This window comes from Nonomuraea sp. NPDC023979 (assembly GCF_040639085.1).
Lineage (GTDB): Bacteria > Actinomycetota > Actinomycetes > Streptosporangiales > Streptosporangiaceae > Nonomuraea > Nonomuraea ceibae.
This window is the reverse complement of sequence record NZ_JBEZZG010000001.1, coordinates 556784-666802: the sequence shown is the minus strand read 5'-3', so window position 1 is coordinate 666802 and position 110019 is coordinate 556784. Positions and strand designations below refer to the sequence as shown.

Sequence of the window (110019 nt, the reverse complement as noted above, 5' to 3'; positions counted from 1 at the left end):
GGGCTGTCGCCGGTGAACCGCGCCACGTAGAGCGTGCCCTCGTCCAGCAGGCTCCGGTTGTGCCGGTCGTTGCCCCGGCGGTAGCGCTCCTTCGAGACGAACTTGTAGACGTACTCGAACCGGGAGTCGTCACCCATGTAGACGACCAGGCGGCCGTCCTTGGCCAGCGTCGTCGTGGCGGCCTCGTGCTTGAAGCGGCCCAGCGCCGTCCGCTTGATCGGCGTCGCGTCCGGGTCGAACGGGTCGATCTCCACGATCCACCCGAACCGGTTGGCCTCGTTCGGGTGCTTGGCCAGGTCGAACCGCTCCTCGACCCGGTCGAAGCGGCGGTTGTCGGCCGGCGTGCCCGTGGTGAGCGTGTAGCGCTGGACGTACGGCTTCTGCTCGGCGGGGACCTTGTCGCCGTTGACGAAGTACTGGTCGAAGTTCTCCTCGGCGGTCAGCACCGTGTCCCACGGGGTGGTGCCGCCGGCGCAGTTGTTCAGCATGCCCAGCGGCTTGAGTCCGGCCGGGTCGGCCGCGGTCTTCAGCAGGTCGCTGCCGGCGGCCGGGCCGGTGAAGCGCATCGGCGTCGTCGCGGTGATCCGCCGGTTGTAGCGGCGGCGGCCCCGGGTCACCAGCTTCCACTCGCCGCTGCGGTGCTCGCGCTCCACCTCGACCACCGAGCCGCCGTGCGCGGCCAGCGCGATCTTGATCTGCTCCTCGGTCGCGGCGGCGCCGCCGGTGTAGCCGCGGAACATCAGGTTCTCGTCGCTGTACTCGTGGTTCACCCAGAGCAGGCCACGGTCGCGGCCCATCGGGAAGAGGGTGACGAAGTCGCAGTTGTAGCCGAACTGCTTGGCCTGCGCGTCGGCCGTCTGGTTGGCGAAGTCGAACGCGGGCGCGTCCGGCAGCACCGGGTCGCCCCAGCGCACCACGACCGAGGACCGGTAGCCGTCGGGCACGGTCAGCTTGTCGTCGGTGTTCGGAGGAACGGGCGTGAAGTCCAGGCCGCCGCCCCGGTGACCGGCCGCCTCCGGCCTGCCCGGGTCGGCGAACGCCGGCGCGGCCCCGGCCAGCCCGGCCCCCGCCACCAGCACGCCCAGCGCGCCGGCGCGCAGCGCGCCACGACGCGACAGCGCCTGCTCGACCACCTCGCCGAAGTACGGGTTGCCGCTCGTGTTGGCCACGTCATGCGCGCACGCGTTGCCGCACCGGAACTGGCAGGTCATCGCGGATCGGCCACCCTTGTGCGGGGTGGAAAGCAGCGGCAGCAGCCGGCGCGGCGAGAGATTCGCCACAGGGTCCTCCAAGGTAGTGCGCAATCGTTCGAGCCGGACATTACGGTCACCGGAGAAACCGCAGGTGAACGAGGCCCTCCGGCGCGGTGAACGCTTCCAGGGAGCACAATGGTGGCGTGCCACCACGCAAACTCGATCCAGCGAAGCTCCGCGAGGCACTCGACGCCCAGCTCGTCGCCCTCGACCAACCGGCTTACGACGGGCCCGCCGGCGCGCTGGCCGACGCCCTCGTCACCGCCGTGCTCACCGCCTACGACCGCGGGGTGCGGCCCGAGCGCGAGGCCGCGCGGCAGGCCGTACGCCATCTGCTGGACCGGCTGGTGACGGCCGCGCCCGGGCGGACCGTCGAGGTGCGCGTGCCGCCGTACGCGGCCGTACAGGCGATCGAGGGGCCGCGCCACACGCGGGGAACGCCGCCGAACGTGGTCGAGATGGACGCGCGCACGTGGATCGAGCTGGCGGTGGGGCGGATGACGTGGGAGGAGGCCAGGGGGAAGGGGGCGGTGGCGGCCAGCGGATCCCGAGCCGACCTGTCCGAATATTTGCCGCTATAACGCGCCGGAAGGCTACGTCGGCGTCGTCAGGACGGCGTGCTGCCCATCCACGGGATCCGCGCCTCGAAGCACCGGTCGGCCAGGCCGCCCGGGAGCTGGGCGCACTCCTGCACCACGTTCCAGAACCAGATCGCCACCGCCGCGAACAGCACCAGCGCCACGACGCTCAGCACGATGCCGGTGATCGCCCGGCCCTTCCCCACCCGCTTGGTCAGCGCCACGATGCCAAACACGATCGACAGGATCGCCGTCAGCAGGCCGATGAAGCAGACGAACACCAGGAACGGGCTCGCCACGCCCAGCACCAGCGACGCCGTCGCCAGCCCGCTGCCCGGCTGACCCGGCGGCCGCCAGTCCGGGGGATACTGCCCCGCCCCGCCGGGCGGCGGCGTGTACGCCCCGCCGGGAGGCGCCCCGTACACCGGGCCCGCCCCCGGCGCTCCCCCGTACGGACTCGACGGCGCCGTCCCCGGCACCGCGGGCTCCTGCCCCTCCCCGTGCGGCGCGCCCTCGCCGTAGGGGGCGCCCTCCGGCTGGGAGGCGCCTGTCCCGTACGTGGGGCCCTCCTGCGCGGCCCCGCTCCCGTACGGGTGCGCGGCGCCTGTCTCGTGCCCTTGGGGGGTCTCTCCCTGAGGGGCCAGCGGGCTGTACGGGGTCCCCTGGGCCCTGGTCTCGTCCGGGGTCTCGGGGGTCGGCGGCTCGAAGGAGGGGCGGTCCGAGGGGGCCGGGTCGTAGCGGGACGGGGTGCGGGGGCCCGAGGGGCCGGGCTCGTCGTCCGAGGCGGCGCCTTCCCAGCCGGGGTACGACGGGGTGGAGCCGGGCATCGGGTAGGACTGCGTGTCGCCGGAACGGTTCCAGTCGGGCGTGCCGAACACCGCCGTGCGCTCCGCGTCCGCCTCGTCGGGGGCCGTCGCGGGCGGCGGCGTCTCGGGCGCCGTGGGCAGATCGGGATGCCGGGGCTCAGGACCGGGCCGCGGCTCCGGGCCGGGGCCGGGCTCGGGGCCAGGACGCGGCTCAGGGCCGGGCCGGGGTTCGGGGCCGGGGCCGGGCTCGGGGCCAGGACGCGGCTCAGGGCCGGGCCGGGGTTCGGGGCCGGGGCCGGGTTGCGGCGGGGCGGGCGTGCCGGGCTGAGGGACCACGGGCGGCGCCGGGGCGATCGGCTCCTCCCCCTCCCCGGGCTCCTCCCCGGGCTCCTTCGTCCCGGACGGCTCCGACGCGGACGGCTCCCCCTGCTCGCGACCGGACCGGCCCGGCCCGGCGGACTCCCCCCGCTCGCGGGCGGGCCGGTCAGGGGCGGGCTCCTCGGCGGCGCCCTCGGCCCACCATGCGTGCGCGGCCGTCTGGCCGGGCTCCTGGACCGGAGGCTCGTGGGCGGGCTCGTCCGGGCCGGGACGGTTCTCGCGCGGGCGAGGCTGGTTCGGGTCCCCAGGTGTGGTCACGTCTGCGTCTCCCCCGACGAGTCGAATGCCGGATACTTCACCTTTTCGCGGGAGCGCCCTTCGAAACCATCCGACACGGTAAGACAGGGGTCATCCTTGGCTCAAACAACCCGGGTGTGCGAGCACGGAAGGCCGCAACCTAGACTGAAGCATGTGCTGAAGGGCGACGGCCGGCTCGGCCATGACCTGGACCCCCAAGACCGCGCTCCGAAGGATGCCTGTGGTGTCTTCGGCGTCTGGGCGCCAGGCGAGGAAGTTTCCAAACTCACCTACTACGGGCTGTACGCGTTGCAGCACCGCGGCCAGGAGTCCGCGGGCATCGCGGTCAGCGAGGGCAGCCGCATCCTCGTCTACAAGGACATGGGCCTGGTGGCCCAGGTCTTCGACGAGTCGGTGCTGGGCACGCTGCGCGGCCACATCGCGGTGGGTCACTGCCGCTACTCCACGACGGGCTCCAGCGTGTGGGAGAACGCGCAGCCGACGCTGAGCTCGACCGAGGTGGGCGGTCTCGCGCTGGCCCACAACGGCAACCTGATCAACACCCCGGAGCTGGCCGAGCGGCTGGAGCCGGGCGCCACGCGGGCGACGACCGACACCGAGGTCCTGACCACGCTGCTGGCGCAGGATCGCAGCCGTTCCATCGAGGATTCGGCCGCCGAGCTGCTGCCGCAGGTCAAGGGCGCCTACTCGCTGGTGTTCATGGACGAGAAGACGCTGTACGCGGCCCGTGACCCCCAGGGCATCCGCCCGCTGGTGCTGGGCAGGCTGGAGCGCGGCTGGGTGGTCGCCTCGGAGACCGCGGCGCTCGACATCGTGGGCGCCACGTTCACCCGCGAGATCGAGCCGGGCGAGCTGCTGACGATCGACGAGCGCGGGGTGAGGTCGCGCCGGTTCGCGCTGGCCGAGCCCAAGGGCTGCCTGTTCGAGTACGTCTACCTGGCCCGCCCCGACACGACGATCGCGGGTCGCGGCGTGCAGGTGACCCGGGTGGAGGTGGGCCGCGTGCTGGCCCGCGAGCACCCGGTGGAGGCCGACCTGGTGATCCCCACGCCCGAGTCGGGCACCCCGGCGGCCGTGGGCTACGCCGAGGAGAGCGGCATCCCGTACGGCCAGGGCCTGGTGAAGAACTCGTACGTGGGCCGGACCTTCATCCAGCCGTCGCAGACGATCCGCCAGCTCGGCATCAGGCTGAAGCTCAACCCGCTGCGCGAGGTCGTCGAGGGCAAGCGGCTGGTCGTGGTGGACGACTCGATCGTGCGCGGCAACACGCAGCGGGCGATCGTGCGGATGCTGCGCGAGGCGGGCGCCCGTGAGGTGCACGTGCGGATCTCGTCGCCGCCGGTGGCGTGGCCGTGCTTCTACGGCATCGACTTCGCCACGCGGGCGGAGCTGATCGCGGGCTCGCTGTCGGTCGAGGAGATCCGCGCCTCGCTGGGCGCCGACTCGCTGGGCTACATCTCGCTCGAAGGGCTGACCGAGGCGACGACGATCCCGGCGGAGCGGCTGTGCCGGGCCTGTTTCGACGGCTCCTACCCCATCCCCATCGACCAGGACAACGTGGGCAAGTTCGTGTTGGAGAGCAAGGCATGAGCACGTACGAGGCGGCCGGGGTCGACATCGAGGCCGGTGAGCGCGCTGTCACGCTGATGAAGGACAAGGTGGCGCGGTCGCGGCGGCCGGAGGTGGTCGACGACGCGAGCGGGTTCGCCGGGCTGTTCGACGCCTCGGCGCTGCTGCGTTACAAGCGGCCGCTGCTGGCCACGTCCACCGACGGGGTCGGCACGAAGGTGATGCTCGCCCAGCAGTACGGCAAGCACGACACGATCGGCATCGACCTGGTCGGCATGGTGCTGGACGACCTGGTGGTGTGCGGGGCCGAGCCGCTGTTCATGACCGACTACATCGCGTGCGGCAAGGTGCTGCCGGAGCGGGTGGCGGAGATCGTCGGCGGCGTCGCCGAGGGCTGCCGGCTGGCCGGGGCGGCGCTGGTGGGCGGCGAGACGGCCGAGCACCCCGGCGCGATGGGCCCGGACGAGTACGACCTGGCGGGCGCGGGCACGGGCGTGGTGGAGGCCGACCGGATGCTGGGCCCGGCCCGGGTCCGCGAGGGTGACGTGGTGCTGGGGCTGGCGTCGTCGGGCGTCCACTCCAACGGCTATTCGCTGGTCCGCCACGTGATCGCCAACTCCGCGCTGACGCTCGACAGCGAGCTGCCCGAGCTGGGCCGGCCGCTGGGTGAGGAGCTGCTGGAGCCGACGCGCATCTACTCGCTCGACTGCCTGGAGCTGGCCCGCGCGGTCGACGTGCACGCCTACTCGCACATCACGGGCGGCGGCGTCGAGGGCAACCTGTCGCGCTCGCTGCCGGAGCATCTCGACGCCCGGCTGGACCGTTCCTCCTGGACCCCGCCGGCGATCTTCGAAGTGCTGGCCGGTCACGGCGGCATCGCGCAGAAGGATCTCGACCGCACCTTCAACCTGGGCGTCGGCATGGCGGCGATCGTGGCGGCCGACGACGCCGACGCGGCGATCCGCCTGCTGGCCGGGCGGGGCCTGCCCGCGTGGGTGATGGGCGAGATCGTGCCCGGCTCGGGCCGGGCGGCCTACGCCTGACCGCTCCTGGCCCGCTCGTAGTGGCGGGCCACCCGGACCCGGTTGCCGCACAGCTCGGGCGAGCACCAGCGGCGTCGCGGGTGGGCGGGAAGGAACAGCATCCGGCAGCCCGGGGCCTCGCAGGACCTGATCCTGCTCGCTCCGGGCGTGCCGAGCAGCGTGATGGCGGCTTCGGCGAGCTCGGCGAGCAGCCGGTCGAGCGGCGCGGCGTCGCGGCGGGTCTCCACGCCGGAGCCGCCCAGGAACAGGTGGATGGGGGCGGCGCGGGCCGCCTCGTTCAGCGCGGCGACGGCTGCGGCGGGCGGCGCCTGGCCCGCGACGACGGCCGTGACGGCCGCTTCGACGTGCGCGCGGAGCCGGTGCACCGCGGCGAGGCCGTCGGCCGTGAGCGGCTGCGGGAGGCCGCCCAGCCGGTCGGACTGGCGGGCCAGCCAGACGCCGAGGCCGTCGGCGGTGCCGAGGAAGTCCACGTCGCCCGCGGGCGTGCTGGCCCGCGTGTTGACCAGGTCCAGGGCCAGCGGCTCGCCTGTCAGCACGTCCATGCCCTAATGGTACGTGGCGCCGTCGACACGTTACGGGCGCGCACGACAAAGCCCCACGGTCACCCGTGGGGCCCGACGCTCGTTGAGCGGGTCCGCGCCGGAACGCGAACCCACGTCACGCGGAGGAACGGCTATCGACGGCCGGAGGGACGATCATCGTCGTCGTCTCCGGCACCGTAGCCGTCGGCGTAATCGGCATAGCGATCCGCCAGCTCGTCGTTGAGGTCGTCGGCGTCGTCGTTGCGGCCGGGGTCACCGACCCCGAGTTCGTCGCGAAGTCGGTCAAGATCCGTGCCACCGCTGTTGTACTTCAGCTGGCGAGCAACCTTGACCTGCTTGGCCTTTGCTCGGCCGCGCCCCATTGGCTCGACCCCCTCGTGTGGGGTCGTCCCCGACCCCTCGTCGCTAACGCACCACACACTGACGCCGCCCTGACTTTGGGCGTCAGCCTATCGTTCGCCTATTACCGTACCTGTTTTGTGCCCAGCTCGGTACGTCGTATGGGCGCGGGGCGTCAGCGGCCCAGCCAAATGCCCCTAATGCGCCCGACTTCCGACATTCTACGTTCAGCCAGCCTATCCGCTGCGACCGCCGGAGGAACGCCCTCGTCCGCGGCGATCCCGAAGATCTTCAGAGTCGTGTCGTAGATCTGGGCGGCCTTGGCCCTGGCCCGCTCCATGTCGAAGCCCGAGATCTCGTCGGCCACCTGGATGACGCCGCCCGAGTTGACCACGTAGTCGGGCGCGTACAGGATGCCGCGCTCGTCGAGCTGCTTCTCCACGCCGGAGTGGGCGAGCTGGTTGTTGGCGGCACCGCAGACGATCCTGGCGCGCAGCCTGGCCACCGTGGCGTCGTCGAGCGCGCCGCCCAGCGCGCACGGCGCGAACACGTCGATGTCGGCCTCGGTGAGGGCCTGCGCGTCGGCCACCACGTCGACCTCCGGGTGGCGCTGCCGCACCCGCTCGACGGCCTGCTCGCTGACGTCGCAGATCACCACGTCGGCGCCGTCCTCTCGGAGCAGGTCGACCAGGCGGTGGCCGACCTTGCCGACGCCCTCGACGCCGACGCGCCTGCCGCGCAGCGACGGCGTGCCGAAGACCCGCTCGGCCGAGGCGCGCATGCCCTGGAAGACGCCGTAGGAGGTGAGGATGGAGGAGTCGCCGGCGCCGCCGTTGGCGAGGGTGCGGCCGGTCACGTGGCGCGACTCGCGGGCCACGACGTCCATGTCCTCGCTGTAGGTGCCGACGTCGCAGGCGGTGATGTAGCGCCCGCCGAGCGTCTCGACGAAGCGGCCGTAGGCGCGCAGCAGCGCCTCGCTCTTGTCGCGGGCCGGGTCGCCGATGATGACGGCCTTGCCGCCGCCGAGGTCGAGCCCCGCCAGCGCGTTCTTGTAGGCCATGCCCTTGGCCAGGTTCAGCACGTCGGCGAGCGCGGCCTGCTCGCTCTCGTACGGGTAGAACCTGGTGCCGCCGAGGGCGGGGCCGAGCTGGGTGTTGTGGATGGCGATGATGGCACGCAGGCCGCTCTGCTCGTCGGCGCAGAAGACGACCTGCTCGTGGACGTCCTTGTGGGACGTGCCGAAGACGTCGGTCACGGTAGTGACTCCCTGTCCGGTCCGCCGCCCCGTCGCGGCGGAGATCGCCTACCAGCGTAATGGGCGCCACAGTGCGAGCGCCGACGGCTTCATGACACGATGCGTGCGTGCTGCCCTATGCCGCCTACCTCCGCGTCTATGAGCCGCTGACCGCGTTCGCCGAGTCTGAGCGCAAGGTCTGGGCCGACTATGCCGACTCCAACGACCGCCCGCGCCGCGCCAACGCGCTCCAGGCCGAGCACGGCGAGGCCGTCAGGCGGCTGCTCGGCGCCCCTCCCGAGCTGGTCCCCTCGCAGGAGAGCCCCAACGCCTACCTGCGGCGCGTGGAGGACCGGCTGTACGTGTGCCCCTGGCAGACCCGGCTGCGCTCCTGGCTGGCCTTCTCGAAGCTGCGCGGGAGCACTCCGGCCAAGCTGATGGACCGCATCGTCTCCAAGACGATCGCCGACCAGACGGCCGACGACTTCGACCGCTACAAGCGCGCCGGCGGCTCGTCGGCGCTGCGTACCCACATCCGCACCACGGCGTGGCACGTGCCGCCGTCATGGTTCGTGCCCTTCGACGGGAACGAGCGCTGGCTGGTGCTCGGCTCCTCCACGCCCGGGCAGGACGTGACCACCACGACGGGGCGCAACCTCATCTACGTGACGTCCATGGCGCAGGCCCGGAGGCGGGCGGCGCGGGCGCTGCAGGTGCTGCGCCGCCATCTGGGCGACACCTCGCCCAACTTCGACGTGGAGGACGTGGCGCGGTGGCTGGAGGAGTTCCATCCGCACTCGCTGGTCGAGCTCGACTACGGCGGTCTGGTGCATCTGATGGACGACGACGCCCTCCAGGCGGACCAGTCGGTTGCGGAGCTTTCGGCCGCTTTGACGGGTCTGGACACGGGTCAAGAAGAACTTGCCTATGCCATGTACCAGAGGGTCATCCTTCGCTGGAAGTCAATGCAACTTCTGGAATCTGCCAACTGAACCCCAATACGACGCTCTGACCTGCATGAGTAGGTCACGACTCGCGGCTGCTCTCTTCTGCGAACTGAGTAGTTTGCCGTTTTCACTGCGATACCACGAAACGTGTCGCTAGAATCACCGAGCGTGACATCGCCATGGGGGCGGGCAGTTGGGTCAAAGAAGGGCTCGCCAATCGCTCTGCGTGGCGGTATGGTCACATCGGGTGATGCCGCATATGGCTCAGAAAAGCCGCACGCTCTGCGCCATAGGGGGACATCCGTGACACGCGCAAAAGCAGTCACAGGATCGCGCTAAGCCGGTCCACACGGAGGAGAGGCCGCACAAATGTCAGCTCGTACACCCGAGGCCGAGCCGCTGCTCACGCCCGCCGAGGTCGCGACCATGTTCAGGGTCGACCCCAAGACCGTTACCAGGTGGGCCAAGGCGGGCAAGTTGACGTCGATTCGCACCCTCGGCGGTCACCGGCGTTACCGGGAGACCGAGGTCCGCGCACTGCTCGCGGGGATTCCGCAGCAGCGTTCGGAGTAGTTACGAACCTCAGGGGGGTTGAACGGTGGGCCAGGTCCGCACGACCCGGTCCACCCCTGTGACGATACGACGTCGCACGTGGGAGCTGGCGCCGCCCGCCCGGCGCCATTTCTCCACCGGTCAGCCGTGCTGCTCCAGCAGCCGGCGCGCGTCGGGGTCGTGCCGGGCGGCGACGCCGAGCAACGCCACCATCTGCTCGACGAGCATGCGTTCGAGCGTGGCCCGCTCGATGTCGCGGTGCTCCAGCCAGTCGAGCCCCGCCGTCTCCACCGAGGCGATCCACGAGCGCAGCGTCGCCCGCAGCACCGGGGTCGGCTCCTCGACGCGCATCTGCCGCTGGACGAGCCGGAAGAGCCGCTGCCGGACCCCGTCGACGATCTCCCCGACCTCGCCGGTCCGGTTGGCCGGCCCGCCGCGCAGCAGCGCCGCGAACCCCGCCGCGTGCTCTTCCACGAAGTCGAAGTAGCGCCCGAGCCCCGAGGCCAGCTCGCCGAGCAGACCGGCGCCGTCATGCGCGCGAGGCCGCGCCTCCCGCAGCCGCGCCTCCAGCTGGCCGGCCGCGCTTCTCAGCGCCGCCACGTAGAGCTCCTGCTTGCCGCCGAAGTAGTGATAGACCAGCGCCCGCGACGCCCCGGCCGCCGAGGCCACGTCGTCGATCGTGACGTCCTCGGCGTCCCGGGCGCCGAACAGCTCCAGAGCCGCCGCCATGAGCTCCTCGCGCCGCCGGTCGACGCTCAGCCTGCGCCGGGGCGGACGCGCCGTCTCGGGTGTCACCCCTGCACAGTATCCGAGCCCTGACCAGTGGAGATCGGGTCGTTGGCGACAAGGCCGTACCCTGCGGCGAACTCGATCGTTTGGTGGTACAGGTGCCCAACTTCGCATCGCGGGGGAGACACATGTCAGGACCGCCCGTCAAGACTCCGACCATCACCGACATGAGAGAGGTAGATACGCTGCCCCGGCCCAGGCCCACCATCCGCAACGTCGCCGAACGAGCCGGCGTCTCGAAATCGCTGGTCTCCCTCGTGCTGCGCGGATCCCCGCACGTGAGCGAGCACCGGCGCCAGGCAGTGCTCCAGGCCGCCCGCGAGCTCGGCTACCGGCCGAACGCGGTCGCCCGCAGCCTGGTCGAAGGCCGTACTCACCTCGTCGGCGCGCTCGTCGCCGACCTGCACAATCCCTTCTACGCCGAGTTCCTCGACGGCCTGCAGGAGAGCCTGCACGGCGACGGGTTACGCATGCTGATCGGCAACAGCCAGTGGGATCCCGCCTTCGAGGACGAGGCCGTGGAGGCCTTCCTGGAGCTGCGGGTCGACGGGCTGGTCCTCCTGGGCATCCCGCCGACCAGCGCCACCCTGATCGAGGCGACCTCCTACACCCCGACGGTCGTCGTCGGGGAACGTGACATCGAGCTCGAAGGCGTCGACATCGTCGTCGACGACGACCGGCTCGGCGCCCGGCTGGCCATCGACCACCTGGTCGAGGCCGGGCACAAGCGCATCGCGCACATCGAGGGCCCGCGGCCCTCCCGCTGCGAGGGCTACCTCGTGGCCATGCGCAGGCACTCCCTCGCCCCGTACATCATGGTCGAAGCCGCGGAGTCGACCGAGAACGGCGGCCACGACGCCGCCATCGCCCTCCTGACCCGGGACCCCAGGCCCACGGCGATCTTCGCCGCCAACGACGTGCTCGCGCTCGGCGTGCTCTCCGCCGCCACCGAGCTGGGCCTGCGCGTCCCCGAAGACCTCTCCGTGGTCGGCTACGACAACACCCACCTGTCGGCCTCGAACCACGTCTCGCTCACCTCGGTGGACCAGCCGCGCCGCGCCATGGGCCGGTCGGCCGCCACGCTGCTGAGCGACCGCATCTCCGAGCCGGGCAAGGGCGCCCGGTTGCGCGAAATCACGCCCGAGCTGATCGTGCGCCGCAGCACGGGTCCGGCCCAATAGCGGGCCAAAGCTGGGTCAACACGCCCCGTGACCGCGCCCCCCGGCTGTTTACTCGTCAGGGTCATGCTAATTGTGGCCGGATTCGGTCCGGCCACGATCTGATCCGGGGGGAACAGTCATGCGTGATCCGGAACTGGTGTCCTGCGCCCAGCGCGCGGCGGCCGAGCTCGAACGCGCCTGGGCGCAGTGGCGGGCCGGGCGCGGGCGGGGGACGGACGTCGGCGCGGAATCCGTGGCCAGCTACGTCGCACACTCCCTCGACCACCCGTGGGGCCGCCCCCGCGTCGTGCTCGGCCTGGACGCCGAGGACGCGCGGGAGCTGGCCGCCCTGCTGCAGCGGCAGGAGGTCGGCGAACACGTCTGGTGAGGCGTTTCGCGGCTCCCCGGGGGCGGGTTTCACGTAAGTTGGAGCCCATGCGCGCTCTACCCGCCTCCGTCCTGGCCGTCTGCGGCCTGATCATCTCCGCGTGCGGCGGCGCCGGTTCCGGCGGGACCGCCGCCGGTCAGGCCGCCAACCCGGCCGCCACGCAGGCGGGCTCCCAGGCACGCACCCCGGCCGTCGTCACGGACGAGTCGGGCACGCCCGCCCCCGCCGAGCGGGCCCCGGCGCCCAAGCCGCTGGAGGGCAAGACGGTCGTCATCGACCCCGGCCACAACGGCGGCAACGCGCGCAACCCGAAGGCGATCAACCGCAAGGTCAACGTGCTGACCCAGTGGAAGGCGTGCGACACGACGGGCACCGCCACCAACGACGGCTATTCGGAGGCGGCCTTCACCTGGGACGTCTCCAAGCGGCTCGTCAAGATTCTCAAGAACCGCGGCGCCACGGTCAAGCTCACCCGCTCCAGCAACACCGGCGTCGGGCCGTGCATCACCGAGCGGGCCGCCATCGGCAACCGCAGCAAGGCCGACGCCGCGATCTCGGTGCACGCCGACGGCTCCGCCCCGGCCAACCACGGCTTCCACGTGATCATGCCGAAGAAGATCAACGGCCCGGTGGACCCGGTGGTCAAGCAGTCGTCCGACCTGGGCGTGGCCGTGCGTGACGCCTTCCGCAAGGGCACCGGGCTGCCCTACTCCACCTACATCGGCAACAAGGCCCTCGACTACCGCAACGACCTGGGCGGGCTCAACCTGTCGACGGTGCCGAAGATCTTCGTCGAGTGCGGCAACATGCGCAACGCGGCCGAGGCGGCCAAATTCCGTGACGCCCAGTTCCGCCAGCGCATCGCCCTGGCTTTGGCCAACGGTTTGCAGCACTATCTCACTACATGATTCCTCGCCCATCGCTGCACAACCCGCTCTCCGGCTCCTATGAGCTCGCCGCCGGGGCCACCGTCTCCGGCCCGCTGATCGAGCCCGTACGGACCGCGCTTCCCGGACTGGACCTGCTGCCCGGTGACGACGGCGCCGTCGCCACCCGGCTCGACCCCGCGCTGGGCGCCGAGGCGTACCGGCTGTCGGTCGGCTCGCGCGGCGTCGAGATCGCCGCGGGCGGCCGGGAGGGGGCCTTCTACGCCGCCCAGTCGCTGCGCCAGCTCCTGCCCGCCGACGCCTACCGGTTCGGCGCCGGCCAGGTGTGGAACGTGCCCGGCGTGCGGATCGAGGACGCGCCCCGGTTCGCCTGGCGCGGCCTGCACCTGGACGTGGCCCGGCACTTCTTCCCCAAGCGGGAGGTCATGCGGCTGCTGGACCTGATGGCCGTGCACAAGCTGAACCGGCTGCACCTGCACCTGGCCGACGACCAGGGCTGGCGGGTGGAGAGCCGGGCCTATCCCCTGCTGCACGAGGTCGCCTCGCACCGGCCGCGCACCGCGACCCACTTCTACCGCGAGCCCGAGGCGTACGACGACATCCCGCACGGCGGCTACTACACGCTGGCCGACCTGGCGGAGCTGGCCGCGTACGCGCGCTCCCGGGCGGTCACGATCGTGCCGGAGATCGACGTGCCGGGGCACGCCTCGGCGATCCTGGCGGCCTACCCGCAGCTCGGCGCGACCGGGGAGCCGCACGAGGTGCTGGACCGGTGGGGCATCTCCCCCGCGATCCTGTCGCCGCTGCCGCCGACGGTCGAGTTCCTGACGACGATCTTCGACGAGCTGCTCGGCGCGCTCGGCGAGACGCCGTACGTGCACATCGGCGGCGACGAGGTGGTGCTCGACCAGTGGGCCGCCTCGGCGGAGATCACCGCCTACGGCGAGTCGCTGGGCCTGGCGGGCGCCAACGACCTTCAGGCGTGGTTCCTGCGGCAGCTCGCCGACGCGCTGGCCGAGCGCGGGGCGCGGGCCGTGGTGTGGGACGAGGCGTTCGTCAGCGGGCGGCTGCGCCAGGACACGGTGGTGATGCCGTGGCGCGGCATGAACGTCGGCCGCCGCGCCGCCGCCGCCGGCCACGACGTGGTGGCCACGCCGGTGTTCCCGCTCTACTTCGACTACGCGGAGGCCGCCTCGGCGGAGGAGCCGATGGCGATCGGCGAGACGATCACGGTCGCGGACGTGGCCGCGTTCGAGCCGGCGCCGGCCGAGTGGCCGGAGGAGGAGCGGGCGCGCGTCATCGGCGTGCAGGCGCAGCTCTGGAGCGAGCGGGTGCCCGACGGCCGGGTGCTCGACTACCGGCTGTGGCCCCGTACGTGCGCGCTGGCCGACGTCGCCTGGGGCGGCGGCGAGGGCTTCACCGAGCGGCTGGAGGCGCACCTGGGCAGGCTGGACGCACTCGGCGTCGAATACAGGCCGCAGGCGGGGCCGCGCCCGTGGCAGCGCCGCCGTCCGCACCGGCCGGGCGTAGTCGACGTGACGGCGGTGCTGGCGCGCATCGACGGCATGACGCACGACGCGGAGTCGACCCGCCCCAGCGTCTGACGGTCACGGCGCGGCGAGCTGGAGCGCCAGCCGGTGGGACAGGGCGGTGTTGCGCCGCCCGCCCAGCCGGTGCACGGCCAGCTCCAGCGCGTCGCGCCCGCCGACCAGCACCACCCATGCCTTGGCCCGGGTGACCAGCGTGTAGAGCAGGTTGCGGCGGAGCATGACGCCGCCCGCCTCGGCCACCACCGGCGCCACCACGAACGGGTATTCGCTGCCCTGGGCCCGGTGGACGCTGATCGCGTAGGCGTGGGTGAGCTCGTCGAGCTCGTCGAAGGTGTAGGGGACGGCGCGGCCGTCGTCGGTGCGCAGCTCGACGAGCCGTTCGCGCGGGTCGACGGCGGTCACGGTGGCGGTCTCGCCGTTGAAGACGCCCTTGTCGTAGTTGTTGCGGATGGGCATCACCCGGTCGCCGGGCCGGAAGACCGACGGGCCCGCCCAGTGTTCGGCGACGCCCTCGCGGGCCGGGTTGAGCCGGTCCTGGAGGCGGCGGCCGAGCTCGGTGGCGCCGGTCTCGCCCCGGCGCATCGGGCACAGCACCTGCACCTGGCCGGGCTCGACGCCCTGTTTGCGGGGGATCGCCTCGGTGGCCAGCTCGATGACCCGATCGGCCACCTTGACCGGGTCGTCCAGCTCCTCGAACCAGAAGCCGCCCCCGCCGGGCAGGTCGGGCAGCTCGCCGGCGCGGATGCGGTGGGCGGCCCGGACGATGCCGCTGTCGTGAGCCTGCCGGAACACGTGGGTGAGCCGCACGCGCGGCACCTCCGGCACGCCGAGCAGGTCGGCCAGCACCCTGCCGGGGCCGATGCTGGGCAGCTGGTCGCTGTCGCCGACGAACAGCAGGTGGCTGCCCGACGGCACGGCGGCGGCCAGCCGGGTGGCCAGGTGCAGGTCGAGCATCGACGCCTCGTCCACCACGATCAGGTCGGCCTGCGCGGGGTCGTCGGCGAACAGCGCGCCGTCGTCGGGCTCGGCGCGGGCGGACAGCAGCCGGTGCACGGTCATCGCGGGCAGCCCGGTCAGCTCCGACAGCCGTTTGGCGGCCTTGCCGGTCGGCGCGCACAGCGTCACCGAGCCGCCCATCGCCCGCACGGTCGAGGCGATCGCCGCCACGGTGTGGCTCTTGCCGCAGCCCGGCCCGCCGGTCAGCACGGAGACGGTGCTGGTCAGCACCAGGTTGACGGCGGCGCGCTGGTCCTCGTGCAGCCGCTCGTCCTCGGAGTAGGGGCGCATCCGCAGCGTCGAGCGGGCCCGCAGCAGCCTGGCCAGGTGTCCGGCCAGCGCCACCTCGCGGCTGTGCTCCTGCTTGCCGTAGACGACGAGCCGGCCCGGGTCGGACGGCGACGGCTCGACGACGACGCGCCGTTCGGCGCTGAGCGCGTCGACGGCCCGCCTGACCGGCCGCTCGTCCTGCTCGACCAGCGCCACCACCTGGGTGACCAGCGCGTGCAGCGACAGGAAGCAGTGGCCACCGCCCGCGGCCGCCGCCTCCAGCCGGTCGAGGACCGCCGCCCGCAGCCGCGCCGGGCTGCTCTCGGGCACGCCGGAGCGCAGCGCGATGCGGTCGGCCGTGTGGAAGGCGATGCCGCGCACCCGGCCGACGAGCTGGTAGGGGTCCTTGGTCAGCACGTGGAGGGCGTCGTGCCCGTACGCCTGGTAGAGCTTGGCGGCGAGCAGCGGGCTGACGCCGAACCCCTGGAGGGCGACCATGAGCTCGGCCACGGCCTTCTGCTCGGCCCACGCCTCGACGATCTGCGCCTGGCGGATCGCGCCGATGTTGACGACCTCGCGCAGCCGCTCGGGCTCGGTGTCGATGACCTTGAGCGTCTGCTCGCCGAAGTGGCTGACGATGGCGTGGGCCAGGCGCGGGCCGACGCCGCGGATCAGGCCGGAGCCCAGGTAGAGGGTGATGGCGCGGACGGTGGACGGCGCGACGCGCTCGCACTGCTTGACGGCCAGGCGGCGGCCGAAGCGCGGGTGCGACTCCCACGCGCCGGCGAGCTGGAGCCGCTCCCCCGGCTGGACCCCGGCCAGCGGCCGGCCCGCGGCGACGAAGGAGCCGGCGTCGTCGGAGCTCATCCGGGCCACGGTGTAGTGGTCGTCGTCGACGAAGACGAGCTGCTCGACGGAGGCCTCTACCTTCACGCCCGGAGACTAACCCGCGGCTACGACAGTCGAGGGCGTCCCCGGGGCGCCGGTCATGCCGTGCGGCCGATGATCTCGGTGATCGACTTCAGGCCGTGGCGGCGTACGCGTCTGGAGAGCTGGCGGTGGATGCGGGAGGCCCACAGCGGGCCGCCGTAGATCCAGCCCGTGTAGCCCTGCACCAGCGTGGCGCCGGCCAGCAGGCGTTCCCACACGTCGTCGGCGTCCTCCACGCCGCCCACCGACACGAGCGTCAGGCGGTCGCCCACGCGGGCGCGCAGGCGGCGCAGCACCTCCAGCGAGCGTTCCTTGAGCGGGCGGCCGGACAGGCCGCCCGTCTCGCCCGCGTGGCGGATCGTGGTGTTGGTCGCGATGATGCCGTCGAGGCCCAGCTCGACCGCGAGATCGGCGACGGAGTCGACGTCCTCGTCGGCCAGGTCGGGCGCGATCTTGACGAGCAGCGGGGTGCGCCTGGGCGTGCCGTCGGCCACCTCCTTGACCGCCTTGAGCAGCGGGCGCAGCAGCTCGACGGCCTGAAGGTCGCGCAGTCCCGGCGTGTTGGGCGAGCTGACGTTGACCACCAGGTAGTCGGCCAGCGGCGCCAGCGTCCTGGCGCTGGTCACGTAGTCGGCGACCGCGCCCGACTCGGGCACCACCTTGGTCTTGCCGATGTTGACCCCCACCACGACCGGCACCCCCCGGGTGCGGCGCAGGCGGCGGGCGGCGGCGCGGGCGCCCGCGTTGTTGAACCCCATCCGGTTGACGACCGCGTGCTCCGGCACCAGCCGGAACAGGCGCGGACGCGGGTTGCCCGGCTGGCCGTGGGCGGTGATGGTGCCGACCTCGACATGCGAGAAGCCGAGCGCCGCCACCGCCTCCGCGCACGCCGCGTCCTTGTCGAAGCCGGCGGCGAGCCCGAGCGGCCCCGGGAAGTGCACGCCGAAGGCGCTCACCCGCAGGGCCGGGTCGTGCGGTGCGAGAGCCCGGTGCAGGGATCGCTTGAGCAGGGGCAGCCTGGCGAGGATCGCGAGGGCCCTGACGGTCTGATGGTGCACGGCCTCGGCGTCGAACCGCCGCAAGACCTGCGTGAACACGAGGCGATACATCACGGGTCAGGCTACCAATCCAGCCTCGTGGGCGATGATCGCGGCCTGTACGCGGTTGCGCACGTCGAGCCGGGTGAGGATGGCGCTCACGTACGCCTTGACCGTGCCCTCCACGATGTGCAGCGTGCGGGCGATCTCCGCGTTGGACAGGCCCGCGCCCAGCAGGGCCAGCACCTCACGCTCGCGGTCGGTCAGCCCGGCGATGCGGTCGCGGGCGGCGGCGCCGCGCGCCATCCGGCCGCCGGCCAGCTGCTCGATGACCCGCTGGGCGACCTTCGGCGACAGGTACGCGGCGCCGTCGGCGACGGCGTGCACCCCGGCGATCAGCTCGCGCGGGTCGCCGGACTTCAGCAGGAACCCGTTCGCGCCCACGTCCAGCGCCTTGGCGATGTAGTCGTCCTCGCCGAACGTGGTGAGCATCACCACCGCCGTGCCCGGCGCCGCCCTGCGGATCTCCGCCGCCGCCGCGAGCCCGTCGAGCCTCGGCATGCGGATGTCGAGCAGCGCCACGTCCGGATGGTGGCTGATGGCCAGGTCCACCGCCTCGCGGCCGTCGCCGGCCTCCGCCACCACCTCCAGGTCCGGGTCGGAGGCGAGGATGGCCCGCACCCCGGCGCGGATCATGGCCTCGTCGTCGGCCAGCAGTATGCGAATCACACGCTCTATATTGGCCGACATGGCACAGGTGAAGGTTTACGGGCGCAGGGACGTGTGGGGCGGACACCAGAAGGAGGTCTCCGACCTGCTCCACCAGTGCGTGGTCAAGGCGTGGGGGCTGCCCGAGGACAAGAGGTTCCACCGGTTCCTGCTGCTCGACGCCGACGACTTCATCTGCCCGCAGCGCGGCGACGGTTATCTGATCATCGAGATCGTCTGCTTCACCGGCCGCAGTGACGAGGCCAAGCGCGCGCTGATCCGCGAGATCTACGACACGTTGCCGTATCCGAAGCAGGACGTGGAGATCACCATCATCGAGATGCCGCAGGTCAACTGGGGCATCCGGGGCGTTCCGGCGGACGAGTTGACGCTGTCCTACCGGGTCGAGGTATAGCGCGTCAGGACCGTGCGCGGGCGGGCGGTATGGTCCGAGTCATGAGCACAGACTATGACGTCGTCGTTCTCGGCGCCGGTCCGGGAGGATACACGGCCGCCGTCCGAGCCGCCCAGCTCGGGCTCCGCACCGCGGTCGTCGAGGAGAAATACTGGGGAGGCGTCTGCCTGAACGTGGGCTGCATCCCGTCCAAGGCGCTGCTGCGCAACGCGGAGCTGGCCCACATCTTCACCAAAGAGGCCAAGACCTTCGGCATCAGCGGCGAGGTCAGCTTCGACTACGGCGCGGCGTTCACCCGCAGCCGCAAGGTGGCCGACGGCCGGGTCAAGGGCGTCCACTACCTGATGAAGAAGAACTCCATCACGGAGTACGACGGCCGGGGCACCTTCCTCGACGCCAACACGCTGCAGGTCAACGGCGAGACCATCACCTTCCGCCACTGCATCGTCGCCGCCGGCGCCACCACCCGGCTGATCCCCGGCACCCAGCTCTCCGAGCGCGTGGTGACGTACGAGGAGCAGATCCTCTCCGAGGACCTGCCGTCCAGCATCATCATCGCGGGCGCGGGCGCCATCGGCGTCGAGTTCGCGTACGTGCTGCACAACTACGGCGTCAAGGTCACCATCGTCGAGTTCCTCGACCGGATCGTGCCGCTGGAGGACGAAGAGGTCTCCGCCGAGCTGGCCAAGCGCTACAAGCGGCTCGGCATCGAGGTGCTCACCTCCACCCGCGTCGACAACATCGAGGACACCGGCTCCGCCGTCAAGGTCACCGTGTCGCGTGACGGGCAGCAGCAGGTGCTGGAGGCCGACAAGGTGCTCCAGGCGATCGGCTTCCAGCCGCGCGTCGACGGCTACGGCCTGGAGAAGACCGGCGTGCAGCTCACCGACCGGGGCGCCATCGCGGTCGACGGCCGCTGCCGCACGAGCGTGCCGCACATCTTCGCGATCGGCGACGTCACGGCCAAGCTCATGCTCGCGCACGCCGCCGAGTCGATGGGCATCATCGCCGCGGAGACGATCGGCGGGGTCGAGACCATGGAGCTCGACTACGTGATGATCCCGCGCGCCACCTACTGCCAGCCGCAGGTGGCCAGCTTCGGCTACACCGAGACGCAGGCCCGTGACCTGGGCTATGACGTCAAGGTGGCCAAGTTCCCGTTCACCGCGAACGGCAAGGCGCACGGCCTGGGCGACTCGGCCGGCTTCGTCAAGATCATCAGCGACGAGAAGTACGGCGAGCTGCTCGGCGCCCACCTGATCGGCCCCGAGGTCACCGAGCTGCTTCCGGAGCTCACGCTGGCCCAGCAGTGGGACCTCACGGTGCACGAGGTCGCCCGCAACGTGCACGCCCACCCGACCCTCGGCGAGGCGGTCAAGGAGGCGATCCACGGCCTGTCCGGTCACATGATCAACATGTGAGCCCGACGGCCGGGACGGCCTGCCCGGCGACCGGCGCCGTCGTGGCCGCTAGCCGAAGAAGCGGCGCAGCTCGGCGGCCACGCGCTCCGGCCTGCCGCCGGTGTCGGCGTTCCCGGAGCCGCTGTGGCCGACCCCGGCGAGCTCGACGCGGGCGGCGCCGGGGACGACCCGCTCCAGGGCGTCGAGGGCTGCCTTGAAGTAGGCGGGGCTGCGACTGCCGCCGAGCAGGAGCGTCCGCGCGCCGACCGCGCCGTAGGCCGCCTGGGAGCGGGCCAGCTCGGCCACCACGCGGGTCTCGTGGCGCAGGGTCGGGGCGAGCATCCGCATCGTGACGTCGCCGTCGCCCGCCTTGCGGTCCTGGGCGGCCAGCATGCGCGCCGACAGAGCGTCGAGCAGCCGGCGCGGCATCAGGTCGAAGATCGCCGGACCGAGCCTGGCGGCCTTCATCGCCGTGATCAGCGCCGCCGCGTCCCGCCCGGCGGCCAGTTCCCGCTCGTACCGCTCCAGCCACGCCGTGGGCGCCGGTCCGTCCACGAACAGCGCGGGCTCGTAGAGGGCCAGCTCCCGGATCAGTCCCGCGCCCGCCGTCCGTAAGCCGCCCGCGTGCTCTTTCGGTGAGCCCGTGCTCCCCGCGCGGTGGCGAGCGGCGGTGTGGAGGGCGACGAGGGCGCCGACGCTGACGGCGAAGACGCGCGAGGCCCCCGTGTGCGCGAGGAGCGCTTCCAGGTCTTCGGCTTCGCGGTCCGCCACGTGGTGCGGGCCGTAGGGTCCGCTGAGCCCGCGGCCCCGGCGGTCCGGCAGATAGACCGTGTACGTGCCGGCCAGCGCCTCGGCGAGCTCCAGGTGGCTGCGGGCCGACTCCATCTGGCCGTGCAGCACGACCAGGCCGGGCCCGGCGCCGAGCCGGTGGAACCCGATGACGGTGCCGTCCGCGGAGGTGACGTGTCCTGTGTCCATGAAACCCTCCTGATAGTTGACATCAACTATTAGCCACAGGATAGTCAGTGTCAACTAAGCGATATTGTCGATCTTCCGATGACAAACACCGAGATTTCCCCCAGCACGGCCGCCCCCGTGCGCCCCCGGCTCGGCTGGCTCGACGCCCTGCGCGGGCTGGCCGCCCTGGTGGTCGTGTACGAGCACGCGCTGAACCCGCTCTACCCCGAGCTGCGCGGCGTCACGGGCCCGTGGTTCGACGCCGGCTGGTACGGCGTCATCGTGTTCTTCCTGGTCAGCGGCTACGTGATCCCGGCGTCGCTGGAGCGGCGGGGCAGCGTGGCCGGGTTCTGGATCGGCCGGGGCTTCCGGCTCTACCCGCTGTGGGCGGTGGTGGTGTGCGCCGCGCTGCTGCTGGTGGTGACGGGGATCGACGGCATCCACGTATACCTGACCGACAATCCGGTCACGGCCACGCTCGCCCACCTGACGATGCTCCAGGACCTCCTGAACGCGCCCAACGTCGTCAACGTGCTGTGGACGCTCTCGTACGAGATGGCCTTCTACCTGCTGGTCACGGCGCTGTTCGTGGCTCGGTGGCACCGGCGCAGCGCGGAGGTGGCGGCCGGGTTCGGCGTGCTGGCCGTGGTCGCCGGCGGGGTGCTGCCGACGATCCTGCTCACGCACCGGGGGCCGACGCTCGTCACGACGCTGGCGGCGGTCGTGCTGGGCGGCGGCGGGCTGGCGGGCGTGCTCAGCTCACGCCCGGCGCTGCGGCGGGCCGGGGCGGTGGCGCTGGCGGTGCTGCCGCTGGGGCTGATCGCGGTCAACAGCCGCATCCCGGCCTGGCAGAGCCTGACGATCCTGGCCACGATGTTCGCGGGCACGGCGCTGTACCGGTGGCAGGCGGGGCAGATCTCCCGGGGCCGGGGCTGGGCCGTCGCGGGCGGGGTGCCGGTGGCGGCCACCGGGGCGGCGCTGCTGTGGCACGACGGCGACCCGCTGCCGTGGGTGGCGGCGGTCCTGGCGGCGTGGGCGACGTTCGGGGCGGGGATGCTGCTGGCCGACCGGCGGGTGCCCGCGTGGTGGGCGTGGCTGGGGATGGTGAGCTACTCGGTCTACCTGATCCACCCGATCCTGCTGGAGATCGTCGACGGCTTCCTCGACGACCCGGCCGCCGTCGCCTGGCCGTACCGGGTGGGGCTGGGGGCGCTGGTCGTGGCGGTGCTGCTGGGCTGCTCGGCGCTCACGTACCGGCTCGTGGAGGCTCCGGCGCAGCGCCTGGGACGACGGATCGCCGCTCGATCCACGGGATCGTCAAACGCGCGGCGGAGCAGTCCGGGGGGCGGGTGAAGCTGCCTGGCGCCGGCGGGTCCAGGTGGTGCCAGGACTACCCTCACCTCTCCTCCGCGCACCAGTGAGAACGGCCGCCCGCGTCACTTGAATGGCGGGCATGACATCAACAGAGCTGCCAGGCCGCTGGGTCGAGGGCGTCGGCATGATCCTCGGCCCGCTGCTCCTCCTGGCCGGGGTGCTGACCCGGATCGGCGCGGACGACTTCTTCACCGGGCAGCTCGCCGCCCACGCCGCCCGGCCCGGCGAGATGACGCTGTCCTACGGGCTGTTCGCGGCCGGGGTGGTGCTGCTGTGGCCGGCGGTGACGGGGCTGGCCCGGCGGCTGGAGCCCGGCTGGGGGCGCTGGGGCGTCACGCTGGTGGTGCTCGGGCTGTTCGGGCGGGTGTTCCACGCCGGGGTGAGCCATCTGGCGTTCCAGCTCGTGGACGTGCTCGGGCTGGAGGCCGCGCAGCGCGTGGTGGCCGGCACGTACGGGGCCTTCCACGTGTTCAAGGCGGTCAACGTGTGCATCATGGTGGGCTGGATCGTGCTGGCCGTGGGCGCGTACCGGGCGCGGGCGCTCGGGGTGGCCCGGTGCGTGGCGCTGGGCCTTACGGCCGCGCTGCCGCTGGGCGTGCTGAAGGGCAGCAGCGACCCGGTCTCGCTGGTCGCCCTCGCCGGGCTGGCCGTCGCGCTCGTCCCGCTCGGCGTCACCACGTTGCGTACGGGACCGGCGCCCCGCTGGTGGGCCGTGGCGCTGACCGTCGGCCTGGTGCCGGTGGCGTACCTGCTGGGCCTGGTGGGCTGATTTTTCCGATCATGCGGTAACAACGGGACTGCTCGGACCACTACCGGGTGTCAGAAACATCCGGAACGAAGGGGCGGGGCGGTGACGGATGATCAGCACCGGTTCACCGGCGTGTACGACGAATGCCGGCAACGCGTGTGGGCGTACGTGGTCAGTCGCTCGGGACGTCAGGTGGCGGACGAGGTCGTGAGCGAGACGTTCGCGATCGCCTGGCGGCGGCTGGAGGACGTGCCCGACCCGGCGCTGCCCTGGCTGCTCGGCGTGGCGCGCAACGTGCTGCGCGACACCATCCGCGCCGAGGCGAGGCGCGAGGCGCTCGCGCAGGAGCTGCGCGCCTGGACCGAAGGGGACGTGGCCGACCAGGTGACCGAGCGGATCGGCGTGCTCCAGGCGCTGGCCGCGCTCGGCGACGACGACCGGGAGATCCTCGTCCTGGTGGCATGGCAGGGGCTGTCGCCGAAGGAGGCCGCGCGGGTCGTCGGCTGCTCGACCGCCGCGTTCCGGGTCCGGCTGCACCGCGCCCGCAAACGGCTCAAGCAGGCCATGGAGCCCGCCGGGCCGTCCCGTCCCCGAGTGCGCAACAACCTCAGCGAGGAGTGGTCATGAACCCGATGGACGAGCTGCGTGCCGCTCGGCCCGCACACCTCGGCGACGCCCCGGTGGACGAGGGCACCCGGGCCAGGGAGCTCACGTACGCCATGTCGCACCCGCGCAAGGCGCGGCGCGGCCGGAAGGTCGTCCGGCCGGTGTGGGGCATCAGCCTGGCCGGGGCCACGGCCGCGGTCGCGGCGGCGGCCGTCGTCGTGACCGGGACGGGCGGCGCGCCGCCGAGCGCCCCCGACTCCGTCGCCCAGCCCGCCGCCACCGCCACCGCGACCGCGACCGCCACGAAGGTGCGGCTGTCGGCGCGCGAGGTGCTGCTGGCCGCCGCCGAGAAGGCCGGCAGCCAGCCCGACGAGATGGGCGCGTGGTGGCACACGTCCACCATGCAGCGCACCCTGCACCAGGTCGCCGAGGGCGGCTACACGGTCGTGGAGCGGCAGCGGAGCGAGGGCTGGACGTCCAGCGCGACCGGCGGCGAGCAGGGCGGCACCTACCAGTCGCTCGGCGCGCGACCGGCCACGCCCGAGGACGAGGCGGCCTGGCGGCGGGCCGGCTCCCCCCGCGAGTTCAAGGTCAAGGTGCCCGGCAAGCCGCGCGCGATCACGCTGTCCACCTCGCCGCGCAAGCCGTGGGGCGGCTTCAGCCCGCTGGTCGACGGTGACAAGGTGTTCTGGCTGGGCCGCAACGTGACCATGAAGGAGCTGCGCGCGCTGCCGTCCGATCCGGGCAGGCTCAAGGCGTGGCTGCTGCGCTCGTACAAGGGGCACGACACCGAGTCGGAGAGCGTGCCGATGGCCTCCGACCCGTGGCTGTACCGGGTGAGCACCGGGCTCATCCTGGACATGCCGGTCACGCCTGAGGTGCGGGCCGCCGCCTTCCGGATGCTCGCCGACCTGGACTCGGTCAAGGTCATCGAGAACGTGACCGACGCCGAGGGCCGCCAGGGCGCGGCGGTGGCGGTCGAGGAGAAGGTCAGGGACAGCGTCATGGAGACCCGGCTGATCTTCGACCAGGAGACCGGGCGGGGCCTGGCCAGCGAGAGCGTGGTGGTCGAGCCGGGCGACGCGCACGCCGGGCACGAGCCGGGCACCGTGGTGGGCACGACGACGGTGCTGGAAGCGGGCTGGGCCGACAGCAGGCCGTGACATCGCGCCGGGGGCGCGGCGACGTGATGATCGCCACCAGCAGCAGCGGCGCCCCCGCCAGCGCGAAGCACCACTCCAGCGGCAGCCGCTCCACCACGAGCCCGGCGCCGGCGGTGCCGAGGGAGTTGCCGGCGTTGAAGGCGGTGTTCACCCACGCGCCGGCCTGGGTCCTGTTCCGCGGCCCGGCCAGCTCGTCGGCCAGGAGATAGGCGGTCGTCAAGGCGGGAGCCACGAACAGCCCGGCGACCGCCGCCGCGCCGGCCAGCCCGGCGAGGTTCGGCACGGCTCCTGCCGCGGCGACGGCCAGGCCGAGCGCGGCGGCCAGCAGGCGCAACCGCACCGCCCCCGACGCGCGCCAGGCGATCGCGCCGTAGGCCAGGCCGCCCGCCGCGCTGCCCGCCGACAGCGCGGCCTCGACCCACGCGACGGCGGCGGGCTGCTGCTGCCGCTGGGCGAAGACGACCACGAGCAGCGTCAGCGCCCCCAGGCACAGGCCCAGCGCGGCCGCGACGACGACGGGCGTGAACAGCGCCCGGACGCCGGGCCCGCGTTCCCGGCGGCGGGCGGCGGCCGGGGCGGCGCCGGGCCGCATCGCGGGCGACGTGACGAGGGCGAACGTGCCGGTCGCCACCAGGCAGGCACTCATGGCCACGCCCGCCGCCGGATCGACGACCACGGCGACCAGCCCGGCCAGCAACGGGCCGGCGATGTAGAGCAGCTCCTCGGCGACGGTGTCGAGGCTGTAGGCGCGTTGCAGCAGCCGCTGGTCGCCCAGCAGGTCGCTCCAGAGCGTGCGCATGACGGGCCCGAGCGGCGGCGAGCACCCGCCCGCCGCTGCGGCCAGGACGGCCAGCAGCCACCAGGGCGCCCCGGGCTGCCAGGTGAGCACGGCCAGGCAGCCCAGCAGTGCCGCATAGAGCCCGGCCATCGGAGGCAGCGCCCGGCGCGGCCCGTACCGGTCGACGAGCCAGGCCCGCACGGGAGACAGGACGGACACGGCGAGCCCGAACAGGGCCAGGACGCCGCCGGCGAGCGCGTAGGAGCCGGCGGTGGCCGTGAGCGCCAGCGTCAGCGACAGGAAGACGGTCCCGTAGGACAGCCGCCCGAGCAGGGCGAAGCCGAAGGCGCGCGCGGCGCCGGGGTGGGAGAGGACGGCGACGTAGGAGGGAGACATGAAGGTTCCTCAGGAAGGCAGCGCGTCGCGGCGCTGAGACGTGCGAAGGACACCGGCACGCCGCACGCGTCGGTGCGGCCGGGCGGTGGCCTAGGCACGGGTGAGGAACATGGCGATCACCTTACACGGCTACGCCGGCGTGCCTTACGGCTGGTCCAGGCAGGACAGGTTGGCCGAGCGGTAGAGGACGACGACGAGCACCACCAGCGCCGCGAACCAGGCGACGGTCACGGCCAGGGGCAGCCCGGCGTAGCCGTACGGGGCCAGCATGCCGGCGACGCCCAGCGCGGCGACCGCCCAGCGCAGCACGTCGAGGAGCGCGGCGCGGGACGCGTGCCCGCCGGAGCGGAGCCGCCCGGCCACGATCTCGCCGATCAGCCAGACGGCGAGCAGGGAGCCGGCCCTCTCGGCGAGGCTGAGCACCTGCTCCGGGGACGAGTCCGGCCCGGCAGGGCCGGTTATCAGGAGGTCGGCGCTCGACAGGACGACCATCAACGTGGTGGCGGCGGCCCCCGCCGGGTCGGCCGGATGGAGGGAGACGCCTCGCAGCCGGGACAGCCCGACCGCGCACATGGCCCAGCCGGCCGGGTCGAGGAGCAGGTCGAAGCCGTCGAGCCGGAGGGCGGCGTAGACGATGACGAGACCGGTGGCGATCAGCGCGACGGGCGGCATGAGACCGCCGGACGCGGCGCGCGGGTGGGGGTTCGTCAGGACCATTCGTCGCTCACCGCTTCGCTGCACACCTTGTCGGACAGGCCGCGCTGCCAGGCGACCGGGACCGTCGCGCCGTCGGGCCCGGTCAGCTGCCAGGAGTCCCAGGTGACCTCCGCCGTCCGTGCCCCCAGATAGGTCTCGTACGTGAACCGCACCGGCTGCGGCGTGTGAGGCACGGCCGCGCAGTCGGTGATGGCGACGTGCCTTTCCATCACCTCCATGTCGCCTCCTTCGACGGTGACCTTCTCCGCCCCGGGGTTCTCGGCCGGCAGCAGCCGCAGGCCGGGGATGTTCATCGAGAGGCCGGAGACGGTGAAGGTGGTGGACCCCTCGTTCTCGATTTCCACGAAAAACCTGGTGGACAGGGCGCCGCTTTTCTCGTCCACCCAGGCGCCGGCGAAGAAGGAGTTGATGTTCCAGTTGATATGCGGGGTCACCGCCCCGGTCCCCCAGAGAAACGCGGTCACCATGACGAGCGAAAACGACGTCCAGATCACCACGCGTAATCGGACCGGTTCGGCACGCCAAGAGGTGACGCCGTATTGCTGCCAAATTTCATCGGAAGCCACGAGGTGAAACCATATATGGTGGCATCTCGTGACAATACCCCCGCTGATTCTCTGGGTGGCCGCCCTGCTCACCGTGCTGGCAGCCGCCTCGCCGGTCAGCCGGGAACGGCTCGACAGGTTCGCCGCGCAGACCGGATTCACCGTCACCGCGGCCGACGCCGAACAGGTCGTCGGCCATTTCCGGGCCGTGCGCCGATGGCGTCTGATCGCGCTCGTCGTCGCCGTTCCCGTGGCGGGGCTCACCAATGACCCGTTCTCTTTGGTGCTCGGCTGGTGCGCGGTTTCCGTGGTGTTCTCTCGGAGGGCCTCCAACGCGTACGACGAGGCGCGCATTTATCGTGGCGCATGGCTCCTCGGATTGGCCGGCGCCGTTTCGGCGACCGCCTTTCTCCTGCGAGACGTCACCGCGGCCCGGATCGCGCACACCGGAATCCTGATCGCCGTGGCCGTGGCGGTGACGTTCGCCGCCCGGCGCGAACCGGCGAGCGCCCCGGCCGAGCTGGCCATCGGCCGCTGGTCCACGCGCGGCCTCTATCTGGCGGGGACCGCGATCGTGCTGTCGGCCGCGCTGCTCACCCCCGGCCTGCCGGTGCTCCCCGAGCCGCCCGCGTACACGCCGCCCCTGACGTTCTCCGACAGCCGCCCGAGCTTCGAGACGGTGCGCACGTACAAGGCGCCCTCCTGCGCGTGGACCACGCAGGTGGCGGCCGACTGCAGTGGCTGGCTGGTCAACGGTCAGCCGTTCCCGCAGGCCGCGCCGTACGTCGTCATCCCCGGCAAGGCGCCCCGGCCGGCCCCGTTCATCCGCAGCCCCGACAAGAGGGCCCTGGTCTACCTGCACCGGCACGACCGCCGCCTGGTGTACGAGGACGAGGCGGGCGCGCGCCCGCTCACCGGCGCGCTGGCCGACACCGAGCTGCCCAAGGTCACGTTCGCCGGCCAGAACAGGTACCTCGCTCTGGTCCGGGACGGCGCGCGGATCATCGACACCCGGACCTGGCGCACGCTGGAGCTCCCCGACGTCCGGCGCGTCCACGACCTCGGCAAGAGCGGCATCGTGGCCGCCACCGCCGCGCGGGCCCTCGTCCTCGACCACCAGGGGAAGCCCCGCATGAGCCTGCCCGCCGGGGACGCCTACCACCTGCACCCGAAGGGCCACCGCCTGGTCGTCATCGACGACGAGGGGCGGGTCACGACCTACGACGTGAAGACCGGCGAGCGCCTGCGCACGGTCACCCCGGTGTTCCGCGGCGACGACAGCCTCGGCTCCGGGCTCGGCTGGTCGGCCAAGGGCGCCTTCCAGGTCCGCGCCGCCTGGTCCGAACGGGTCTACAACCTCGACCTGTCCACCGGGAAACTGTGGCGCTGAGCAGCGGACCGAACCCGGGGTGAAAGTTTCAGCGTCGTTTGACGGGTGCGCCGCGCGCCACTCATGATCATGTCGTCTCCTGGTCAGGAGGAGGCGTCGAGTGAGGAACCACTGCCACGGCGAGGTGCACCGATGCCGAGAACCCTGCTGCGCTCCGCGTCCGCGATCCTGCTGGCGCTGACCGCCCTGAACGCCCCCACCGCCCATGCCGACGACGGCGTCCCCGTCGAGATCACCGTCAACACCCGTGCCGCGCTGGCCGGCGTGCCCGAGACCGGCATCGGGACCAACCACGCCATCTGGGATGCGCACCTGGGCAGCGACCAGACCGCGGACCTGCTCAAGGACGCGGGCGTGCGGCTGCTGCGTTACCCGGGCGGCTCGTACTCCGACATCTACCACTGGGCCGACCACACCGCCCCCGGCGGCTATGTCGCGCCGAACACCGACTTCGACACCTTCATGGCCGGGGCCCGCCGCACCGGCGCGCAGCCGATGGTGACCGCCAACTACGGCACGGGCACGGCCGCGGAGGCCGCCGCCTGGGTCCGCTACGCCAACGTCACCAAGGGCTACGGCGTGAAGTACTGGGAGATCGGCAACGAGAACTACGGCAACGGCCACTACGGCGCGGCGTGGGAGGCCGACAACCACGCGGACAAGAGCCCGGCCGAGTACGCCAGGCACGTCGTCACCTACGCGGACGCGATGAAGGCGGTCGACCCCACGATCAAGATCGGCGCGGTGCTGACCACGCCCGCGAACTGGCCCGACGCGATCAGGGCGGAGGGCGACGCGGGAAGCTGGAACGAGGTCGTCCTGTCCACCGCCGGCTCGAAGATCGACTTCGTGGTCCTGCACTGGTACCCGGGCGCCCTGGACCGCACGGGACACGTACCGGACATGATCCAGCTCACCCGCGAGCAGATCGCCAGGCTCGCCGGGCCGGGCGCGGAGCGGATCGGCATCGCGATGACCGAGTTCAACACCGGTTCCAGCAGCAACGGCACCAATACCCAGCCGGGCGCGCTGGCCGCCGCCGACGCGTACGCGACGCTGCTGGCGAACGGCGTGTTCACGGTCGAGTGGTGGAACGTCCACAACGGCATCGGCACGGTAACCGAGGTCGAGGGGCACACCGACTACGGCGACTTCGGCCTGCTGTCGAGCGGGACGTGCACCGCCGACGGGTCGGTCTGCGAGCCGGCGTTCAACACGCCGTTCGCGCCCTACTACGCGCTGCAGATGGTCGGCAGGTTCGCCCGGCCGGGTGACCAGTTCGTCCGGGCGGCGAGCGACACGCCCGCCGTCAGCGCACACGCCGCCCGCCGCCCGAACGGCGACCTGGCGGTCATGATGATCAACACCTCGCGCGACACCTCGTACGCGGCGGCGATCGACTACGCGGGCTACACCCCGGCGGCCGGCGCGCCGACGGTGCTCACCCACACCAACGGCGCGACCTCCATCACCACCGCGACCAGCGGCAGCGCCACCAGCCAGACGCTGCCGCCGCTGTCGCTGACGACGATCGTCCTCAAGCCGGCCGCCGACCGGTCCAGCCCCGCCGCCCCCGCCCAGCCTGTCGCGTCGGCCGTCACGGACACCAAGGCCACGATCACCTGGCCGCGCGCCACGGCCGGCGACCGGCCCATCGCCAAGTACGAGATCCACCGCCAGCACGGCGCGGTCACCGAGCAGCTCGGCGAGACCTCGGGCACCTCGTTCACGGCAGGCAACCTGCGGCCGGGCACCCGCTACACGGTCAACGTGATCGCCCGCGACGCCGGCGGCGGCCTCTCCTGGGCCTCGCCGCCGCTGACGTTCACCACGAAGGCCCCCGCCACCAGCTCGTGCTCGGTACGGCTGAGCGTCCAGTCCGACTGGTCGAGCGGCTACGTCGGGTCGATCGACGTCACCAACACCGGCGCGCCGATCGACGGGTGGACCCTCGACTTCGCCTGGCCGAGAAGCTGGCAGAGTCTGGGGAGCGGCTGGAGCGCGGTCTGGACGCAGGACGGGCGGGCGGTCAAGGCCGTCAGCGAGCCCGGCAACCGCGCCCTGGCCACCGGGGCGTCGGCCACGATCGGCTTCGTGGGCAACTACTCGGGGCCGAACGTGCTTCCGTCCGTGTTCAGGCTCAACGGCACGGTCTGCGCGGCCGGGTGAGAGGCCGCCGCTGGCATTTTCACGACATGTCGCCATCCGGTCAGCCGCATACCCCCCATTGACCGGTCCTTATCCCGCATCCTCATGAACGAGTAAAGCAATGTGTCATTGCACGACAGATCGGGTTCGTTCATGGGATGGATCACCCGCTTCACCGCCGTCGGCGCGGGCCTGGCGATGCTCGCCGTGCCCACGCAGGCGCAGGCGACGCCGCCGGAGCCCGCCTCCGGCGGCGGTGACCTGCACGAGGTCACGCTGATCACCGGTGACGTGGTCACCGTGAGGGAGGTCGCCGGCGGCAAGCGCGCCGCGACCGTGCGGCCGGGCAAGGGCCGGGAGGACGTCAGGTTCTTCACCGAGGAGGAGGACGGCGAGCTCACCGTCACTCCCGCCGACATGGTCCCCTACGTGTCCCGGGGCCTGGTCGACGAGCGGCTGTTCGCCGTGAGCGACCTCATCGAGCAGGGGTACGACGACGAGAGCAGCGAGGTCCTGCCGCTCCTCCTGTCCTACCGCGACAGCGACGCGAAGGCCGTCACGCTGCGCAGCGTCAACGCGCGGACGATGCGGGCCGACAAGGACGAACTGCCCGTGCTGTGGGCCGCCGAGCGCGCGGGCGGCGAGCCGAAGCTGCGGGACGGCCTGGCCAAGGTCTGGCTGGACGGCAAGGTCACCGCGACGCTGGAGCACAGCGTGCCGCAGGTGGGCGCGCCGCAGGCGTGGCAGGACGGCTTCGACGGCAAGGGCGTGAAGGTCGCGGTCCTCGACACCGGGATCGACGAGACGCACCCCGACGTCAAGGACAGGATCGTCGAGGCCCGCAACTTCACCGACGACCCGTCGGCCAAGGACGAGCACGGGCACGGGACCCACGTCGCCGCGACCGTCGCCGGCGTCGGCGCGGCCTCGGGCGGCCTGCGCAAGGGCGTCGCGCCCGGCGCCGAGCTGGTGATCGGCAAGGTGTTGAACGCGAGAGGCAGCGGCACGGAGTCGCAGGTGCTCGCCGGCATGGAGTGGGCGGCCAGGGAGAGCGGCGCCGACGTCGTCAACATGAGCCTCGGCGGCGGCGCCACCGACGGCACCGACCCGCTCAGCACCGCCGTGGACGTGCTGACCGAGCAGACCGGCACGCTGTTCGTGATCGCCGCGGGCAACGACGGCAGCGAGTACAGCGTCGGCTCGCCCGGCGCCGCCACCTCGGCCCTGACCGTGGGCGCGGTGGACGCCGACGACGCCCTCGCCCCCTTCTCCAGCCGCGGCCCCCGCCTGGACGAGGCGGTCAAGCCGGACATCACCGCACCGGGCGTCGGCATCGTCGCCGCGCGGGCCGCGGGCACCGGCCTGGGCACCCCGGTCGACGAGCTCCACACCAAGCTCTCCGGCACCTCGATGGCCACGCCGCACGTGGCCGGCGCGGCGGCGATCCTGGCCCAGCGCCACCCCGGCTGGACCGCCGCGCAGCTCAAGAACGCGCTGGTGTCCACGTCGAAGACCATCGCCGGGCAGACCCCGTACGAGCAGGGCGGCGGGCGGCTGGACGTGACGCGCGCCCTCCGTCAGACCCTCACCGCGACGGGGACGCTGAGCCTGGGCGTGCACGAGGACGGCGACACCGGCGTCCCCGGCGGCGAGATCACCTACACGAACACGGGACAGGCGCCCGTCACGCTCGCCCTCACCCCCTCCGTCACCAACCTCGACGGCCAGGCCCCGGCCGAGGGCGCGGTCACCCTGTCGGCGACCACGCTCACCGTCGAGCCGGGCGCGAGCGCGAGCGTGCGCGTCACCGTGGACCCGGCCAAGCTCCAGCACGGCCGGCACGCGGGCTACGTCACCGCCACCGCGGGCGACGCCGTCGCGCACACCACGATCGCCCTCACCCGCCGGGGCAAGATCCACAAGGTCCGCTTCACCGCCGTGAACGCCGACGGCTCCCCCGCCCGCGTGCCCTTCATCTCCATGTACGGGGCCTCCAGCAGGGACGACGTCTACGGCTACATCCTCGACGAGCAGTCCGGCTGGACGGCCGAGGTCGCCGAGGGCACCTACCACATGCAGGCGATCCTGGGCGAGACGAGCTCCGAGACGCCCGTCGACACGCTCGTGGTGAACCCGGAGCTGCCGGTGACCGGTGACATGGAGATCGTGCTCGACCCCAGGACCGCCGTGCCCGTCGAGATCAGGACCTCGCAGCCGGTGATCCAGGAGGGCATCTCCACCTACTTCACCCACCGCACGTACGGGTCGCGCAAGATCAGCCTGGGCTCGATGAACTTCCCGTCGGTCGACGGGCTCTCGGTCACGCCGACCAAGCCCGTCACGAACGGCACGTTCGAGTTCGCCTCGCGCTGGCAGCTCGCCGCGCCCCGCGTGACCGCCGAGCTGGGCCGCGACCCGCTGGTGGTGCGCCCCGCCATCAGGTCACCGGAGTTCGCCGGCAAGAAGCGCTGGCCCCTGGCCACCGCCGACGCCGGTGACGTGAAGGGCAAGGCGGTCGTCCTGGTCAGCGAGCAGTTCGGCGACTGGACGAGCAAGCTGCAGGGAATCGCCGACGCCGGAGCCGCCGCGGTGATCGTCGTCGGCCCCGACGGCCGGGCCATGTGGCAGCCGTGGAAGCCGGAGGGCGAGCGCGACCCGCTGCCCACCCTGCTGATCACCCACGACCGCGGCCAGGCGCTGCTGGAGAAGGCGCGCTCGGGCGGCGTGATCGAGGTGACCGGGCAGTTCGCCCCGCCGTACCTGTACGAGGTCATGCAGGTCTCCTCCGGCCACGTGCCCGAGCGGGTCGTGCACGACGTGAACTGGCGCAACACCGCCCTGGTCGAGGCCGGCTACCACGAGTCCGGCGGCGACCGCTACGGCAAGGACCAGCGCTTCGGCTGGCGCCCGTGGCAGACGTACGACCTGGGCTCGCAGATGGAGACGCAGCGCATCGTCAACACGCCGCTGCGCCGGGCCGAGTACGTCAGCGCCGGCGACACCCAGTGGCAGCACGTCGTGCAGCACGCGCTGACCTGGGAGTCGATGAGCCGGCTGCGCGGCGGGCTGACCGACCGGCCGCGGACCTACCGGCCGGGCGAGCGCGTCAAGGAGGACTGGTTCGCCCCGGTCGTGCGCCCGGCCGTCCAGGCGGCGACCCGGACGGGTGACGTGCTGACCGTGCAGGTGCCCGAGTTCGTGGACGCCGACGGGCACCAGGGCTACGCGCGGGACAGCGCCGACAAGGACACCACCGCGGCCCGCTTCTACCGGGACGGGCAGCTGGTGGAGGAGCGCAGCACGCTGCGCGGCGCCTTCCCCGCCGTGGCCGAGGACGCCGAGTACCGGCTGGAGCTGGACACCACGCGCACCGGCGACGAGTGGCTGCACGCCACGGCCACGCGGACGTCGTGGACGTTCAGGTCCGCCAGGACGGAGGACACCCGGCCGCTGCCGATGCTCGGCGTCGACTACGACATCCCGGCCGACCTGGAGGGCCGGGTCCACCGGACGCTCCCGGTCAAGCTCGGCTTCACCGCGCCCGCCGCCAGGAAGCTCAGCGCGGAGATGTCGTACGACGACGGCAGGACCTGGCGGCGGCTGCCGCTGATCCCCGCGGGCCGGGGGCAGCACGTCGCCCTGGTCTCGCACCGCAGGACCGACCTCGGGGTGTCGCTGCGGGTGACCGCGACGGGCGCCGCCGGAGAGCGGTTCGAGCAGACCGTCACCCGCGCGTACGGGGTCCGGTAGTCACAGCCAGCGCTCGCGGGCCGCATGCCAGGCAAGCTGCATCCTGGTCTGCGCGCCCGCGCGCCGCATGAGGTGGTAGACGCGGCGCTGCACGGTACGCAGGCTGAGCCCGAGCTGGCTCGCGATCGACTTGTCGGGGACGCCGGCGACCAGCAGCGAGAGCAGGTAGAGCTCGTCGGCGTCCAGCGGGCAGCCGGCCGCCGCGTCGATGACCTGCCCGTCGTCCAGCGACCGGATCGGCGTGGCCCGGTCCCACTGGGCCTCGAACAGCGCGATCAGCGCGTCCAGCAGGCTGCTGCCGCGTACCAGCGCGGCGGTGGTCTCGGTCCGCCCGCCCGCGTGCTGCACCAGCGGCAGCAGCGCGGTCGCCCGGTCCGCGATCATCATCCGCACCGGCAGGGGACCGCACGGCGCGGGCGCGCTCGCCGAGCTTGATGCCGTAGGCGACGTTGGCCACCATCCCGGGCTCCTCCAGCAGGGCCCGCTCGTAGATCACCCGGTAGTCGACGCCCCGGCCGAGCGCGTCCAGCTCCTCGGTGTTGTCCTGGGACGGCATCACCACGTGCCCGGCGCGGCAGAAGTACATGACCTCCTCGCGGGCGCTGTTCTGCAGGTGGCGCACCTGCTCACGCAGCGCGGCGCGGCTCGGCAGCACCTCGATCAGCCGGTCGGCGTCGCGGCGGCGCAGGCTGGTGCGGTATTCCTCGGCGAGCTGCTCGACCGCCTGGCGGGCCCAGTCGATGCTCTCCTGCCGCCGCATCAGCAGCGGCCCGAGCGCGACGTCCGGGGCCACCGGCGCGAACCCGCGCCCACCCGCGTCGCGGACCAGCCCCAGGTCCCGCATCGTGGCGAGCGCGCCGGCCGCCGCCTCGGCCGTGATCCCCAGCTCCTCGGCGAGGTCGGCCGCCTCCGCCTCGCCCGCGCGGACGAGTAAGCGGTACGCCCGTTCCGTCACCTCGTCGAGCCCGGCAGCCTCCAACATGGTCCCCATGATGACAGGTGGCCCCCAAACGGCACATAAGTGCACTTAAATCAGGTACGGGGACCTCGTCGCGCTCTCGGCTCCGCTCAGGCCGCGGCGATCCACAGATCGGGGCCGAACACCTCGTAGTGGATGTCCTTGGGCGCCATGCCCGCGCCGATGAGCTGGGCCCTGGCCTCCCGCATGAACGGCAGCGGCCCGCACAGGTAGGCCACCGAGCCCGCCGGGATGTCGACCCCGGCCAGGTCGATCCGGCCCGCCCTGCCCCGCCGGCCGTCCTCGTACCAGAAGATCTTCTCGGCCCGGGGCAGCACGGCGGTCAGCGCCTCCATGTCCTCGCGCAGCGCGTGCTCGGGCTCGGAGCGGTCGGCGTGCAGCAGCAGGACGCGGCGGTCGCTGCCGGTCTCGGCCAGGTGCTGGAGCATCGCGGTGATCGGGGTGCAGCCGATGCCGGCGGAGGCCAGCACGAGCGGCGCGTCGCCGCCCGCCAGCGTCACGTCGCCGAACGGGGCCGACAGCGTCAGCTCGTCGCCCGGCTCGACAGTGGCGTGCAGCAGGTTGGACACCTCGCCCTCGGGGGCGCCCTCGCCGCGCACCCGCTTGACGGTGATCCGCCGCAGCCCGTCGGCGCCGTGGCCGGACAGCGTGTACTGCCGGAGCTGGTGCACCCCGTCGGGCATCCGCACCCGGACGCTGACGTACTGACCGGGCAGCGCGGGCGGGACCGGCTCGTCGCCGACGGGCGCGAGCACGAGCGACATGACGTCGGCGGTCTCCTCGCGGCGCTCGACGACCCGCCACGGGCGCCAGGTGCGGCCCTCGCTCGCGCCGGCCTGCGCGTAGATGCGGGCCTCCATCGCGATCAGGGCGCCGGCCATCAGCCAGTAGACCTCGTCCCAGGCGGCGGCCACCTCGGGCGTGACGGCCTCGCCCAGCACCTCGGCGATGGCCGCGAACAGGTACTTGTGCACGATCACGTACTGGTCGTCGGTGATGCCGACGGCGGCGTGCTTGTGCGCGATGCGAGTGAGCAGCGCGTCGGGCCGCTCGTCCGGGTTGTCGAGCAGGGCGCCGGCGAACGCGGCGATGGACCCGGCCAGCGCCCTGCGCTGCTCGCCGCTGCGCTGGTTGCCCCGGTTGAACAGGCCGTCGAGCAGCTCCGGCCGCTCGGCGAACATCGTCTCGTAGAAGCGGGCGGTGATCGTGTCGAGCGACGCGCCCACGACGGGGAGGGTGGCGCGGACGGTCGCGGCGCTTTCCGCGGACAGCATGGGGGACCTCCAGATAATTGGTATCTGGAATGCATATTAAAGAGCCGGTTCGCCGGTCCCCGATCTGGGTGGGACGCTCAGCCCGAGCAGCACCGGCCCGGTCGGCCCCGTGACCAGCGCATCGACCGTCAGCGTGTCGAGCGACGCATAGAAGGCCTCCTGCGCCTGGCGCAGCGCCCCGCGCAACCGGCAGGCCGCCCGCAGCGGGCACGGCAGCAGCGCGTCCTCGCACCCCACCACCTCGTGCTCGCCCTCCAGCCGGCGCACGATCGAGCCCACCGTCGCCTGCCGCCCCGCCGCCGTGAGCTGCAGCCCGCCGCCACGCCCGCGCCGGGTCTCCACCAGCCCCATCTCGCTCAGCCGCGAGACCGCCTTGGCCGCGTGCGTATAGGGGATCGCCAGCACGTCGGCGGCGGCCCGCGTGGTCAGCAGCTCGTCACCGCTCACGACGGCCAGGCGCATCACGATCCGCAGGGAGATGTCGGTGAAGGCGGTCAGGCGCATGCCCCCAAGGTAATCCTCCCCACCGACCCACCTTGACACCACGCAAGGTAAAGCTACAGTTACCCTGAGTCATGGGGGTGGTCATGCTCTTGCCGCGGCACGTCGCCTGCGTGATGGACGGAAACGGCCGGTGGGCCGCGCAGCGATCACTGCCGCGCACCGCCGGCCACGAGGCCGCCGAGGCCGCCGTGATGGACGTCATCGAGGCGGCGCGCAGCGCCGGGGTCACCTGGCTGAGCCTGTACGCCTTCTCCACGGAGAACTGGCGGCGCCCGGCCGCCGAGGTCGACATCCTCATGCGGCTCGTCCGCCGCGCCATCCGCAAGCACGCCCCCGCCCTGCACGCCCGGGGCGTCCGCTGCCGCTTCCTCGGCATGGCCGACCCGCGCATCCCGCAGCCCCTGGTCCGCGACATCACCGACCTGATGACGCTCACCGGCGACAACAGGCGCATGACGCTGACCGTGGCCTTCGACCACGGCGGACGCCGCGACATCGTGGCCGCGGCCCGCTCGCTGATCCGCTCCGCCACGCCCGCCGACCAGGTCACCGAGGACAGCTTCGCCCAGCACCTGCCCTACTCCGACACCCCCGACGTCGACCTCGTCATCCGCACGTCCGGGGAGCAGCGCATCTCCAACTTCATGCTCTGGCAGGTCGCCTACGCCGAATGGGTCTTCCCGCAGGTGCTCTGGCCCGACTTCCGCGCCACCCACTTCTGGGAATGCCTCGACACCTACCGGCGGCGCCAGCGCCGTTTCGGCGACGTACGCCAGTCCACCACCTTGACCGGGGAGGGTCACCGATGAGCCGCACCACCACAGCGGAGACGACGGACGTCTTCGGCGCCGACTCCATCCTGCGCCGCCTGGTCGGCGAGGCGCGCTGGGGCCTCGCGGTCACCCGCGCCACGCTGCTTGAAGCCGCACATCCGCAGATCGGCGCGGCACTGATGGAGAACTCGACGTTCCTCACCCACCCCTGGCGGCGGCTGCGCAACACCGCGACCAGCTCGCGGCGCATCCTCAGCCCCGACCCCCGCGTACGCGACCGCGAGGTGGCCCGGCTCAACCGCCTCCACGCCCGCATGTCCGGCACCGACGCCCAGGGCCGCCCCTACGACGCCACCGACCCCGAGGCCCGCGCCTGGGTCGCCGCCACGCTCTTCGAGTCGACGGTGGCGATGTGCCGGCTGAGCGGCGAAACGCTCGACGCCGGCGAGATGCGGCGGCTCTACGACGAATACCGCATCTTCCTGACCCTCATCGACGGCGACAACGAGCACCTGCCCGCCACGCTGCAGGAGTTCTGGCCCTACTACGACCACGTCGTCGAGAACCGCCTGGAGAACAACGACGCCGTGGGCGTCATCCTCTACCGGCTCCTGGCCAACGTCCCCGCGCCGCCGGCGCTGCGCGGCCATCCCCTGGTGTGGACGGTCGGCCGGGCCGTGGCGGGCCCGCTGGCCACCGCCGTCATCATCGCCTCGCTCCCGGAGCCGTTCTGCCGGCGCGTCGCGCTGCCCGACCTCCCCGGGGCCCGGACCCTCATGCAGGGCGCCTACCTGACCGCCGGCCTCGCCACCCGCTACCTCCCGGAGAGCTGGACGCGCGTCGACTCCGTCATGGGCCTGCTCGACCCGTCGTCCGCCACCCCGTGGGACACCGTACGCCGCAAGGCCGGGCAGGCCGCGGCCCTCCTGCGCCTCATCACCCCCGCCCCCGCCGCCGACGACCAGCAGGTGGTCCTGTCGGCCGACCGCTTCTTCAGCGAGGTCCTCGACCAGACCGGCGACGGCTACCTGCGCTGGCCGGACCTGGCCGCCATGGCGAGGGAGGTCGCCACCCGGCTCGACCTGGGCGAGCAGGACGAGGAGCGGCTCTTCCAGGCGTACGCCGCCTGGTGGCGGGAGCTGCAGGCCGCCCTCGACAGCGACGACGACGGCCGCGTCACCCGCCAGGAGTACGCCGCCGCGGCCGCCTCGCTGCCCGGGGCCGGCCTCATCAAGATCGCCGATGTGCTGTTCGACGTCACCGACGTGGACGACGACCAGAAGATCGACGCCCAGGAATACCGCGACCTGTTCCGGACGGCCTTCGGCCGCGACCTGGCCGGTGACGGCAGCTACTCGCGCGGCGCCTTCGTCCGGCAGTTCGTCTCGTTCATGTCCGGCCAGGAGCACTCCGAGGCCTACAGCACGCTCCTGACCCAGGCGTGACAGCGCGCGCTACCGCCCGCCGTCCGCCGACTTGACCTCGACCAGCACCACGTTCACCTCCCCCGCCAGCAACTCCCAGGCGTGCTCGAAGGCGTCGTCCTGCCAGACGACCGCGCCCGGGTTCAGATCCACGATCTGGGTGGACCCGTCCGCCCAGGTCACCTTCTGCCGCCCGGTGCCCAGGTTGACCACGAGCATCGGGCGGTGCGCGTGCATGGCGCTCTCCCAGCCGTGCGACGCCCGCGCCTGGATCACCCGTACGTGCTCGTTCTCGAACAGCACCTGATGCGCGTCGGGATCCACGACCGTCGCATGCCCGTGCTGTCGATCTTCGATCGAAACACTCACTGCGCCCTCCATCGCCTGCCGGTCTGTGCTTACTCCCGAAGACTAACCACCATCGGTTGTTAAAAACAACCTCACCGTGGACTAGGATGAATCACGTTCCGAACCAGCAGTGCACCGAGGAGAGACAGCAGCCGTGCCGACCAGCCGCAGCTACCGCGACTCGTGCGGGATCGCGCGAGCACTCGACATCGTCGGGGAGAGATGGGCGCTGCTCGTCGTCCGTGAGCTGCTCCTGGCGCCGCAACGCTTCTCCGACCTGCGCCACGCCCTGCCCAACGCCAGCTCCAACCTGCTCACCGACCGCCTCCGCGAGCTCCAGCACCACGGCGTGATCCGCCGCACCCGCGAATCCGCCACCGGGCCCCAGGTCTACGAACTCACCGAACGAGGCAGGAAGCTGGAGCCGGTCATCCTGGCCCTGAGCGACTGGGGCATCGACGCCCCCCACCCGCCCGAGCCCACCTCACTCAGCGCCACCTCGGTGCTGATCTACCTCCGGGACCACGTCCACCCCGACCCGGCGGCGCCGCCGACCGTCTGCCGCCTCGAACTCGACGGCACCACCTGGACCCTCCGCGCGGAGTCCGGCCGGATCCAGGTCCACAGCGGCGAACCCGCCACGGCCGACCTCTCCCTCCGCACGACCCCCAAGACCCTCAGCGCCCTGCTGACCGACCCCGCCGCCCTCGACGCGGCCCTGGAGGAGGGCACGGTGACCTTCGCCGGCAGCCGCCCCGCCCTCGACAGCCTGCTGTACGGACGCTGACGCCGCTGCCACCCCTATGGGGGCGGCGCCGTTCTACTCTCAGCAGCCAGAAGCTCTACGGCCTGCGGCTTGACCGAAGGCGAGGTATCACGCAGCAGCTCGATCATCGGGACGGTGTCGACGGCACGGACCGTCCGAAGCGCCCCGGGCCAAGGCGTTAACCACACGCACGCCAGCCTGCCACTCCCGGCCCGCTAAGGGGCGCGTCCAGGAGCTCCTGCTCAGTAAAGCCACTTCTCGCATCGGCGGTGTCTGGTCGGCGCCGGCTCCTAGCCTCTCAGCAGGGTCAGCCGTACGCGCTGCCGGGCCTTCCGCTCAGCGATGTTCGCGACTTTCCCAACGCCCTTGTAGGACCCGCCCACGTCGTGCCTGAAGCAGCGGCCGTCCTGCTGCTGGATGCGTAACGGCATGGTGTTGTCCGTCCGGCTCACACCAGGATCCTGCCAGCCGCCGGTGTCGTCGGCACACAAAAACGCCCCGGAGCGAGATCGCTACGGGGCATCTTGGTTGTTCGAAAGCTGGTGGTCAGGGGCAGGGTCGAACTGCCGACCTTCCGCTTTTCAGGCGGAGCAACCACCCTGCTTGGCCGATCGAAGCTGTGGTCAGGCACATGTGGACGGTGGCGCGGATGCGTCGGTGTGTGGGGACGTTGCTGTCACTGCTGCTGTCGCCCCGGCCATGGTCACCCGATGGCGAGGCCCGACGGAGGAGGGCCTTGCCGACGATCGCCCCAGCCCCTACGACGGGCACCGAAGTACGCGATCGTCACGGCGTTAGCCAACCGACACCCGGATTAGGAGGGCGCGGGCAGAGCTACTTCAACACTTGCCTTGACCAGCCAAGACACGATGATGATTACGAACGGCAGCGGGGTCACCCCGCGCACGTCTCGGGCCACCCATTACCCACGATCACCACATGATGCGCGCAAGTCCCACAAATCACTCCCATGGACGCCAACCTCGACGCAGCTCAGCCGGGAATCCGGCACGTGCAGCGCTCCGCGTCACCAATACGTGCCGACCTGGAGCTCAGGGCCCCAAGGTCCAAGCATCGGACGCTGCGCAGCAGTCCACCAGGACGTTCCTCCGCGCCGCTCGCCACACGCAAGAGCATCCAACGCGCCTGTGCACGCGACATCGCGGCACGTGGGGATGCCTGCGCGCAGGACCGTGAGCCGCCGAGGCGGAAGAGGGCTCGCGCACTGATGGTAGTCGCTACAATACGTGCCGTAATGGACTATCCCTAACTCGTCATTCGGTTCGAAGAGAATAAAGATCTCAAATCGTTACGCTCTGGAACGATGGCGCGCACTGGACGGATTCGACTATCATCTACATCGCTGTGGGGTAAACAACGTGGAGGGCCCAATGCAACTCCTGGAGTTCACGGTAGAAGGCCTGTTCGGCAAATACAACCACCAGGTTCGATTCCCCACCTCAGACGAGGAGGACTCCACGCCATCCATCACCATTCTTCATGGTGGAAATGGAATCGGGAAAACAACCGTCTTGCGCATGCTGGCTTGCATGATGCAATTCAAGCTCGACTATTTCGGACAGGTCCCCTTTGAATCGTGCAAGTTGAGCTTCGATAATCGGCGCAGACTCCTAATACGCAGGATAAAAGGTGAGGGAATATCCCTGACGTTTAATGGGCTAGATGCAACTTACCGCTTCAGGGACGGCGAAGGTGCCAGTCAGCAGGATCCCAAGTTCGACGAATTGAAGCGGGTGTTCTCCAAGAACACAGAAGGGATCTCCTGGAGTTTCCTTCCGGCTGACAGAACGCGATTCCTCGTTTCCGATCCAGACTTTTCCCTTCTCGACGAAGATAACAGATACCTGCGAGCAAATGCATATTATCGAGAGCTGGAGAGAGAGCGCGTCAGGGAGCGTGAGTTTTCAAACGTTTTGGCACTGAGGGTAAGGAACTTTATTCGCGAGGCGCTAGTTGACCACCGTGGCTTCTTTGCAACTGGGGACCCCGAGGTCTTCACAAGGGTTATTCAGAACCTCCGGAATATCCAAGAGGTGCCTCCTTCTCGGGAAGAGATAGCGCGAGAGCTCACGTTCGTTGCTGAACAGGAAAGAGTTCAGAAGCGTTTTGGCTTCCCAGTTGAGTCATGGGACTATAAAGAATTGATGGCCGCACTCAACGAAGCTCGAGAAGAGAAGCCCAACGAGCATGTTCTCGTTGCGGTGAAGACCTACGCAGAGTTTTTGGCCTCAAAGGCCGGCGTCAGGCAACTGGTTGCAGATAGACTAATTACGTTCGAAGAAGTTATGAAGGAGTTTCTGGCCGACAAAGACGTCAGGATCGATGCTCGGCGTGGTATTACCATTACCGATAGCACGGGCGTCCAACTCCGGGAAACCCAGCTGAGCTCTGGCGAGTATCAGCTTCTATATCTTATGGTTGCGGCGCTCACTACTCGGCGCCGCGGTACAGTCATAGCAATTGACGAGCCCGAACTTTCGATGCACATTGGATGGCAGAGAAAGCTCGTACAGAACTTGTTGCGCTGCGCATCTCGTGCCGCCCTCCAGCTTATAATTGCAACACATTCTCCGGATATAGCGGCAGATTATCCAGATAGCATGATCGAGCTTTCCTGAAGGAATGCTATGGCAATGAGGCGTGATCCTAAGGCTGTCGTCGCAGCGCATCGAATGGATCGTGAACGACGGGAACTCTACGTTGAGGGCGTTCGGGATAAGTCATTCCTTGAATGGTTAGTTGAGCCCAACAGGAACGATAGCGCCATCATCCGCACAATTGATTTTGTCGACATCCCCGATGTGATAGAAGGCGGAAACAGAGAGCGCATTGTACGTTTCCTTGAGATCATTGATGGCGACGACGTCCAAATCCGCGGATTGATCGACGCAGACCATGAGCATCTGCGATCAGCGGAGGAAAAGCGGAGCTATCCATCGAAGATCTACCTCACCGACTGGCGCTCCCTTGAGTCATATGTGCTGACCATTGAATGTCTTGATCGAGCATTGAGACTAGGATGTTCCCTTGAGGCACCAACTGCTGCTTCTCTATTCTCGTCCATCGCTAAGGTTGTGAGGGACGTATCTGGGATTCGATTTCTATCGGAAAGCGAAGAGCTGCGGCTTCCGTTAAATGAATATCGCTGGCTCAAACATGTAGCTTTCAGCTCCAAAGGCGGGGTAACGGCAGATCTGGATGCAATTCTTCGATCACTGATGCAAGCCGCGAAAGTATCTTTGAGTCGCAGAGCCGAACTCATGGAGAAGTTGGATGGGGTACTAGAGATGCTAGCGGCCCTTGATGATCTCTACGTCCTTCACGGTAAGGATTTTATGAAGATCCTTACGGCCCAGCTCCGATGCATGGGAGTCTCTATTGACGATGCGGGACGTCTGATGTGGACTTCCTTCCGTCGGAGCCATGCTAGAGAATTTCCGAATTTGTCGAAGGTCATGGCGTATCTGTGCTCTCCGGAAGTTTCGTCCGCGGTTTAGGAGGGCCGAGATGTCACGTTTGCAGCGCGTGGGCGGTGCTGGCCGCGACCGGCCGCAGAGCCGCAGCGCGGCCAGCAGACCGCCCGAACGCGCGGCCGGGACGCCGTAGGCGGCACGGCCCTTGATGACGTGCAGATAGTTTGCTTTCTGTGCTGCCCGTTGCTGTTGTGGATGTCTGTGAGCTACGCGAGGCAGGGCTGAGCATCGGTCCAGACTTGAGCCATGCTGGCGATGTAGGTCGCTGCCGGTCCTTGGTCGTCGATGTAGTTGAGGTGCATGACCGGGGCGTTGGCTGCTGGTGTGCCGTAGGCGTGGGTGTTGACGAGCATCTGCTGGTCGGCGCGGTAAATGGAGTTGTAGAGCACTGTCCGGTGTAGTCGGATGTCGACGCCGTCGATGTCGAGAAGCGGCCGGTACAGCGTCAGCGCGTTCTTAGCTCTCGCGACCATCACGTCAGCTCCGATCCCTTCGTCGGCTCCGCGTGCGGCTACTTCCTTGCCTTCGGGGTCGCCCAGGAGGATCCGTACCCGGACTCCGGTCTTGGCGCGGTCGGCCAGGATGTCGAGGGTGCCCTGATCTTCGGCGAGAAACAGAGCGCTGTAGGCCAAGATGCCGATCTCCTGCCGGGCCTGGGCGAAAAGATTGCGCCAGATCGTATGTGGGACGGCCCAGCGGTGGGGATAGATCGCCTCGATGCCATCGGCGAGAACCCGCTGTCGCAACCCGACCTCGGGCCACAGCTCGGCCTCGTCGACATGGAGCAGATCCGCCACAGCCCATCGGTGACGCGGGTACGGGATGCGTCCTTGGAGCCATCGGCTGACGGTCTTCGGGTCGACGGCCAGGGCGGCGGCGATGTCGGTGGTGTTGAGGCGAGCGGCAGTCATGGCGTAGCGGAGGTTGTTGTTCATGACCGGCCTGTTCCTCTCGCGAGATGACCCTGTCCTGCGACGTTAACATCAGACGTCCCTAGACGTCCCCAAGTTGCGGTGTTCCCACCCCTGCCCTCGGGGCGACGCTCGACCCACACCCCACGAGCCCGCACCGGACGTCAGGGAGACAAAGCCATGCACACGAGCAAGACCCTCAAGGAGCAGCAGCACGCCTACACCCAGCGGCTGCTGGCCTCCTTGGGCAAGCACCTCGCCGAACGCGGCATCGCGAGCGTTCTCGTCATCACCCAGGACGGCCACCCCGCCCTCGACGTCACCGACACGTACTGCCGGACGCGCCGGGTGTTCGCCCACCTGTCGTTCTGCTGGTTCTACTGGGGCGACCGCAACGACGAACGGGTGTCGTTCCTGGAAATGGCCGATGCCGTCGACCGGATCGAGGAGGCAGCGGAGGAGGGCTGGCACGAGGGCGAACAGGGCGACCTCAGCATCAACCTCGACAGCATCCTCGACACCTACCGCGGCTGACCCCGTGCTGACCGGCCGATGGCTGACCGGCGGGCGGGTCTATCCTCAGATCGCCGCCCGCGTCCGCGAACGCATTCAGTCGGGCGAGTTCCCGCCGGGCACGGCCCTGCCATCTGAGGCGGAGCTGTGCCGGACGTTCGGGGTCGCGCGCAACACGGTACGGCGCGGCCTGGCGATCCTGGAGGACGAGGGGCTCCTGGTCTCCGCCCCGTCCAAGGGTCGCGTCGTTGCCGGCACCGGCGCGGCGACCCCGTACCTCTACCAGAGCATCGCCGCGAGGCTGCGCGAGCAGATCGCACAAGGCCACCTCGCACCCGGTGCCGGCCTGCCCAGTGAGGCCGAGTTGCGGCGCCGGTTCGCGGCCTCGCGCAACACCGTCCGGCAGGCTCTCGCGCTCCTGGAGCAGGAAGGGCTGATCGTGGCCAGGCATGGGCGAGGCCGGTTCGTCCGGGTACGAAACGCCGATGGTGAGACGTCCTGGGACGTCTAGGCTCGCCCTCTGGATTCGCCCCCGCCCTTGCTGCCTATCGTGAACCACGTGGGACAAGTTGAGTGGGCCTACGACCTGGCCAAGGACCTGCTGGAGACGACGCTGCCCCGGCGCTGGGCACACACCCGGGGCGTCGCCGACCAGGCCGAAACCTTGGCCCCGATCCTCGGCGCGGACACCGACACCCTGATTGCCGCGTGCCTGCTGCATGACATCGGGTACGCGCCGGATTTGGTCGACACCGGCATGCATCAGCTTGACGGCGCCCGCTATCTGCGTGACGTCGCCCAGGCTGACGAACGGTTGTGCCGCCTGGTGGCCTACCACTCGTGCGCGGACAACGAGGCGCGGCAACGGGACCTGTTCGACGTGCTGGTCAAGGAGTTCGACCAGGAGCGGCCTGACTTGGCTCGGGCGCTGACCTACTGCGACATGACCACGAGCCCGGATGGCCGGCACTTGGACGTACGCGACCGGCTGGCCGAGATCTACTCCCGCTACGGCCCGGAACACGTGGTCAGCCGCTCGATCACCGACGCCACCCCGTGCATCGTCTCATCGGTGCGGGCGGTAGAGGCCGCACTCGCCAGCGAGACGCGGACGGGACGGAACCGGACACCGTCGCCCGGATGAAGTGAAGCTTCGGCGGGTGGGCTCGGGCCGACATGGATTTCAGCCACTGTCCGAGGCGGTGGAAGAAGCTGACTCCTCAGGCGCGAACTCGGGATACATGCCCGTCATCAGATCCCAGAACGAGCGGTATTCGATCTCTCCTGGATGCCAGCTAGCGTGGTCGAACGCTTGCCACTCGCCGTCAGGCTCCACAACGCGCGGGTTGAGAAGACAGACCTGGCCCTCGATGTACTCCGAGATGTAGAGCGTGTCCCCAACGGATCGCCCCAGATCTCACCGAGTTCCGGATCTACGTCCCGAGTCCAGCCAACCTCGGCCAGGGGCAGCAGCCGCAGGCACGAACGGCTTTCCTCATCCCAGCCGTTGGACACTGCGAGAAACTCCCTGTAGCTCGGCGGAAGACGCATACCGAGACGCCCCTCATGATGCGCCAACTCAGCCTCGCTGGCGCCGGCCGTGCCGAGCCACTCCGGAGGCCGATGCGCCTCCACCAGGTGCCGCGATCCCAACGGCGCAGAAGCTTCGCTCCGCGCGTGCTGCTCGTGAATCCGGCGGTTCACGATTTGCAGAAGATCGGCCCAGGGATAGCGCGGACCGTCGGCGGCGTGGGGGGTGATCACGAGGCTAACCATACGGCCTCAAGATCGATAAAGGGCTATCCGATGTGTGGTAGGCCGGTGCCGGTTAGGTACTGCTCGATCCGCATCCGCATCGACCGGTCCATCTGGAGTTCTGTCACCTGATCGCGAGGCACCCAGCGGACTTCGCGGGACTCGTCACTGGGAGTCGGCTGGCCGCTGACAGCTCGGGCGGTCAGGACGATGGAGAACTCCTGCCGTGCTTCGCCGTTGCTGGTGTAGAGGATGACGTGGCGGGGGTCGCTGTAGGTGCCGACCAGGCCGGTGATCTCGCAGGTGATGCCGGTCTCTTCGAGCGTTTCTCGTACGGCGGCCTGTGGGATGGACTCGCCCAGGTCGATGGCTCCGCCGGGAACGGCCCAGTTGTCGTTGTCGGTGCGGCGGATCATCAGCAGGTCGCCGGCCTCGTTGGTGACGATGACGTTGACTGACGGGACGAGGCTGTTGGGGGCGGGTGCGTCGGGGTCGTCGTAGAAGTCGATCCGGCGTGCCATCAGCTCTCCACTGGCGTGGCCTGGGCCCACACCTTCTCGAAGCTGTCGGCGTACGTGGCGACCATGTCCCCGCCGGCCACCCGTCGCAGGTGCAGGACGGGCGCGTTTCCGGCGCGGGTACCGTACACGTGGGTATTGATCAAATACTGGTCGTCGGCGCGGTAGATCGAGTTGTACAGCACCGTGCGATGCAACCGGATCTCGACGTTCTCCAGGCCCCTGATCGGCCGGTACAGCACCAGTGCACTACGGATCTGCGCCGCCATCCCCTCCCCGACGCCCTCATCGCTTCCCCGCTGGGCCACTTCGGCGCTGTCGGGGTCGCCGAGCAGGATGCGCACCCGTACTCCGGCCCTCGCCTTGTCGCCGAACAGTCGCACCATGCCGCCGTCGTCGGCGAGGAAGAGTCCGCTGTAGACCAGGACGCCGATCTCCTCGGACGCTCCGCCGAACAGTCGTCCCCAGATGTCCCGAGGTACCGCCCACCGGTGCGGGTGGATCGCGATCACCTCGCTCTGGGAGGCGGCGGTCACCTGTTCGCGGGTGAGGGCGTCCGGCCACAGGTACGACTCGTCCACGCCCAGGTACGAAGCCGTGGCAAAGCGGTGCTTTCGGTACGGCTCGCGGCCCTTGGTGACCCAGCGCTCGACGGTCTTGGGGTCGACCTCGATGGCCTGGGCCAGATCCGCGATGGACACGCCTTTCTGCAACAGGGCTGCGCGTAGCCGTTCGTTCGCCATCTCACCTGCTCCGAGGGACGTCCGGGGACCTGGCCATCGTAGGCCGGACGTCTTGAACATGTCCCGTCGTGTAGTGATCTCGTCCTGACGCTGCGTCGCATTCTCAGTTCGCAAGCAAGAACGGCGACTGAGAAGGAGGCGATCCCCATGACTGACGAGATCTACCCGGACTCCACCTGCGAGTGCAGCGCCCGCCTGGACGAGGGCGAGACCCGGTGCCGCAAGTGCCGCTCCCGTGAGCGCTGGATCAAGAAGCAGGCCGGCAGGCGCAGGCGTACCGGTCGGCGCGGCGAGACCCGTCGCCCCCCTCGCGCTCCGCGCGGCCTGGCCGTGCCGGGGGTGATCTGGTCATGACGATGATCCCGCTGATCATCGCCGGAGTGCTCGGCGTCGCGCTGCTGGTCGGATACGTGACGGTCCTGGTCGGCATCCGGCGCGAGGACAAGGCGCTCAGCCTGCGCCGCAGCCCTGACGGGGCGTCGGCGACGCTGGCCCGGAAGGTTACCGGCTGCTACGTCCGGAACGGCGTGTCGTGGACGTAGCCAACTGCTCCTCGACCTTCGCCAGCCGGACGGACAGGTCCTGGACGGTGGCGCGCAGCTCGGCCAGCTCGTCGCCGGTCTTCGGGGCGGGCGGGAGTTCGTCTGCGTCGCGGACGAACACACCCTTGCCCTGCTGGCCGATCACCAGGCCCTCGTTGCGCAGGACGCCGACGGCGAGCTTCACCACCGACAGGGACGCGTCGTACTGCTCGGCGAGCTTGGTGGTGGACGGCAGCGGGGTTCCGGGCGCGAGAGAGCCGCCGCGGATCTGCGCGCGCAGGTCGTCGGCGATCTGGAGGTAGGCGGGCTGCCCGGTGTTTTTGACCATCGCCCTTCTATCTCACCACGAATGTTCGACCTGGCCAACCGAGGGAACATTGACAACCGAGGCAACTAGGTTAACTATGTTGCTCACAACGAAAGAGGAGGTCACCACCCATGCGTTCCGTCCCGATCCCCGTGGATGTCAGCAAACTCGCCATCACCTGCGTCAAAGCACCCCGCCCGCGCGTGCTCAACCGCGACACCGGCGAGATCAAGACCGACAAGAACGGCAACACCGTCTACGAAGTCACCGTCTCCGTCGAAGATGAGTTCGGCCGGATCGAACTCGTCAAGATCGGCACCACCGGAGAACCACCCATCGGCGTCGGCGACCAGGTCAACGCGGTCGGCCTGCTCGGCTACATCTGGGAGATCGCCGGCCGGTGGGGCATCGCCTACCGCGCCACCGCGCTGCTCCCCGTACGGGAGGCCGCCGATGTCTGACGCGCTGTTCGTGCTCGCAGTCCTCGCCGTAGTGGCGGCGGGGCTGTGGGCCTGGCGCCGCTACCACTACCCCTCGTTCTGGCTGGCGGTCGGCTTCCCGCTCGTCGCCCTGTCCGTCCGCGCCTCTTGGCGGCGCGTCGCGCTCGGCTGCGGGCTGACCAAGAAGCGGCAGCGCTGGTGGTTCACCACCGTCCCCGGCGCGATCGCTTCCACCGGCCTGGTCAAGGTACGCCGCCGATTCCAGCGGGTCGCCGTCGACACCAAGCCGTTCATGTGGCTGCCGCTGCCGACCCGGCACGGTTGGCGCGTCAGCCTGCACACCCTGGAAGGCCAGACGCCTGGCGACTACGCCGACGCCGCCGAACGCCTCGCCCACTCCTGGGGAGTCCACGCCGTGCGCGTCTCCTCGCCCCGGCCCGGCCGGGTCGTGTTGATGGCGACCATGCGCGACCCGCTGGTCACAGTCGACCAACTCCCGGCCTCGCCTGAGCTGCTCAAGGTCACCGTGGGACGTCTGGAGACCGGCAAGCCGTGGGTCATCGACTTCCGTACGGTGCCGCACTGGCTCAACGCCGGAGCCACCCAATCCGGCAAGTCGAACCTGGCCAATGCGCTCATCGTCGGTCTGGCTCCTCAGCCGGTGGCGCTGGTGGGCTTCGATCTCAAGGGCGGGGTCGAGTTCACGCCGTATTCGCCTCGGCTGTCGGCGCTGGCCACTTCCCGCGCCGAATCCGTCGACCTGCTGTGTGACCTGGTCGGGCTGATGATCGACCGCATGGGGCTGTGCCGCCAGGCCGGTGCCCGCAACATCTGGCAACTCCCGCCCGCCATCCGCCCCGTCCCGGTCGTGGTCCTGGTCGACGAGCTGGCCGAGCTGTACCTGATGGCCGACAAGTCGGAGAAGGACGAGATCGCCAAGACCTCCACCGCGCTGCTGCGGGTCGCGCAACTCGGGCGGGCCTTCGGCATCTACCTGTTCTGCTGCGGCCAGCGGATCGGTTCCGATCTCGGGCCTGGGGTGACGGCTCTGCGGGCTCAGTGCTCGGGCCGGATCTGCCACCGGGTCAACGATCCGGAGACGGCGACCATGACGCTCGGCGACCTCGACCCGGCCGCACTCGTCTCCGCGCGCGCGATCGCCGCCGAGACACCCGGCGTCGCCATCGTCGCGAGTCAGGACGGCCAGTGGTACCGCGCCCGCTCCTACTACGTCACCGAGCAGACCGCCGAACATGCCGCCCGCACCCACGCCCACCTCGCCCCGGACTGGGAGGAGATCACCGCCCACCTGCCCGCACCCGTCAACGCCTGAACACGAAGGGAGGGGCAACGATGCGCCGCTTCGCCTGCCGGCTGCTCGACACCGGCCCCGTCCTCGTCCTGGCCGTCATCGCGGGAGCCGGATCGTTCACCCACATCCGCGACACCGCCACCGAACACGGCCAGACCGGATGGATGGCCTGGGCCGTCGCCGTCTGCATCGACCTGACCTGCGTCATGGCCGCCCGCGAACGCCAACACGACAAGAAGACCGGCAAAGGCCGGCCCAGCCGCATCACCTGGCCCGTCCTCGTCCTGACCGGCGGCATCATCCTGTCCCTGGCCGCCAACCTCGCCCAAGCCGAACCGACCGTCTGGGGCTGGATCACCGCCGCCACCCCGGCCGCCGCCTTCCTCATCGCCGTGTCGATGCTGGAACGCCGCGCCACCCGCACCCGTCCCGAACCGTCCGCCGTCCCAGAACCCTCGCCCGTCCTTGCCTCGTCCCCGGTCCCCGAACTCGTCCCGCACGACGAGCCAGACGAGAACGACCGGCAGGACGGCACCTTGGCCCCGGCCCTCGTCGACTACGCCCGCCGCGTCGCCGACGAGCACCACACCAAACACGGCCGGCCCATCACCCGCGACGCCCTACGCACCCACCTCGGCGTCTCCAACCAGCTCGCCTCAGACCTGCTGCGCACCCTGCACACCGCCTGACCGGAAGGAACCCAACACCCATGCGAGTCCGCATCGACGGCACCCGAGCCGAAATCGTCGACGCCCTGTTCCGCCTGCGCCTGCACTTCACCGTCTACGCCGTATCCCGCGCCTACCCCGACCGCACCCACCCGCACCACTGGCGCATCTACCTCACCACCCGCACACGCGAAAGGAAGTAACCCATGCTCGCTGAGCTGCCGGTGATCCACTACCGCTGCTGCACCTGCAACGGCACCGGCCTGCACTTCGAAGACGACCGGTGCGCTGACTGCGACGGCACCGGCATCGACAACCACGGCGCATAACGCGCAGCGCCCCCGGCCTGGCCGCACATCCGCCAAGACACACGCCAGGTCGGGGGCCATCCCCATCACCCGAACGAGTGAGAGGAGGTCTCCATCTTGCCCACAACACACGCCAACGCGCACGCCATCACCGGCATGATCAAGCGCCTGAACCGCCCCGACTACGACCGCTGGGCAACCCAGGTCCGCCACACCGGCGGCTGCCGCCAGCCCATCCACCTACGTGGCAGGGTCGACCACTACGACCGCGCCACCGGCCAACTCCTGCACCGCTACACCACCCGCACCGAGCCCGACGGCATCCTGCGCGTCCCCTGCAAGACCCGCCGCGCCTCCCGCTGCCCCGCCTGCGCCGAGACCTACCGAGCCGACACCTACCAACTCATCCGCGCCGGACTCATCGGCGGCAAGGGCGTACCGGACACCGTCACCGCGCATCCAACGCTGTTCGTCACGCTCACGGCTCCCTCCTTCGGCACCGTCCACGCCCGCCGCGAGCACGGCGGCAAGGTGCAGCCCTGCCACGCCCGTCGTAACGCCGACACCTGCCCGCACGGCCGCGTCATGTCCTGCACTGAACGCCACCACGCAGACGACCCCCGTCTCGGCGAACCGCTGTGCCCGGACTGCTACGACTACACCGGCAGCGTCCTGTTCAACGCGCTCGCGCCGCTGCTGTGGAAGCGCTTCGCCGACTCCGTACGCCGACACCTCGCCAAGACCGGCGGCCTGGCCCTCAAAGACCTCCGCCACCATCTCACCCTGTCCTTCGCCAAGGTCGCCGAATACCAGCGGCGCGGCGTCGTCCACTTCCACGCCGTCATCCGCCTCGACGGCCCCGACGGACCCACCACACCGCCCCCGGCCTGGGCCACCGCCGACGCCCTCACCCTGGCCGTCCGACACGCTGCCCAAGCCGTCACGGCCACCGCACCCGCCCACCAGGATCAATCCGCGCTCGTCCTGCGCTGGGGCGCCCAGCTCGACATCCAGCCCATCACGTTGACCGGCGACCTCACCGAACAAGCAGTGGCCGGCTACATCGCCAAGTACGCCACCAAGGCCGCCGAATGCGTCGGCACCCTGGATCGCCGCATCAACCCTCTCGATGACCTGGCCGCTTTCAACCTGCGCGACCACGCCCGCCGCCTCATCACCACCTGCATGCACCTCGGCGCCCTACCAGAGCTGGCGGAGCTACGGCTTATGGACTGGGCACACATGCTCGGATTCCGGGGCCACTTCTCCACCCGATCCCGCTACTACTCCACCACCCTCGGCCAACTTCGAGCAGCCCGAGAACACCACGCCCGCGACCACGACATCACCACTGGTCGTCTCCCTCTCTTCGCTGAGGACACCGTCCTCGTGATCAGCGAATGGGAGTACGCGGGCAAGGGCCACTCCATCGGAGACCAACTCCTCGTGGCCACCCTCATAGACACGGCGTGCATGGGGGTGGTCTCGCATGAATGACCTCGTGCTCACCGTCGACGAGGCCGCCCAGCGTCTCCGCGTCAGCCGGTGGACCCTCTACACCCTGATCCACTCCAAGCGGCTCCGAACAATCAAAATCGGCCGTCGCCGCCTCGTCCCCGTCGACGCCCTGACCGAGTGCCTCAAGACCCTCGTGGAGGTGGCGTGATGGCCAAGACCATGCTCGGCACCCCTGAGGAGGAGCCGAAGCGCCGAACGGGCCGCCGCATCCGTAAGCGCTCCAACGGCGAAGGAAGCATCTGGCCGCGCAAGGACGGCCGTTACGGCTACGCCGCCTTCGTCCAGACGACCGCTGGAACGGTGAAGCGCGTTCAGGGCTCCGCACGTACCCAGGAGGACGCCCGCAAGAAACTGACCGAACTTCTCCGCCAGGCCGACGAGGGCATCCCCGTCTCCTCTGAGAACTGGACACTGGCCGACTTCCTGAACTACTGGCTGAAGAACATCGTCAGCCAGGAACGGCGTCCCAAGACCTACCAGGGGTACGAGGGCGTCGTCCGCCTCCACCTCATCCCCGGCCTGGGCAAGAAGCGTCTCGGCAAGCTCAACGCCCAGGACGTTCGCCTCTTCATCAACCGAGTCCGCTCCGAATGCCAGTGCTGCCGGAACGGCTGGGACGCTTCCCGCGAGAAGCCGGTGTGCTGCGCCCTTAAAGGCGGTCAGTGCTGCGACTCCCGCTTGTCCACTCGCATGGTCCAGTCCATCCATGCAGTCCTTCGGAACGCGCTGGAGTGCGCCGTACGTGAAGAGATCATCGCCCGCAACGTCGCGAAGCTCATCAAGGTCCCGGTGCCCAAGTACAAGGTCAATCGTGGCCTCACCGTCCCGCAGGCCCGCGCCGTTCTCAAGGCCGCTCGGGACCACCGGCTCTACGCGCTGTACGTCCTGGCGCTCTGCCTCGGCCTGCGCCGTGGGGAACTCCTCGGGCTCCGCTGGACGGACGTCGACCTTGAGGCCGGCAAACTGGAAGTTGTCCAGAGCCTCCAGCGGGTCGCGGGCCGCCTTCAATTCGTCCGCCCGAAGACCTCCGACTCAGAGCGGACTGTCCCGCTGCCGCCCATTTGTGTGGAGGCCCTACGGGAGCACCGAAGGATGCAGTTCGCCGAACGCTCAGACCGCTGGGAGGAGTGGAAGGAACACGGCCTCGTCTTCCCCTCGCGCTGCGGAACCCCGATGGAGCCGGACAACCTACGGCGAAGCTGGGGAGCGATCCGCAACACTGCTGGCCTCGGCGAGATGAGGTTTCACGACCTCCGCCACACCTGCGTGACGCTCCTGCTCAACCTCGGGGTCCCGCCCCAGGTCGTCCGGGACGTCGTCGGCCATAGCGACATCGAAGTAACCATGACCATCTACGCTCATGTCTCTCTCGACGACAAGCGTCTTGCACTGGGCAAACTCGGTGACGCACTAGCGTAAGAAGTGAGGAAGTCAGCGCCTCAACCCAAATCGGTTGAGGCGCTTAACCATTTGTGCCCACACTCTCTCCATGGAATGGGACGAGCCTTCGCCTGTATGGCCGAGCGCAGACAGCGACCTCCTCAGGGAGGTCTCCAACGAGACCCCGACCACTGCCTTCCCGCGATACCGGCGCTCCGTCGCAGACCCATGGTTGGGTCATGTCGAAGGCTTCCGGGCTGCGGCGGGCACCATCTTGAAAGAGGTCGAGGCAGGTAGCCCTCATCGAGACAGCTTGGTTCTGCCCTTCCTGGTCTGCTGGCGGCACTACGTCGAACTTCATCTAAAGTCCCTGATCAACCAAGTCCAGTACGAACTCGGCCTTCCCGTCGAGGTGCCTAAGCATCACAGGCTCGACAAGTTGTGGAGCGTTGCTACTGACCTCATCCAAAAGTCTGAAGCCTTCGGCGAAGAGGACACAGAGACGACAGCTCACGTAGGACGTCTCATACTCCAGCTTCATGAGATGGACCCAACGGGGCAAGAGACGCGTTATCCGATCAACACCAAGGGTGCGAGCACTCTGGACAAGATCTGGTGCCTCGACATGCGAGCGTTTCATAACGAGATGGAGGGGATTGCCAGCTACCTCACGGGCTCAGAGGTCGGTATAGACGAGCACTTCCGCTATCTCCAAGAGATGGCTGAGGAAGACTGATGACGTTGCTGTCAGTGTTACTGTCACCAGACATCAAAAAGCCCCGAACGATGATCCGTTCGGGGCATTTCTACTGTTCAAAGCTGGTGGTCAGGGGCAGGGTCGAACTGCCGACCTTCCGCTTTTCAGGCGGACGCTCGTACCAACTGAGCTACCTGACCCAGAGCGGTCCTGACGGGACTTGAACCCGCGACCTCCACCTTGACAGGGTGGCGAGCACTCCAAACTGCTCTACAGGACCTTGCGTCTTGCTTCGTTCTCTTTGCGCTCGCTTAGCTTACCAGCTCTTCGGAGGTCCTTCGACCTGCCGTTTCGCGGGTGCGCTAGGCGCTCGCGGTGCCCCCAACGGGATTCGAACCCGTGCCGCCGCCTTGAAAGGGCGGTGTCCTAGGCCGCTAGACGATGGGGGCTCAGGATTCCCTGTCGCCTTCCGTCGGAGACCTCTGAAGCATAGGGGACGATTGCCCTTGATGCCAAAGTGGCGAACCGGCGGCCGGTGACGTAGTGCCGCTGAGCGTCCCCGTTGGCGACGGGGCGTTCGTCGGCGCTGGGGAAATCATACGTCCCGGGTCGGGCTCCACGTGACGCTGCATGTACACCGACTGCTCGCCGAGTCCGCCGAGGGTGATGTCGTCCCAGGCCTGCAGGCGTTTCGTCTCGCGGTCGAAGTACAGGACGGAGGCCTGGACGGGCGTGGGTTCGGCGTGTTCGAGGGCGCGCAGGCCGGCGCCGCCGGTGGAGCCCTGGACGAGGATGCGAGTGCCGGTGGGCAGCATGGTGGTGGAGCGTTTGTGGGCGTGACCGGCCAGGACCATCGGCGTGGCGCCGGAGAAGCCGCGGGCGACGATGTCGTCGTGGACGGCCACGAGGTCGGCGTTCTCGACGTTCTCGCTGTGGGCGCGGCCGAAGGCTTCGAGCGAGGCCGGGTCGGTGTCGACGTGTACGGACTTGTCCGGGGTGAAGCGCGGGTCGCCGAGGCCGTAGATGCTGAGTCCGGCGACGTTGCGCATCTTGTCGTCGAGGACGACGGCGTTCTTCTGCTTGGCGACGGCCTTCTCGGTGGTCTTGGAGTCATGGTTGCCGCGTACGTACACGTACGGGACGCCGAGGCGGCCGATCTCCTCCACGAACTTGTTCTCGGCCTTGCTGCCGTGGTCGGAGATGTCGCCGGTGTCGACGATCAGGTCGACGGTGAACTGTTCGGTCAGGGACCGGATGACGTTCCAGGCGATCGGGTTGATGTGGATGTCGGAGACGTGCAGGACGCGGATGGAACGGGGGTCGGCGTCGTACACCGGAAGGGTTGAGACCGCGTCGTACAGCTTCGAGACGTTGGTGACGAGTTTGGTGAGTTGCGAGCGGTACGACTCGAACCGGGTGACGATCGACTCGGCGCTGCCCACGAGGGAGGGCGCCGCGGCGACGAGGCCCGTGTAGCGGGGCTCGACGAGCGAGCCGGGGTGAAAGGTCCGGGCGGCGACCAGTCCGGTCGTGGCGAGCGCCACAGCGGCCACCAGGAGGCCCGTCAGGGCGACGCGGGGCCGCCTGAACACCATGAGGACGGCGATCAGCGCGCCGGCGGCGGCGCACAGCAGCGAGCGGATGGCGAGCTCGCGCACGCCGGCGAGCAGGTCGCGCTCGATGATGCTGGGCAGCCGGTCGGTGAGGCGGGGGTCTTCGAGGAGCGATTTGGCGCGTTCCTGGTCGATGTTCTCAAGCGTGATGCGCAGGGTCAGCGGGGCGTCGTGGGTGCCGAACGTGAGCGTGCCCAGCGGGCTGGCGTCGACGATCGTCTCGCCGCTCCAGGAGGGGGCGACGGACATGCCGGTCTCGACGGGGCCGACCTGCGCGTGCACGGTCCCGCTGAGGAAGATGCCCAGCCAGGCGCCGGCCGCGGCGACGACGAGCACCGCCACAGCTTTGGACGCCCGCGACCTGATGACTGCTTTCAACCTGTCCAGGAACTTCATACGGTTTCTTGCTTACCCAGCCCGCGAGGCAGAATGGCACGTGTGATCGAGGTTTCCCCGGAGAAGTTCGAAGAGCTCGTGGCCGAGGCGCTGGACACGATCCCTCCGGAGCTGACCCGTGTCATGAGCAATGTTGTCGTCACAGTTGTGGACGATCCGCCAGAACCCCACCTTCTGGGCCTGTACACCGGCATTCCCCTCACCGAGCGCGGCGACTGGTACTCCGCAGTCCTGCCCGACCGCATCGAGATCTACCGCAATCCGATCTGTCAGATCTGCGACACGGAAGAGCAGGTCGTCGAGGAGGTACGGATCACGGTGGTTCACGAGGTCGGCCACCACTTCGGCATCGACGACGACCGTCTCCATGAGCTGGGTTGGTGACCCTTTAACCTCCGGGTGACGCCAATGGGTTGCGCCTTGCCGAATGATCGGGCACCTTAGGTGACATACTGAACACTCTCAGTCAGGCACAGCGGAGTCCAATGGGGGCCATGCGGACGCGACGGCTGCCGGGACGGCATCGCCGTGCCACAGAGCGCCAAGCCACTTACGGTGAGGTCATCGCCGTCAAGGAGTTCAGAGCGCTCTGGTACGGCCAGGGGCTGTCGCTGCTCGGCGACCAGCTCGCCCAGGTGGCCCTCGCCGTGCTCGTCTACGACCGCACCCGCTCCGCCCTGGCCACCGCCGCCGTCTACGCGCTGACCTACCTGCCGTCGATCCTGGGCGGGCCGCTGCTGGCCGGGCTCGCCGACCGATTCGCGCGCCGGGGCGTCATGGTGGCCTGCGACCTGCTGCGCGCCGCGCTCGTGGGCGTGATGGCGCTGCCGTTCATGCCGTTCCCGGTGCTGTGCGGGCTGGTGTTCCTGGTGGTGCTGCTCAGCGCCCCGTTCTCGGCCGCGCGCGCCGCGCTGCTGCCCGAAGTGCTGGAAGGCGACCGCTACGTCGTCGGCTCCGCGTTGCAGAACATGACGAACCAGGCCGTGCAGATGCTCGGCTTCGCCGCCGGCGGCGCCGTGATCGCCGCCCTCGGCCCCTACCGCGCGCTCGCCATCAACGCGGCCACGTTCCTCGCCTCCGCGCTGATCCTCGTCACCGGCGTACGGCGGCGCCCCGCGAGCGAGCACGCCGGCGGCAGACCGTCCATGTGGACGATGACCAGGGCCGGCGCCCGCCTCGTGTTCGGCGACCGCAAGCTGCGCACGCTGGTGCTGTTCGCCTGGCTGTGCGGCTTCTACGTGCTGCCCGAGGGCATCGCGGTGCCGTACGCCGTCGAGCTCTACACCGGCACCCTGCCCGTGCCGGTGATCACCGGCCTGCTGATGGCGGCGATGCCGCTGGGCACGGTGGTGGGGGCGTTCCTGTTCAGCAGGTTCGTCACGCCGCCCGGGCGGATGCGGCTGATGGGCTGGCTGGCCATGCTGAGCTGCGCGCCGCTGATCGTGACGGCGATGCGGCCGCCGCTGGAGGTCGTGCTGGGGGCGTGGGTCCTGTCGGGAATCGGGGGCGCCTATCAGCTCGCCGCGAACGCCGCCTTCGTCCAGCGAGTCCCTCCTGACCAGCGCGGACAGGCGTTCGGGCTGGTGCAGTCCGGGCTCATGGCCGCGCAGGGCGTCGCGATCCTCATCGGCGGCTACGCCGCCGAGAAGCTGGGCCCCGAGCCGGTGGTCGCCCTGTCGGGCATCACCGGCCTCATCGTGGCCGCCGTGCTGGCCATGATCTGGACCGAGTCGCGCGGCCGCGTGCGCACGCAGACCGCGACCTGATCACTGCTGCGGCTTCTGCTCGTCGCTCCACGGGCTGGTGCCGCCGCCGCTGTTGCTCTGCTGCTTGTTGATCAGGTCCTGGACGATCGACGTCTCCTTTCCCTCCTCGGGCATGAGCAGCCAGCCGATCGCGTACACACCCACGCCCAGCCCGCCGAACAGCGTCATGACCGCGAGGCCGATGCGGATGAGGTTCGCGTCGATCCCCACGTACTCCCCGACGCCCGAGCACACGCCCGCGATGATCCTGCCCTTGCGGGTCCTGCGCAGCTGCTTGGTGTTGTATTCGCTCATGCCCCAAGACTGCCCTGCCGCCCTGCGTTCGCACATCGGGATTGCCCCTGGTAGAACCCTGGTAGCCCCCTAAGCGAGGAGAGGACGCGCGATGGACGACCTGCTGCGGCTGGACGACCGGCTCGACGCCGACCAGCGACTCATCCGCGACACCGTGCGCACCTTCGTCGCCGACCGCGTGCTGCCGCACGTCGGCGACTGGTTCGAGGAGGCGACCTTCCCCGCCCGCGAGCTCGCCCCCGAACTCGGTGCGCTCGGCCTGCTCGGCATGCACCTGGAGGGCTACGGCTGCGCCGGCACCGACGCGACCTCGTACGGCGTCGCCTGCCGCGAGCTGGAGGCCGGCGACTCCGGGCTGCGCTCGTTCGTGTCGGTGCAGGGCTCGCTCGCCATGTTCCCCATCTGGCGCTACGGGTCCGACGAGCAGAAGGAGCAGTGGCTGCCGCGCATGGCCGCCGGCGAGGCCATCGGCTGCTTCGGCCTGACCGAGCCCGACCACGGCTCCGACCCCGCCAACATGCGCACGTACGCCAAGCGCGACGGCGACGACTGGATCCTCAACGGCTCCAAGATGTGGATCACCAACGGCTCCATCGCCGACGTGGCTGTCGTCTGGGCGCAGACCGACGACGGCATCCGCGGCTTCGTCGTCCCCACCGACACCCCCGGCTTCTCCGCCCCTGAGATCCACAAGAAGCTGTCCCTTAGGGCATCGGTCACCTCGTCCCTCTACTTCGACGACGTCCGTCTGCCCGGCAGCGCCGTGCTCCCCGGCGTACGCGGCCTCAAGGGGCCGCTGTCGTGCCTGTCGGAGGCGCGCTTCGGCATCCTGTGGGGAGTCGTCGGCGCCGCCCGCGCCTGCCTGGAGGCCGCCGTCGAGTACGCCAAGACCCGCGTGCAGTTCGGCAAGCCGATCGGCGCCTTCCAGCTCACCCAGGACAAACTCGCCTGGATGTACGTCGGCGCCGCCCAGGCCGGGCTGACCGCCCTCCACCTCGGCGCGCTCAAGGACGCCGGCACCCTGGAGCCCCGGCAGATCAGCTTCGGCAAACTCGCCAACGTCCGCGCCGCCCTGGACATCGCCCGGGAGGCCCGCACCATCCTCGGCGGCAACGGGATCACCCTGGAGTACCCTGTGATCCGGCACATGAACAACCTGGAGTCGGTGCTGACCTACGAGGGCACCCAGGAGATCCACACGCTGGTGCTCGGCGAGGCGCTGACCGGGCTGGCCGCTTACCGGTGACGAGACGAGAGCGAATGGCGTCGCGGGCGGGGCGGTAATCTCTGTACGCTTGTCGTTGCGAGGGGCGTTAGCTCAATTGGCAGAGCTGCGGACTTTTAATCCGTAGGTTCCGGGTTCGAGCCCCGGGCGCCCTACCCCACATGACCTGGGCGGACTCCCCGATCTCCATGATCCGGAAGCCCGCCCAGTTGCATTTCCAGTTGCGGTTAGCCCAGCGGGATCAGCGGTGGCGGGATCATCACGGTTCGCTTGCTCTTGCCCTTGGGCTTCCCGAAGATCCAGCCGCCTACCCGTTCGGGGCAGGAGGGGGCGTGTTTCGTGCAGTCGGGCGCGCAGAAATTCTGCCCCTCCTTGGTACAAACGTGCTTGCGGCCTGCCAGAAGACCCGGATGACGCCCCGCTTGAGGTCCACGTACTTCCAAGGCCGAGAGCGAGCGCCACGGACCAGCGGGTTCCGTTCCCCTGGTGGTGGGCCACGTCCAGGACGTCTCGGGCCTCGTCCGCGTCAAGCGGCGACGCGGCGCGCCGCCGTACCTCCGGCCCTCCGCCCGCCCGCCCACCGCACGCCACTCCCGCCGTACCGACCGAACGCACCGACCGGGGTTGCCGCGCCGCCGCACAGATGCAGTCCTACGATCACCACTGCATGGTTGGACGCCGTATGTGCTTGGGGGCGATCGACGACCCAGGGTTCGTTTCTCACCCTGGCTCGGCGAGCAACGTGGCTGATCGCGGTTCGGCGGCGGACGGCAGGCGGATGCGCCAAGATCATTGCGCATGGCCCATGGCGGTGTCAGCCGAGAGGAAGCGTCCGTGATCGACTCAACCTACTACGAGTGGTTTCGCCTGCAAACCGGGCTGGTCGTCGACTTGACGTGGTGCTCTGCCACCAAGGTTGACGACGTCCTGGCTGCGTACGACATCTCACCCGAGAGCACTCAGCCGGCGCGCTTCAACGCTGACGACGTCGACATGTTCATCGGGCGCCTCGGCAAGGGCACCGTCATCATGGACTACCGCGTCGATTCCGTCACCGAGGGAGCTCTTCCCATTCTGGCGCAGTACGGCCCATGCCTGAGCGTTGTATGGATCGATGAAGCCCCAGCATTACTTTCTTATCGGACGGAAAGCGGCCTGGTGGTCAGGTTCGACATGACGGACTGGGATTGGTATCCAGATCCCGATCTCGCGAGTGTCGAACAGTGGATCGCCGCCAGCCCAGCGGGTCGGGAGACCTGGGAGAACAGGTGTGGCCTCGCCACGCTCATCACCGCCGAAGCGCTATGCCAGGCTGTGGTCGACGACGAATGGATGCGATCCGTACACACCGGCGTCATTTCACCGGATCCACTAGGGCAGGAGATTCCGTCAGCCCCACACACTCTCAGCTCGATCATCCAAAAATACGGTGACCGCACACCTTAGGACAGAGGTCCGGCAGAACAGACCCCGTGACCACACACCTGGTCGCCGTGCCATTAGCGTGGCACTAAGGGGGTCAGCAGAGGTCAGTCACGGTTGCCGGTCGCCCAAGTGGAAGCCGTGGTAGTCAGATCAGATCACTCCGCAAGCAGGGGCGGGGTGCCTGTCAGTGCTCAAGCCCCGGGGGTGCCGTGATCACAGGATCCCCAGTTACAGGTTCAGTTGGGTTCCGGGTTCGAGCCCACAGGTTACGTGGGCTTTCCGCGTACGGTGCGTGGTGAGCCGCCGTGCCAGCGATGCGTGGCGCGGCGCAGGGCGCGGGCGTCGCTGTAGCCGACCCGGTCGGCGACGGCGTCGACGGTGAGGTCTGTGTCCCGCAGCAGCCGCACCGCCCTGTCCTGCCGTACGGTCTCCAGCTCGGCCCGCCAGGTGGTGCCCTGCTCGGCCAGGCGGCGCTGCAACGTGCGGGAGCTGAGGGCCAGGCGGGCGGCGACCGCCCGCAACGAGCAGTCGCCGTCGCGCAGCGCGTCGGCCACGGCCGCGCGGAACCTGTCGTGCCAGGTCGACGCCGGCCGTACGGTGCGCAGCAGGAGGTCGGCATGCTGCCGCAGCACCTGGGCCAGGCCGGGCCTGGCGTACGGCAGCGGCGTCGTGAGGTCGGCGGTGAGGAACGTCAGGCTGTCGGATTCGGCGGCGAAGGTGACGTTCCGGCTGCCGAACAGCTCGGCGACGCCGTCGTGACGCCGGGGCGCGGCATGGCTGAACCCCACGTGCACGGGCGTGACCGTCCTGCCTCCGGCGCGGCGCAACTGTTCGAGCACCACGCCGAGACCGAACTCGATCCGGGCGGCGGCCACCGCCGAGGCCAGGCGGGTCGTGGAGCTGTGGCGCACTGTGGTCAGCTCGCCGTCGTCGAGCACCTCGATCGACTCGGTCGCCGGATCGGCCAGGATCGGGAGGTATCTGGCGGCGTCGCGCAGGCCGTCCAGCAGGTTCTCGCCCCCGCCGAACATGTGGCTCCACAGCCCGACGCCCTGGTCGGGCAGGGCGCGTACGAGCTGCGCGGCCGTGACACCGGCCAGTTCCTCCCAGAGCGCGTCGGTGACCGACGCCGGCACCCGCACCAGGTCGTGGTGGAGCTCGTCGCCGAAGGCCGCCGGCGCGGCGTTCGCCCCCGCGGCGCCGGCCAGTAGCCGGGCCAGCTGGGTCGACACGGTCCCCTCGATCACACCCGCGAGCCTACGCGAATGGCACCTTTCGTCCGCTTTATGACACGCTTCGGCCGCATCCTCCTAACAGGTGCTGAATAGCGTAGGTTGCGAAAGATTCGCGGCGAAGGAGATCGAGCGTGCGTGAGGTGAAGGCGGCCGACGGCCGCACCCTGGCCGTCGAGGAGTGGGGCGAGCCCGGCGGCAGCCCTGTCGTGTACACCCACGGCACACCCATGAGCCGCCTCGCGCGCTACCCGCACCCCGAGCTCTTCACCGAGCTGGGCATCCGGCTGATCACCTACGACCGGCCCGGCTACGGGAGCTCCACGCCGCATGGCGGACGCCGGGTGGTGGACGCCGCCGAGGACATCCGCACGATCGCCGACGCCCTCGGCCTCGACCGCTTCCCCGTGTTCGGCGTGTCAGGAGGCGGGCCGCACGCGCTCGCCTTCGCCGCCCGCCACCCCGGCCGCGTCACGCGCGCCGCTGCCCTGGCGAGCCTGGCGCCGTGCGACGCGCCCGGGCTGGACTGGACGACCGGCATGATGGAGAGCAACCGTCGTTCCTCCGAGGCGGCGCTGATCAGCAGGGACGCCCTGGTCAAGCTGTTCGCCGAGGACGAGGAGAGCGCGAGCCCCGCCACGCTGCTGCCGCCCGCCGAGCAGGCCGTCCTGGCCCAGCCCGAGGTCCAGGCCATGCTTCGGCCGGCTTTCGCGGAAGCCGTACGGCCCGGCAAGGACGGGTGGATCGACGATGAATTCGCCCTGTACGGGCTGCCGTGGGGGTTCGACCCGGCGACGATCGACGTGCCGGTGCGGATCTGGCACGGGTCCCTGGACACGGTCGTCCCGGTGACGCACGGGCGCTGGCTGGCCGCCCGCATCCCGTCCGCCACGCTCATCGAGGCGGACGACGCAGGTCACGCCGGTCATTTCGCCGCCACGCCCGCCATGCTGCGCTGGCTTCTGGGCGGCGACGCCTGAGACGTCAGGCGGCGGCCGGTCGCAGGGCGAGCCCCTCCTGCCCAGCCCATGCCGATCCGGCGATCGTTTCCGGTGAGGGGCGTCGTCATCGGGAGTGGTGTTCGGGCGATCCGTAGGACTCGCGGAACACGTTGCGTTCCCGTGCCCGGCGGCCGGGGTGGCGACGCTCCTCCGCCGGATAGCCGATGGACATCAGCAGGGCGATGGCCAGGTCGTCGCGGTCTTCGATGCCGATCGCCTTCTTCACCTTGGCCTCGTCCCAGCCGTTCATCGGCGAAGTGGCGAGCCCCATCTCCGTGGCGGCGAGCATCACGTAACTGGCCGCGATCATCGCGTCCTTGACCGCGTACTCCCGCAGCAGGCCGCGCTCCTCAAGATCCGCCTGGAAGGCTTGCGACGCCGCAGAGAACATCGTGACGAACTCGTCGTTCCATGCTCCATTGCGACGGGCCTGCTCGTAGACGTCGCTGTGGTCCTCGCGCCAGGACAGCGGCTCGGCGACGAAGACCAGCATGAGCGGCGCCTCCTGCGGCTGGGGCTGACCACCAGTGGCCCAGGCCAGATCCGCACGACCTTCGTCACTGGTGACGGCGACGATGGACCGGTCCTGGAGGTTCCAGCTGGTGGGCGCCTCGATGGCGAGGGCGAGGAGTGCGTCGAGCACGTCCGCCGAGACCGCATCGGGGCGGTAGTGACGGACGGTGCGGCGGGTGCGGATGGCTTCGGCGACAGACATGGTGTGAGGCGTCATGCCACTCACTATCGGAGAGCGGCTCTCCATGCGGAAGAAGGCACTAATTAGTGCGTTACTCTCCCTTCATGGAGACCATTGTGGAGTCCTCCGGGTTGCCGGCCGACGCCTTCTCGGCGAAGTGCCCGACCCGCCAGGTGCTGGATCACATCGCAGGCAAATGGACGATCCTCGTCGTGGATGCCCTCCTTGACGGCACCATGCGCTACACCGACCTGAGCCGACGCATCGAGGGCGTCTCGCAGAAGATGCTCACCCAGACCCTGCGCAGCCTCGAAGGCGACGGGTTCGTCACGCGCACCGTCCACCCCACCATCCCGCCCCGGGTGGACTATGAGCTCACCGCGCTCGGGCGCAGTCTCGCCGAGCCCATCACGGCGCTCCGCCGGTGGACGGAGGACAACATCAACGAGATCGAACGGGCCCGGGAGCGAGCACATGACTGACTGACCGGGCATCGGGAAGCCTGGCGATAAGCATCACTGATAGTCCCAACGGAAATCATCGTTGGTGGTGAAGCTGATCGGCGAATCATAATGTCCACATGTCCAGCTCCACCGGCCCTCAGGCCGACACCGCCTTTCATGTCCGCGAACATCTGACCGTGACGCCTTCCCCAGAAGCTTTCCGCAAGGCCAGAGCCGACGGAAATGAGCGTCTGCGCAGCAGCGGGTCGCTGTTTGAATCGTTCTTCGCCTTGGACGGCGCGGCGTACGCGCCCGGCGCCCTGCCGGCCTCGGTCAAAGAACTGCTCGGCCTGGTGGTGTCCGTGATGAAGGACTGCGAGGAGTGCGTCTATTACCATCTCGAACGATGTGATGAAGAGCGGGTCTCTCGTGAACAGGTGCTTGAGGCGCTGCAGATCGCCCTTGTGGGAGGCGGGTCGGTCACCATTCCGCTCCTTCGCAGAGCGGTCTCGTTCATGGAGCAGCTTCCGACACTCGGTGAGTGAAGTGCGGGCGTAGATTTCCATAGTGGTCAACCGCCCGATCGTCCAAGCCCCTTCAGGCGGTTGAATGTATCCATGAGACTGTTACGCTGCCGTCCTTTGCCCGCCGGCACAGCCGTTTTGGCACTGCTGGCCTGCGCCTCGGTGGGCGGTGGCGTAGCGGTTACAGCGCCTCCTACCAGCCAACCATCCGATGCCGTACGAAACGGTATCGACCATGTACATGCGGTCGGTCACGACCCGAAGATCGTCGTACGCAGCTCAACTCTCAACTTCCTGGTCGCCGCAGAAGGTGAGCTGGCCTACAACTCCGCGAACCGATGCTTGGAGCTGGTGACCGCCGGCTCATCGCCTATGGGGCTTGTCTGGCCGAAGGGCACGACCCCGACACAGATGAACGGAAAACGCGGCGTTACCGTCCCCGACGTCGGCGACATCCTGCAAGGATCTTCGGTAGCCCTGGTGGGCGGGTTCGAGAAATGGGGCAGGAGCAAGCCCTTTGGGTATAAGGCTTATGGGGACCTCGACTGCCTCACTCATGCTCCGAATGGCGACGTCTTTGTCATCGGGTCTGTGAAAAAGGTCGGCGTCTAGTTTGCCGCCAGTCGCGCTCACACGCGGGATGTCTGCTCGGGAGGACATCCGTGCACCGTGGTCCCTTTGGACAACCCCGCCTACTCCACTCCGCAGTACGAGGGCGGGCTGGCAATGCTGGGGATCAATGCTGCCGTCTATGAGGGCGCAGTGGATCTGGCCCTCAGGGACGCATCAGGCGATGTCATAGGACGAGGCACGGGGATATACCGGGATCAACCGCGCTACTCATGTGTATGCCCGAGTATCCACATCAGGGTCGAGTAGCTGCTTCGCTCCCCTTTCTGCCGGGGGATCTTGGTCGGCCGAACTTGATCCGTAGGTTCCGGGTTCGAGCCCCAGGCTCCACCCCATCTGACCTGGGCGGACGCCGGTTGGGCAGCCCGCCCGGTTCCCTGCCCTCGGTGGAAGTGGCAGGCTGCCGTGAATACGTCGCCACCCTGGGAGTCCATCGCGTGAGCCGATCCGGCAAGCTCCTCCACGTCATCGTCTGCGCCGCCGGGCCCGCCCCCGACGTCGGCCGACTCGTCACCCTGGCCCAACAGGCCGGCTGGACCGTCCAGGTCGTGGCCACACCACCCGCCCTGGACTTCATCGACGTCGCAGAGCTGGAGAAGCAGACCGGCCGTCCCGTACGCAGCCAGTACCGCAAGCCCGCGGAGCCCAAGTCCCCACGCGCGGACGCCATCATCGTCGCTCCCGCCACGTACAACACCATCAACAAGTTCGCCCAGGGCATCGCCGACACCTACGCACTCGGCCTGCTCTCCGAGGCGCCCGACTCGGCATCCCCGTCGTCGTCCTGCCCTTCGTCAACACCGCCCTCGCCTCCCGCGCCCCCTTCCGGCGCAGCGTGGAGGGGCTTCGCGCCGAAGGCATCCGCGTCCTGCTCGGCCCGGGCCAGTTCGAGCCGCACCCGCCCAGCACCGGACCCGACCGCATCGACGACTACCCCTGGGCGCTGGCCTTGGAGAGGCTGCCGGATTGAGCCCTCTCATGCCTGCCGGCAAGTCGTTCCTCGTTCTGGTGGCTACCGCGTTGACCCTGGCCGGGTGCGCGACCTCCTCGTGGGAGGACATCGGGAACGCGAAGCTGTCGGCGGACGGGCGTACGTTGACGGTGGACCTGTCGTTCGGCGCGCGCGCCGGGTCCCCGGAGCTCTGCGAGAAGGTGGCCGACACGCAGTTGGACGAATCCTCCTCGCAGGTGGTGATCGCCATTCTGGTGGAAGAGGACTGCCCCCGGCAGTGGCCCTGGGAAGAGCCCGTGTTCAAGAATTTGGTCGGCTACGCGCACCCGGTCAGCTTCACCCTGAAGCGGCCTCTCGGTGAAAGGTCCGTCATCGACAGCACCGACGGCCGGCGGGTGCGGATTTATCGGGAGGAGAAGCGCGGCTACGACCTGGGTCGTACGGGGTGATCGGGAAGATAGGACCTGGGGTGGGTGCGGTGGCCGGCGGTCGTCGGTAGCGTCGCTGACGTGGTCGGACGACTCGTTGCCCGCGCTCGGGAGCACGGGTGGGTGCTGGACGCCGCCCTGGCCGGGGTGGTGGTGCTGGCCAACGTTCCTGGGTTGGACGGGGTGGCCGGGTGGGGTTGGCTGGGCGTGGTCTGTCTTCCGCTGGTGTGGCGGCGGGTGGCTCCGGTTCTGGTGCTGTATGTGACGGTCGGGCTCGGCCTGGCGTCCTATGTGGCGGGGGTGCAGGAGGTCTATCCGGTGGCCGTGGTCGGGATGGCGGCTTACACGGTGGCCCGGCACCGCCCGTGGCCGCGGGTGCTGCCGCCGGTGGCGGTGCTCGGCGCGGCCTTTCTCTACGGCGTGCTGGTGGCGGGGCTGCGGTGGGGTGACGTGGTGGTGCTCGCCTCGGGCGTGGCGGTGGCCGTACTGCTCGGGGTGACGCTCCAGACCCGGGAGGCCCATCTCGCGGGACTGCGGGAGCGGGCCGAGCGGCTGGAACGGGAGCGTGACCAGCAGGCTCGTCTCGCGGTGGCGGCCGAGCGGAGCCGGATCGCCCGGGAGGTGCACGACATCGTGACCCACAACCTGGCGGTGATGGTGGCGCTGTCCGACGGGGCGGCGTTCACCGCGACGACGGCTCCGGAGCGGGCCGCCGACACGATGGGGAAGGTGTCGGCGGTGGGCAGGGAGGCGCTCGCGGACATGCGCCGGCTGCTGGGGCTGCTCCGCGACGGCGAGCCCGACAGCGGCACCGGGCCGGGCAGCGGCACCGGGCCCGACATTGGCACCCGGCCGGGCAGCGTCGGTGAGAAGGGCAGCCTGGCCCCGCCGCCCGGCGTGAACGATCTCGATCTGCTCTTCGACCAGGTGCGGGAGGCAGGCGTACAGGTGACCCTGACCCGTGAAGGCGTGCCGGGCGGCTGGGGGCCGGGCCCGGGGCTGGCGATCTACCGGATTGTCCAAGAGGCGCTGACCAACACGATCAAGCATGCAGGCCCGGAGGCCGCCGCGAAGATCCGGCTGAGTTATACGGTCTCCGGGGCCGAGCTGGAGATCGTCGACGACGGGCGTGGCGCGTCCGCCCTGGCCGTGGCGGGGGCGCAGACCGCCAGGCACGGGCTGGCCGGCATGGCCGAACGGGCGGCGGCCTACGGCGGCCGGGTCGAGGCGGGGCCGTTGCCCGATGGCGGCTGGCGGGTGCGCACCCGCCTCAGGTTCGGTGACGGAAGCCCGTGAAGATCCGGCTGCTGCTGGTGGACGACCAGCCCATGTTGCGTCTCGGCTTCCGCATGGTGTTCGAGACCCAGCCCGATCTTGAGGTCGTCGGGGAGGCCGGCGACGGCGCGCAGGGCGTGGCGATGACCCGCGCCACGAGAGCGGACGTGGTGCTGATGGACGTCCGGATGCCGGTGATGGACGGCATCGAGGCCACCCGGCGGATCGTCGAGTCCGGATCCCCGGCGCGCGTCCTGCTGCTGACCACGTTCAACCTCGATGAGTACGTGTTCGCCGGGTTGCGTGCCGGCGCGAGCGGGTTCCTGCTCAAGGAGGTGCCGCCGCCCGATCTGCTCACCGGCATCCGGGCCGTGGCCTCCGGCGACGCAGTGGTCGCGCCGCAGGTGACCCGCCGGTTGATCGACGCCTTCGCCCAGCACCTGCCCGACCCGGCGACCGGCTGCTCCCCTGCCGACGGGCGGCTGGACCAGCTCACCGAGCGCGAACGCGAGGTGCTGGCGGAGGTGGTCCGCGGTCACTCCAACGGCGAGATCGCCGAGACGCTGACCGTCTCGGAGGCGACGGTGAAGACCCATGTCGGCCGGATCCTCACCAAGCTGCATCTGCGTGACCGGGTGCAGCTCGTCGTGTACGCGTACGAGACGGGCATCGTACGGCCAGGTCAGAAGGAGTGAGCCGACACCTTCTCTCGCGCCGGCTGGGACGGTCAGTGTGCCGAGGCCCGGGGTCGGCGGCTGCTGGGGCCGCGGCCACATCGGGTGCGTCCCCACGGCTTGACGACGGACAGCACCGTGGCGAGGGACAGGACGACCAGCATCACGACCGACCCCGCCAGCAACCCGGGCTCCAAGGAGCCGATGTCGGCCCCCGGGTCGGCCAGGGTCATGGCGAGCGCGGCCTTCACCCCTTGGGCGGTGTACGCGTACCCGGAGATCATCGCGAAGACGGTGAGCACCAGTTTGGTGACGACCCACCAGTGATGCAGGACGCGCCACTTGGTGTACAGCGCCAGCACGAGTCCGGTGACCAGGGCCCCCAGGCTCCCGGGAATCATGATCGCCGTGTCGCTGATGTGCAGCATGTCGTAGGCCGCGGGCCGCAGGGGCATTCCCGTGCTGGTCAGCGCCACGACGCCCATGACGAGCATGGCGTAGCTGCCGCCGAGCCAGCCCACGGACAGGCTCACGTGCAGCACCAGCCACACCCTGCGCGCGGTGGGTTTCATCGGCCAGGTGACCGATCGCCTTGGTGCGGAGTGAACCGGCCTCACGAGATGCCCTCCAGTGCGGTAGACGACGAGGTCTCCAGCACACAGGTGACCGGTGGACGGGCGAATCACGGCAGGTACGACATTTCTTGGTATAGGTGGCTGTCATGGCAGGAGCCGGGAAAGGTCCTAAGCTCCGGCGGTGTGGAGAGCATGCACCCGACCAGGCTCCTGACCTCCTCCACGCCCTGGCGCGCCTGGGCGTACGCGGCGACCGGCGCCCTGCTCGGCGGCGTGACCATGACGGTGGTGCTGACGTTCGTCCTGGTGGGCGTGACGCTGGCGCCTCTCGCGATCGGGTTCGTCCCGTTGACGGCGGCCGGGCTGGCGGGGATCCCGATCGGCGCTGTCGAACGCCGGCGGCTACGGCTGCTCGGCCTGCCTGCGCTCCCCAGCCCGCACCGGACCCTGCGCCGGCCGGGGCCCAGGGCGTGGATCGGCACCAGGCTCCGCGAGAACGCCACCTGGCGCGCGTTCGGCTACACCACGGCGCTGATCACGGGGCTGTGGCTGCTCGACTACGCCGTCGCCGCCATACCGCTGGTCTGTATCGTCTTCGTCGCCGCACCAGTCGTCTACCTGGTGTCCGGGCCGGTCGACCTCCTCGGCACGCACCTGGCCACGCTGGCGGACTCGCTCCTGGTGGCAGGGTTCGCAGCGCTCGGGCTGGTGGCCGCGGCCTACCTGGCCGTCGTGGCCGCGAAGATGCGGGTTCCGATCGCCCGGGTGCTGCTCGCGCCTCCCCCGTACGAGATCCCGGACATGGAGACGGTCGGCTCCAGCGGGCGACTGCTCGACGCGTTTGACGCCGAACGGCGGCGCATCGAGCGTGATCTGCACGACGGCACCCAGCAGCGGCTCGTCGCGCTCGGCGTGATGCTGGACATGGCGCGGATGACCGTGGCCGATCCCAAGCTGCACAGCCTGCTGTCCCGCGCCCATCTAGAGACCATCACGACGCTGGAGGAGCTGCGCGAGCTCGTACGCGGCATCCATCCGCGGGTGCTGGCCGAGCGCGGCCTCCCCGAAGCCGTGGCCGAGCTGGCCAGGGCTCATTCCCTGAGGATCCGGGTGAAGATCGACGTTCCGGGCAGGCTCGTGCCCAGTGTGGAGAGCACCGCGTACTTCATGGTGAGCGAGGCTCTGGCTAACGTCGCCAAGCACGCCGAGGCCGACGACTGCTGGGTCAGCGGCTGGATCGCCCGCGACACGCTGATCCTGGAAGTGGGTGACAACGGCAGGGGCGGCCTCGACGTACGGGCGGACGGCGGCGTCCAGGGCATGGCGGACCGGGTGGCCGCGGTGGGCGGCCGGGTGAGGTTCACCAGCCCCGGCGGCGGGCCGACCGTCCTGCGCGCCGAGATCCCCTGCTTGCCGCACCCGGTGACGGCATGAGAGTCGTCTTGGCCGAGGATTCCGGCCTGCTGCGGGAGAGCCTGGTCAACCTTCTCACGTACTTCGAGCATCAGGTGGTGGCCGCAGTGGCTACCGCCGGTGAGCTTCGCAGCGCGACCTCGGCCTTCCGGCCCGACATCGTCGTCACCGACGTGCGCATGCCGCCCGACCACACCGACGACGGCCTGCGGGCGGCGATCGCGCTGCGCCGCGATCGCCCTTCGCTGCCGGTGCTGGTCCTCAGCCAGTACGTCGACGGCGCCGCACTCTCCGAGCTGCTGCGTAGCGGTGATGCCGGCACTGGCTACCTGCTCAAGGACCGGGTGGCGAACGGCGCCCAGTTCGTGGCGACCATGCGGGAGGTGGGCGGCGGCGAGACGGTGATCGACCCGGAGGTGGTGCGGCGGCTGCTCACGCACCGGGCCGACCCGCTGCTGCGGCTCAGCCCGCGCGAGCTCGAGGTGCTGGCTCTGATGGCGGAGGGCCGGTCCAACGCCGCCATCGGCAGGGATCTCGTCATCTCCGAGGTGACCGTCTCCAAGCACATCGGCAGCATCTTCACCAAACTGGACCTGCCCGCCGACGAGATCAGTCACCGCAGGGTCCTGGCGGTCCTCAGCTACCTGCGCGGCTGATCTCTCCGGCCGACTGCGCCGCTCGGCCCTGCCGCCGGGCGACGAGGGCCGTGGCGGTGAGGTAGACGGCGACGAAGACGGCTCCGGACAGGGCCCTGAAGGCGTCGCCGACCAGCAGTCCGATCAGCAGGACGACGACGGCCGCCTGTGTCGTTCCCGCGCCGAGGACGAACAGCGCGGCGGCGGCCCTGGTCGTCGCCCGTACCCGGGCCGTCGCCCAGAGTCCCGCCGCCACCGCCGCCGAGGTGTAGAGCGCCACGACCGGCCACGGGGCCTTGACGATGGAGACCAGCAGCTCGGTCCCGACGAACCAGGTCGCGTACAGCCCTGCCCCCGCCGCGAACGGCAGCCACCGCGCCCCCGGCCGATCCACGACCGCCACCACCCGCGGACCCCGCGGCAGCCGCGCCGCGACCAGGCAGGCGACCAGCGCGGCACCGAGCACGACCGCCAGGTGCAGGAGGAAGGTCCCGCCGTCCTGCACCCCGCGGTTCTCGCCCCAGAACACGAACCGGGCGATCGCCAGCCCGCCGGTGACGATCCCCAGCACCCAGGTGGCCCACTTCGGCAGCCACGGCCGGTCCGCCTGCTCGGGGAACAGCAGGTGCGTCAGCAGCACCGGGGTGAGGAGCGAGAACAGGCCGTGCCAGGGCAGGATGTACAGCGCCCAGGGGATCCGCAGCCCGGCCACCACCCCCAACGTCCCGTACGCGTCGTTCGCCGGGTCGAGCGGGTGGAAGAGCGTCTCCGAGATCAGACCCTCGTTGTACAGGCCGTAGATCATGCCCAGGCACCACAGGCCGAGCAGTCCCGTCCTCGTCCGCGTGGCCACCTCGCGCAGCACCAGAATCGGCAGCCCGTAGACGAAGACGGTGAAGGGGAGGAATATGCCCGGCTGGAAGAAGTCGGTGGCGGGCATGGAGCCGCTGAACACCTCCGCCAGCAGCGGCGAGAGCACCATGAGCACCGGGATCGGCCACCGGCTCCGACGTAACGCGTTCATCGTAAGGGTTTCCTTTCGTCGGGATCCGACGCTAGGGAAGCCGCTTCTCACGCACGACAGCCCGAAGTTTGGCTTGGGCAGACCGGAAACCTCCACCTCAGGTCGCATCCCGTCCTCCGACGGTCGCACCCGTTTGCGCGCCCGGCCGGACACCGCCCCCCTGCCCTCCCCGGAGATCACCCTCTCCGACCTGGGGTAGACCGCGGGGTCGCCGGCGCTGGGCTGCGTCATGCGCCTGGGCTGACCGCTCTCTGATGTTTTCGCATGTCGCGGGGCCTCTGAGGGTAGATGGCGGCTGAGGGGGACCCGGTGATGGGAGCGACGGTCGACTACCAGGCGGCATTCGAGGCGCTGCCGTGTCCCTGCATGCTGCTCACCCGCGAGCTGGCCGTGCTCGCCGTGAACGACGCCTGCCTGCGGATGACCGGCCAGGAGCGGGACGAGGTCGTCGGCCGGTCCCTGCCGGTGGCCCCGAGGGGGCTGAGCGCGGCGGGGGCGGCGAAGGTGCGCGCGTCGCTGGAGCGGGTGGCCGGTTCGGGCGTCGGCGAGGTCGTCCCGCTGCTGCGGCATGACTGGGCGCCGCCCGACCCGCGCCACTGGCGGATGACGAGCGCGCCGGTGCTCGATCCGTCGGGCGCCGCCAAGGGGATCATCGTCGTGTTCGGGCAGACGGAGGTCGCCGGCGCCGCCGAGGAGCCGGACGCCGGGGCCGACGGGCTGCTCCACCAGGCGTACCGGCAGGAGCAGCAGAAGGTGTCGATGCTGCACGAGACGATCGAGCACCAGCAGCGGTTCGTGTTCGACGCCGCGCACGACCTGCGCAACCCGATCACGGGCCTGCTGACCGAGCTGGAGGACGCGCTGTCCGACCCGGGTGCGGACCTGCGCCGGACGCTGCGGAGCCTGCACCGCGACGCCGAGCGGCTCAACGAGATCGTCGGCGACCTGCTCGCCCTGGCCCGCCTCTACACGGCCCCGCCGCCCGGCGTCGAGCTCGTCGACCTGGCCCGCCTGGTCGTGGAGGAGCTGGGCGCCCACCCGCCGAGCGCGGCCGTGGTCACCCGGCTGGAGGAGGACGTGGTCGTACGGGCCTCGCGGGTGCGGCTGGCCCGGCTGCTGTCCAACCTGGTGGCCAACGCCGAACGCCACACCACCACCAGGATCGAGTTCGTGGTCGCCGCCACGCCGCCGTACGCCGTCCTGGAGATCATCGACGACGGGCCCGGCATCCCGCCCGAGGACCGGGAGCGCATCTTCCACCGGCTCTACCGGCACGACCAGGCGCGCACGCTCGACACCGGCGGCTCCGGGTTCGGCCTGCCGATCGCCCGCGAGATCGCCCACGCGTACGGGGGCGATCTGTTCGTGGCCGATCACCCGGACGGCGCCCGGTTCGTGCTGCGACTGCCGCTGGCGGCGCGGCCGGAGCCCGGCGGTGAGGAGGCTCCGGACCGGCCGTTATCGAGGAGCGGGACGTCCTCCTGACGCGGAAGCTCCCAGCCCGGGAAGCTCCCAGCGCGGGAAGCTCCTAGCGGGGGAAGAAGGGCAGGTCCAGGTAGACGTCGTCGGCCGCGGCGAGGATCTTCGCGGCGTCGTCGACGGGCGGGTGGATCGCCTGGTTGATCTGCCGCTTGATCTCCTTGCCGTGGGCGCCCGTGGCCATCACCTTCCGGTCCCAGCCGCGGGTGAAGATCCCGCCGGCGCCGCCCAGGTCGAGGCAGGTGACGTACGGGCCAGGGGTGAAGTCGCGCAGAAGGAGGCCGAGCAGGTCGGCCGCCGCGTTGTACCCGGCGACCTTGCCGAGCGGGACGGCGTGCTGGCAGGACTGCGTGACCGTGTGCCCGGCGTCGTAGGGCGCCGCGGCCGTGTCGCCGGCGGCGAACACCTCGGGCAGGGCGCGCAGGTGCCGGTCCACCGGTATCCGGCCGAGGTGGTCGAGTGAGCCGGTGATGTGCCGGGTGAGCCGGTTCGCCCGCATGCCCACCGACCAGACGACCGCGTCCGCCTCGACCTTGGTGCCGTCGGACAGGGCGGCGTAGCCGTCGCCGACCTCGGTCACGGTGGTGGCGAGGCGGCGTTCGACGCCGAGCTCGTCCAGGGCCGACTCGATCGCCTCGCGCGGCTCCGGGCCGAGCTGTTCGCCGACCACCGCCGCCCGGTCCACCAGCAGCACCCGGCCCCGGGCGGCCAGCTCGGTCGCCGCCTCCAGACCGGTGAACCCGGCGCCGACGACCACCACGGAACAGTCCGCCCGGCCGCGCAGCCGGTCGGCGAGCCGCTGAGCCCCGGCCAGGGTGTCGATGTCGAAGAGCCGTTCGGCGCCGGGCAGATCTCTCGGCCGGACGAGCTCGCTGCCCGCCGCCAGCACCAGGCGGTCGTACGGGATCTCCTGGCCGTCGGCCACCACCACGCGGCGGGCGGTGTCGATCTCGCTGACCGTGGCGCGCAGGTGCTCGACGCCGATCGGGTCGAGGATCCTGCGCAGCTCCACCGTGGCCAGGCCCGGGTCGGGCTCGTACAGCCTCGGACGCAGGACCATCCGCTCGCCGGGCGCGATGAGCGTGATACGCAGGTCCCGCTCCCCGCGCGCCAGCGCCGCGCCCGCCGCGCTCCACACGCCCGCGAAACCGCCACCGATGATCACAACCTGTGCCACCGTCTCGTCCTCTCTCAGCCTGTCCCCCCACGGACGGGGAGGGATCGGCAGGGAGACAAGACAGCCGGCTCAGATGTGACCGATGCGCGGAAGCTTGTCGGGATTGACCAGCCTCCTGAACTCCGTGATCCGCCCGCCGCTGACCTCCACGGTGTCGAGCCAGACCAGCGCGCCGCCGGAGTAGGTCGCCAGGGCGGGCTCCCCGTTGACCTCGACGACGCGGACGGCGTCCGGACGCCTGAGCTCGACCTGCCTGATCGCCAGCCGGGCGATGATCGCGGCGCCCCGGACCGGCCTGCGCGCCGCCGTCGCCTTGCCGCCGCCGTCGGCGACGTAGACGGCCTCGGGGTCCAGCAGCGCGACGAGCCCGGCCAGGTCACCGGCCTCGGCCGCCGCCCTGAACGCCTCCAGCACCCGCCTGGTCTCGGCCTTGGAGGCCCGGGGCCGTTCCGTGACGGCGGCGACCCGCGTACGGGCCCGCGAGGCGAGCTTGCGGCTGGCCGCGGGCGTGGCGCCCAGCACCTCGGCGATGCGCGCGAACGGGAGGTCGAACACGTCGTGCAGCACCAGCGCCACGCGCTCGGCGGGGGTGAGCGTCCGCATGACCACCAGCATCGCGGTGCTCACCGACTCGTCCACGAGCACCCGGACGGCGGCGTCGGGCCCGGTCAGCAGCGGTTCGGGCAGCCACGGCCCGACGTACGACTCGCGCCGCACGCGCGCCGACATCAGCACGTTGTAGGCCGTACGGGCGGACACGGTCACCAGCCAGGCACGCACGTCGCGCACCTCGGACAGGTCGGCGGCGGCGGCCCGCAACCACACCTCCTGCGCCACGTCCTCCGCCTCGGCCACGCTGCCGAGAATCCGGTACGCGGCCCCGAACACCGCCGGCCGGTGGGCCGCCCAGTCGGCCTCCGTCAGCGCCGTGCCCGTCGGTTCCACCTCGCACCCCGATCCCCTGCGACCGTTCTCCTCCGATGCCGAGGCTACGTGCGCCTCGACGCCACGACCGCGCGGGGTCCGCCGTATGCCGATGCGCGGACATGGACAGCCGGCTGCGCCACCCCATGGCTCGGCCCGCCCCGCGACGTGCTCGACGGCGTCGTCGCCGATCTAGCAGGTGCTGTTCCGCAACCATCGGCACCTGTGGGCTACACGGTCCTGATGGCCGTCATCGAAGCCCTGGCCAGCTCGCAACTCGCCCAGGCCGTGTCGGTCGGCAAGAGCAAGCTGGGTCCTCATCCTCGACGGGCTGGAGAACGACGGCCTGGTGCGCCGCCGCCCCGACCCTGCAGACCGCGGGGCCCGCATCATCGCGGTCACCTCCGAAGGCAGCCGTGCGCTCAAGGCCGCCCGCGACGACACCAAGGTGATCGAGGACGGCCGTCCACCCGAAACCGCCTGCCCACCCGACCGGCCGGGCGCGGCATAGCGTGGCCGCATGCACTTCTTCCATGCACCGCAGTCGCCGCCCGAACGGCACCCAGGAGTGGAGCTGGAGCATCCCCCATGGCTAGGCCCGCCCCGCGACGTGCTCGGCGGTGTCGTCCCGATCGAGCAGCTGCTGTTCCGCAACCAGGAGCTGGTCATCGCCCTCGCCAGCGCCGCCGCCTTCCCGCAGGGCGTGGAGTTACGGCTCCGGTTGGCGGCCCGGCACCCTGAGGGCGGCGACGAGGACGTCTGGTGGGACCGGCGCGAGCTGCTGTTCGGCGGACCGCACCGGCACCGCGTGCGCCCCGGCAAGCCACTGGCGGACGAACTCCTGCGCTTCGGCGTACGGTTTCCGGGCGGCGCCAAGGCGACCACCGTCGACCGGCACCCGGGCGAGAATCCGCACGGTCCCGTTCTGCGTGACTCCGGCGAGGGCGGCGGAGGCGGCGGCGACCGCTTCGTCGCCAGCCGTCGCAACCTGTGGCTCTGGCCGCTGCCACCGCCCGAGCCGTTCGAGTTCGTGATCGAATGGCCCGCGTTCGACGTGCCGCTGACCTTCGTCACCGTGGACGGGGAGCCGATCGCCATGGCGGCCCGGCGGGCCCAGCCGTACTGGCCGTAGCCGCCCCGCTGTCGCACCGGCTCGACGAGCACGGCCGAGCGCGACATCGGCCGGTTCGCGAAACCCGCACGGCACGCTCCTTGACCGGACGCGGCCATACGTGAGCCGCCCAGTGATCACCTCCATCCGTCGCCGGCACATGCTGTCGCAGTGTTCGAGGCGGGCACCTGCCCGCCTCGAGATCATCAGCCCTTCGCTGCTGGCCGGAGGTGGGGCCCTTCGTCTCCGGCCATGGCTAAACCCCGTCCTGGCCAGCCGCGCCCGAGGGACCGGCTGGTCAGGACGAGCCTCACCCCGCCCGGAGGTCTTCGCGGCCTCACGACTTGCGCGACCTCTCCTGGCGCCTGTCGGCGAACTTGCTGATGACCCATGCTCCGCCGCCGGCGATCACACAGAAGGCGATGAGGGCGGCGGCCACCGTGATCCACCCCGGTGCCGCCACGGCCATCGCCAGTCCCGCGAAGGCACCGGGGACCATGACGCCGACCAGGGCGATCATGACGACGGCAGGGGCGATTCCGCTCGGCGACCAAGCCGGGGCGGTGGCGTTGATCCGCTTACCGCCCGAGAGGGTGACCTCGAAGGAGACGCTCTCCCGGGCTTCCAGCAAGTCGGCGCGGGGGGTGGGGTCGCCTTCGGTTTTGGTGAGGTCGGTGACCACTGGCTTCTTCACGTGGCTGAACACTTTCTCGCTCGGCCTTGATGTAGGAAACCCGCCAGGCGAGACCCGGCGGGGGGTTGTGCGAGCCCCAGCGCGATGCGGGGGGTAGTCCAGTGGCCCCGGACGAGCCGGGGGTCGTGCGTTTGCGGTGCTACGCGTAAAAGTATCACTCGATATGGCTCGCAGCCACGTAACGTATGGTCTGCACGCGTACGATACGCGTACACTAGCTGATGGATACTCAGCGAAGAACTTGACTCTAGACAGCTCACTGTCGTACCGTCGGGCCTGCAGAAACAAATATTCGCAGGTCACAAGCAGTGGAGAGGGTGAAAGATGGAGAGGCACCGGCTGCCGACCACACCTTCCCCCTCTGCCGGGCCAGCGCCGATCGTGCCGGATTTTCGCAAGCCCTGGCAGATGGCGAGGAGGCGGTTACCACGGCCTCCCCCACCAGGGCACGCATCGCCGTCACCGGACATTGCACGGCTGACGGTAGCCGTTACCCCTGACAGTGCCTCGCGTCGCCTTGCGAGGATAGGAAAGACATCGACGAGCACGGGCCGGGATGGCACTCCCAGGCCCGTTTTAGCCATGTCTCGCGCGGGAGGATCCCGAGAGAATATGTCCCCGAAAGTGCGTGAAACTGAAGCCGCCGGCCCCACGAAGAGCCCGCCCACCGGTCGGGGTCACGGACCACTGGAGCGGGTCACCGTCAATCTGACCGAACGTTCTTCTCGTGCGCTTGAAGAGGTCGTAGGGCTTCGTGGCGAAACGAAGACCGACGCCATCAACCGGGCCCTGCAGATGTACAGCCTCATTGAACGCATTCTCCAGAGCGGGGGGAAGGTGTACGTGCAAGAGGCCGACCAGTCCGAGCTGGAACGCGTGAGGTTTTTCTGAAGGACTTTTACATCTTTCAGCAGAACCTCCGCGATAACGTTCCGCACTCCCCGGTCCAGGCGCCAGGTGCCTGATCAGAGGGATCGCGGGATCGTCTTGAACACCAGGCCGAACCTGGCGGCCAGTTCAAGATCTCTCCCCGGCTCCACGACCGGAGCCGCGAGCATGACCTCGCTCCCGACCGCACTGACGTTCATGTCCTGCGGTGACGGTTGAGCTGAAGAGAGCCTGGCGTCGCTCAAGCCGCCAACTGTGCTTTCCCGATCGTTCCGTCCGCGAGTCCCCCTGTGCGCGCAGTGCCGCGCCCTGTCACGGGGAGCGATCGCCACGGCGGTGCCAGGTGTACATGGACGTAGCCCGGTTGGGTGGAGTCGGCACGTTCGTACAAGTGTTGGGGGTGGGGGGCGGAGCATTCTGGGGGCGGACGAGGCGTTCCGACGAGAGGGGCCCCGATGCTCAACCTGTCGATCATTCTGGAAGACAGTGCCCGCGCGGTCCCGGACCGCACCGCCCTGGTCTACGGGGATCTGCGGCTGCCGTACGCCATGGTGGACTCTGTCGCGAACCAGGTGGCCAATCTGCTGGTGGAGCGCGGGATCGGCAGGGGCGACAAGGTGGCGCTGCTCTGCCCGAACGTGCCGTACTTCCCCTTCGTGTACTTCGGCATCCTGAAGGCCGGGGCGACCGTGGTGCCGCTCAACGTGCTGTTGCAGCCGAGGGAGATCGCGTACCACCTGGACGACAGCGGCGCGAAGGCGCTGTTCTGCTTCGAGGGGACGCCCGAGCTGCCGACGGGGGCGCGCGGGCGGGAGGCGGCGGACGCGACGGAGGGGTGTGAGCACTTCTTCGTCCTGCCGGCGACGCCGCTGGCGACCGAGTCGGAGTACGGGGAGTCGTTCTGGGCGGCGTTGGACGGCAAGTCCGGGGAGTTCGAGACGGTGGGCACCGGGGCGGAGGACGTCGCGGCCATCCTCTACACGTCGGGCACCACGGGGCGGCCCAAGGGCGCGGAGCTCACGCACGCGAATCTGCTGCTCAACACGATGGTCAGCGACGAGATGTTCCCCCGCGACCCCGAGGGTGACGTGTCGCTGGCGGTGCTGCCGCTGTTCCACTCCTTCGGCCAGACCTCGGTGATGAACGTGAGCCTGCGCCGCCGCGCCACGCTGGTGCTCGTGCCGCGGTTCGAGCCCGGTCAGGCGCTGGAGCTGATGCGCGGGGAGCGGGTGACGATGTTCGCCGGGGTGCCGACCATGTACTGGGCGATGCTGGCGAAGATCCACGCGGGTGAGGCCGAGGTGCCGGCGTCGCTGCAAGTGGCGGTGTCGGGGGCGGCCGCCTGCCCGGTGGAGGTGCTCAAGGACTTCGAGGCCACGTTCGGCATCCCGATCCTGGAGGGGTACGGGCTGTCGGAGACGTCCCCGGCGGCCTGCTTCAACCAGCTCAGCCGCCCGACCAGGCCGGGCACGATCGGCTTCCCGGTGTGGGGGGTGGAGATGCGGCTGGTGGACGACGACTGGAACACGGTGGAGGGCGAGGGGCCCGGCGAGATCGCCGTGCGCGGGCACAACATCATGAAGGGCTATCACGGCAGGCCGGAGGAGACGGCGGAGGTGCTGCGGGACGGCTGGTTCCGCACCGGGGACATCGCCACCCGCGACGAGGAAGGCTACTACTCCATCGTCGACCGCACCAAGGACATGATCATCCGGGGCGGGTTCAACATCTACCCGCGCGAGCTGGAGGAGGTGCTGATGACGCATCCGGCGGTCTCGCTGGTGGCGGTGGTCGGCGTGCCGCACGGCTCGCACGGCGAGGAGGTCAAGGCGTACGTGATCCCGTCGCCCGGGTCGGCGGTGACCGAGGCGGAGCTCGTGGACTGGTGCAGGGAGAACATGGCGGCCTACAAGTATCCGCGGATCGTCGAGTTCTGCGAGAGCCTGCCGATGACCGCGACCGGCAAGATCCTCAAGCGGGAGCTGCGCCGGTCACGGGCCGACGTCGGGTAACCAGTCGATCGCGGCGGCGAGCTCGGAGGGCGTGTTGCCGAAGGTGCGCCGGAAGGCGCGGGTGAAGTGCGGGCCGTCGGTGAACCCGGCGCTGTGCGCGGCAGCCGTCAGCGTCTCCCCGGCGGCCACCCGGTCGATGGCCTGCCGCAGCCGCAGCCACCGCACGTACGGCCGCAGCGGGATGCCGACGTGCGCGCCGAACAGGTGCGCGAGCCGGCTCGGCGACAGGTGGACGGCGTCGGCCACCGCTCGCAGCCGTACCGGTCCTGCCGGCAGGAGCGCGGGGATGACGGTGATCGCCGCCTCGACGGCCGGGTGGAGGGCGGCGTCGGCGGCGCCGCTGTGGCCGCTGCACGCCTCGACCGTGCGCAGCGCGCCCGCCGCCTCGGCCGAGCGCGGGTGCCCGGCCGGCGGCTCGGCGAACATGAGCGGCCTGGCTCCCCCGCGCCCGTCCTGAGCGCCGGAACCGGCGAGGGCGGCGGGCGGCGACCAGGTCGAGGCCCGCGGCCCCGCGCCGGAGCGGGCGAGCAGGGCGCGGCCGGGCGTGCTGCGCGGGTCCAGGTGGGCGAGCAGCGCGTCATGGGCTCCGCTGATCAGCGTGTGGCCGGTGTCGGGCGGGACGACGGCGATCCGCGTGGTCAGCCGCTCCCCGTGGGCGTCGGCCAGCGTGAAGGGCTCGGCGGCGACGATGAGCTGCACCGCGTGGTGCGCGTGCGGCTCGTTGGTGCCGACCGTGCCGCCGTACAGCAGGAGGCCGGGCCGCAGGAGGCACCAGCCGCGCCAGGGGTGCGACATCACCGCACTTTATGCCTGTTTCGCCCCTGGGCGGACTATCGCCACCGGACAGGTCGCCTGTTGCAGCACCGTCCGGCTCACGGACCCGAGCACGGCGGAGGCGAAACCGCCCAGGCCGCGCGTGCCCACGACCACCAGATCGGCCGTCTCCCCGGCCTTGATCAGCGCCTCCGCCGGATGCCCGGCGATCTGCTCGCCGACGATCTCGATGTCCCGGTGCTTCTCGCGCCACACCCTCAGCCGTTCGGCCGCCGTACGGAGCTCCGCCTCGCAGGAGCGCTCCAGCAGCGCGCTGTAGCCCACCGCGAGCGACGGCGTGACAGGCACCTGCCAGGCGTACGTGACCAGCAGCGGCACGTCCCTGGCCCGGGCCTGCTCGGCGGCGTAGGCCAGGGCGGTCTCGGCGCACCGGGAGCCGTCGTCGCCGACGACGACGCGGCCGTGCGTGGGCTCGGCGGAGCCGCGTACGATCACCACCGGGCAGGCGGCGTGACCGGCGACGCCCACGCTCACCGAGCCGATCAGGAGCCCCTTGAACCCGCCGAGCCCCCGGCTGCCGAGCACCACGCTGTCGGCGGCGGCCGACTCGCCGACCATCGCGTCCACGACGTGCCCGGCCAGCAGTTCGGTGGTCACCTCGACGCCGCCGGCCGCCCGGCCCACCCGGTCGCGGGCGGCCTCCAGGGTCCCGGCGCAGTAGTCCGTCGCCTCCCGGCCGAACCGGGAGTGCTCGCACACGTGGACGAGCCGCAGGCCCAGCCCCCGCCGCCGCGCGTCGGCGGCCGCCCATTCCAGCGCCGTGTCCGACGGCGCGGAGCCGTCCACGCCGACCACCACAGATTTGACCATCACGCACCTTCCCCCCGGATTCTTCCCTCCCATACCCGGGTGACCGTGGCCGTCATCACGCCCGCCGGCCCGATCGGAGTAACGCGGAATCCGTTACGCATTCGCCAAAGGATTTATTAATTCCCGGCCGCTGACCTGCGGAGAAGCGGCGTTATCCGCTCCTCCGCCGGGGGTACTCGGTGATGCAGTCCATTCCGACGAAAGAGTTCGGCGATGCTCGACACCGACCCGCCCTTCCGCCCGGTCCGCCGCGCGGACGGCTATCCGCCGCTGGAGGACCTGGGCCTGATCGGCGACGGCGACACGGCGGCGCTGGTCGGCCTGGACGGTTCGATCCCGTGGCTGTGCCTTCCCCGCTTCGACAGCGAACCGCTGGTGTGCGGGCTGCTGGACCAGGCCCGTGGCGGGCATTTCACGCTCACCGCGGACGGCCTGCTGGAGGCGCGCCAGTTCTACGAGCCCGACACCGCCGTGCTGGTGACCGAGCTGCGCGCGCCGTCCGGGCTGGTACGGATCACGGACGCGCTGGCCCTGCGCGCCGGGGCCGATCTCAGCGACGACGCGGGGGCGGGCCGGGCCGAGCTGGTCCGTTCGGCCGTGGTCGTGAGCGGGACCGTGCGCCTGCGGGCGGAGCTGGAGCCGCGCGGCGGCGGGCAGGCCCGGGCGCTCGGCAGCGGCCTGGAGGTGCGGGCGCTGCGGCGGCCCGATCTGCGCCTGCACCTGCGGTCCAACCGGCCGCTGACCGGGCTGCGCACCGAGCACGACCTGGAGCAGGGCGACCGGCTCGACCTGGTGCTGTCGTGGGGGCGCATCCACCGGCACCACCGGTTCGCCCCCGAGACGATGCTGCGCGACACCGCCGGAGCGTGGCGCCGCTGGATGGCCAAGTGCGGCTACGACGGCCCGCAGGCGGCGCTGGTCCGGCGCGCGGTGATCACGCTGAAGCTGTGCGACGACTGGGTGAACGGGTCGCTGGTCGCGGCCCCGACCTCGTCGCTGCCCGCCCCGATCGGCGGGGTGCGCAACTGGGACTACCGCTACACCTGGATCCGGGACGCCGCCTATGCCGTGTTCGCGCTGCGCCGGGTGGGCTTCGGCGAGGAGGCCGACGCCTTTCTCGGCTGGGTGCTGGACGCCTTCGAGCAGAGCCGCAGCCCGCGGATCATGTACACGCTGCTCGGCGCCGCCGTGCCCGAGGAGGTGCAGGACGCCGAGCTCGAAGGCTACCGGCGCTCGGCCCCGGTGCGCTGGGGCAACGGCGCGGCCGACCAGCGCCAGCACGACGTGTACGGCGAGGTGCTGGACTGCGCCGACCAGTGGCTGCGCCCCGGCCGCGAGCTCCAGCCCGCGCTCTGGTCCGGCCTGGCGGAGCTGGCCGAGGCCGCCGCGAGCACGTGGCGGCAGCCGGACCAGGGCATCTGGGAGGTGCGCAGCGAAGGCCGGGTGTTCACGTACTCGGCCGGGATGTGCCAGGTCGCCCTCGACCGGGCTGCGGCGATCGGCGAGCGCCTCGGCATGCCCGGCCAGATCGCGTCCTGGCGCCGGGAGGCCGAGACGCTGCGCCGGGTCATCCTCGAGGAGTCCTGGGACGAGAGGGCCCAGTGCCTGAGCGAGCATCTCGACGGCGGCGGCAGCCTCGACGCCAGCCTGCTCGCGCTCCCGCTGCGCAAGGTCGTCCCGGCGGCCCACCCGCGCATGGCGGCCACGACGGCGGCGATCGCGGCACGCCTGTCGGCCGGTGACGGCCTGCTCTACCGCTACCTGCACGAGAGCTCCCCCGACGGCCTGCCCGGCGACGAGGGCGCGTTCCTGCTGTGCAGCTTCTGGCTGGTCGACAACCTGATCCTGCTGGGCGAGCGGGACCGGGCCGGGGAGCTCTACGCGTCGCTGTGCGCCCGGGCCAGCCCGCTGGGGCTGCTGCCGGAGCAGATCGACCCGTCGACGGGCGCGTTCATGGGCAACTTCCCCCAGGCGTTCAGCCACATCGGCGTCATCGCCAGCGGCGTCAACCTCGCCCGATCGGAGGGATCCTGATGGCGGCCACAGGCGGCCTGCGCAGCCAGGCATGGTGGGACAACGCGGGCAATCCGGAGATGACCGCTCTCTACCTCGAACGCTTCCTCAACTTCGGGCTGACCCCGGGCGAGCTCCAGTCCGGCCGGCCGATCATCGGCATCGCCCAGACGGGCAGCGACCTCGTCCCCTGCAACCGCCACCACCTGGCCCTGGCCGACCGGGTCAGGGACGGCATCCGCGACAACGGCGGCATACCGCTGGAGTTCCCGGTCCATCCTCTCCAGGAGACCGGCAAGCGCCCGACCGCCGCGCTGGACCGCAACCTCGCCTACCTGGGGCTGGTCGAGGTGCTGTACGGGTATCCGCTCGACGGGGTCGTGCTGACGACGGGCTGCGACAAGACCACGCCCGCGTGCCTGGCCGCGGCGGCGACGGTGAACATCCCGGCGATCGTCCTGTCCGGCGGGCCGATGCTCAACGGCTATCACCAGGGTCAGCGGGTGGCCGCGTCGGGCTCGGGGCTGGTGATCTGGCAGTCGAAGCGGCTGCTGGCCACCGGGGAGATCGACTACGCCGAGTTCTCGGCGCGCGTGGCGGCCTCCGCGCCCAGCATCGGGCACTGCAACACGATGGGCACCGCGCTGTCGATGAACTGCCTGGCCGAGGCCCTGGGCATGTCGCTGCCGTGCTGCGCGGCGATCCCGGCCCCGTACCGGCGGCGGGCGCAGATGGCGTACGACACGGGCCGCCGGGCGGTGGATCTCGTCCGCGAGGACCTGACGCCGCGCAAGATCATGACCATGCCGGCCTTCGAGAACGCGATCGTGGTCGCCTCGGCCATCGCCGCCTCCACCAACGTGCCCATCCACGTCAACGCCATCGCCCGGCACGTCGGGGTGCCGCTGACCATCCAGGACTGGCAGCGCGTCGGCGGTGACGTCCCGGTGCTGGCGAACGTCGCCCCCGCCGGGGAGTTCCTCGGCGAGGACTTCTACCGCGCCGGCGGCCTGCCCGCCCTCATGCGGTCGCTGCTGGCGGCCGGGCGTTTGCACGGCGACGCCGTGACCGTCACCGGCCGGACCGTGGCCGAGAACCTGGCCGACGCCCCGCCCGCCGACCCGGAGGTCATCCGCCCCTACGACCAGCCGCTCGCCCCGCGCGGCGGGCTGCTCATCATGACGGGCAACCTGTTCGGCTCCGCGGTCATGAAGACCTCCGTCCTGGCCGGCGACCTCCGCCCGGTGGCGGACTACCGCGCCGTCGTCTTCGACGGGCCGGAGGACTACCACGCCCGCATCGACGACCCCGCCCTGGAGCTGGACGAGAACTGCATCCTCGTCATCCGCTACACCGGCCCGATCGGCTATCCGGGCTCGGCCGAGGTGGTGAACATGGAGGTCCCGGCCACGCTGATCCGGCGGGGGATCACGACGCTGCCGACGCTGGGCGACGGCCGCCAGAGCGGCACCTCCGACGCGCCGTCCATCCTCAACGCCAGCCCCGAGGCCGCGGCGGGCGGCAACCTCGCCATCCTGCGCACCGGCGACCGCATCCGCGTCGACCTGGACAACGCCCGCGTCGACGTCCTGCTGACCGACGAGGAGATCGCCGAGCGGTGGGCCGATCACACGCCGCCGCCGCTCGACAACCAGACGCCGTGGCAGGAGATCTACCGCGCCACGGTCGGGCAGCTCGACGGCGGCGGCTGCCTGGAGCTCGCCCTGGACTACCAGGACCTCGTCCACACCAAGGGGATTCCCCGTGACTCGCACTGACGCCAGAGGCACCATCATGATCGCCGACTCCGACTTCGGCGACGTGGACATCGAGCGCGCGATCGTGGAGGGCGCCGGGTTCGAGCTGCTCGCCGCCCAGTGCAAGAGCGAGGAGGAGGTGATCGAGAAGGGCCGGGACGCCGACGGCGTGCTGACCCAGTACGCCCGGATCGGGGCCCGCGCGATCGAGGCGTTCACCCGCTGCCGGGTGATCGCCCGCTACGGCACGGGTGTGGACATCGTCGACGTGGACGCCGCGACCCGGCGCGGCATCCAGGTCACGAACGCGCCGAACGACTGGTGCGCCGAGGAGGTCGCCGACCACGCCGTCGCGCTCTGGCTCGCCGCCGCCCGCAAGATCTGCGCGTACGACCGGGCGACCCGGGAGGGCGTGTGGCGCTGGCAGAGCGGGGAGCCGGTCTGGCGGCTGCGGGGACGGGTGTTCGGGCTGCTGTCCTTCGGCTTCATCGCCCAGCTCATCGCCGAACGCGCCAAGGCGTTCGGCGTCGAGGTGTGGGCGCACGACCCGTTCGTCGACGAGGCCGAGATCCAGGCCCGCGGCGTGCGGCCGGTGTCGTTCGACGAGCTCGTGGAAGGCGCCGACTACCTGGTGATCCAGGCGCCGCTCACGCCAGGCACCCACCACGCCTTCGACCGTACGACGCTCCGCAGGATGAAGCCGACGGCCCTGCTCGTCAACACCGCCCGCGGCCCGATCGTCGAGGACGCGGCGCTCCACCAGGCGCTCACCGAAGGCTGGATCGCCGGCGCGGCCCTGGACGACCTGGAGGAGGAGCCCGCGAAGCAGCGCGGCTGGAAGCCCCGCAACCCCCTGTTCGCGCTGCCCGGCGTGATCGTCACGCCGCACGCCGCCTACTACTCCGAGCAGGCCGTCGCCACCGTGCGGCGCTTCGCCGCTGAGGAGGCCGTACGGGTCCTGACCGGGCAGGGCGCCCGCAACCCGGTCAACGACCTGACGACTTGAGGCATCGCGCCATTGGGATATCATCGCCGTATGGCGATTGATAGTGAGGCCGGGCGCTGCGTGAGCGCGGACATCGCCGCGGGCGTCTCCCCGGCGGCGGCACTGTTCCACTCCCTGTCGGACGAGAACCGGCTGCGCATCGTGGCCCGCCTCGCGCGCGGCGAGGCGCGGGTGGTCGACCTGGTGGGCGAGCTGGGCCTGGCCCAGTCCACGGTCTCCAAGCACCTGGCCTGCCTGCGCGACTGCGACCTGGTCGACTACCGGGCCGAAGGGCGCCAGTCCTTCTACTCCCTCACCCGGCCCGAGCTGATGGACCTGCTCGCCTCGGCCGAGCACCTGCTGGCCGCCACCGGCCACGCCGTGGCCCTGCGCCCCGCCCAGGCGTCATGACCACGCTGAACCCGCCCGCCCCGGACCGGCGGGCGGTCCTGCGGCGCCGCGTCCGGCTCCTGGTCGCGGCCACCATCGCGTACAACGTCGTCGAGGCGGCGGTGGCCATCACCGCCGGCGCGGCCGCCTCCTCGGCCGCCCTGATCGGCTTCGGCCTGGACTCGGTCGTGGAGGTCGCCTCGGCTGCCGCCGTGGCGTGGCAGTTCACCGCCGCCGACCACGAGAAGCGGGAGCGGACGGCGCTGCGGGTCATCGCGATCTCGTTCTTCGCGCTGGCCGCCTACGTCGGCTTCGACGCCGTACGCGCCCTGCTGGGCGCCGGTGAGGCCGAGCACTCCACTCCCGGCCTGATCATCGCCGCGCTGTCGCTGGTCGTCATGCCGTTCCTGTCGTACGCGCAGCGGCGCGCCGGCCGCGAGCTCGGCTCCGCCTCCGCGGTGGCCGACTCGAAGCAGACCCTGCTGTGCACCTATCTGTCCGGCGTGCTGCTGGCCGGGCTGGCGCTCAACAGCCTGTTCGGCTGGTCCTGGGCGGACCCGGTCGCCGCCCTGGTCATCGCCGCCGTCGCGGTCAAGGAGGGCCGCGAGGCGTGGCGCGGCGACGCCTGCTGCTGACGCGCGGGCGATCAGAGCTGAACCGGGCGCGTCGCGCCGTGCCCTGTCGGTGACTCTCCGTTACCTTGCGTGGGGTGAAGGAGAGGAACCGCAGTGAATGATTCGCGTGGGGCCGTGTCCCGCAGGCTGTTCGTCAGCGGCGTGTTCGCCGCCCTGGGCGCCGCCCCCGTGGTCGGCCCGATGGACGGCCCCGCGGTGGCCGCCGCGGCTCCCCGGGGCAGCGTGCTGCGGGCCCGGCCCGGCACCGTCGTCCTCGACGGGCGCACCCTGTCCACCTGGATGTACGACGACCGGCTGCCCGGCCCGCTGATCCGGGCCACCGCCGGCCGGACCGTACGGGTCAGGCTCGTCAACGAGCTGCCCGCGCCGACCACCGTGCACTGGCACGGCATCCGCATCACCCCGAAGATGGACGGCGCCCCCGGCCTCTCGCAGCGGCCGACCCCGCCCGGCGGCACGTTCGACTACGTGTTCACCGTCCCGGACCCCGGCACGTACTTCTACCACTCGCACGTCGGCATGCAGAGCGACCGCGGCCTGTACGGCGCGCTCGTCGTGGCCGACCCGCGCGAGCCGCTCGGCTACGACCAGGAGTTCACGGTCGTGCTCGACGACTGGCAGGACGGCGTCAAGGGCACCCCCGAGGACGCCGAGCGGCGGATGAGCGCCACCTCGCACGACAAGGGCCTCAGCAGCCCTCTCCTCGGCGGCGTCGCGGGGCACATGCGTTACCCGTACTACCTGGTCAACGGGCACACCGCGAACGAGCCCAGGACGTTCCACAGCCGTCCTGGCGCCCGGGTCAGGTTCCGGGTGATCAACGCGGCGGCCGACACCGCCTTCCGGGTCGCGCTCGGCGGGCACCGCATGACCGTCACCCACACCGACGGGTTCCCGTGCAAGCACGTGACCGTGGACGCGTTCGTGCTGGGCATGGGCGAGCGCTACGACTTCGTCACGACGCTGGGCGAGGGGGCGTTCCCGCTGATGGCGATGGCGGAGGGCAAGAGCGGGCGGGCGTTCGCGGTGGTGCGGACCTCGCGGGGGGCCCGCAGGCCGTCGCCGGACGGCACGGTGCCGGAGCTCAACCGCCAGATGCTGAAATATCAGGACCTGGAGGCTCGGCGGGCCGACCAGCTCCCCCAGCCCTCCCGGACCGTCACGGTCACGTTCGGCCTGCGTAAACGCCCCGGCGGCGACGAGTGGACCCTCAACGGCCACGGCGTCGACGACCCGCTGCGCCTGCGCGTCGAGCGCGGCGAGACGATCAGGATCGTCATGCACAACGACACCCACATGTGGCACCCCATGCACCTGCACGGCCACACCTTCCAGGTCCGGACCACCGACCGGGGCGGTCCGAGGAAGGACACCGTCAACATCAAGCCGCGCGAACGCATGAAGATCGACGTGCATGCCGACAACCCCGGCGAGTGGATGTTCCACTGCCACAACCTCTTCCACCAGGAGCAGGGCATGATGGGCACGCTCGGCTACGGCAGGCCCCCGCGCCGCAAGCACGACATGGGGCACTGACCCTGCTCCACGGCCGCCCGCCGGGTCAGGCGGGGAACGGCGCGTCGCGGAGGAGCAGGGCGGCCTGCACGCGGTTGGCGCAGTTGAGCTTGGCGAGGATGCGGCTGACGTAGGTCTTGACGCTGGCCTCGGTCATGTGGGCGCGCCGGGCCACCTGGGCGTTGGACAGGCCCTGCGCCACCAGGGCGAGGATGTCGGCCTCGCGCGCGGTGAGCGTGGCCAGCCTGCGGGCGGCGTCGCGTCCGCGCTCGTCGTCGCCGGGCGCGGCCATGTCGAGCACCTGGCGGGCCACGGCCGGCGACAGGTACGCGTGCCCGGCGTGCGCGGCGCGGACCGCGCGGATGAGCTCGTCCGGGGTGCACGTCTTCAGCACGAACCCGGACACGCCCTGCCGTACCGCTCGCCGTACGTTGTCCTGGTCGCCGAAGGCGGTGAGGAGCACCACCCGCGTGCCGGTCAGCTCGGCGGCGGCGGCCAGGCCGTCCATGACGGGCATCGCGAGGTCGAGGAGCGCGACGTCGACGCTGTGGCTTCGGGCGGCCCGCACGGCTTCGCGGCCGTCGCGGGCGGTGGCCACCACCTCGATGTCGCCCGCCGACTCCAGGACGGTGCGGATGCCGGTGGTGATGAGGGGTTCGTCGTCGGCCACCAGGGTCCTGATCATGAGGCTGCCTCCGCGAGGACCGGCACCAGGGGGAGCATCGCGACGAGCCGGAACTCGCGCGTCCCGGGGTGGACGCGCAGCAGGCCGCCGGCCGAGGCGACGCGCTCGGTGAGCCCGCGCAGGCCGCTGCCGCCGCCGGTGGAGGCCGCGGGAGCGCGGGGCGCCGGGTTGGCCACCGAGATCAACAGGGCGTCGGGCTGCCAGTCGAGCGACACGGTGATCGGCGTGCCGGGCGCGTGCTTGACCGCGTTGGTCAGCCCTTCCTGGACGACCCGGTAGGCGGCGTGGGAGGCCCTCGGGTCGGCGAGCGGGACGGCCTCGCCGGACGTGTCGACCGTCACCGTGGCCCCGGCGGCGCGGGAGCGGGCGACGAGGTCGCCGACATCGTCCAGGCCGGGCACGTCGTGCTCGCGCAGCGCGTTGACCACCTCGTGCAGCTCTGCGGCGGCGGCTCGGGCGGTGTCGGCCAGGCCGCCCACGGCCTGCCGCTGGTCCGGCGGCAGCGGGCCGACCTGGAGCGCGGCGGCCTGCACGGAGACCAGGCTGAGCAGGTGGCCGAGCGAGTCGTGCATGTCCTGGGCGATGCGCAGCCGCTCGCGCAGGCGTTCCTGCTCGGCGATCAGGGCCCGCTCGCGGCGCATGTGCTCGCGCTGCTGGGCCACGTACCGGCCGGCGAGCAGCGGCAGCGCGGTCAGGATGACGACGCGGGCCAAGCTGATCCACGGCTCGTCGGAGCCCGGGGACCGCCGCACGGCCAGCAGCAGGACGCACACGTACGCGCTGAGGGCGCAGGCCGTCACCACCACGTCCCGGCGCGCGGAGATGCGGTGCCCGGCCTGGAAGCCGGTGCAGGCCAGCAGCGCCAGGGAAGCGCCGGTGAGCACGGCCAGCGCCAGCGCCGCGAAGAAGGCGGCGAACGGCAGCCGGTTCGCCGCCGCCACGGTGAGTGCCACGGCCACCGCGTAGGCGGCGAGCATCCAGCCCTGGGTCCCGTCCAGCCACAACAGCGCCGTGTCCGCGACCACGACGGCGGCGACGACCGCATACCTGGACATGGAATTCACCCTACTCAGGGCGTATCGGGGTGCTCATAGTCCACTTTGGTGAACAGTGTCCGCTGACCTTCGAGGGCAGACCCGGGTCGAGGGTGACTTCTAGCGTTTCGTCGCATGTTCAAGACACTTCTCGGGGTGGCCATCCTCACCGCCCCGGTCAGCGCTCCGGCGCCGCAGCCGGGGCTGTCGTGGAGCGCCTGTCCCGTCGCGGACGCGCCCGAGCTCCAGTGCGCGGACCTGCCCGTCGCCCTGTCCCCCGGCAGCGGCCGTAAGCTCGTCCTGAAGGTCGCCCGGCTGCCCGCCACCGGCGCCAGGGAGGGGTCCGTGCTGGTCAACTTCGGCGGCCCGCAGGGCTTCCAGATCGCCTCGCTCGGCTCGCGTACCCGCATCTTCGACAAGATCCGGCGGTCGATGGACGTGGTGACGTGGGACCCGCGCGGCTATCCCGGGCTCAGCGGCGCGGTGCTGAAGTGCGACTGGGGGTTCGTGCGCACCCCGGCGTTCCCCGCCGACCAGGCCGGCTTCGACCGGGTGGCCGCGGCCAACAGGAGCCGGGGCGAGGCGTGCCGTGACACCGATCCCGAGCTCTTCGACCACATGTCGGCCGCCGACGACGCCCGCGACGCCGACGCCGTCCGCCGGGCGCTCGGCGACGACAGGATGAACTTCCTGGGGCTCTCCTACGGCGGGACGATCGCCCAGTCCTACGCCCGCCTGTTCCCCGACCGCGTGCGCACGCTGTACGTCGACGGCACCCGCAACCACAGCGTCCGCGACTGGCAGCGGGAGCTCGACGCCGAGGCCCGTGAGACCGAGCGGTTCCTGGGCCGCTTCTTCGCCTGGGCCCCCGCCGGGACGGAGAAGCGCTGGCGGGCCCTGACCGCGAAGGCCGACCGGGAGCCGATCCCCGCCCCTCGGGTCGACGCCCGCTACGACGGCACGCAGCTCCGGGCGCTGGCGTTCCTCAAGCTCCGGCCCGGCCCGGCGAGCTGGGGCGACGTCGTGGCGGCGATCACGGCCGCCGAGAAGGGCGACGCGTCGGGCTTCGCGCTGTCTCCCCGTCAGCCCTACCCCGGCGCCCCCGGCGGCGGCTACAAGGAGTGCCTGGACCTGCCCCGCCCGGCGGACCAGCGCGACCTCGCGCGGACGACCAGGCGGCTGCGCGCCCTCGCCCCCAGCGCCGGCGCCTCCTTCGCCCTCGCCTGGCACCTGCCGCTCACCTGCGCCGGCTGGCCGGCCCCGGTGACGAACCCGCCCGCCCCGATGCCCCGCACGCTGCCGCCCATGCTGGGCGCGGGCACCTGGCAGGACTACGACTCCACCCGCCGGGTCGTCAGCCGGATCCCCGGCAGCCGCACGATCAGGCACGACGGCCCCGGCCACAACCTGTTCGGCGCGATGGCGAACCCGTGCGTCGTCGAGCACGTCAGCAGGTACGTCACCGAGCGCCGGCTGCCGCCCCGGGGCGCCACGTGTCCGTGACCAGGAGGCTCCGGATCGCGGGCGGCGTCATCGCGCTCCTGCTGGCCGCCGCCGTGGCGGTGACGGCGATCGCCTTCCCGTCCGTCGCGGCCACCACGTGCCCCGGCTGCTACGGCCTGGAGCGCCTGCAGCCCGGCGTGTACGCCGAGCCCGGCCTGCCGCCGGACCGGCGCAGGCACGTGGCCGAGGTCGTCGCACAGGCCGACCAGCGGGTACGCGACTTCTTCGGCGGCCGGGAGAGCGCCCCGGACATCCTCGTGTGCCTGTCCGACGACTGCTACCGCAGGATCGGCGGCGGTCGCGAGCGCGGCATCGCCGTGCTCAACCGGTCGGTGATGCTGTCGCCGCGCGGCGTCGACCCGGTGATCGCCTCGCACGAGCTGGCCCACGTGGAGCTGCACGCCCGGCTCGGCGGGGTGGAGGTGCCGCAGTGGTTCGACGAGGGGCTGGCGGTCCTGGTGAGCGGCGACCCCCGTTACCTGGCGCCGGCCGGTGACCGCTGTCTGGCCGAGCCCCGCGCGTCCCTGCCGGTCACGCTGGCCGAGTGGCTGCGCGCGGCCTCGAAGGACGCCCGTGTGTACGCCGAGGCCGCCTGTCAGGTCAGCCGGTCAGGCAGGGACGACTGGCCCGGCCTGCGCTGATCAGGCCTGGTTCACCGCCAGGCGGACGAGCTGTGACAGGTGGGTGGCGGCGCGGCGCAGCGGCAGGTCGTCCTGGCGGACGCGGCTGAGCAGCTCGGCGCCCTCCAGCGTGCTGATGACGGTGCTGGCCAGCTCGTCGGCCGTGTCGGCGGGGACGCCCGCCTTCTGGATCGCGGTGCTGACGAGCCGCTGCCAGTGCGCGAGGGCTTCGTCGGCCGCCTGCTGGATGCCGGGCACGCGGCCCACGGTCTCCAGCGCCGTGACGGCGACCGGGCAGCCGTCGACCCAGGCGGAGGTCTTCAGCGCGGACACCATCAGCCGGGCGCAGGCGGCGACGCCCTCGGCCGGGTCGGGGCTGGAGGCCAGGCCCTCGCGGAGCAGGTCGGCGTACTCGGCGGCGCCGTGGCGCACGGCCTCGACCGCGAGCTCCTGCTTGCCGCCGGGGAAGAAGTGGTACACGGAGCTGACCGAGGCGCCGGCGGCCAGGGCGATGGGCTTGACGGAGGCGCCCTCGTAGCCCTGCCGCTGCAGCAGCTCGGCGGCGGCCCGTACGATCCGGGCGCGCGTGTCCTGGGAGTCCATGACTTCAGCCTACCTGGTTGGAACGTTCGATCCAGTCAGGCTATGCTCTGGATCGAACGTTCCAACCAGAAGGGGTTGTCATGAGTGACCGCACAGGCCACGTCGGGTTCGACCGCATGTTCGCCAACGGCAGGCTGACGGTCGGGCTGTTCCTGCCGCTGTGGCCCTACACCGGCGACATGGCGGCGCTGCGCGGGCAGAGCGCGCTCGTCCAGGAGGCCGAGCGGGCCGGGTTCGCCGCCGCGTGGGTCAGGGACATCCCGCTGGCGGACGCGAGCTTCGGCGACGTCGGCCAGGTGTACGACCCCTGGTCGGCGCTGACCTGGCTGGCCGCGCACACCTCGACGATCACACTGGCCTCCGGCAGCGTGATCTTCAGCCTGCGCCACCCCATCGACCTGGCCAAGCAGGCGGCCTCGATCGACCACCTCTCCGGCGGCCGGCTGGTGCTCGGCATCGCCTCCGGTGACCGGCCCAGCGAGTTCCCGGCCTACGGCGTCGACTTCGAGAGCCGGGGCCGGCGCTTCCGGGAGGCGGTGCACGCCTTCCGCGACCTCCTGAAGCCCTCCGCCTCCGGCGTCGACCTGCTGCCCAAGCCGGTGCACGGGCACATCCCGCTGTTGGTCACGGGCTCCTCCCAGCAGGCCCCCGACTGGATCGCCGAGCACGCCGACGGCTGGCTCGTCTACCCCGGCTCCACCACGACCGCCGAGGGCCCGATCGCGCTGGGCAAGAAGGCGGCGACCTGGCGCGGCCGGATCCCCGGGGCCGCGTTCAAGCCCGTGGCCACCAACGAGTGGATCGACCTGATGGAGGACCCGCTGCACCCGCCCACCCCGCTGCGCGGCGGCTTCGTCCTGCGCACCGGGACCCAGGGCCTGCTGGAGCTGCTCGGCCGCTGGCAGGACGTCGGCATCAACCACTGCGCGCTCGGCGTCCAGCACGGCAGCCGGCCCGCCGGCGAGGTCCTCGCCCAGCTCGGCGAGGAGGTGGTGCCCCACTTCCCGGCGCTGGAGACCGCCGCGCCCCAGGCCTCCGCGTGGTGACCGAGCCGATGCGGGCCGTCATGCGGCAGTGGCCCACCGGGGTCGCCGTCGTCACCACGCGATCCGCCACCGGGCCGCACGGCGTCACGATCAACAGCCTGCTGTCCGTGTCGCTGGAGCCGCCGACGATCCTGGTGTCGCTGAGCCGCAGCAGCCGTACGCACGGCCTCATCATGCGCAACCGGAGCTTCACCGCGAACCTGCTCGCCACCGGGCAGAGCGCGCTCGCCGCCCACTTCGCCGGGGAGCGCCCGGTCGGCGAGAGCGAGTTCGCGGACGTGGACTGGTCGCCGTCCCCCTGCTCGGGCAACGCGATCCTGCCGGGCGCGCTGGCCGCGATGGACTGCGCGATCACGACGACCGTGCCGGCCGGTGACCACACGCTGTTTCTGGGAAGGGTGGAGGCGGTCCATCAGCTCGGCGCCGAGGAGCCTCTGGTCTACGCGAGACGGGCCTACCACCGGCTCGCCACTTTCAGGTTATAGCAGATCGGCGTCCCTCATGAGGCGCCGGAAAGTGCTCCATACTGCCCGTTGCGAACCGGCCCGACGAACGACGGAGCGACGGAATTGCGTTACGTGATCGGCTTCCAGCACATCGACTCGACGAAGATCGCGACAGTGGGCGGCAAGGGGGCGCACCTGGGCGAGCTCTCGCGCGTCGAGGGCGTCCGCGTGCCGGACGGGTTCTGCGTCACGACGGACGCCTTCGGGCACGCGGTGGCGCCGTCGATCGACGCGCTGCTCGACCGGCTGTCGCGGGTGGGGCCGGAGGATCACGAGGCGATCCGCACGCTGAGCGCCGAGATCCGCGGCGTCGTGGAGAGCGTCGAGCCGCCCGGCGAGCTGGTCGCGGCGGTCGGCGGGCAGCTCGCCCGGCTCGGCGAGCACGGCGCCTACGCGGTGCGGTCCAGCGCGACGGCCGAGGACCTGCCGACCGCGTCCTTCGCCGGCCAGCAGGACTCCTACCTGAACGTCGTGGGCCGGGCGGAGGTCCTCCGGCACATCCGCAGGTGCTGGGCGTCGCTGTTCACCGAGCGGGCGGTGACCTACCGGTGCCGCAACGGGTTCGACCACCGGCAGGTGCGGATGGCGGTGGTGGTGCAGCGGATGGTGTTCCCGGAGGCGTCCGGGATGCTGTTCACCGCCGACCCGGTGACCTCGAACCGGAAGGTCGCCACCGTGGAGGCCGGATGGGGACTCGGCGAGGCGCTCGTGGCCGGGCTGGTCTCCGGTGACGTCTACACGGTGCGCGACGACCGGGTGGTCTCCGCGACGGTCGCCGACAAGCCCCGGTACGTGCTCGCCACGCCGGGAGGCGGCACGCGGGACGCGCCCGTGGAGCCGGAGCTGCGCTCGCGCCCGGCGCTGACGGACGCGCAGGTCGTGCGCCTGGTGCGGCTGGGCCGGCGCGTCGAGGCGCACTTCGGCCGGCCGCAGGACATCGAGTGGTGCCTGGCCGGCGACGACTTCCACATCGTGCAGAGCCGGCCGATCACCACCCTGTTCCCCGTCCCGGTCACCGGCGACGAGGAGAACCACGTCTACGTCTCCGTCGGCCACCAACAGATGATGACCGACGCGATGAAGCCGCTGGGCCTGTCCCTGTGGCAGCTGACGACCCCGCGCCCCATGCAGGAGGCGGGCGGGCGGCTGTTCGTCGACGCGGCCCCGCTGCTGGCGACGCCCACGGGCCGCGCGGGCCTCCTGGGCACCCTCGGCAAGTCCGACCCGCTCATGCTCGACGCGCTGAAGACCGTCCTCGACCGCGGCGACTTCATCGACCCGCTGCCCGACGGCGACCTGGAGTCCCTGCCGGCCGCGCTCAGGCCGCCCGGCGACACCCCGCCGGTCGAGACCGACCCGGCCGTCGTCGCCGAGCTGATCCGGCTCAATGAGGAGTCGGTCGCCGAGCTGCGGCGCGCCATCGAGGGGCTGTCCGGGACGGAGCTGCTCGACTTCGTCACGGCCGACCTCGCGGAGCTGAAGCGCCTGCTGTTCGAGCCGCGCGGCTACGAGGTGATCATGGCAGGGATGGACGCCTCCTACTGGCTCAACGAGCACCTGGAGGAATGGCTGGGCGAGAAGAACGCGGCCGACACGCTCACCCAGTCGGTGCCCCACAACGTCACGGCGGAGATGGGGCTGGCGCTCCTCGACGTCGCCGACGTCGTCAGGCCGCACCCGGAGGTCGTGGCGTTCCTGCAGCGGGTCGCGGACCAGGGCCGGGAGGGCGACGGCTTCCTGGACGAGCTGGCCGCGCTGCCCGGCGGGCGGGAGGCGCGTGACGCCCTCCTGGGCTTCCTCGGCACGTACGGCATGCGCTGCGCGGGCGAGATCGACGTGACCAGGACCCGCTGGAGCGAGCAGCCCGCCATGCTCCTGCCCGCCCTTCTCGGCAACGTCAGGAACTTCGCGCCCGGCGCCGGGAAGCGGCACTTCGAGCAGGGCCTCCAGGAGGCGCGGCGCAAGGAGCGGGAGGTGCTGACGCGGCTGCGCGCCCTGCCGGGCGGGCAGGAGAAGGCCGAGGAGACCAAGCGGATGATCGACCGGGTCCGCACCTTCGCCGGCTACCGCGAATACCCCAAGTACGGCATGATCAGCCGCTACTTCGTCTACAAGCAGGCGCTGCTGCGGGAGGCCGACCGGCTGGTCAGGGCGGGCACGCTGGGCGCGCGGGACGACGTCTTCTTCCTCCGGTTCGAGGAGCTGCGGGAGGTCGTGCGCACCGGCGAGGCGGACGCCGGGCTGATCCGCGACAGGCGGGAGGCGTTCCGCACGTACGAGACGCTGACGCCGCCCCGGGTGCTCACCTCCGACGGCGAGGCGCTCAACGGCCGGTACCGGCGCGCGGACGCCCCGCCCGGCGCGCTGCCCGGCCTCGCGGTCTCGGCCGGGACCGTGGAGGGCCGGGCCCGGGTCGTCACCGACATGGCGCGGGCCGACCTCGAAGCGGGCGACATCCTGGTCACCGCCTACACCGACCCGAGCTGGACCCCGCTGTTCGTCACCGTGGCGGGGCTGGTGACGGAGGTGGGCGGCATCATGACGCACGGCGCGGTGATCGCCCGCGAGTACGGGCTGCCGGCCGTCGTGGGCGTGGAGCGGGCCACCCGGCTGATCCGCGACGGGCAGCGCATCCGCGTCAACGGCACCGACGGGCACGTGGAGATCCTCACCTGAGGCGGGCGGCGGTGATGCCTCCAGCCTGGCGGGAGAGGGGCGCGGGCTGGAGGCATCACCTGGTCGGGCGGCGGGCCGATCCGGTCAGCCGGTGAGGCGGTCCCAGACCTCGCGGTCGCGCTCGGGGGTCCAGATGCCGGGTCCCCGGCCGTCGAGCTCTTCCCAGGCGCGCCAGGTGTCGAAGACCATGGCGTGCTCGAACACCGGCATGCCGCCGTAGACGGGCAGCAGCGCCTCGCGGGCCGCCACGTACGCCTGCTCGACCGTGCCGCCGCCGCGCTTGACGGTGTCCACGGCGGTCATCAGCGTGCTGAGGAAGTCGCGGGTGAGCTCGATCGCGCGCTGGGAGGCGGCGCGGTCGCGGGCGATCTCGCCGCGCCCGCCGACGAGGATCTCCACGTCGAGCGCCTTGACCCGGTCGAGCGTGCTGGTCATCCAGTCCCGGTGGTAGGCGTCGCCGGTGTAGACGGCCGAGCCGTTCTCCACCAGGTCGCCGGCGAACAGGACCTTGGACTTGGGCACGTACGCGTAGATGTCGCCGGAGGTGTGGCCGTTGCCCGCCCAGGCCAGCTCGACGGTGCCGCGGTCGCCACCCAGCTCGATCGACAGGTGGTCGTCGAAGGTGAGCGTGGGCCAGGTGAGGCCGGGGATGGTCTCGTGGCCGGCGAACAGGCGGGGCATCCGGCCGAACTCGACGGCCCAGTCCTCCTTGCCGCGCTCGACGATGAGCCGCCGGGTCTCGGTGTGCGTGATGATCTCCTGCGCGTCGAAGGCGGCGGCGCCGAGGACGCGGACGGCGTGGTAGTGCGACAGGACCAGGTAGCGGACCGGCTTGTCGGTGTGCTGCCGGAGCTGGGCGAGCCAGCGCTCGGCCATGACGGGGGTGGCGCGGGCCTCGAAGCAGACCAGGAAGTCCTCGCCCTCGATGGCGCCCACGTTGGGGTCGCCTCCGGTGGTGAGGGCGTACACGCCGTCGGCGAGGACTTCGAGGATCTCGGGCTTCTCTTCGGTGTCTGCGGTGGAGGCGAAGGGCTTGGACACGATGTGCTCCTGTTCGGGTCGTTCGTCAGGCGTGCCGGAGGCGGTCGAGCGCGGCGGTGTCCCACAGCATTCCGTGACCGGGGCGGTCGGGCGGGGTGGCCACGCCGCCGCTGATCGGCAGCGTCTCGGCCAGCACCTCGTCGATCAGCGGGAAGTGCTCGACGTAGGTGCAGTTGGGGACGGCCGCCGCCAGGTTGACGTGCAGCTCCGGCAGGAAGTGGGGGGTGAGCACGGCGCCGTGGACCTCGGCGACGGCGCTGATGCGCAGCCATTCGGTGACGCCGCCGCACAGCGGCACGTCGGGCTGCAGCACGGAGGCGGCGTTCTCGCGCAGGTAGCCGGCGAAGTCGTGGCGGCCGTGCAGGTGCTCGCCGACGGCGAGGGGGACGCCCTGGCGGGCGGCGAGGTGGGCGTGCCCGGCGAGGTCGTCGGCGGGCAGCGGCTCCTCCATCCAGTAGACGCCGAGGTCGTCGAGGCGGCGGCCGAGCCACACGGCGGTGGGCAGGTCGAGCCGTTCGTTGCAGTCGACCATGATGCGCAGGCCGTCGCCGAGCGCCTCGCGGACGGCTCGTACGCGGGCCACGTCCTCCTCGGCGCGGCGGGCGCCGACGCGCAGCTTGACCGCGTCGTAGCCTTCGGCGACGTACTGGCGGGAGCCCTCGACGAGCTCGTCCACCGACATGGCGTGGGTGGATCGGCCGCTGCCGTAGACCGGGACGGTGTCGGTGTGCGCGCCGATGAACCGGTAGAGCGGCAGGCCGGCGCGGCGGGCGCGCAGGTCCCACACGGCGATGTCGGGGGCCGACAGCGCGGGCAGCGCGATGCCCTTGCCGAGCCGGCGGGTGGCGGCGGCGATCTCGTGCCAGCGGCGCGGCCAGGAGTCGAGCGGGGTGCCTTCGGCCTTCTCCTTGACCAGGCCGGTGAGCAGCGCGTACAGGGCTTCGGCGCCGCCGGTGAGCGCGTAGGTGAAGCCGGTGCCGGTGGCGCCCTCGTCGTCGGTGAGGGTGACGTGCAGCAGGTCGACCTGGGTGGCGCCGGAGCCGCCGCGTCCCGCGCCGAGCGGGATGCGGATCCAGGCCGTGCTCAGGTCGGCGATCGTCGGACGGTTCACAGGACCTTTCCCATCCAGCCGATGAGGGCGTCGGCCATGACGGCGGTGAGCTCGGGCTGGCCGTTGAGGTAGTGACGGCCGCCCTGGACGGCGGTGAGCGCCTTGGTGTCGTGCGGCACCGCCTCGTAGAGCTGGCGGGCGTGGGAGGGGAAGCACGCCTGGTCGGCGGTGCCGTAGATGACGTGCACCGGGACGTCGACGCCGGCCAGCCGGGCGGGGCCGTCGCCGTGGGAGGTGCGGATCGACCACTGCGACAGCCACGAGCGCAGGCTCGTCAGGTGGCCGAGCGTGGTGGGCCGCAGGTTGGCCTCGTACGGCTCGCCCCACAGGGTGCCGGGGGCGCGGTCGGACGGGTCGATCGACAGGTCGACGTTGCGCGGGTCGGCGCAGGTGGCGTGGATCCTGATGGGCAGGTCGGTGACGCGGCCGCCGCTGCGCTCGTCGAGCTCGGCGAGCCGGGCGATCACCGCGTCGGTGATCCGCTCGTTGCGCTCCCGCTGGGCGGCGCGGTAGCGGGCCAGCCATTCCTCCCCGTACGGGGGGCCGTTGCGGGCGGCGAACATGTCGAGCTCGGGGTCGCGATCGAAGGGGTCGTCCTCGTCGCGCACGGCGGGGTCGAGCCATTCGACGAGCAGGTTGGCCCGGCCGGGGTGGGCCATGAGCATGACCAGCGCGTCGGCCGGCGGCAGGTGGGCCCCGGTGAGGTCGGGGCCGCCGCCGTACGGCGAGGAGGTGATGGTGGGGTTGCGGGCCTGCTCCTGGTAGAGGGCGACGAGGCCGCCGCCGCCCGAGTTGCCGACGAGCACGACCTTCTCGTATCCCTCGGCGCGCAGGTGGCCGACGACGGAGGCGATGTCGAGCACGCAGTTCTCCAGCAGGAGGACCGAGTCGTTACCCAGGTAGCGGGTGGTCATGGCCACGGCGTCGACGCCGCGTTCGGCCCAGGCGTCGAGGGCGTAGTGCCCGAGGAAGTTGGAGGAGGGGTGGACCACCACCACGGCGGTGTCGGCGCGCTGTCCGGGGCGGGCGCGCACCCGGGAGCACCACAGCACTCCGGCCATCCGGGCCACGCCGGAGTAGACCTCCGAGGCGCCGGCCGCCGTCCCGATGGGGACGGTGAGCAACTCCCGCTCAGCCATGTCCTTACCACCTCACGCATGTTCGATTAACGGTTGCGCTCACCATATATCGGTATCACTCACCCTAACAGCACCCCCCACGTCTTGACAGCGACACGTTCCGCTTCCCAGGATGCGCCTAACGCGCAAATTGCGAACACAACAACCGAATAACGGTTATGGAGGTGGGTGTCCGGTGCAATCGCTCAACGAGATCCTGGCGGCCAAGGCGGCGTCGGTGCAGCGGCCCGAGGAGGCCAAGCAGGCCATCAACGACGCGTTCGCCGAGATCGAGGCCGCCGGTCTCGTGCCAGGGCTGGAGATCGGGGAGAAGGCGCCCGACTTCGCCCTGCCCGGTGCGACCGGCGCCACGGTACGGCTGTCCGAGCGGCTCGCCGAGGGGCCGGTCGTGCTGATCTTCTACCGGGGCTCCTGGTGCCCGTACTGCAACCTCGAACTGGCCGCGTACCAGGCGGCCCTGCCCGAGTTCCGCGAGGCGGGGGCCCGGCTGGTGGCGATCAGCGCGCAGTTGCCCGACGACGCGCTGTCGATGCAGGAGAAGCACGAGCTGGCCTACGACGTGCTCTCCGACGCCGAGCAGGAGGTGATGACCGCCTACCGGGTGCGGTTCGAGCTGCCCGACAAGATCAAGCCGCACCTGCTGGACGTCACGGCGGCCGCGCTGGCCCGCCAGCAGCCCGACGGCCGCTGGAGCCTGCCGGTGCCCGCGACGTTCGTGCTGGACTCCGCCGGGATCGTGCGGGCCAGGCACGTGACGATGAACTACCGCACCCGCATGGAGCCCGCCGACGCCCTGCGTGCCGTCCGCGAGATCCAGGCGGCCGGCGCCTGACCTGCTCTCCCCCGGGGCGGTGAAGCGGCCGTTTCGCCGCCCCACATCATTCCTGTTGCCGTTTGGCCACCCTCTTGACACGCCAGATCGGGCCACAGCACGATAGTCGAACGGTATAACCGAATATCGGTTGCATGCCGCTCTCTCCCCACCGACCACCGAGTGATCTCTACTGCCCGCGGCCACGCGTTTCCCGACGAACGCGAACCCGTATCGGCACGAAAGGGGACGCATGCCATCCCGCAAGCTCCGCATGGCCGCCGCGCTCGGCGCGGCGACCCTCGCGATCACCACCATGTCCGCCTGTTCCACCAAGGCGGAGACCAGCGCCGGCAGCTCCGGGGGCATGCCCGTGGGGCCCGGCGTGGACGGCTCCGCGATCAACCTGGGCCTGCTCACCGACATCACCGGGCCGTTCGCCGCCATCGACAAGCAGCAGAACCTCGGCGTCAAGCTCTACTGGGACGCCAAGAACGCCGCGGGCGGCGTCTGCGACGGCCGCAAGGTCAACCTGATGACCCGCGACCACGGCTACGACCCGCAGAAGGCGGTGTCCCTCTACTCCGACCTGTCCCAGCAGGTCCTCGCCCTGCAGATCACGGTCGGCTCGCCCACCACGCTCGCCGTGCTGCCCAAGCTGGAGCAGGACGGGGTGCTCGCCGTGTCGATGGGCTGGTCGCCCAGCGTCAAGGACAGCTCGTCGATCATCATCCCCGGCACCACCTACGACATCGAGATGGTCAACGCCGTCGACTACCTGATCGAGCAGAAGAAGCTGGCCGAAGGCGACAAGATCGGCTACATCTACCTCAAGGGCGACTACGGCGAGCCCGGCCTGGCGGGGGCCACCTTCGCCGCCGAGGCCAACGGCATGACCGTGGTCGGCCAGCAGATCGACCCGACCGTCAGCGACCTGTCCGGCCAGGTCAAGCAGATGGCCGCGGCGGGCGTCAAGGCGCTGTTCCTGAGCGCGTCCGGCCGGCAGGTCTCCTCCGCGGTGGCCGTGGCCGACGTGGAGGGCCTGGACGTGCCGATCGTCGCCGCCTCCCCCGGCTTCTCCCCCGAGTCTCTGACCACCGGCGCGGGATCGGCCATGGAGAAGAACATGCTCGTCGTCAGCTCCGCCGCGCCGTTCGCCGGCGAGGGCCCCGGCCCCGAGCAGGTCAGGAAGCTGTACGCGGAGTCCGGCGACAAGTCGATCACGCCCAGCCTGTGGGTGACCCTCGGGTACGCGGCGGCCAGCGTGATGGACCAGGCCATCACCCAGGCGTGCGACAACAAGGACCTGAGCCGTGAGGGCCTGGCCACCGCGTTCCGGCAGAAGGGCGCCTACGACACCCAGCAGACCACCGTGCCGCTGGACTTCTCCAAGAAGGGCGTCTCCCCGTCCACCCAGACCTTCATCATGAAGCCGTCCAAGGACGCGGAAGGCGGCCTCGAGCTGGTCCAGGCCGGCTACACCGGCCCCGACACCGCGAAGTTCCAGGCCCGATGACCGAACGGGAAAGCGACCCGCTGCTCTCCGTGCGCAACCTCGGGGTGCGCTACGGGGACGCGGTGACCGCCCTGCGGGACGTCAGCGTCGACGTCCCGCAGGGCGGCATCGTGGCCGTCCTCGGCAGCAACGGCGCGGGCAAGTCCACGCTGCTGCGCGCGATCTCCGGCGTGCTGACCGGCCAGGCCGGGCGGATGACCGGCGGCGAGATCAGGTTCGCCGGCGCCCGCATCGACGGCCTGGGCGCCGAGCGCCGGGTCAAGTCCGGCATCGTGCAGGTGCCCGAGGGCCGCCGCGTCTTCGCCCACCTGACCGTCGAGGAGAACCTGCGCGCGGGCCGCTACGGCAACGCGAAGGGCAAGCGCCCCGGCGACCTGGAGCGGGTCTACGAGCTGTTCCCGGTGCTCGGCGAGCGCCGGAAGCAGACCGCCGGCCTGCTGTCGGGCGGCGAGCAGCAGATGCTGGCCATCGGCCGGGCGCTCATGGCCGAGCCCCGGCTGCTGCTGCTCGACGAGCCGTCACTGGGCCTCGCCCCGAAGATCATCGACCGGATCGTGGACCTGCTGCGCGAGATCCACCGGCAGGGCACCGCCATGCTCGTCGTCGAGCAGAACGCGGCGGTCGCCCTGGAGCTGGCCGGCCACGCGTACGTGCTGGCCGTGGGCGAGGTGGCGATCGAGGGCCCGGCCGAGCGCCTGCGCGGCGACGACCGCGTACGCCGCCTCTATCTCGGCGGCGAGCCCGACGAGGAGAGCGCCGCCACGCTGCCCGGCGACGCGCGGGGAGGGACGCCATGACGGCACACGGCACCACGGCCCCCGGGGCCCGGCTGGAAGTCAGCGACGTCACCGTCCGGTTCGCCGGGGTGACGGCGCTCGACAGCGTCACCTTCACCGCCGAGCCCGGCACCATCCACGCGGTGATCGGCCCCAACGGCGCGGGCAAGTCGTCCCTGTTCAACGTGCTGTCCGGGATCTACAAGCCGGCCGGCGGCAGCGTCCGCGTGGACGGCGCCGAGCTCATCGGGCTCGCGCCGCACCGGGTCACGGGCCTCGGCGTCGGCCGGGCGTTCCAGAACGCGTCCATGTTCGCCGGGCTGACCGTCGAGGAGAACCTGCTGCTCGGGCGGCACCGGCTGGGCAGGGGCGGGGTGTTCGGCGCCGGGCTGCGGCTGCCGCACGTGCGCCGCTCCGAGCGGGAGGCCAGGGCCAAGGTCCGCCAGGTCGCCGAGTTCCTCGGCGTGGACCACCTGCTGCCGCTGCCCGCCGCCGAGCTGCCCTACGGCGAGGCCAAGCGGGTCGACCTCGCCCGCGCCCTGGCCACCGAGCCGAGGCTGCTGCTGCTCGACGAGCCCGCGGCCGGCATGCACACGCACGAGAAGCTCGCCGTCCGCGACACCATCCGCAGGATCGCCACCGAGCAGCGGATCACGGTCCTGCTGGTCGAGCACGACATGGGGCTGGTGATGGGCATCTCGGAACAGGTCACGGTGCTCGACTTCGGCCAGGTCGTGCTCACCGGGCCGCCTGACCAGGTGATCGCGGACGACGCGGTGATCGCCGCCTACCTGGGCAGGGCCGGCGCCGCAGAAAAGGAACGTTCCGAGTCCGAGCCGCCATCCTAGGAGCCGGTTTCATGGCACAACTTCTCTCGATGCTGGTGGAGGGCGCGTCGCTCGGTGCCGTCTACGCGCTCGTCGCCCTGGGCATCGTCGTCATCTACAAGTCGTCCAGCGTGGTCAACTTCGCGCAGCCGAGCCTGCTGATGTTCGGCACGTACGTGGTGGCCAGCGCGACCAGCCTGCACGGGCTGTCGTTCTGGGTGGCGCTCCCGCTGGGCGTGGCCGCCGCCGCGATCCTGGCCGTGCTGATCGACCGCCTGCTGGTCAGCAGGTTCCGCAAGACGAACGCCGTGGTCGCGGCGAGCATCATGACCATCGGGCTGGACGTGGTGCTGCTGACCGAGACCGACCGGCGGATCGGCTCGCAGATCCTCACCACGGACGACCCGTGGGGCAACGACGTGGTGCGCTTCCTGGGCATCGGCGTCGCGGAGGCGCGGATCGCCGCGCTGGTCGTCGGCGCGCTGCTGCTGGTGCTCTTCCAGCTCTGGCTGCACCGCAGCGACTTCGGCGTGGCCATGCGGGCCACGGCCGAGGACCCGGAGACGGCGTCGCTGATGGGCATCCGGCTCGGCCGGGTGTCGGCGACGGCGTGGGCGGTGGCCGGCGCCCTGGCCGTGTGCGCCGGCCTGTTCATCGTCGCCTACCCGAGTCCGGGCCTGGACACGTCGGTCGAGGCGGTGGCGCTGCGCGCGCTGCCGGCGGCGATCATCGGCGGGCTCGACTCGACGACCGGCGCCATCGCCGGCGGGCTGATGGTGGGGCTGAGCGAGGTCCTGGTCCGCGGCTACGGCGAGCACCTGGCGTTCCTCGGGCAGGGCTTCGAGGAGGCCGCGCCGTACGTGCTGATGCTGGTGGTGCTGCTGGTCAGGCCCGCCGGGCTGTTCGGGATACGGGAGGCCGTCCGTGTTTGACAAGATCTCCGGGCGGATCCGGTGGCGGGCGCCGGTGGCGGTGGTGGCGGGCGTGGTCCTGCTGGCCATCCCCCTGTACGCCGACCGGTTCTGGCTCAACCTGGGCTCGTTCGCCTTCGCCGCGGCCATCGGCGCGGTGGGGCTGATGATCCTGGTCGGCCGGGTCGGGCAGCTCTCCCTGGCGCACTCGTTCTTCCTGGCCGTGGGCGCCTACGGCTACATCTGGCTCAGCTCGCCGGGCACGGAGGACTCCTGGGGGCTCGGGCTGCCCAGCCTGCTCGCCGCGGTGATCGCGGTGACGATGGCGGGGCTGGCGGGGCTGGCGTTCAGCCCGCTGGCGGGCCGGTTGAAGGGCATCTACCTGGGCGTGGCGTCGCTGGCGCTGGTGTTCATCGGCCAGCACGTGCTGTTCGCGGCCGAGCCGCTCACCGGCGGCTACAACGGGCGCAACGTGCCGGAGCTGACGATCGGCTCGTTCCAGGTGCTGGGCGTCGAGCCGGAGCTGCCGCTGTTCGGGGTGCCGCTGCGCCAGGCCGAGCGCGGCTGGTACGTGACGCTGCTCGTGCTGGTGCTGACCACGGTGTTCGCGGTGCTGGTGCTGCGCAGCCGGGTCGGCCGGGCCTTCGCCGCGATCCGCGACGGCGAGGTGCACGCGGCGGCGCTGGGCGTGCCGGTGGCGCGCTACCGGTCGGTCGCCTTCACGCTGTCGAGCGTGTACGCGGGCCTGGCCGGCGTGCTGCTGGCCCTGCTTTTCCAGCGGGTGGTGCCCGAGTACTGGGACCTGTTCCTGTCGCTGGAGTACCTGGCGATGGTGGTGATCGGCGGGCAGGCGTCGGTGGCCGGGGCGATCGCGGGCGCGGCGTTCGTGTCGTCGCTGCCGCTGCTCCTGCAGCGCTACAGCGACGCCGTGCCGGGCATGGGCGGCGCGGTGTCCGACTTCGGGCCCGCCTACGTGGCGCAGATCCTCTACGGCGGGCTGATCGTGGTCATCCTGTTCTACGAGCCGAAGGGGCTGGCGGCGCTGGCCACACGGGCGCGGAAGGCGCTGACGCCGCGCCGTGCCGTCCCGGCCGAGCACACACCGGCCTCCTGACGGCGAAGGGCCCTGCGACCGTGAGTCGCAGGGCCCTTCGCCGTGGTGGTTCACCCGCCGACGTCGATACCGGCGCCGCGCGCCCACGACCAGGCGTAGCCGGCGTCCTCCGCCTCGCTGAGGTCGGGCCCGAGGTCGAGCGGCCGGAACGTGTCCACCATGACCGCGTACTCCTCGGTCCTGGTCACCGTCAGGCTCTTCTCCGCGCTGCCCGGCTGCGGGCCGTGGATGTAGCCCGCCGGGTGCAGGGAGACCGAGCCCATGCCGATGCCCGTGCCGGCCCGGCTCATGAAGTCGCCGCCGCAGTAGAACAGCACCTCGTCGGAGTCGACGTTGGCGTGGTTGTAGGGGACCTTCACCGCGTCCGGGTGGTAGTCGTACATGCGCGGCACGAACGAGCAGATGACGAAGCCCGGCCCCTCGAACGTGATGTAGGTGGGCGGCGGCAGGTGCAGCGCGCCCGTCGAGGGGGTGAAGTCGCGAATGGACAGCGCGTAGGGGTAGTTGTAGCCGTCCCAGCCCACCACGTCGAACGGGTGGTAGGCGTAGGTGTAGCGGGTCAGGCCACGCCGGTGCTTGACGTAGACGTCGGCGGGGCCGTCGGCGGACGTCAGCTCCTCGGGGCCGCGGATGTCGCGCTCGTTGTACGGCGAGCCGTCCAGGAACTGCCCGAACGGCGACATGAAGCGCTTGGGCGGCCTGATGTGCCCGCCGCCCGACGCCGTCACCACGAACAGTCTCAGCTCCCCGCCGAGCAGCCGCCACCGGTGGGTGGTGGAGGTGGGGATGACGACGTAGTCGCCGTCACCGACCTCCATCCGGCCGAAGGGCGACTCCAGCACGGCCGAGCCGGACTCGACGTAGACGAGCTCGTCGCCGACG

The 110019-nt window shown here is 70.8% G+C and carries 113 protein-coding genes, 5 tRNA genes and 2 pseudogenes (2 of these 120 only partly in view); 75 read left to right on the top strand and 45 right to left on the bottom strand.

The genetic code is table 11. The annotated features are described in order from the left end of the window. On the bottom strand, positions 1–1280 hold the 5' portion of the coding sequence (locus AB0G11_RS03290) for a PhoX family phosphatase (RefSeq protein ID WP_357583666.1). Its footprint begins 772 nt before the window's first position; only the first 1280 of its 2052 coding nucleotides appear in the window; its start codon is at positions 1278–1280; its stop codon lies off the left edge, out of view. A gap of 116 nt (positions 1281–1396) precedes the next feature. Between AB0G11_RS03290 and AB0G11_RS03285 the strand changes: the two genes are divergently transcribed. Beyond that, entirely contained in the window at positions 1397–1834 is a 438-nt protein-coding gene (locus AB0G11_RS03285; RefSeq protein WP_357583665.1) for a sterol carrier family protein, read from the top strand. A gap of 26 nt (positions 1835–1860) precedes the next feature. Here AB0G11_RS03285 and AB0G11_RS03280 read toward each other — a convergent pair whose 3' ends face one another. Continuing rightward, positions 1861–3273 carry a hypothetical protein gene (locus AB0G11_RS03280; RefSeq protein WP_357583663.1) on the bottom strand — a complete coding sequence of 471 codons (1413 nt, stop codon included), beginning with the start codon at positions 3271–3273 and terminating at the stop codon, positions 1861–1863. Positions 3274–3426: 153 nt separating this feature from the next. Between AB0G11_RS03280 and purF the strand changes: the two genes are divergently transcribed. Then, complete coding sequence (purF, locus tag AB0G11_RS03275) at positions 3427–4863, top strand: amidophosphoribosyltransferase (protein WP_219506526.1); 1437 nt, start codon at positions 3427–3429, stop codon at positions 4861–4863. Beyond that, the gene (gene purM, locus AB0G11_RS03270; protein ID WP_357583661.1) at positions 4860–5885 is read left to right on the top strand and encodes a phosphoribosylformylglycinamidine cyclo-ligase; all 1026 of its coding nucleotides are present in this window, start codon (positions 4860–4862) and stop codon (positions 5883–5885) included. The genes purF and purM overlap by 4 nt, the downstream gene beginning before the upstream one ends. On the opposite strand, the gene AB0G11_RS03265 is transcribed toward purM, so the two are convergent. The 3 genes from AB0G11_RS03265 to AB0G11_RS03255 form a co-directional block, all read right to left on the bottom strand. After that, positions 5876–6427: a CGNR zinc finger domain-containing protein gene (locus tag AB0G11_RS03265; RefSeq protein ID WP_357583659.1), complete on the bottom strand. Its 552-nt coding sequence runs from the start codon at positions 6425–6427 to the stop codon at positions 5876–5878. The genes purM and AB0G11_RS03265 overlap by 10 nt on opposite strands. Positions 6428–6558: 131 nt before the next feature. Beyond that, positions 6559–6789 carry a DUF3073 domain-containing protein gene (locus tag AB0G11_RS03260; protein ID WP_219506533.1) on the bottom strand — a complete coding sequence of 77 codons (231 nt, stop codon included), beginning with the start codon at positions 6787–6789 and terminating at the stop codon, positions 6559–6561. 152 nt (positions 6790–6941) lie between these two features. Then, entirely contained in the window at positions 6942–8021 is a 1080-nt protein-coding gene (locus AB0G11_RS03255; protein WP_219506535.1) for a Glu/Leu/Phe/Val dehydrogenase dimerization domain-containing protein, read from the bottom strand. A 107-nt stretch (positions 8022–8128) separates the two neighbouring features. Here AB0G11_RS03255 and AB0G11_RS03250 point away from each other — a divergent pair, with 107 nt between their 5' ends. Together AB0G11_RS03250 and bldC are read left to right on the top strand one after the other, a co-directional pair. After that, entirely contained in the window at positions 8129–8992 is an 864-nt protein-coding gene (locus tag AB0G11_RS03250) for a hypothetical protein (protein WP_357583658.1), read from the top strand. Positions 8993–9316: 324 nt separating this feature from the next. Further along, positions 9317–9520, top strand: coding sequence for a developmental transcriptional regulator BldC (bldC, locus tag AB0G11_RS03245; protein WP_013133571.1), 204 nt, complete (start codon positions 9317–9319; stop codon positions 9518–9520). A 120-nt stretch (positions 9521–9640) separates the two neighbouring features. On the opposite strand, the gene AB0G11_RS03240 is transcribed toward bldC, so the two are convergent. After that, positions 9641–10294, bottom strand: coding sequence for a helix-turn-helix domain-containing protein (locus AB0G11_RS03240; RefSeq protein ID WP_308125806.1), 654 nt, complete (start codon positions 10292–10294; stop codon positions 9641–9643). Positions 10295–10455: 161 nt separating this feature from the next. Here AB0G11_RS03240 and AB0G11_RS03235 point away from each other — a divergent pair, with 161 nt between their 5' ends. From AB0G11_RS03235 to AB0G11_RS03220, 4 genes are all read left to right on the top strand, one after another. Beyond that, entirely contained in the window at positions 10456–11469 is a 1014-nt protein-coding gene (locus AB0G11_RS03235) for a LacI family DNA-binding transcriptional regulator (RefSeq protein WP_219506537.1), read from the top strand. Between the two features lie 118 nt (positions 11470–11587). Beyond that, positions 11588–11836, top strand: a complete 249-nt coding sequence (locus tag AB0G11_RS03230; RefSeq protein WP_049572779.1) for a hypothetical protein — start codon at positions 11588–11590, stop codon at positions 11834–11836. 47 nt (positions 11837–11883) lie between these two features. Further along, on the top strand, positions 11884–12744 hold the full coding sequence (locus tag AB0G11_RS03225; protein ID WP_357583656.1) for an N-acetylmuramoyl-L-alanine amidase: 861 nt from the start codon (positions 11884–11886) through the stop codon (positions 12742–12744). Beyond that, entirely contained in the window at positions 12741–14327 is a 1587-nt protein-coding gene (locus AB0G11_RS03220; protein WP_219506540.1) for a beta-N-acetylhexosaminidase, read from the top strand. The genes AB0G11_RS03225 and AB0G11_RS03220 overlap by 4 nt, the downstream gene beginning before the upstream one ends. A gap of 3 nt (positions 14328–14330) precedes the next feature. On the opposite strand, the gene AB0G11_RS03215 is transcribed toward AB0G11_RS03220, so the two are convergent. From AB0G11_RS03215 to AB0G11_RS03205, 3 genes are read right to left on the bottom strand one after another with little or no spacing between them, the layout of a single operon-like run. Beyond that, positions 14331–16472, bottom strand: coding sequence for an ATP-dependent RecD-like DNA helicase (locus tag AB0G11_RS03215; RefSeq protein WP_219506541.1), 2142 nt, complete (start codon positions 16470–16472; stop codon positions 14331–14333). 53 nt (positions 16473–16525) lie between these two features. Next, a complete protein-coding gene (locus tag AB0G11_RS03210; RefSeq protein ID WP_357583654.1) occupies positions 16526–17578 on the bottom strand; it encodes a quinone-dependent dihydroorotate dehydrogenase in 1053 nt (350 codons plus the stop codon). Positions 17579–17584: 6 nt separating this feature from the next. Next, positions 17585–18235, bottom strand: coding sequence for a response regulator transcription factor (locus AB0G11_RS03205; RefSeq protein ID WP_357583652.1), 651 nt, complete (start codon positions 18233–18235; stop codon positions 17585–17587). Between the two features lie 19 nt (positions 18236–18254). Between AB0G11_RS03205 and AB0G11_RS03200 the strand changes: the two genes are divergently transcribed. Together AB0G11_RS03200 and lpdA are read left to right on the top strand one after the other, a co-directional pair. Continuing rightward, on the top strand, positions 18255–18629 hold the full coding sequence (locus AB0G11_RS03200) for a tautomerase family protein (protein ID WP_219506548.1): 375 nt from the start codon (positions 18255–18257) through the stop codon (positions 18627–18629). A 41-nt stretch (positions 18630–18670) separates the two neighbouring features. Beyond that, positions 18671–20050: a dihydrolipoyl dehydrogenase gene (gene lpdA, locus AB0G11_RS03195; RefSeq protein WP_219506551.1), complete on the top strand. Its 1380-nt coding sequence runs from the start codon at positions 18671–18673 to the stop codon at positions 20048–20050. Positions 20051–20098: 48 nt separating this feature from the next. On the opposite strand, the gene AB0G11_RS03190 is transcribed toward lpdA, so the two are convergent. Further along, positions 20099–21007 (bottom strand): alpha/beta hydrolase, encoded by a 909-nt coding sequence (locus AB0G11_RS03190; protein WP_357583650.1) that lies wholly within the window; start codon positions 21005–21007, stop codon positions 20099–20101. 78 nt (positions 21008–21085) lie between these two features. Between AB0G11_RS03190 and AB0G11_RS03185 the strand changes: the two genes are divergently transcribed. From AB0G11_RS03185 to AB0G11_RS03170, 4 genes and pseudogenes are all read left to right on the top strand, one after another. Then, the gene (locus AB0G11_RS03185; RefSeq protein WP_357583648.1) at positions 21086–22339 is read left to right on the top strand and encodes an acyltransferase; all 1254 of its coding nucleotides are present in this window, start codon (positions 21086–21088) and stop codon (positions 22337–22339) included. Between the two features lie 100 nt (positions 22340–22439). Continuing rightward, entirely contained in the window at positions 22440–23129 is a 690-nt protein-coding gene (locus tag AB0G11_RS03180) for a hypothetical protein (protein ID WP_357583646.1), read from the top strand. An 81-nt stretch (positions 23130–23210) separates the two neighbouring features. Beyond that, positions 23211–23735, top strand: coding sequence for a sigma-70 family RNA polymerase sigma factor (locus AB0G11_RS03175; protein WP_308125807.1), 525 nt, complete (start codon positions 23211–23213; stop codon positions 23733–23735). Next, positions 23732–24703 (top strand): annotated as a pseudogene (locus tag AB0G11_RS03170) (CU044_5270 family protein); the annotation flags it as partial. The gene AB0G11_RS03175 and the pseudogene AB0G11_RS03170, both read left to right, overlap by 4 nt. A gap of 13 nt (positions 24704–24716) precedes the next feature. On the opposite strand, the gene AB0G11_RS03165 reads toward AB0G11_RS03170, so the two are convergent. From AB0G11_RS03165 to AB0G11_RS03155, 3 genes are all read right to left on the bottom strand, one after another. After that, positions 24717–26051, bottom strand: coding sequence for an MFS transporter (locus AB0G11_RS03165; RefSeq protein WP_357583644.1), 1335 nt, complete (start codon positions 26049–26051; stop codon positions 24717–24719). 144 nt (positions 26052–26195) lie between these two features. After that, positions 26196–26768, bottom strand: a complete 573-nt coding sequence (locus AB0G11_RS03160) for a hypothetical protein (protein WP_357583642.1) — start codon at positions 26766–26768, stop codon at positions 26196–26198. Beyond that, the gene (locus AB0G11_RS03155; protein ID WP_357583640.1) at positions 26759–27334 is read right to left on the bottom strand and encodes a hypothetical protein; all 576 of its coding nucleotides are present in this window, start codon (positions 27332–27334) and stop codon (positions 26759–26761) included. The genes AB0G11_RS03160 and AB0G11_RS03155 overlap by 10 nt, the downstream gene beginning before the upstream one ends. Positions 27335–27362: 28 nt before the next feature. On the opposite strand from AB0G11_RS03155, the gene AB0G11_RS03150 reads away from it, so the two are divergent. The 3 genes from AB0G11_RS03150 to AB0G11_RS03140 all read left to right on the top strand — a co-directional run bounded on the left by AB0G11_RS03150 (position 27363) and on the right by AB0G11_RS03140 (position 34601). After that, on the top strand, positions 27363–28703 hold the full coding sequence (locus AB0G11_RS03150) for a hypothetical protein (RefSeq protein WP_357583638.1): 1341 nt from the start codon (positions 27363–27365) through the stop codon (positions 28701–28703). 132 nt (positions 28704–28835) lie between these two features. Continuing rightward, positions 28836–30872: a cellulose binding domain-containing protein gene (locus AB0G11_RS03145; RefSeq protein WP_357583636.1), complete on the top strand. Its 2037-nt coding sequence runs from the start codon at positions 28836–28838 to the stop codon at positions 30870–30872. 132 nt (positions 30873–31004) lie between these two features. Further along, positions 31005–34601 (top strand): S8 family serine peptidase, encoded by a 3597-nt coding sequence (locus AB0G11_RS03140; RefSeq protein ID WP_357583634.1) that lies wholly within the window; start codon positions 31005–31007, stop codon positions 34599–34601. Here AB0G11_RS03140 and AB0G11_RS03135 read toward each other — a convergent pair whose 3' ends face one another. Next, complete coding sequence (locus tag AB0G11_RS03135; RefSeq protein ID WP_357583632.1) at positions 34602–34988, bottom strand: helix-turn-helix transcriptional regulator; 387 nt, start codon at positions 34986–34988, stop codon at positions 34602–34604. A 175-nt stretch (positions 34989–35163) separates the two neighbouring features. Here AB0G11_RS03135 and AB0G11_RS03130 point away from each other — a divergent pair, with 175 nt between their 5' ends. Beyond that, positions 35164–35535: a hypothetical protein gene (locus AB0G11_RS03130; protein ID WP_357583630.1), complete on the top strand. Its 372-nt coding sequence runs from the start codon at positions 35164–35166 to the stop codon at positions 35533–35535. Positions 35536–35669: 134 nt separating this feature from the next. On the opposite strand, the gene AB0G11_RS03125 is transcribed toward AB0G11_RS03130, so the two are convergent. Beyond that, positions 35670–36854 (bottom strand): globin domain-containing protein, encoded by a 1185-nt coding sequence (locus AB0G11_RS03125; RefSeq protein WP_219506572.1) that lies wholly within the window; start codon positions 36852–36854, stop codon positions 35670–35672. 36 nt (positions 36855–36890) lie between these two features. After that, positions 36891–37358 carry an Rrf2 family transcriptional regulator gene (locus tag AB0G11_RS03120; RefSeq protein ID WP_357583628.1) on the bottom strand — a complete coding sequence of 156 codons (468 nt, stop codon included), beginning with the start codon at positions 37356–37358 and terminating at the stop codon, positions 36891–36893. A gap of 83 nt (positions 37359–37441) precedes the next feature. On the opposite strand from AB0G11_RS03120, the gene uppS reads away from it, so the two are divergent. Beyond that, complete coding sequence (gene uppS, locus AB0G11_RS03115; RefSeq protein WP_246645113.1) at positions 37442–38167, top strand: polyprenyl diphosphate synthase; 726 nt, start codon at positions 37442–37444, stop codon at positions 38165–38167. Beyond that, positions 38164–39576: an oxygenase MpaB family protein gene (locus AB0G11_RS03110; protein WP_357583626.1), complete on the top strand. Its 1413-nt coding sequence runs from the start codon at positions 38164–38166 to the stop codon at positions 39574–39576. Before uppS ends, AB0G11_RS03110 begins: the two co-directional genes overlap by 4 nt. Before the next feature lie 9 nt (positions 39577–39585). On the opposite strand, the gene AB0G11_RS03105 is transcribed toward AB0G11_RS03110, so the two are convergent. Then, positions 39586–39924 (bottom strand): hypothetical protein, encoded by a 339-nt coding sequence (locus AB0G11_RS03105; RefSeq protein ID WP_219506578.1) that lies wholly within the window; start codon positions 39922–39924, stop codon positions 39586–39588. A 133-nt stretch (positions 39925–40057) separates the two neighbouring features. Here AB0G11_RS03105 and AB0G11_RS03100 point away from each other — a divergent pair, with 133 nt between their 5' ends. Beyond that, entirely contained in the window at positions 40058–40690 is a 633-nt protein-coding gene (locus AB0G11_RS03100; protein ID WP_357583624.1) for a winged helix-turn-helix transcriptional regulator, read from the top strand. A 269-nt stretch (positions 40691–40959) separates the two neighbouring features. Here AB0G11_RS03100 and AB0G11_RS03095 read toward each other — a convergent pair whose 3' ends face one another. Together AB0G11_RS03095 and AB0G11_RS03090 are read right to left on the bottom strand one after the other, a co-directional pair. Continuing rightward, positions 40960–41121, bottom strand: coding sequence for a hypothetical protein (locus AB0G11_RS03095; RefSeq protein ID WP_357583622.1), 162 nt, complete (start codon positions 41119–41121; stop codon positions 40960–40962). A gap of 88 nt (positions 41122–41209) precedes the next feature. Continuing rightward, a tRNA-Phe gene (locus AB0G11_RS03090) sits at positions 41210–41278 on the bottom strand. 782 nt (positions 41279–42060) lie between these two features. Between AB0G11_RS03090 and AB0G11_RS03085 the strand changes: the two genes are divergently transcribed. Together AB0G11_RS03085 and AB0G11_RS03080 are read left to right on the top strand one after the other, a co-directional pair. Beyond that, positions 42061–43308, top strand: a complete 1248-nt coding sequence (locus AB0G11_RS03085) for an ATP-binding protein (protein ID WP_357583620.1) — start codon at positions 42061–42063, stop codon at positions 43306–43308. Between the two features lie 15 nt (positions 43309–43323). After that, complete coding sequence (locus AB0G11_RS03080) at positions 43324–44187, top strand: hypothetical protein (RefSeq protein ID WP_357583618.1); 864 nt, start codon at positions 43324–43326, stop codon at positions 44185–44187. A 182-nt stretch (positions 44188–44369) separates the two neighbouring features. Here the strand turns inward: AB0G11_RS03080 and AB0G11_RS03075 are convergent, their stop codons facing one another. Beyond that, positions 44370–45098, bottom strand: coding sequence for an XRE family transcriptional regulator (locus tag AB0G11_RS03075; RefSeq protein ID WP_357583617.1), 729 nt, complete (start codon positions 45096–45098; stop codon positions 44370–44372). A gap of 156 nt (positions 45099–45254) precedes the next feature. On the opposite strand from AB0G11_RS03075, the gene AB0G11_RS03070 reads away from it, so the two are divergent. Genes AB0G11_RS03070 through AB0G11_RS03060 form a run of 3 tightly spaced genes read left to right on the top strand, consistent with a single transcriptional unit; the run spans position 45255 to position 46731 of the window. Continuing rightward, a complete protein-coding gene (locus tag AB0G11_RS03070; RefSeq protein ID WP_357583615.1) occupies positions 45255–45608 on the top strand; it encodes a hypothetical protein in 354 nt (117 codons plus the stop codon). A 4-nt stretch (positions 45609–45612) separates the two neighbouring features. Continuing rightward, positions 45613–46098 carry a GntR family transcriptional regulator gene (locus AB0G11_RS03065; RefSeq protein ID WP_357583613.1) on the top strand — a complete coding sequence of 162 codons (486 nt, stop codon included), beginning with the start codon at positions 45613–45615 and terminating at the stop codon, positions 46096–46098. 48 nt (positions 46099–46146) lie between these two features. Beyond that, positions 46147–46731, top strand: coding sequence for an HD domain-containing protein (locus tag AB0G11_RS03060; RefSeq protein WP_357583611.1), 585 nt, complete (start codon positions 46147–46149; stop codon positions 46729–46731). Between the two features lie 107 nt (positions 46732–46838). Here AB0G11_RS03060 and AB0G11_RS03055 read toward each other — a convergent pair whose 3' ends face one another. Genes AB0G11_RS03055 through AB0G11_RS03045 form a run of 3 tightly spaced genes read right to left on the bottom strand, consistent with a single transcriptional unit; the run spans position 46839 to position 48561 of the window. After that, positions 46839–47363, bottom strand: a complete 525-nt coding sequence (locus tag AB0G11_RS03055; protein WP_357583609.1) for an SMI1/KNR4 family protein — start codon at positions 47361–47363, stop codon at positions 46839–46841. Between the two features lie 23 nt (positions 47364–47386). Next, on the bottom strand, positions 47387–47863 hold the full coding sequence (locus AB0G11_RS03050; protein ID WP_357583607.1) for an NUDIX domain-containing protein: 477 nt from the start codon (positions 47861–47863) through the stop codon (positions 47387–47389). Next, complete coding sequence (locus AB0G11_RS03045) at positions 47863–48561, bottom strand: XRE family transcriptional regulator (protein WP_357583605.1); 699 nt, start codon at positions 48559–48561, stop codon at positions 47863–47865. Before AB0G11_RS03045 ends, AB0G11_RS03050 begins: the two co-directional genes overlap by 1 nt. A 189-nt stretch (positions 48562–48750) precedes the next feature. Here AB0G11_RS03045 and AB0G11_RS03040 point away from each other — a divergent pair, with 189 nt between their 5' ends. After that, positions 48751–48957, top strand: coding sequence for a hypothetical protein (locus AB0G11_RS03040; RefSeq protein WP_357583603.1), 207 nt, complete (start codon positions 48751–48753; stop codon positions 48955–48957). Continuing rightward, entirely contained in the window at positions 48954–49145 is a 192-nt protein-coding gene (locus tag AB0G11_RS03035; RefSeq protein WP_357583601.1) for a hypothetical protein, read from the top strand. Before AB0G11_RS03040 ends, AB0G11_RS03035 begins: the two co-directional genes overlap by 4 nt. Here the strand turns inward: AB0G11_RS03035 and AB0G11_RS03030 are convergent. Then, positions 49105–49473 (bottom strand): winged helix-turn-helix domain-containing protein, encoded by a 369-nt coding sequence (locus AB0G11_RS03030; protein WP_357583599.1) that lies wholly within the window; start codon positions 49471–49473, stop codon positions 49105–49107. The two genes, AB0G11_RS03035 and AB0G11_RS03030, sit on opposite strands and share 41 nt — an antisense overlap. Before the next feature lie 110 nt (positions 49474–49583). Between AB0G11_RS03030 and AB0G11_RS03025 the strand changes: the two genes are divergently transcribed. The 9 genes from AB0G11_RS03025 to AB0G11_RS02985 all read left to right on the top strand — a co-directional run bounded on the left by AB0G11_RS03025 (position 49584) and on the right by AB0G11_RS02985 (position 55814). Next, entirely contained in the window at positions 49584–49913 is a 330-nt protein-coding gene (locus AB0G11_RS03025) for a hypothetical protein (RefSeq protein WP_357583597.1), read from the top strand. Further along, positions 49906–51225 carry an FtsK/SpoIIIE domain-containing protein gene (locus tag AB0G11_RS03020; RefSeq protein WP_357583595.1) on the top strand — a complete coding sequence of 440 codons (1320 nt, stop codon included), beginning with the start codon at positions 49906–49908 and terminating at the stop codon, positions 51223–51225. The genes AB0G11_RS03025 and AB0G11_RS03020 overlap by 8 nt, the downstream gene beginning before the upstream one ends. Positions 51226–51245: 20 nt before the next feature. Beyond that, positions 51246–51893, top strand: coding sequence for a DUF2637 domain-containing protein (locus AB0G11_RS03015; protein ID WP_357583593.1), 648 nt, complete (start codon positions 51246–51248; stop codon positions 51891–51893). Between the two features lie 20 nt (positions 51894–51913). Then, positions 51914–52075, top strand: a complete 162-nt coding sequence (locus AB0G11_RS03010; protein WP_357583591.1) for a DUF3970 family protein — start codon at positions 51914–51916, stop codon at positions 52073–52075. Between the two features lie 3 nt (positions 52076–52078). Then, complete coding sequence (locus tag AB0G11_RS03005; RefSeq protein ID WP_357583589.1) at positions 52079–52201, top strand: hypothetical protein; 123 nt, start codon at positions 52079–52081, stop codon at positions 52199–52201. Positions 52202–52297: 96 nt separating this feature from the next. Then, the gene (locus AB0G11_RS03000; RefSeq protein ID WP_357583587.1) at positions 52298–53677 is read left to right on the top strand and encodes a replication initiator; all 1380 of its coding nucleotides are present in this window, start codon (positions 52298–52300) and stop codon (positions 53675–53677) included. Next, complete coding sequence (locus tag AB0G11_RS02995; RefSeq protein WP_357583585.1) at positions 53670–53846, top strand: helix-turn-helix domain-containing protein; 177 nt, start codon at positions 53670–53672, stop codon at positions 53844–53846. Before AB0G11_RS03000 ends, AB0G11_RS02995 begins: the two co-directional genes overlap by 8 nt. After that, entirely contained in the window at positions 53846–55117 is a 1272-nt protein-coding gene (locus AB0G11_RS02990) for a site-specific integrase (protein WP_357583583.1), read from the top strand. The genes AB0G11_RS02995 and AB0G11_RS02990 overlap by 1 nt, the downstream gene beginning before the upstream one ends. Positions 55118–55187: 70 nt before the next feature. Beyond that, positions 55188–55814 carry a hypothetical protein gene (locus AB0G11_RS02985; protein ID WP_357583581.1) on the top strand — a complete coding sequence of 209 codons (627 nt, stop codon included), beginning with the start codon at positions 55188–55190 and terminating at the stop codon, positions 55812–55814. A gap of 84 nt (positions 55815–55898) precedes the next feature. Here AB0G11_RS02985 and AB0G11_RS02980 read toward each other — a convergent pair. From AB0G11_RS02980 to AB0G11_RS02965, 4 genes are all read right to left on the bottom strand, one after another. Further along, positions 55899–55975: transfer RNA gene (locus tag AB0G11_RS02980), tRNA-Phe, on the bottom strand. Between the two features lie 5 nt (positions 55976–55980). Further along, positions 55981–56055: transfer RNA gene (locus AB0G11_RS02975), tRNA-Asp, on the bottom strand. 96 nt (positions 56056–56151) lie between these two features. Beyond that, positions 56152–56224, bottom strand: a tRNA-Glu gene (locus AB0G11_RS02970). Then, positions 56225–57784, bottom strand: a complete 1560-nt coding sequence (locus tag AB0G11_RS02965; RefSeq protein ID WP_357583579.1) for a metallophosphoesterase — start codon at positions 57782–57784, stop codon at positions 56225–56227. Positions 57785–57826: 42 nt separating this feature from the next. Here AB0G11_RS02965 and AB0G11_RS02960 point away from each other — a divergent pair, with 42 nt between their 5' ends. Both AB0G11_RS02960 and AB0G11_RS02955 read left to right on the top strand, forming a co-directional pair. Beyond that, entirely contained in the window at positions 57827–58168 is a 342-nt protein-coding gene (locus AB0G11_RS02960; RefSeq protein ID WP_308125808.1) for a metallopeptidase family protein, read from the top strand. Between the two features lie 110 nt (positions 58169–58278). Next, the gene (locus AB0G11_RS02955) at positions 58279–59550 is read left to right on the top strand and encodes an MFS transporter (RefSeq protein ID WP_357583577.1); all 1272 of its coding nucleotides are present in this window, start codon (positions 58279–58281) and stop codon (positions 59548–59550) included. On the opposite strand, the gene AB0G11_RS02950 is transcribed toward AB0G11_RS02955, so the two are convergent. After that, positions 59551–59844 (bottom strand): PspC domain-containing protein, encoded by a 294-nt coding sequence (locus AB0G11_RS02950; protein ID WP_357583575.1) that lies wholly within the window; start codon positions 59842–59844, stop codon positions 59551–59553. It abuts the gene before it with no gap. Positions 59845–59935: 91 nt separating this feature from the next. Between AB0G11_RS02950 and AB0G11_RS02945 the strand changes: the two genes are divergently transcribed. The 3 genes from AB0G11_RS02945 to AB0G11_RS02935 all read left to right on the top strand — a co-directional run bounded on the left by AB0G11_RS02945 (position 59936) and on the right by AB0G11_RS02935 (position 62515). Next, entirely contained in the window at positions 59936–61090 is a 1155-nt protein-coding gene (locus AB0G11_RS02945; protein WP_357583573.1) for an acyl-CoA dehydrogenase family protein, read from the top strand. A gap of 61 nt (positions 61091–61151) precedes the next feature. After that, positions 61152–61224: transfer RNA gene (locus AB0G11_RS02940), tRNA-Lys, on the top strand. 679 nt (positions 61225–61903) lie between these two features. Next, on the top strand, positions 61904–62515 hold the full coding sequence (locus AB0G11_RS02935) for a hypothetical protein (RefSeq protein WP_357583571.1): 612 nt from the start codon (positions 61904–61906) through the stop codon (positions 62513–62515). 245 nt (positions 62516–62760) lie between these two features. On the opposite strand, the gene AB0G11_RS02930 is transcribed toward AB0G11_RS02935, so the two are convergent. Continuing rightward, positions 62761–63741 carry a helix-turn-helix domain-containing protein gene (locus AB0G11_RS02930; protein WP_357583569.1) on the bottom strand — a complete coding sequence of 327 codons (981 nt, stop codon included), beginning with the start codon at positions 63739–63741 and terminating at the stop codon, positions 62761–62763. Positions 63742–63860: 119 nt separating this feature from the next. Between AB0G11_RS02930 and AB0G11_RS02925 the strand changes: the two genes are divergently transcribed. Next, positions 63861–64706 (top strand): alpha/beta hydrolase, encoded by an 846-nt coding sequence (locus AB0G11_RS02925; RefSeq protein ID WP_357583567.1) that lies wholly within the window; start codon positions 63861–63863, stop codon positions 64704–64706. An 85-nt stretch (positions 64707–64791) separates the two neighbouring features. Here the strand turns inward: AB0G11_RS02925 and AB0G11_RS02920 are convergent, their stop codons facing one another. Beyond that, entirely contained in the window at positions 64792–65457 is a 666-nt protein-coding gene (locus AB0G11_RS02920; protein ID WP_357583565.1) for a nitroreductase family protein, read from the bottom strand. Between the two features lie 68 nt (positions 65458–65525). On the opposite strand from AB0G11_RS02920, the gene AB0G11_RS02915 reads away from it, so the two are divergent. The 8 genes and pseudogenes from AB0G11_RS02915 to AB0G11_RS02880 all read left to right on the top strand — a co-directional run bounded on the left by AB0G11_RS02915 (position 65526) and on the right by AB0G11_RS02880 (position 70368). Further along, entirely contained in the window at positions 65526–65903 is a 378-nt protein-coding gene (locus AB0G11_RS02915; protein WP_357583563.1) for a helix-turn-helix domain-containing protein, read from the top strand. 98 nt (positions 65904–66001) lie between these two features. After that, positions 66002–66409 carry a carboxymuconolactone decarboxylase family protein gene (locus AB0G11_RS02910; RefSeq protein WP_357583561.1) on the top strand — a complete coding sequence of 136 codons (408 nt, stop codon included), beginning with the start codon at positions 66002–66004 and terminating at the stop codon, positions 66407–66409. A gap of 72 nt (positions 66410–66481) precedes the next feature. After that, positions 66482–67000: a hypothetical protein gene (locus AB0G11_RS02905; protein WP_357583559.1), complete on the top strand. Its 519-nt coding sequence runs from the start codon at positions 66482–66484 to the stop codon at positions 66998–67000. Positions 67001–67230: 230 nt separating this feature from the next. Continuing rightward, a pseudogene (locus AB0G11_RS02900) lies at positions 67231–67695 on the top strand (hypothetical protein); the annotation flags it as partial. 158 nt (positions 67696–67853) lie between these two features. Beyond that, positions 67854–67988 carry a hypothetical protein gene (locus AB0G11_RS02895; RefSeq protein WP_357583706.1) on the top strand — a complete coding sequence of 45 codons (135 nt, stop codon included), beginning with the start codon at positions 67854–67856 and terminating at the stop codon, positions 67986–67988. A gap of 8 nt (positions 67989–67996) precedes the next feature. Next, positions 67997–68419, top strand: coding sequence for a hypothetical protein (locus AB0G11_RS02890; protein WP_357583704.1), 423 nt, complete (start codon positions 67997–67999; stop codon positions 68417–68419). A 60-nt stretch (positions 68420–68479) separates the two neighbouring features. Then, positions 68480–69694, top strand: a complete 1215-nt coding sequence (locus tag AB0G11_RS02885) for a histidine kinase (protein WP_357583557.1) — start codon at positions 68480–68482, stop codon at positions 69692–69694. Beyond that, a complete protein-coding gene (locus AB0G11_RS02880) occupies positions 69691–70368 on the top strand; it encodes a response regulator transcription factor (protein ID WP_219517909.1) in 678 nt (225 codons plus the stop codon). The genes AB0G11_RS02885 and AB0G11_RS02880 overlap by 4 nt, the downstream gene beginning before the upstream one ends. Before the next feature lie 32 nt (positions 70369–70400). Here the strand turns inward: AB0G11_RS02880 and AB0G11_RS02875 are convergent, their stop codons facing one another. After that, positions 70401–70919 (bottom strand): hypothetical protein, encoded by a 519-nt coding sequence (locus AB0G11_RS02875; RefSeq protein WP_357583555.1) that lies wholly within the window; start codon positions 70917–70919, stop codon positions 70401–70403. 195 nt (positions 70920–71114) lie between these two features. Between AB0G11_RS02875 and AB0G11_RS02870 the strand changes: the two genes are divergently transcribed. Then, positions 71115–72356, top strand: coding sequence for a sensor domain-containing protein (locus AB0G11_RS02870; RefSeq protein WP_357583701.1), 1242 nt, complete (start codon positions 71115–71117; stop codon positions 72354–72356). Next, positions 72353–72991: a response regulator transcription factor gene (locus tag AB0G11_RS02865; protein WP_357583553.1), complete on the top strand. Its 639-nt coding sequence runs from the start codon at positions 72353–72355 to the stop codon at positions 72989–72991. The genes AB0G11_RS02870 and AB0G11_RS02865 overlap by 4 nt, the downstream gene beginning before the upstream one ends. Here the strand turns inward: AB0G11_RS02865 and AB0G11_RS02860 are convergent. Further along, positions 72972–73994 (bottom strand): hypothetical protein, encoded by a 1023-nt coding sequence (locus AB0G11_RS02860; protein WP_357583551.1) that lies wholly within the window; start codon positions 73992–73994, stop codon positions 72972–72974. The two genes, AB0G11_RS02865 and AB0G11_RS02860, sit on opposite strands and share 20 nt — an antisense overlap. 288 nt (positions 73995–74282) lie before the next feature. Here AB0G11_RS02860 and AB0G11_RS02855 point away from each other — a divergent pair, with 288 nt between their 5' ends. Then, positions 74283–75479, top strand: a complete 1197-nt coding sequence (locus AB0G11_RS02855; protein ID WP_357583549.1) for an ATP-binding protein — start codon at positions 74283–74285, stop codon at positions 75477–75479. 43 nt (positions 75480–75522) lie between these two features. On the opposite strand, the gene AB0G11_RS02850 is transcribed toward AB0G11_RS02855, so the two are convergent. Together AB0G11_RS02850 and sigJ are read right to left on the bottom strand one after the other, a co-directional pair. Then, positions 75523–76650, bottom strand: a complete 1128-nt coding sequence (locus tag AB0G11_RS02850) for an FAD-dependent oxidoreductase (protein ID WP_357583547.1) — start codon at positions 76648–76650, stop codon at positions 75523–75525. A gap of 69 nt (positions 76651–76719) precedes the next feature. Continuing rightward, positions 76720–77595, bottom strand: a complete 876-nt coding sequence (gene sigJ, locus AB0G11_RS02845) for an RNA polymerase sigma factor SigJ (RefSeq protein WP_357583545.1) — start codon at positions 77593–77595, stop codon at positions 76720–76722. A gap of 499 nt (positions 77596–78094) precedes the next feature. On the opposite strand from sigJ, the gene AB0G11_RS02840 reads away from it, so the two are divergent. Then, positions 78095–78706 carry a hypothetical protein gene (locus AB0G11_RS02840; protein ID WP_357583543.1) on the top strand — a complete coding sequence of 204 codons (612 nt, stop codon included), beginning with the start codon at positions 78095–78097 and terminating at the stop codon, positions 78704–78706. 316 nt (positions 78707–79022) lie between these two features. Here the strand turns inward: AB0G11_RS02840 and AB0G11_RS02835 are convergent, their stop codons facing one another. Beyond that, complete coding sequence (locus AB0G11_RS02835) at positions 79023–79367, bottom strand: hypothetical protein (protein WP_357583541.1); 345 nt, start codon at positions 79365–79367, stop codon at positions 79023–79025. Positions 79368–79991: 624 nt separating this feature from the next. On the opposite strand from AB0G11_RS02835, the gene AB0G11_RS02830 reads away from it, so the two are divergent. Further along, a complete protein-coding gene (locus tag AB0G11_RS02830) occupies positions 79992–80270 on the top strand; it encodes a hypothetical protein (RefSeq protein WP_357583539.1) in 279 nt (92 codons plus the stop codon). A gap of 452 nt (positions 80271–80722) precedes the next feature. After that, on the top strand, positions 80723–82279 hold the full coding sequence (locus AB0G11_RS02825; RefSeq protein WP_357583537.1) for a long-chain fatty acid--CoA ligase: 1557 nt from the start codon (positions 80723–80725) through the stop codon (positions 82277–82279). Here AB0G11_RS02825 and AB0G11_RS02820 read toward each other — a convergent pair. Then, positions 82259–83074, bottom strand: coding sequence for a helix-turn-helix transcriptional regulator (locus AB0G11_RS02820; RefSeq protein ID WP_357583535.1), 816 nt, complete (start codon positions 83072–83074; stop codon positions 82259–82261). The two genes, AB0G11_RS02825 and AB0G11_RS02820, sit on opposite strands and share 21 nt — an antisense overlap. A gap of 9 nt (positions 83075–83083) precedes the next feature. Beyond that, positions 83084–83923 carry a universal stress protein gene (locus tag AB0G11_RS02815; RefSeq protein WP_357583533.1) on the bottom strand — a complete coding sequence of 280 codons (840 nt, stop codon included), beginning with the start codon at positions 83921–83923 and terminating at the stop codon, positions 83084–83086. 213 nt (positions 83924–84136) lie between these two features. On the opposite strand from AB0G11_RS02815, the gene AB0G11_RS02810 reads away from it, so the two are divergent. From AB0G11_RS02810 to AB0G11_RS02785, 6 genes are all read left to right on the top strand, one after another. Then, positions 84137–85957, top strand: coding sequence for a glycoside hydrolase family 15 protein (locus AB0G11_RS02810; RefSeq protein ID WP_219515156.1), 1821 nt, complete (start codon positions 84137–84139; stop codon positions 85955–85957). Then, positions 85957–87714 carry an IlvD/Edd family dehydratase gene (locus AB0G11_RS02805; RefSeq protein WP_357583531.1) on the top strand — a complete coding sequence of 586 codons (1758 nt, stop codon included), beginning with the start codon at positions 85957–85959 and terminating at the stop codon, positions 87712–87714. The genes AB0G11_RS02810 and AB0G11_RS02805 overlap by 1 nt, the downstream gene beginning before the upstream one ends. Next, positions 87701–88699: a C-terminal binding protein gene (locus tag AB0G11_RS02800; RefSeq protein WP_357583529.1), complete on the top strand. Its 999-nt coding sequence runs from the start codon at positions 87701–87703 to the stop codon at positions 88697–88699. Before AB0G11_RS02805 ends, AB0G11_RS02800 begins: the two co-directional genes overlap by 14 nt. 30 nt (positions 88700–88729) lie before the next feature. Further along, positions 88730–89089 carry a metalloregulator ArsR/SmtB family transcription factor gene (locus AB0G11_RS02795; RefSeq protein ID WP_357583527.1) on the top strand — a complete coding sequence of 120 codons (360 nt, stop codon included), beginning with the start codon at positions 88730–88732 and terminating at the stop codon, positions 89087–89089. Next, positions 89086–89703 carry a cation transporter gene (locus AB0G11_RS02790; RefSeq protein ID WP_357583525.1) on the top strand — a complete coding sequence of 206 codons (618 nt, stop codon included), beginning with the start codon at positions 89086–89088 and terminating at the stop codon, positions 89701–89703. Before AB0G11_RS02795 ends, AB0G11_RS02790 begins: the two co-directional genes overlap by 4 nt. A 93-nt stretch (positions 89704–89796) precedes the next feature. After that, a complete protein-coding gene (locus AB0G11_RS02785; protein ID WP_357583523.1) occupies positions 89797–91239 on the top strand; it encodes a multicopper oxidase family protein in 1443 nt (480 codons plus the stop codon). A gap of 25 nt (positions 91240–91264) precedes the next feature. Here AB0G11_RS02785 and AB0G11_RS02780 read toward each other — a convergent pair whose 3' ends face one another. Next, complete coding sequence (locus AB0G11_RS02780) at positions 91265–91903, bottom strand: response regulator transcription factor (protein WP_357583521.1); 639 nt, start codon at positions 91901–91903, stop codon at positions 91265–91267. Further along, positions 91900–92958, bottom strand: coding sequence for a histidine kinase (locus tag AB0G11_RS02775; RefSeq protein ID WP_219515174.1), 1059 nt, complete (start codon positions 92956–92958; stop codon positions 91900–91902). Before AB0G11_RS02775 ends, AB0G11_RS02780 begins: the two co-directional genes overlap by 4 nt. Positions 92959–93072: 114 nt before the next feature. Between AB0G11_RS02775 and AB0G11_RS02770 the strand changes: the two genes are divergently transcribed. Then, on the top strand, positions 93073–94440 hold the full coding sequence (locus AB0G11_RS02770; RefSeq protein ID WP_357583519.1) for an alpha/beta hydrolase: 1368 nt from the start codon (positions 93073–93075) through the stop codon (positions 94438–94440). After that, positions 94437–95081 (top strand): hypothetical protein, encoded by a 645-nt coding sequence (locus AB0G11_RS02765; protein ID WP_357583517.1) that lies wholly within the window; start codon positions 94437–94439, stop codon positions 95079–95081. The genes AB0G11_RS02770 and AB0G11_RS02765 overlap by 4 nt, the downstream gene beginning before the upstream one ends. On the opposite strand, the gene AB0G11_RS02760 is transcribed toward AB0G11_RS02765, so the two are convergent. Further along, positions 95082–95663 (bottom strand): TetR/AcrR family transcriptional regulator, encoded by a 582-nt coding sequence (locus AB0G11_RS02760; RefSeq protein ID WP_219515183.1) that lies wholly within the window; start codon positions 95661–95663, stop codon positions 95082–95084. 80 nt (positions 95664–95743) lie between these two features. On the opposite strand from AB0G11_RS02760, the gene AB0G11_RS02755 reads away from it, so the two are divergent. The 3 genes from AB0G11_RS02755 (at position 95744) to rph (ending at position 99891) form a co-directional block, all read left to right on the top strand. After that, the gene (locus tag AB0G11_RS02755) at positions 95744–96709 is read left to right on the top strand and encodes an LLM class oxidoreductase (protein WP_357583515.1); all 966 of its coding nucleotides are present in this window, start codon (positions 95744–95746) and stop codon (positions 96707–96709) included. Beyond that, positions 96706–97194, top strand: a complete 489-nt coding sequence (locus tag AB0G11_RS02750) for a flavin reductase family protein (protein WP_219515200.1) — start codon at positions 96706–96708, stop codon at positions 97192–97194. The genes AB0G11_RS02755 and AB0G11_RS02750 overlap by 4 nt, the downstream gene beginning before the upstream one ends. A 93-nt stretch (positions 97195–97287) precedes the next feature. Continuing rightward, positions 97288–99891, top strand: a complete 2604-nt coding sequence (gene rph, locus AB0G11_RS02745; protein ID WP_308126133.1) for a rifamycin-inactivating phosphotransferase — start codon at positions 97288–97290, stop codon at positions 99889–99891. 84 nt (positions 99892–99975) lie between these two features. On the opposite strand, the gene AB0G11_RS02740 is transcribed toward rph, so the two are convergent. The 3 genes from AB0G11_RS02740 to AB0G11_RS02730 are packed head-to-tail and all read right to left on the bottom strand — an operon-like array spanning position 99976 to position 103182. Continuing rightward, complete coding sequence (locus AB0G11_RS02740) at positions 99976–100935, bottom strand: MBL fold metallo-hydrolase (protein WP_219515273.1); 960 nt, start codon at positions 100933–100935, stop codon at positions 99976–99978. Between the two features lie 22 nt (positions 100936–100957). Continuing rightward, positions 100958–102043 carry a mandelate racemase/muconate lactonizing enzyme family protein gene (locus tag AB0G11_RS02735; RefSeq protein WP_357583513.1) on the bottom strand — a complete coding sequence of 362 codons (1086 nt, stop codon included), beginning with the start codon at positions 102041–102043 and terminating at the stop codon, positions 100958–100960. Next, positions 102040–103182, bottom strand: coding sequence for an alpha/beta hydrolase (locus tag AB0G11_RS02730; RefSeq protein WP_357583511.1), 1143 nt, complete (start codon positions 103180–103182; stop codon positions 102040–102042). Before AB0G11_RS02730 ends, AB0G11_RS02735 begins: the two co-directional genes overlap by 4 nt. Positions 103183–103357: 175 nt before the next feature. On the opposite strand from AB0G11_RS02730, the gene AB0G11_RS02725 reads away from it, so the two are divergent. The 6 genes from AB0G11_RS02725 to AB0G11_RS02700 all read left to right on the top strand — a co-directional run bounded on the left by AB0G11_RS02725 (position 103358) and on the right by AB0G11_RS02700 (position 109137). Further along, positions 103358–104014 (top strand): peroxiredoxin-like family protein, encoded by a 657-nt coding sequence (locus tag AB0G11_RS02725; protein WP_219515221.1) that lies wholly within the window; start codon positions 103358–103360, stop codon positions 104012–104014. A 232-nt stretch (positions 104015–104246) separates the two neighbouring features. After that, positions 104247–105509, top strand: a complete 1263-nt coding sequence (locus AB0G11_RS02720) for an ABC transporter substrate-binding protein (protein ID WP_219515224.1) — start codon at positions 104247–104249, stop codon at positions 105507–105509. Continuing rightward, positions 105506–106306: an ABC transporter ATP-binding protein gene (locus AB0G11_RS02715; RefSeq protein WP_219515226.1), complete on the top strand. Its 801-nt coding sequence runs from the start codon at positions 105506–105508 to the stop codon at positions 106304–106306. The genes AB0G11_RS02720 and AB0G11_RS02715 overlap by 4 nt, the downstream gene beginning before the upstream one ends. After that, positions 106303–107133: an ABC transporter ATP-binding protein gene (locus tag AB0G11_RS02710; protein WP_357583510.1), complete on the top strand. Its 831-nt coding sequence runs from the start codon at positions 106303–106305 to the stop codon at positions 107131–107133. Before AB0G11_RS02715 ends, AB0G11_RS02710 begins: the two co-directional genes overlap by 4 nt. Before the next feature lie 11 nt (positions 107134–107144). Continuing rightward, positions 107145–108044, top strand: a complete 900-nt coding sequence (locus AB0G11_RS02705; RefSeq protein ID WP_219515232.1) for a branched-chain amino acid ABC transporter permease — start codon at positions 107145–107147, stop codon at positions 108042–108044. Next, complete coding sequence (locus tag AB0G11_RS02700) at positions 108037–109137, top strand: branched-chain amino acid ABC transporter permease (RefSeq protein WP_357583508.1); 1101 nt, start codon at positions 108037–108039, stop codon at positions 109135–109137. The genes AB0G11_RS02705 and AB0G11_RS02700 overlap by 8 nt, the downstream gene beginning before the upstream one ends. Positions 109138–109187: 50 nt before the next feature. On the opposite strand, the gene AB0G11_RS02695 is transcribed toward AB0G11_RS02700, so the two are convergent. Beyond that, positions 109188–110019 carry the 3' portion of a homogentisate 1,2-dioxygenase gene (locus AB0G11_RS02695; protein WP_357583506.1) on the bottom strand. Its footprint extends 350 nt past the window's final position, so the window shows 832 of its 1182 coding nt (coding positions 351–1182); its start codon lies off the right edge, out of view; it ends in the stop codon at positions 109188–109190.

Bases quoted from the DNA above. Each gene is read 5' to 3' on its own strand.
- purM (WP_357583661.1), top strand. From the start codon at position 4,860: ATGAGCACGTACGAGGCGGCCGGGGTCGACATCGAGGCCGGTGAGCGC.
- AB0G11_RS03265 (WP_357583659.1), bottom strand. From the start codon at position 6,427: ATGGACGTGCTGACAGGCGAGCCGCTGGCCCTGGACCTGGTCAACACG.
- AB0G11_RS03260 (WP_219506533.1), bottom strand. From the start codon at position 6,789: ATGGGGCGCGGCCGAGCAAAGGCCAAGCAGGTCAAGGTTGCTCGCCAG.
- bldC (WP_013133571.1), top strand. From the start codon at position 9,317: ATGTCAGCTCGTACACCCGAGGCCGAGCCGCTGCTCACGCCCGCCGAG.
- AB0G11_RS03235 (WP_219506537.1), top strand. From the start codon at position 10,456: ATGAGAGAGGTAGATACGCTGCCCCGGCCCAGGCCCACCATCCGCAAC.
- AB0G11_RS03230 (WP_049572779.1), top strand. From the start codon at position 11,588: ATGCGTGATCCGGAACTGGTGTCCTGCGCCCAGCGCGCGGCGGCCGAG.
- AB0G11_RS03225 (WP_357583656.1), top strand. From the start codon at position 11,884: ATGCGCGCTCTACCCGCCTCCGTCCTGGCCGTCTGCGGCCTGATCATC.
- AB0G11_RS03220 (WP_219506540.1), top strand. From the start codon at position 12,741: ATGATTCCTCGCCCATCGCTGCACAACCCGCTCTCCGGCTCCTATGAG.
- AB0G11_RS03210 (WP_357583654.1), bottom strand. From the start codon at position 17,578: ATGTATCGCCTCGTGTTCACGCAGGTCTTGCGGCGGTTCGACGCCGAG.
- AB0G11_RS03200 (WP_219506548.1), top strand. From the start codon at position 18,255: ATGGCACAGGTGAAGGTTTACGGGCGCAGGGACGTGTGGGGCGGACAC.
- lpdA (WP_219506551.1), top strand. From the start codon at position 18,671: ATGAGCACAGACTATGACGTCGTCGTTCTCGGCGCCGGTCCGGGAGGA.
- AB0G11_RS03190 (WP_357583650.1), bottom strand. From the start codon at position 21,007: ATGGACACAGGACACGTCACCTCCGCGGACGGCACCGTCATCGGGTTC.
- AB0G11_RS03185 (WP_357583648.1), top strand. From the start codon at position 21,086: ATGACAAACACCGAGATTTCCCCCAGCACGGCCGCCCCCGTGCGCCCC.
- AB0G11_RS03180 (WP_357583646.1), top strand. From the start codon at position 22,440: ATGACATCAACAGAGCTGCCAGGCCGCTGGGTCGAGGGCGTCGGCATG.
- AB0G11_RS03165 (WP_357583644.1), bottom strand. From the start codon at position 26,051: ATGTCTCCCTCCTACGTCGCCGTCCTCTCCCACCCCGGCGCCGCGCGC.
- AB0G11_RS03160 (WP_357583642.1), bottom strand. From the start codon at position 26,768: ATGGTCCTGACGAACCCCCACCCGCGCGCCGCGTCCGGCGGTCTCATG.
- AB0G11_RS03145 (WP_357583636.1), top strand. From the start codon at position 28,836: ATGCCGAGAACCCTGCTGCGCTCCGCGTCCGCGATCCTGCTGGCGCTG.
- AB0G11_RS03140 (WP_357583634.1), top strand. From the start codon at position 31,005: ATGGGATGGATCACCCGCTTCACCGCCGTCGGCGCGGGCCTGGCGATG.
- AB0G11_RS03135 (WP_357583632.1), bottom strand. From the start codon at position 34,988: ATGATGATCGCGGACCGGGCGACCGCGCTGCTGCCGCTGGTGCAGCAC.
- AB0G11_RS03125 (WP_219506572.1), bottom strand. From the start codon at position 36,854: ATGCTGTCCGCGGAAAGCGCCGCGACCGTCCGCGCCACCCTCCCCGTC.
- AB0G11_RS03120 (WP_357583628.1), bottom strand. From the start codon at position 37,358: ATGCGCCTGACCGCCTTCACCGACATCTCCCTGCGGATCGTGATGCGC.
- uppS (WP_246645113.1), top strand. From the start codon at position 37,442: ATGCTCTTGCCGCGGCACGTCGCCTGCGTGATGGACGGAAACGGCCGG.
- AB0G11_RS03110 (WP_357583626.1), top strand. From the start codon at position 38,164: ATGAGCCGCACCACCACAGCGGAGACGACGGACGTCTTCGGCGCCGAC.
- AB0G11_RS03085 (WP_357583620.1), top strand. From the start codon at position 42,061: ATGCAACTCCTGGAGTTCACGGTAGAAGGCCTGTTCGGCAAATACAAC.
- AB0G11_RS03080 (WP_357583618.1), top strand. From the start codon at position 43,324: ATGAGGCGTGATCCTAAGGCTGTCGTCGCAGCGCATCGAATGGATCGT.
- AB0G11_RS03075 (WP_357583617.1), bottom strand. From the start codon at position 45,098: ATGAACAACAACCTCCGCTACGCCATGACTGCCGCTCGCCTCAACACC.
- AB0G11_RS03070 (WP_357583615.1), top strand. From the start codon at position 45,255: ATGCACACGAGCAAGACCCTCAAGGAGCAGCAGCACGCCTACACCCAG.
- AB0G11_RS03055 (WP_357583609.1), bottom strand. From the start codon at position 47,363: ATGGTTAGCCTCGTGATCACCCCCCACGCCGCCGACGGTCCGCGCTAT.
- AB0G11_RS03050 (WP_357583607.1), bottom strand. From the start codon at position 47,863: ATGGCACGCCGGATCGACTTCTACGACGACCCCGACGCACCCGCCCCC.
- AB0G11_RS03040 (WP_357583603.1), top strand. From the start codon at position 48,751: ATGACTGACGAGATCTACCCGGACTCCACCTGCGAGTGCAGCGCCCGC.
- AB0G11_RS03035 (WP_357583601.1), top strand. From the start codon at position 48,954: ATGACGATGATCCCGCTGATCATCGCCGGAGTGCTCGGCGTCGCGCTG.
- AB0G11_RS03030 (WP_357583599.1), bottom strand. From the start codon at position 49,473: ATGGTCAAAAACACCGGGCAGCCCGCCTACCTCCAGATCGCCGACGAC.
- AB0G11_RS03025 (WP_357583597.1), top strand. From the start codon at position 49,584: ATGCGTTCCGTCCCGATCCCCGTGGATGTCAGCAAACTCGCCATCACC.
- AB0G11_RS03020 (WP_357583595.1), top strand. From the start codon at position 49,906: ATGTCTGACGCGCTGTTCGTGCTCGCAGTCCTCGCCGTAGTGGCGGCG.
- AB0G11_RS03015 (WP_357583593.1), top strand. From the start codon at position 51,246: ATGCGCCGCTTCGCCTGCCGGCTGCTCGACACCGGCCCCGTCCTCGTC.
- AB0G11_RS03010 (WP_357583591.1), top strand. From the start codon at position 51,914: ATGCGAGTCCGCATCGACGGCACCCGAGCCGAAATCGTCGACGCCCTG.
- AB0G11_RS03005 (WP_357583589.1), top strand. From the start codon at position 52,079: ATGCTCGCTGAGCTGCCGGTGATCCACTACCGCTGCTGCACCTGCAAC.
- AB0G11_RS02995 (WP_357583585.1), top strand. From the start codon at position 53,670: ATGAATGACCTCGTGCTCACCGTCGACGAGGCCGCCCAGCGTCTCCGC.
- AB0G11_RS02990 (WP_357583583.1), top strand. From the start codon at position 53,846: ATGGCCAAGACCATGCTCGGCACCCCTGAGGAGGAGCCGAAGCGCCGA.
- AB0G11_RS02985 (WP_357583581.1), top strand. From the start codon at position 55,188: ATGGAATGGGACGAGCCTTCGCCTGTATGGCCGAGCGCAGACAGCGAC.
- AB0G11_RS02965 (WP_357583579.1), bottom strand. From the start codon at position 57,784: ATGAAGTTCCTGGACAGGTTGAAAGCAGTCATCAGGTCGCGGGCGTCC.
- AB0G11_RS02955 (WP_357583577.1), top strand. From the start codon at position 58,279: ATGCGGACGCGACGGCTGCCGGGACGGCATCGCCGTGCCACAGAGCGC.
- AB0G11_RS02950 (WP_357583575.1), bottom strand. From the start codon at position 59,844: ATGAGCGAATACAACACCAAGCAGCTGCGCAGGACCCGCAAGGGCAGG.
- AB0G11_RS02945 (WP_357583573.1), top strand. From the start codon at position 59,936: ATGGACGACCTGCTGCGGCTGGACGACCGGCTCGACGCCGACCAGCGA.
- AB0G11_RS02920 (WP_357583565.1), bottom strand. From the start codon at position 65,457: ATGACGCCTCACACCATGTCTGTCGCCGAAGCCATCCGCACCCGCCGC.
- AB0G11_RS02915 (WP_357583563.1), top strand. From the start codon at position 65,526: ATGGAGACCATTGTGGAGTCCTCCGGGTTGCCGGCCGACGCCTTCTCG.
- AB0G11_RS02910 (WP_357583561.1), top strand. From the start codon at position 66,002: ATGTCCAGCTCCACCGGCCCTCAGGCCGACACCGCCTTTCATGTCCGC.
- AB0G11_RS02905 (WP_357583559.1), top strand. From the start codon at position 66,482: ATGAGACTGTTACGCTGCCGTCCTTTGCCCGCCGGCACAGCCGTTTTG.
- AB0G11_RS02890 (WP_357583704.1), top strand. From the start codon at position 67,997: ATGCCTGCCGGCAAGTCGTTCCTCGTTCTGGTGGCTACCGCGTTGACC.
- AB0G11_RS02875 (WP_357583555.1), bottom strand. From the start codon at position 70,919: ATGAAACCCACCGCGCGCAGGGTGTGGCTGGTGCTGCACGTGAGCCTG.
- AB0G11_RS02870 (WP_357583701.1), top strand. From the start codon at position 71,115: ATGCACCCGACCAGGCTCCTGACCTCCTCCACGCCCTGGCGCGCCTGG.
- AB0G11_RS02865 (WP_357583553.1), top strand. From the start codon at position 72,353: ATGAGAGTCGTCTTGGCCGAGGATTCCGGCCTGCTGCGGGAGAGCCTG.
- AB0G11_RS02860 (WP_357583551.1), bottom strand. From the start codon at position 73,994: ATGAACGCGTTACGTCGGAGCCGGTGGCCGATCCCGGTGCTCATGGTG.
- AB0G11_RS02855 (WP_357583549.1), top strand. From the start codon at position 74,283: ATGGCGGCTGAGGGGGACCCGGTGATGGGAGCGACGGTCGACTACCAG.
- AB0G11_RS02840 (WP_357583543.1), top strand. From the start codon at position 78,095: ATGCACTTCTTCCATGCACCGCAGTCGCCGCCCGAACGGCACCCAGGA.
- AB0G11_RS02830 (WP_357583539.1), top strand. From the start codon at position 79,992: ATGTCCCCGAAAGTGCGTGAAACTGAAGCCGCCGGCCCCACGAAGAGC.
- AB0G11_RS02825 (WP_357583537.1), top strand. From the start codon at position 80,723: ATGCTCAACCTGTCGATCATTCTGGAAGACAGTGCCCGCGCGGTCCCG.
- AB0G11_RS02820 (WP_357583535.1), bottom strand. From the start codon at position 83,074: ATGTCGCACCCCTGGCGCGGCTGGTGCCTCCTGCGGCCCGGCCTCCTG.
- AB0G11_RS02815 (WP_357583533.1), bottom strand. From the start codon at position 83,923: ATGGTCAAATCTGTGGTGGTCGGCGTGGACGGCTCCGCGCCGTCGGAC.
- AB0G11_RS02810 (WP_219515156.1), top strand. From the start codon at position 84,137: ATGCTCGACACCGACCCGCCCTTCCGCCCGGTCCGCCGCGCGGACGGC.
- AB0G11_RS02805 (WP_357583531.1), top strand. From the start codon at position 85,957: ATGGCGGCCACAGGCGGCCTGCGCAGCCAGGCATGGTGGGACAACGCG.
- AB0G11_RS02795 (WP_357583527.1), top strand. From the start codon at position 88,730: ATGGCGATTGATAGTGAGGCCGGGCGCTGCGTGAGCGCGGACATCGCC.
- AB0G11_RS02790 (WP_357583525.1), top strand. From the start codon at position 89,086: ATGACCACGCTGAACCCGCCCGCCCCGGACCGGCGGGCGGTCCTGCGG.
- AB0G11_RS02780 (WP_357583521.1), bottom strand. From the start codon at position 91,903: ATGATCAGGACCCTGGTGGCCGACGACGAACCCCTCATCACCACCGGC.
- AB0G11_RS02775 (WP_219515174.1), bottom strand. From the start codon at position 92,958: ATGTCCAGGTATGCGGTCGTCGCCGCCGTCGTGGTCGCGGACACGGCG.
- AB0G11_RS02770 (WP_357583519.1), top strand. From the start codon at position 93,073: ATGTTCAAGACACTTCTCGGGGTGGCCATCCTCACCGCCCCGGTCAGC.
- AB0G11_RS02760 (WP_219515183.1), bottom strand. From the start codon at position 95,663: ATGGACTCCCAGGACACGCGCGCCCGGATCGTACGGGCCGCCGCCGAG.
- AB0G11_RS02755 (WP_357583515.1), top strand. From the start codon at position 95,744: ATGAGTGACCGCACAGGCCACGTCGGGTTCGACCGCATGTTCGCCAAC.
- AB0G11_RS02730 (WP_357583511.1), bottom strand. From the start codon at position 103,182: ATGGCTGAGCGGGAGTTGCTCACCGTCCCCATCGGGACGGCGGCCGGC.
- AB0G11_RS02720 (WP_219515224.1), top strand. From the start codon at position 104,247: ATGCCATCCCGCAAGCTCCGCATGGCCGCCGCGCTCGGCGCGGCGACC.
- AB0G11_RS02715 (WP_219515226.1), top strand. From the start codon at position 105,506: ATGACCGAACGGGAAAGCGACCCGCTGCTCTCCGTGCGCAACCTCGGG.
- AB0G11_RS02710 (WP_357583510.1), top strand. From the start codon at position 106,303: ATGACGGCACACGGCACCACGGCCCCCGGGGCCCGGCTGGAAGTCAGC.
- AB0G11_RS02705 (WP_219515232.1), top strand. From the start codon at position 107,145: ATGGCACAACTTCTCTCGATGCTGGTGGAGGGCGCGTCGCTCGGTGCC.